Origin of the sequence: Cupriavidus sp. MP-37, from assembly GCF_020618415.1 — a bacterium.
Classification (GTDB): domain Bacteria; phylum Pseudomonadota; class Gammaproteobacteria; order Burkholderiales; family Burkholderiaceae; genus Cupriavidus.
Map to the genome: position 1 here is coordinate 705001 of NZ_CP085344.1, position 112847 is coordinate 817847.

Consider the following 112847-nt stretch of genomic DNA (forward strand, 5'->3'; position numbering starts at 1 on the left):
CAGAGGCTTGTGTCTCAAGCCTAGCGTTCACACTTATCGGTTTGTTTGCTGTTACAGCCAAGGGTCTGTAGCTCAGGTGGTTAGAGCACCGTCTTGATAAGGCGGGGGTCGTAGGTTCAAGTCCTACCAGACCCACCAAGTTATCCGAGGGGGATTAGCTCAGCTGGGAGAGCACCTGCTTTGCAAGCAGGGGGTCGTCGGTTCGATCCCGTCATCCTCCACCATCACCTGGTACCTTGGATTGGTTGTCAAAGGAAAGCGCTTGCTGAGTGCTTTCCTTTGGCATTGCCAAGCGATCTAACGATCGGCTGTTCTTTAACAATATGGGATGTAGTAAAGGTGTCGCGGTGCTTTGATGAGAAGCACAGTTGTATAACGCGATACCGGGTTGTGATTGTATCAACCAAATGTATTTTAAAGTGATCGAAAGATGACTTGGAATACGGCACAAATGCGAGAACTCAACCTGTAGTGAGGGTGTCCTTGAGACACACTTGTTATAGGGTCAAGCGAACAAGTGCATGTGGTGGATGCCTTGGCGATCACAGGCGATGAAGGACGCGGTAGCCTGCGAAAAGCTTCGGGGAGCTGGCAAACGAGCTTTGATCCGGAGATGTCCGAATGGGGAAACCCGGCCCGTATGGGTCATCCCTTGCTGAATACATAGGCAAGGGAAGCGAACGCGGCGAACTGAAACATCTAAGTAGCTGCAGGAACAGAAATCAACCGAGATTCCCAAAGTAGTGGCGAACGAAATGGGAAGAGCCTTGCACTCTTTAGCAGGACTGTTAGCAAAACGGGATGGAAAGCCCGGCCATAGCAGGTGATAGCCCTGTATGCGAAAACAGACTTGTGGAACTAGGTGTGCGACAAGTAGGGCGGGACACGTGAAATCCTGTCTGAAGATGGGGGGACCATCCTCCAAGGCTAAATACTCGTGATCGACCGATAGTGAACCAGTACCGTGAGGGAAAGGCGAAAAGAACCCCGGGAGGGGAGTGAAATAGATCCTGAAACCGCATGCATACAAACAGTCGGAGCCCTTTCGGGGGTGACGGCGTACCTTTTGTATAATGGGTCAGCGACTTACATTCAGTGGCAAGCTTAACCGATTAGGGAAGGCGTAGCGAAAGCGAGTCCGAACAGGGCGTTGAGTCGCTGGGTGTAGACCCGAAACCAGATGATCTATCCATGGCCAGGTTGAAGGTGCGGTAACACGTACTGGAGGACCGAACCCACTAACGTTGAAAAGTTAGGGGATGAGCTGTGGATAGGGGTGAAAGGCTAAACAAATCTGGAAATAGCTGGTTCTCTCCGAAAACTATTTAGGTAGTGCCTCGTGTCTCACCTTCGGGGGTAGAGCACTGTCATGGTTGGGGGGTCTATTGCTGATTACCCCGCCATAGCAAACTCCGAATACCGAAGAGTGCAATCACGGGAGACAGACATCGGGTGCTAACGTCCGGTGTCAAGAGGGAAACAACCCAGACCGCCAGCTAAGGTCCCCAAGATTGGCTAAGTGGGAAACGAAGTGGGAAGGCTAAAACAGTCAGGAGGTTGGCTTAGAAGCAGCCACCCTTTAAAGAAAGCGTAATAGCTCACTGATCGAGTCGTCCTGCGCGGAAGATGTAACGGGGCTAAGCCAGTCACCGAAGCTGCGGACGCACGCAAGTGCGTGGTAGGAGAGCGTTCTGTAAGCCTGTGAAGGTGTCTTGTAAAGGATGCTGGAGGTATCAGAAGTGCGAATGCTGACATGAGTAGCGATAAAGGGGGTGAAAGGCCCCCTCGCCGTAAGCCCAAGGTTTCCTACGCAACGTTCATCGGCGTAGGGTGAGTCGGCCCCTAAGGCGAGGCAGAGATGCGTAGCTGATGGGAAGCAGGTTAATATTCCTGCACCGTCGTATGATGCGATGGGGGGACGGATCGCGGAAGGTTGTCCGGGTGTTGGAAGTCCCGGTCCCTGTAGTGGAGAAGGCGCTTAGGCAAATCCGGGCGCGTAATTCAAGGCTATGGGGCGAGCGGCCTAGTGCTGCGAAGCAATTGGAAGTGGTTCCAAGAAAAGCCTCTAAGCTTCAGTCATACGAGACCGTACCGCAAACCGACACAGGTGGGCGAGATGAGTATTCTAAGGCGCTTGAGAGAACTCGGGAGAAGGAACTCGGCAAATTGGTACCGTAACTTCGGGATAAGGTACGCCCTGGTAGCTTGACTGGCCTGCGCCAGAAGGGTGAAGGGGTTGCAATAAAATGGTGGCTGCGACTGTTTAATAAAAACACAGCACTCTGCAAACACGAAAGTGGACGTATAGGGTGTGACGCCTGCCCGGTGCCGGAAGATTAAATGATGGGGTGCAAGCTCTTGATTGAAGTCCCGGTAAACGGCGGCCGTAACTATAACGGTCCTAAGGTAGCGAAATTCCTTGTCGGGTAAGTTCCGACCTGCACGAATGGCGTAACGATGGCCACACTGTCTCCTCCCGAGACTCAGCGAAGTTGAAGTGTTTGTGATGATGCAATCTCCCCGCGGCTAGACGGAAAGACCCCATGAACCTTTACTGTAGCTTTGCATTGGACTTTGAACCGATCTGTGTAGGATAGGTGGGAGGCTTTGAAGCGTGGACGCTAGTCTACGTGGAGCCGTCCTTGAAATACCACCCTGGTTTGTTTGAGGTTCTAACCTTGGCCCGTGAATCCGGGTCGGGGACAGTGCATGGTAGGCAGTTTGACTGGGGCGGTCTCCTCCCAAAGTGTAACGGAGGAGTTCGAAGGTACGCTTGGTACGGTCGGACATCGTACCTAAAGTGCAATGGCAAAAGCGTGCTTAACTGCGAGACCGACAAGTCGAGCAGGTGCGAAAGCAGGACATAGTGATCCGGTGGTTCTGAATGGAAGGGCCATCGCTCAACGGATAAAAGGTACTCTGGGGATAACAGGCTGATACCGCCCAAGAGTTCATATCGACGGCGGTGTTTGGCACCTCGATGTCGGCTCATCTCATCCTGGGGCTGTAGCCGGTCCCAAGGGTATGGCTGTTCGCCATTTAAAGAGGTACGTGAGCTGGGTTTAAAACGTCGTGAGACAGTTTGGTCCCTATCTGCCGTGGGCGTTGGAATCTTGACGGGGGCTGCTCCTAGTACGAGAGGACCGGAGTGGACGTACCGCTGGTGTACCTGTTGTCTCGCCAGAGGCATCGCAGGGTAGCTATGTACGGAAGAGATAACCGCTGAAAGCATCTAAGCGGGAAACTCGCCTGAAGATGAGGATTCCCTGGAGGCTTGACCTCCTTGAAGGGTCGTTCGAGACCAGGACGTTGATAGGCTGGGTGTGGAAGCGCAGTAATGCGTTAAGCTAACCAGTACTAATTGCCCGTAAGGCTTGATCCTATAACCAGTGTGTTTCACCTGGTGAGCGATCGCCTTGTGCCTCGATACACACACAACCAACACTACATCCCGATTCGTGACGCTGTCCCACCCGACAGCGCCACAACCCCTCATGCCTGGTGACCATAGCGAGTTGGAACCACCCCTTCCCATCCCGAACAGGTCCGTGAAACGACTCCGCGCCGATGATAGTGCGGATTACCCGTGTGAAAGTAGGTCATCGCCAGGCTCTTATCCCCAAAACCCCTCGCAGCGTTCGCTGCGAGGGGTTTTGTCTTTGGCGCGACGCTAACGCTGTGCAGGCCCCCGTTGTTTTCATGCTGCATTGCGGGTCGCGGCGCATTCCGGCCCCGGCCGCGTTCTGCTATGTTCGACCCTCAAGTGCCAACGGGTGGCACGAAGGCGGTTGCAACACGTGTTTGCAGCAAGCAGTGAGCAATAGAGCGGGCCGATGCCGACAGAGCGGGTCCGCGATTTCGGGTTTCGAGGGGTTACATGACGGCCAAGATGTTTCGGCTGGTTTTGACTGGCGCCGCCGGCGCGCTGTTGCTGGCAGGGTGCGCTTCCACTCCTCCTGATCCTTCCGCGTCGCAAGCGCATCCGGCCCCCGCCGGCCCTGTGACTTCCAGCTCCGCCATCGATTGCCAGGCCTTCACCGAGCGCATGGCTGCCCACGCGGCGGCGCAGGCCGATACCGCGGTGACCGGGCCCGACGCCCTGGCCGCTGCCAACATCTCCGTCGCGGATGCCGAAGCCGGCGACGATGGCGAACCCGCCGACGCCTCGCCGGCCACCCTTGCCACATTGCCGTTGTTTTCGATTTCACCGCGCGGCGACCGGCTCCCCGTCGGCTGGCAGCCGTGGACCATCAATCGCAATAAGATCCCCACCACTTACTCGATGGCCGAGGTGGACCAGCGCGTCGTGGTGCATGCCAAGGCCGACAGTTCGGCCTCCGGCCTCTATGTGCCGTTGCGCGAGCGCGATGCCGGCATGCTGCGCTGGACCTGGAAGACCAGCGGCATCATCCGTGATGCCGACAACAGTCACGGCCCGCGCGAGGACTCGCCGCTGCGGCTGTTCGTGGCCTTCGATGGCGACAAGGGCGCGCTGCCGCTCAAGGACCAGTTGATGTACGAGATGGCGCGCCTGACCACCGGACGCGAGATGCCGTACGCCACGCTGATGTACATCTGGGGCGGACAGCGTGCGGAAGGCGCGGTGGTAAAGAACCCGCACACCGATCGGGTGCGCATGATCGTGGTGGATAGCGGCACGAAGCATGCCAATGAGTGGCGTTGCCACGAACGCGATCTGCGCGCCGACTACCGCAAGGCGTTTGGCGTCGATCCCGGCCGGGTGATCGCGGTCGGCATCATGACGGATACCGACAATACCAAGAGCAAGGCCGAAGCCTGGTACGGCGACATCGCGCTGGATTGAAGCGCAGCGGCGGCGTTTCAGCCGCCGATCGGCTCGGCCAGCGCGAGCACCGCGAACGACGCCAGCCAGTGCGTGGACACATACTCGCCTTCCACCGCCTGCGGCAGCGATGCCTCGATATGGTCCGACCACGCGCGGATCGCCAGCGGCCGCAGCGGATCGGGCAGCGCCGGTTCCAGCATGCGCCAGCACCAGGCGCGCGACAGGTTCAGTCCGTCCAGATGCGCGGCCTTGGGGTCGTTGCGGTTGGTCACCGTCACCGGTGTCAGCCAGTTGGCCAGCTCGGCTTGCCCCGGCACGAACAATTCCCACCATTCCGAAAACGCGCAGCCGTCCATCACGGCGTGCATCAGCACGGCTTCGGTCAGCCCGCCGGACAGGAACTCGTCGCCGCCGGGCTCGTAGCGCGCCGGATACTTCTGGTCGTGGCCGAACCAGCGGTGGGCGCGGCGCACCACGGCGCGCCGCAGCGCCAGGTCCTGATGCGTGCGCGCATAGGCCAGCGCCATGACCAGTGCGAATGCGCTGTTGTAATGGGTCCCGGTGCGCACCGGGAATGCCGCCGCATCGAGGAACTCCGCCAGTTGCTGCGACAAGTGCGAGGCCAGCGGTGCGCACGCCTCGGTCCAGACGGTGGCGTGCGGATCCTGTCGCGCCAGCGCCAGCAACTCGGCCTGCAGCTTCAGCATCCAGCCCCAGCCGTAGGGGCGCTCGAAGGTCCGTGAATCGGCCCGTTGGAAGTAGGCCAGTTCGGCGGCCATGGCGTCGGCCCGCAATTGGGCGTCCAGCAGGGCGCGGATGCGCGGCGCTTCCTCGAGGTCCGGATACAGTGCCAGCAGCCGCACCAGCAGCCAGTGCATATGGACGCTGGAGTGCCAGTCGTAGCTGCCGCAAAACACCGGATGCCAGGCGGCCGGCCCGGCCAGGTCGCCGGCGCCCGCCATCATGTGGTCAAGCTTGTACGGATAACGGCGCTGGACATTCTCCAGCGCCACGCGCGCAAAGCTGCGCGCGGTCTCGCGATCCAGCGCCAAACGCCCCATCGCTGAAGCTCCCCTGTAGTAATCGTGCCTTGCTCAGGCAGGCGTGCTCGGGCACGCTCTGGTCATTCGTTACATGCCATCAGGCAGGCGCCAGCCACTTCTCCACCAGTCGCACGAAGAAGGTCGAGCCGACCGGCAGCAGTTCGTCGTTGAAATCGTAGCTCGGGTTGTGCAGCATGCAAGGCCCGATGCCGTGGCCGGCGTCGCGATGGCCACCGTCGCCATTGCCGAGGAACAGATAGCAGCCTGGCTTGTGCTGCAGCATGAACGAGAAATCCTCGGCGCCCATGGTGGGCTCGACATTGCTGTCGACGTTGTCCGCGCCGACCAGTTCGGCGGCGACCGTGGCGGCAAAGCCGGTCTCGGCTTCGCTGTTGATGGTGGGCGGATAGTTGCGGTGGAATTCGTATTCGATGGTGCAGTCGAATGCCGCCGCCACCGCGCGCGCCACCTCTTCCATGCGTCGCTCGATCAGGTCCAGCACCGGCACCGTGAACGTGCGCACCGTGCCGCCGATCCAGGCCTGGTCCGGCACGATGTTGGTGGCATCGCCGGCGTGGAACTGGGTGACAGAAATCACCGCGGTATCGATCGGGCGCTTGTTGCGCGTGATGATGCCCTGCAGTGCCGACACGATCTGCGCCGCGGTAAACACCGGGTCGTTGCCGTTGTTGGGCATGGCCGCATGCGCGCCCTTGCCGCGCACGACGATGCGGAACTCATTGCTCGACGCCATCAGAGGTCCGGCGCGCGTGCCGAAGGCACCGACCGGCATGCCCGGCCAGTTATGCACGCCGAACACCGCGTCGCACGGAAAGCGCTCGAACAGGCCGTCCTTGATCATCTCGCGCGCGCCGCCGCCGCCTTCCTCGGCCGGCTGGAAAATCAGGTGCACGGTGCCGTCGAAGGGCTTGTGCTGCGCCAGGTAGCGCGCCGCGCCGAGCAGCATGGCGGTGTGGCCGTCATGGCCGCACGCGTGCATCTTGCCGGTGTGCTGCGAGCGGTGCTCGAAGGTGTTGGCTTCCTGCAGCGGCAGCGCGTCCATGTCGGCGCGCAAGCCGATGGTGCGCGGGCTGCTGCCGTTGCGGATCACGCCGACCAGGCCGGTGGTGCCGAGCCCGCGGTGGACTTCGATGCCCCACGATTCCAGGTTGCGCGCGACCACGTCGGCGGTGCGCTGCTCTTCGAAGCAGAGTTCAGGGTGGGCGTGGATGTCGCGCCGGATCGCGCGGATTTCGGCTTGTGCCTGCAGGATTTCGGGGATGAGTTTCATGATGCCGGGCGGCCTCGGGGTCGAAGGCGTTAGCAATGGGATACCCGGATCATACGATGCCTGTCGCGAAAGCGCCAAAACGCGGCGATTTGCTGCGCAATGGCCGCCTTGGCGCAGTGCAATATGCCGGCGCGGGTGGGTTTCCCCGCATTGCCGTGGCATGTGCACTGCTGGAACAGTTCATGCTTGAAGTGCCCGGCCGGCAATACCGTCGCTTTGTGATGCCCCATCGCACCAAAAAGCAGCGCCGCTCGTGACCCGCTGCGCGCGCGCATTGCCGATCCTAAAACGTCTGCTTCACTTCCTACAGGGAGAATTGCGCGATGTCCCTTCGCACTTTCAAGAAGGCAATTGGCGCGGTCGCGGTGGCGGGGGCCCTTGGCCTTGCGCTGGCCGGCACCGCCCAGGCCGCGGACCTCAAACTGGCCATGAGTTCGCCGCCGACCTCGATGGATCCGCACTTCTACAACCTGTTCTCCAACATCAACGTTTCCGAGCATATCTTCGACTCGCTGACCAAGATGGACCCGGACAGCCGCATCATCCCGGGCCTGGCCGAGTCGTGGAAGCTGGTCAACAACCTCACCTGGGAATTCAAGATCCGCAAGGGCGTGAAGTTCCACGACGGCTCCGAGCTGACCGCCGAGGACGTGATCTGGTCGCTCGACCGCCCCGCCACCATCCAGAACAGCCCGGGCAAGTTCGACGTCTACACCAAGGCGATCGTCAACAAGAAGATCATCGACAAGCACACCATCCAGCTCACCACCAGCCAGCCGTATCCGCTGATGCTGAATGACCTGACCTCGATCTTCATCGTGCAGAAGAAGGCGACGCACGGCCTGAGCTCGGATGACTTCGCGCAGGGCAAGGGCATGATCGGCACCGGCCCGTTCAAGTTTGTCAGCTATGCGCGCGACGACCGGGTCGAGCTGGTGCGCAACAACGATTACTGGGGCAACAAGCCGGCCTGGGACAAGGTGACGCTGCGCTTCATCCCCAACCCGGCGACGCGCCTGGCGGCGCTGCTGTCGGGTGATGTGCAGGCCATCGAGAACGTGCCCACGCCCGACCTGCCCAAGGTGCGCAAGGATCCCAAGCTGGCGTTCTTCTCCAAGATCTCGCACCGCGTGATCTACCTGTATTTCGATGCCAAGCGCGACAAGTCGCCGTACGTCACCACCAAGGAAGGCGCGCCGCTGGACAAGAACCCGCTCAAGGACACGCGCGTGCGCAATGCCATCAGCATGGCGATCAACCGGCAGGGCATCAAGGACCGGCTGATGGAAGGCCTGTCCGAGCCGACCAACAACCTGGTGCCGCCCACCCTGTTCGGCTACAACCCCAACCTGAAGACGGTCAAGTACGACCCCGAGGGCGCCAAGAAGCTGCTGGCCGAGGCGGGCTTCCCCAATGGTTTCGGCGTGACGCTGCACACGCCCAACAACCGCTACGTCAACGACGAGAAGATCGCGCAGACCATCGCGCAGAACCTGACCCGCATCGGCATTGCCACCAAGGTAGAGGGCATGCCGATGGCCACGTACTCGTCCAAGGGCATCAAGCACGAGTGGTCGTTCGGCCTGCTCGGCTGGGGCGCGCAGACCGGCGAGGTCAGCTCGCCGCTGCGCGCGCTGCTGGCGTGCGAAGACAGCAAGAAGGGCTTCGGCACCACCAACTGGGGCGAGTACTGCAACCCGAAGATGGACGTGGTGCTGGAAAAGGCGCTGTCGACGGTGGACGACACCGAGCGCTCCAAGCTGCTGCAGGAAGCCACCGCGATCGCGATCAACGATGGCGGTATCATCCCGATCCACCAGCAGGTGACCACTTGGGCCACGCAGAAGGGCATCGTCTACGTGCCGCGCACCGACGAGCGCACCTACGCGCATAACTTCAAGCCCCAGTAAGCAGGCTGCCTGCTGCTGAGTTCGCGGTGCCGCGCAGGGCTGCCGCGCCGCCTGGAAGCGCATGGCGCTCCCGGGCGGCGTGCGCATTCCCGCGCGAAAGGATAGTGGTCTGAATATGCTGGTCTTTATCATCCGGCGCCTGATGCAGAGCGTGGTCGTGCTCTTCGTCATGTCGCTGCTGGTTTTCCTCGGCGTGTTTGCCATCGGCAATCCCGTCGACATCCTGATCAACCCGCAGGCCGACCAGGAGGACATCAAGCGCACCATCGCGGCGCTGGGCCTGGACAAGCCGCTGTGGGAGCAGTACTGGGTGTTCCTGCAGAACGCGCTGCAAGGCAACCTCGGCACCTCGTTCGCGCACGGCACGCCGGCGCTCAAGCTGATCTTCGAGCGCATGCCGGCGACCATGGAGCTGGCGGTCTGCGCGATCCTGCTGGCCATCGTGCTGGGCATCCCGCTGGGCCTGTGGGCCGGGCTGCGGCCCAAGGGCATTGCCGGCAAGTCGATCATGACGGTGTCGATCCTGGGCTTCTCGCTGCCCACCTTCTGGGTCGGGCTGATGCTGATCATGGTGTTCGCGGTGCAGCTGGGCTGGCTGCCGTCCAACGGCCGTGGCGAGACCGTGCGCGTGCTGGGCATCCCGCTCAGCTTCCTGACCGCTGACGGGATCCGCCACCTGATCCTGCCGGCGGTGACGCTGTCGCTGCTGAACATCGCCATGGTGATCCGGCTCACGCGCGCCGGCACGCAGGAGGCGATGCTGCAGGACTACGTCAAGTTCGCGCGCGCCAAGGGGCTGTCGAACACCCGCATCGTCGGCGTGCATGTGCTGAAGAACATCCTGATCCCCATCGTCACGGTGATCGCGCTGCAGTTCGGCTCGATCATCGCCTTTGCGATCGTGACCGAGACCATCTTCGCCTGGCCCGGCATGGGCAAGCTCATCATCGACTCGATCCAGCTGCTGGACCGGCCGGTGATCGTCGCCTACCTGATGGTGATCGTGACGCTGTTTATCCTGATCAACCTGGTGGTGGACATCATCTACAGCATGCTCGATCCGCGCGTGCGCATTGCCGACAACAAGGGCTGAGCCATGACTGCCGTAACTGTCGAACCCGAAGACAAGACGCCGCCGCCCGCCGCGGCGCGCGAGCAATCCCCGTGGCGGCGCTTCGCCGCCGAATTCTTCGCCAGCAAGATCGCCGTGGCCGGGCTGGCGACGCTGGTGACGATCATCCTGATCGCCATCTTTGCGCCGTGGCTGGCGCCGCAGAACCCGTACGACCTGGCCACGCTGGACGTGCTCGACGCGCGCCTGGCGCCCGGCGAGCAGGCCGGCAGCGGCATGACCTTCCTGTTGGGCTCGGACGAGCAGGGCCGCGATATCCTGTCGGCGGTGATGTACGGGCTGCGCATCAGCATCGGCGTGGGCGTGGTCAGCACGCTCATCGCGCTGCTGCTGGGCGCCACCCTCGGCCTGCTCGCCGGCTTCCTGGGTGGTCGCACCGAAGCCTTCATCATGCGCGTGGCGGACCTGCAGCTGTCGTTCCCGCCGATCCTGCTGGCGCTGATCCTGCTGGCGTTCCTGCGCCCGGGGCTGGGCAATATCGTGATCGCGCTGGTGGCGGTGCAGTGGGCCTACTACGCGCGCACCACGCGCAGCGCGGCGCTGGTCGAACGGCGCAAGGAATACATCGAGGCCGCCACCTGCCTGGGGCTGCCGCCCGCGCGCATCATGTTCCGGCACCTGCTGCCCAACTGCCTGCCGCCGCTGATCGTGATCGCGGCGCTGCAGGTGGCCTCGGCGATCACGCTGGAGGCGACGCTGTCCTTCCTCGGGCTGGGCGTGCCGATCACCGAGCCGTCGCTCGGTTCGCTGATCTCGAACGGCCAGCAGTACATGCTGTCGGGCAAGTACTGGATCAGCTTCTTCCCGGGCATCGCGCTGGTGGTCACCATCGTCGCGATGAACCTGGTCGCCGACCAGCTGCGCGATGTGCTGAACCCGCGCCTGCAGACGCAATAACCGGGAGCACGAGATGGCACACCCGATGGCACAACCGACACTGGTGGTCGAACACCTGAAAACGCATTTCTATACGCGCGGCGGCATCGCCCGGGCCGTCGACGACGTGTCCTTTACCGTTGGCCGCGGCGAGATCATGGGGCTGGTGGGAGAGTCGGGCTCGGGCAAGTCCATGACCGGCTATTCGATCATGGGACTGATCGATCCGCCCGGGAAGATCGTCGACGGCCGCATCGCGCTGACCAGCCGCGACGGCGTCACGCGCGACCTGCGCGCGCTCACGCCGGCGCAGCAGCGCGACGTGCGCGGCAACCGCATCGCCATGATCTTCCAGGATCCGATGATGACGCTGAATCCGGTGCTGCGCATCGATACGCAGATGATCGAGGCAGTGCTGGCGCATGAGAACGTGAGCAAGGCGGTGGCGCGCGAGCGCGCCCGCAATGTGCTGGCGCGGGTCGGCATTCCGTCGCCGGACGAGCGCCTGCAGGCCTATCCGCACCAGTTCTCGGGCGGCATGCGCCAGCGCGTGGCGATTGCCACGGCGCTGCTGAACAAGCCGGACCTGATCATTGCCGACGAACCGACCACCGCGCTCGACGTCACCATCCAGGGCCAGATCCTGTACGAGATGCAGACCCTGTGCCGCGAGTCCGGCACGGCGCTGATCTGGATTACGCACGATCTGTCGGTGGTAGCGGGGCTGGCCGATACCGTCTGCGTGATGTACGCCGGCAAGATCGTCGAGGCCGGCGACGTGCGCCAGGTGCTGGAGCACCCCGAGCATCCCTACACGCACGGCCTGATCAGCTCGGCGCCGTCGCGCAATCCGCGCGGCGCGCCGCTGCGGCAGATCCCGGGCATGACGCCGTCGCTGCTGAACCTGCCGGGCGGCTGTTCGTTCCGCGAGCGCTGTCCGTATGCGACGGCTGCATGCAAGACCGACCCCCCGCTGGAAACCGCTGCAGACGGGCGCCGGCTGCGCTGCTTCCATCCGGTACTGGCCAACCAGGAGGCGGCATGAACGCCACCGCACTGCAATCCCGCCCGATGACCGAACCCGCCGGGCAAGAAGGCGCCACGCCCGCTGCGCCGATTCTCGAACTGCGCGGCGTGTCCAAGCGCTTCGTCAAGTCGCTCGATGCCGCGGCGCGCATCGCCAACCTGTTCGGCGCGCATGCGCGCGAAGAGGTGGTGCACGCGGTCGACCGCGTCGACCTGAGCATTCGCGCCGGCGAGGTGGTGGGGCTGGTGGGCGAATCCGGCTGTGGCAAGTCCACGCTCGGGCGCATGGCCGTGGGCCTGCACTCGCTGACCGAGGGCGAGCGCCTGTGGCGCGGCATCAACCTGGACCACCTGCCGCCCGACAAGCGCCGCGAAAAGCAGCTGGCGATCCAGATGATCTTCCAGGACCCGTATGCCTCGCTGAACCCGCGGCTGCGCGTGCTCGATATCGTCGGCGAGGCACCGGTGGTGCATGGCCTGGTGGAGCGCGGCGCGCAGAAGGGCTATGTCGAAGACATGCTGGTGCGCGTCGGCATGGACCCGACCGTGCTGCGCCGCTTTCCGCACCAGTTCTCCGGCGGGCAGCGGGCGCGCATCGGCATTGCGCGCGCGCTGGCGGTGAAGCCCGAGTTCCTGGTCTGCGACGAATCGGTGGCGGCACTGGACGTGTCGATCCAGGCTCAGGTGCTGAACCTGTTCATGCGCCTGCGCGAAGAGCTGAACCTGACCTACCTGTTCATCAGCCATGACCTGGGCGTGGTCAAGCACATCAGCGACCGCGTGGTGATCATGTACCTGGGACGGGTGGTCGAATCCGCGCCGACCGAAGACGTGTTCGCCGCACCCAACCACCCCTATACGCAAGCGCTGCTGGCGGAGGCGCCCAAGCTGGAGGTGGCGCGCAAGACCTATGTCGCGATCCGCGGCGAGATCCCATCGCCGCTGCACCCGCCGAGCGGCTGCCATTTCCATCCGCGCTGCCCGCACGCGATGCCGCGTTGCCGGGAAGAGCAGCCGCTGCTCAAGGAGATCGCGCCGATGCGGTTCTCGGCGTGTCATTTGAATGACATGAAGTAGAGGCTACGACGATCGCACTGGTTTTCTCCCATCTCCCGCTTGCGGGAGAGGGGCAGGGGGTGAGGGCAGGCGCGTGATGAGCGTTGTCGTGCATCGCTTCGTTGAAACGCCCGCCCTCACCCCCGCCCCTCTCCCATAAATGGGAGAGGGGAGAAAACCAGCGTTCACGGGGCTCGCGTCAACGAATCACCTGCCCCTTCGAATTGATGATCGTCATCTCCACGAACTTCGAGCCGACGTGGTTCTCCGGCGTGAAGTTGACGATAAACCCGCCCAGGTCGTAGTTGCGCATCGATTCCAGCGCGGTCACCAGCTTCTCGCGCGTCAAATCCTTGCCGGCGCGGCGCAGGCCTTCGGTGAAGGTCTTGGCGGCGATAAAGCCCTCGATGCTGGCGTAGTCGAATTCGCTGGGCTTGCCCGCGGCCTGCAGCAGGCGCAGGTATTCGCGCACGATCGGCAGCGTGGCGTTGCCGGGGTGCGGCATCACCTGCGAGATGATCACGCCGCTGCCCTGCGCGCCGACCACGTTGGCCAGCGCCTGCGTGCCGACGAAGGACACGTTGTAGAATTGGCCGTTGTAGCCGCGGCGCAGCGCTTCCTTGACGAAGGCGCCGGCGGTGCGGTAGGCGCTGATCATGACCACGGCGTCGGGCTTGGCTTTCATCGAGCCCTGCATGGCGTCGCCGATTTCCGTGGTGTTGCGCACCACCGGTTCGCGCGCGACGATCTGCACGCCGCTGTCGGGCGCGGCCTTGAGCGCGCGCTCGAGCCCGTCCAGGCCGGCCTTGCCGTAGGCGTCCTCGTTGTAGACCACGGCCACGCGCTTGAGCCCGGTGGTCTGGATCTGGCGCAGGATGGCCGCGGTTTCCTCGTTGTAGCCGGCGCGCACATGGAACACGTAGCGGCTGCGCGGCTCGCGCAGCGACTGCGCGCCGGTGTACGGACCGAAGAACGGCACCCTGGCCTGGATCGCGAGCGGCAGCGCCGCCTGACTGGTCGGCGTGCCGACATAGCCGAACAGGGCGAAGACGCGGTCTTCCTCGATCAGCTTGCGGGTGTTCTTGGCCGCCGGTTCGGGCTCGTAGTAGTCGTCCAGCGCCTGGAGCCGGATCTTGCGCCCGTGGATGCCGCCCTGCTGGTTGATGTGGTCGAAATACAGCAGCGCGCCCGAGTTCATCTGCTTGCCAAGCACGGCGGTCGGGCCAGTCAGCGCGGCGGACTGGCCCAGCAGGATGGTGTCGGCGGTGACGCCGTGCTCGGATGTGGTGGTGGCGGCGTTTGCCGCAAAAGCGGCGCAGCACGCGCCGCCCATGCCGATGGCGCACGCCACCAGCAGGCCGGCAAGCCGGCCCTTGACCCCGGATCGGAAAGACATAAACCCCCCGCGAATGATGGTTCGGTTACCCGTTCGCCGCGTTGGCCGGTCTGCGCCGGCGAGCTGCTGGATCGTGCGGCATGGTGCGCGTCGCGGTCTCTGCCGCGAGCGCGCCGGCACATCATAATCGAATACAATCGGGACGAGATACTCCCCGCCGCCGCCACGCACGCCCGGGGAAGCGCCGCCCGCTGGCGCGACGCAGGCGCCGCCACCCGCCGCCTGCGCCGGCATCTCCCATTCCGTACGACCGAACGAAAACAACACATCCCCCGCCCGGAGACCCCATGGCTTCCCGCATCGTCCGCGCCGCCTGCCCGCATGACTGTCCCGATACTTGTGCCTTGCTCGTCACCGTCGAGGACGGCCGCGCCGTCAAGGTGGCGGGCGATCCCGACCATCCCGGCACGCAGGGCGTGCTGTGCACCAAGGTGTCGCGCTACACCGAGCGCACCTACCACCCGGACCGCCTGCTGACGCCGATGAAGCGCGTCGGCAAGAAGGGCGAGGGCAAGTTCGCGCCGATCTCCTGGGATGAGGCGCTCGACACCATCGCCAGCCGCCTGCAGGCGATCGCCGCGCGCGATCCGCAGGCGATCGTGCCGTACAGCTATGCCGGCACCATGGGGCTGGTGCAGGGCGAAAGCATGGCGGCGCGCTTCTTCAACAAGCTGGGCGCGTCGCGGCTGGACCGCACCATCTGCGCCAGCGCCGGCGCCACCGCGCTGCGCTACACCTACGGCGCCAGCGTCGGCATGGACATGGAGCATGTGGTCGATGCCAGGCTGGTGATCATCTGGGGCGGCAACCCGATCGCCTCCAACCTGCATTTCTGGACCCGTGCGCAGGAGGCCAAGCGGCGCGGCGCCACGCTGGTGGCGATCGACCCGTACCGCTCGCTCAGCGCCGAGAAGTGCCACCGCCATATCGCGCCGATGCCTGGCACCGACGGCGCGCTGGCGCTGGCGATGATGCACGTGCTGATCCGCGACGGCCTGCTCGACCACGACTACATCGAACGCCACACCGTGGGCTTCGAGGCGCTGCGCGAGCGCGCGCAGGCGTATCCGCCGGCGCGCGCCGCCGAGATCTGCGGCATCCCGGTCGAGGACATCGAATGGCTGGCCGGGCTCTACGGCCAGCTGGCGGTGCGCGAGCGCCAGCCGGTGGCGATCCGGCTGAACTACGGCATGCAGCGCGTGCACGGCGGCGGCCAGGCGGTGCGCGCGGTGGCGTGCCTGCCGTCGCTGGTGGGCGCGTGGCGCCATCCGGCGGGTGGGCTGCAGCTGTCGACCTCGGGCTTCTTCCCTATCAACGAAGCCGCGCTGCAGCGCCCGGACCTGCTGCCGGGATGGCCGCAGCAACTGCCGCGCCTGGTCAACATGAGCACCATCGGCGATGCCTTGCTGGCCGAAGCCGCGCCCGGCGCGCCGCGCATCGAGGCGGTGGTGGTCTACAACAGCAACCCGGTGGCGGTGGCGCCGGAATCCGGCAAGGTCGCCGCGGGCTTCGCGCGCGAGGACCTGTTCACGGTGGTGCTGGAGCACTTCCGCACCGACACCGCCGACTATGCCGACATCATCCTGCCCGCGACCACGCAGCTCGAGCACACCGACGTGCACAAGGCCTACGGCCATACCTATTTCCTGGCCAACAACGCCGCCATCGCGCCGCTGGGCCAGGCCCTGCCCAACACCGAGATCTTCCGCCGGCTGGCGCAGCGCATGGGCTTTACCGACCCCTGCTTTGCCGACAGCGACGAGGCCATCGCCGCGCAGGCCATCCTGCCGGACGATGCGCGCGCGGCCGGAATCAGCTGGGAAGCGCTGAAAGCGCAGGGCTGGCAGAAGCTGGCGCTGCCGGCGGCGCCGTTCGCCGAGGGCGGCTTTCCGACACCATCGGGCAAGTGTCAGCTCTATTCGGAGCCGATGGCGCGCGACGGCTTCGATCCGCTGCCCGACTACGTGCCGCAGTACGAAGCGCCGCAGACCGCGCCGGAACTGGCGGCGCGCTATCCGCTGGCGATGATCTCGCCGCCGGCGCGCAATTTCCTCAACAGCTCGTTCGTCAACGTCGACAGCCTGCGCGCCACCGAGGGCGAGCCGCACCTGGACCTCCATCCGGCCGACGCCGCCGAGCGCGGCATCGTGCACGGCGCGCTGGTGCGCGCCTTCAATGACCGCGGCAGCATGGTGGCGCGCGCGCGCGTCACCGATCGGGCCCGGCGCGGGCTGGTGGTGGGGCTGTCGATCTGGTGGAAGAAGCTCGCGCCCGATGGCAAGAACGCCAATGAGCTGACCAGCCAGCGCCTGACCGACCTGGGCCGGGCGCCGGTGTTCTACGACTGCCTGGTGCAGGTCGAAGCCTGCGCGCAAGGGGCAGTCGAGGCGGCATGACGCGCCCGCGCGGCTGCCGCGGCTGGGCGGCACTCGTGGGGGCGGCGGCGCTGACGGCCCTGGTGCTGCTGACGGCGGGATGCGAGGCGGTCGGCTACTACGCGCAGTCGATCGGCGGCCATCTCGGCGTGATGGCCCAGGCGCAGCCGCTGACCGACGCGATCGCCAGCGCGCGCGACGCCAACGATGCGCGCCTGGCCCAGCGGCTGGCGCTGGCCGGCCGCATGCGCGACTTTGCCTCGCGCGAGCTGAAGCTGCCCGACAACGGCAGCTACCGCCGCTACGCCAACCTGCACCGGCCCTATGTGGTGTGGAGCGTGTTCGCCACGCCGGAGCTGTCGATGGAGCTGCGCAAGTGGTGCTTCCCCATCGTCGGCTGCATCAGCTACCGCGGCTACTACGCCCAGTCCGACGCCGAGCAGTATGCGCAAGGCCTGCGCCGCGACGGGCTCGAGACCTATGTGGCCGGCGTCCCCGCCTATTCGACGCTGGGCTATTTCGATGACCCGCTGCTCAATACCTTCGTCTATCTGCCGGAGGGCGAGCTGGCGCGGCTGATCTTCCATGAACTGGCGCACCAGGTGGTGTACGTGCGCAACGACACCGCCTTCAACGAGTCCTTCGCCACCGCGGTGGAAGCCGCCGGCGTCGAGCGCTGGCTGGACCAGGACGCGTCGGAGGATGCGCGTATCAGCTACCGCCAGTACGATGCCCGGCGCCAGCAGTTCCGCGCGCTGCTGCTGGGCACGCGCGACCGGCTGGTGGCGCTGTACCAGACGCCGCTCGACGACGCCGCCAAGCGCGAGGGCAAGGCGAAGATCTTTGCCGACCTGCGTGCCGGCTATGCGCGGCTGCGTACCGAATGGGGCGGCTACAGCGGCTATGACCGCTGGTTCGACCAGCCGCTCACCAACGCCCACCTGGCCGCGGTGGCGACCTACCAGCAATGGGTGCCGGCCTTCACCGCGCTGCTGGCGCGCTGCGACGGCGACTGGCAGCGCTTCTATGCCGAGGCGCGCCGCATCGGCACGCTGCCTGCCGCCGAGCGCGAGGCGGCATTGCGCCGGCTGGCGCCGCCGGCCACCCGTACCGACACGCTGGCCGCGGGCGTCAAGGCAGCGGCCAACTAGGCCGCGGGCTGGCTTCGGGCGGCAACCCCGGTGCCGCGCCGATGTGCCCGTGCGAGAATGCCGTCATGTCGATTGCTCCCAGATCCGAACCGCTGGCGCCGCCGTCGGGCGCGCCGACCGAGCCCCAGCCGGCCCGCCCGCATATCGCCGAGCGCCAGGAGGCGCGCCGCCGGCAGATCCTCGATACCGCCGCGCAGCTGTTCTACAGCAAGGGCTATCCCGGCATGACCATGAACGACCTGTGCCGCGCGCTGGGCGTGACCAAGCCGGCGGTCTACTACTACTTCACTGACAAGTACGAGATCTTCGACATCCTGTGCCGGGAGTCGGCCCAGACCTGCCTGCCGGTGATCCGCGAGACCGCGGACCCGGCGCAACCCGTCCAGGCGCGCCTGCACGCCTGCCTGCTGGAGATGGCGCGGCGCTGCATCGCTTGCCACGTGCCGGCCACGCTGAGCTTTCGCGACCGGCAGTACCTGCGCCCGGACACCGTGGCGTGGCTCGACAGCATGGCGCGGGACTTCTATCGCGACCTCTATGCGCTGCTGGAAGAAGGCAAGCGCGACGGGGCGTTCGCCTTTGGCGACGCGCGCGTGACCGCGCATGCGATCGGCAGCGTGGTCGGCTTCCTGTACACCTGGCACGAACCGGGGCGCACCGACCCCGAGACCCTGGCGCAGGAACTCGCGGCCAGCATGATGAAGCTGGTACTGCCCAGCGGCGGGTGAGCGCGGCGCAGACACCTAGGGGTTATCCCGCTGCCGATGTCCGATCGGTGGCGCATAATGCTCGCGAGGGGCGCAAAGGATGGGCGAACGACCCTGAGGACTTCGTCTAAGTTGTTGTTTTAACCGGGGCGCACGTTTAGCATCTCGGCAAAATCGAACGACCATTCAGAAATTCAGGAGACGGTGCTATGGAAAGAATTTGGCTGAAACACTACCCGGCCGGCGTCCCTGCCGAGATCGATGCCAGCCAGTTCCGCTCGCTTGCCGCGCTGCTCGAGGCGTCTTTCCACACCTATGCCGACCGCAAGGCCTTCATCTGCATGGACAAGGCCATCACCTACGGCGAACTGGACCGGCTCTCGACCCATTTCGCCGCGTGGCTGCAGTCGCGCGGACTGCGTCCCGGCGCGCGCGTCGCCATCATGATGCCGAACGTGCTGCAGTACCCGGTGGTGCTGGCCGCGGTGCTGCGCGCGGGCTTCGTGGTGGTCAACGTCAACCCGCTCTACACCCCGCGCGAACTCGAGCACCAACTCAAGGACAGCGGCGCCGAAGCCATCGTGATCCTGGAGAACTTTGCCGCGACGCTGCAGCAGGTGCTGCCCCGGACGCCGGTCAAGCACGTGGTGGTGGCCAGCATGGGCGACATGCTGGGCGGGCTGAAGGGCGCGATCGTCAATTTCGTCGTGCGCAACGTCAAGAAGATGGTGCCGGCGTGGGAGCTGCCCAACTGCGTGCGCTTCAACAGCGTGCTGGCCGAAGGCCGCAAGCTGACGCTGCAGCCGGCCACCACCGGGCCCGACGACATCGCCTTCCTGCAGTACACGGGCGGCACCACGGGGGTGTCCAAGGGCGCGGTGCTGCTGCACCGTAACGTGGTCGCCAACGTGCTGCAGTCCGAGGCCTGGATGCAGCCGGCGCTGAACAAGGGCGCCCATATCGACCAGCCCATCACCATCACGGCGCTGCCGCTGTACCACATCTTCGCGCTGACGGTCTGCTGCCTGCTCGGCATGCGCAGCGGCGGCACCAGCGTGCTGATCCCGAATCCGCGCGACATCCCGGGCTTCATCAAGGAACTGCAGAAGTACAAGTTCAACATGTTCCCGGCTGTCAACACGCTCTACAACGCGCTGCTCAACCACCCCGACATCGGCAAGGTCGACTTCTCCGGCCTGCGCGTGGCCAACGGCGGCGGCATGGCGGTGCAGGAGGCGGTGGCCAAGCAATGGCTGGCCAAGACCGGCTGCCCCATCATCGAGGGCTACGGCCTGTCCGAGACCTCCCCTTCGGCCACCTGCAACCCGACCGACACCGATGCGTTCTCCGGCACCATCGGCATGCCGCTGCCGTCGACCGAAGTCGTGATCCGCGACGACGACGGCAACGACGTGCCGCTGGGCCAGCCGGGCGAGATCTGCATCCGCGGCCCGCAGGTGATGGCCGGCTACTGGAACCGTCCCGACGAGACCGCCAAGGTCATGACGCCGGATGGCTTCTTCAAGACCGGCGATATCGGCATGATGGACGAGCGCGGCTATACCCGGATCGTCGACCGCAAGAAGGACATGATCCTGGTGTCGGGCTTCAACGTGTATCCGAACGAGGTCGAAGGCGTGGTGGCGGAGTGCCCGGGCGTGCTGGAAGTGGCGGCGGTCGGCGTGCCGGACACGCACTCGGGCGAGGTGGTCAAGCTGTTCGTGGTGAAGAAGGACCCGGCGCTGACCGAGGCCGACGTGATCGAATTCTGCAAGGAGCGCCTGACCGGCTACAAGCGGCCCAAGTACGTCGAGTTCCGCACCGAGCTGCCGAAGACCAACGTCGGCAAGATCCTGCGCCGCGAACTGCGCGACAGCCGCGCCGCAGCCTGAACCCGGCGCCACGGAAACGACAACGGCCTCCTCGGAGGCCGTTGTGCATTCAGGCAGGGCAATGCCGGGTCAACACTCGTTCGATGGCGCCAGCCGCGCCTCCTGGCCGCCGTCGGGGTAGATCACGCGCACGCAGGCGCCAGGCTCCAGCCCCGGCGCCGCCGGTGCGTTGGCCGACACCATGGCGCCGTCCAGGGTGCGCACCTTGTACTGGAACAGGTCCACTTGCTGCACCGGCGCCGGCTTGCTGAACAGCCGGCTCAGGTCGAAGGCAAAGCCCACCCCCACGCCGCCGCCGTGCCCGCCGCTGGCGGCACCCACGCCGACGCTGGTGCCGCCGCCGTAGTAAGGGGGCACCTGGGCCACGTCCAGGCGGGTCAGGAACACTCTTTCGGTGACACGGCCCAGCTTGATGGTGGCGTTCACCGGGGTGACCTGCGGCGGCTGCGGCGTGCTGCTGCAGGCGGCCAGCACCGGCAGCAGGCCGCCCAGGGTAAGGATGGCATGCGGTTTCATGGCGAGATCAGGCCGGATTTGAGCCGGCCAAGCAGTCGGAACAAGGCGCGCCGGTCGGTCTCGGCCAGGCCCGAGAACAGTTGCCCGATCCAGTCCTCGTGCGCGCGCGCCATGCGCGAGAACGCGGCGCGCCCGGCCGGCGTCAGGCGGATCAGATAGGCGCGCCGATCGGTGGGCAGGGCCTCGCGCGAGACCAGCCCTTCCTGCTGCAGCTGGTCGGTGATGCCCGTGACGTTGCCGCCGGTCACCATCATGCGGCGCGACAGCTCGCCCATCTTGAGCCCTTCGGGATGGCGGTCGAGCTGGGCCATCAGGTCGAAGCGGGGCAGGGTGCAGGCGAACTCCTGGCGCAGCCGCGAGCGGATATCCGCCTCGATCAGGTTGGTGCAGGTCAGCAGCCGCAGCCATAGCCGCAGGGCCTCGTGCTCGGTGTGGTCGGCGCGGGTTTCGAGGTCGACCGGCGCGCTCTCGGCGCCGGGGGCGGGAGACAGGTTGGGCATCTTCAGTGCGGCAGGTGTGCGGCAGGTGTGCGGCAAGCGCCGCCTGGGGCCGCCCACGCTGCGGGCGGCCGACATTTGATGCCTCAAGTATATGCGCGATACGCGCCGCAGCCCTGCCGGCGATCAAGCCCGCGCCGCCGCGTGCGTCAATCCACCTTGGCGCCCGAATCCTTGACCACCTTGGCCCATTTCGCGGTTTCGGCGCGGATGAACGCGGCGAACTGCTCCGGCGTGTTGCCGACCGGCTCGGCGCCCTGCGCCTGCAGCCGTTCGCGCACCGCCGGGGCGCCCAGGGCCTTGGCCACTTCCTGATGGATGCGCTGGATCACGTCCGTCGGCGTGCCGGCCGGCGCCAGCATGCCGAACCAGGAGCTGGCCTCGTACTGCGGCAGGCCGGCGGCCTGGGCGATGGTGGGCACGCCCGGCAGCGCCGGCGACGGCTTTGCGCTGGTCACCGCCAGCGCCTTGAGCTTGCCGCTCTTGATCAGCGCCATCGACGACGGCAGGTTGTCGAACATCACCTGCATGGTGCCGCCCGCCAGGTCGGTCAGCGCGGGACCGCTGCCCTTGTACGGGAAGTGCACCATGAAAGTCCGGGTTTGCGTCTTGAACAGCTCGCCGGCCAGGTGGATCGAGGTGCCGTTGCCGCTCGAGGCCATGTTGATCTTGCCGGGATTGGCGCGCGCATAGGCAATCAGGTCCTTGACGCTGTCGATCTTGTGCTGCTGCGCAAACGCCGGATTGAGCACCAGCACGTTGGGCACCGCCGCCACCTCGGTGATCGGCGCGAAATCCTTGATCGGGTCGAACGGCAGCTTGCCGTACAGCGACTGGTTGATGCCATGGGTGCCGACGGTGCCCATCAGCAGCGTATAGCCGTCGGGCGCGGCCTTGGCGACGATGTCGGCGCCGATATTGCCGCCGGCGCCGGGCTTGTTGTCGACCACCACGTTCCAGCCTGGCAGCTTGCCGAGTTCGGCCGCAACCGCGCGCGCCAGGATGTCGGTGGTGCCGCCCGCGGCAAACGGCACCACCAGCCGGATCGGCTTGGCCGGATACGGGTCGGCGGCGAGCGCCGGCTGGGCGGCAAGCGCGCCGAGGCTGGCGGACAGCAGCAGCGCAACGACGCGCCGGCGAGTGGGTTGCATGCTTGGTCTCCTGTTGTGGCCCGCTGGATAGCCCACGGTGCGTATGGTCAGTGCATTCTAGTCGGCACCCGCGGCGGCGCCGATGAGGTGATGCCCTATGGATGCCCTATGGCGTGCGCGCACGGTGGCGCAATGAAAAAAGGCACCCGAAGGTGCCTTGCAGGATCGGCCTTGGAAGGCGGATCAGAACTTGTGGCGGATGCCCACCGCGACGCCGACCATGTTGTCCTTGCCGGTGCCCAGGAAGTAGCCGTTGGCGAAGCTGATGGCCGAGGTGTCGAAGTTGACGCCGGCGTTCTTCGCGTAGGCGGTGGTCAGGTAGACGTCGGTGCGCTTGGACAGGTTGTAGTCCGCGACAAACGAAATCTGCCAGGGGTTCTTGATGTTGTTGGTGGTGCCGGTGGCGGCCAGGTTCAGGTTCTTGACGTCGTCATAGAAGTAGGCGAGCGTCAGGCCCAGCGCCGGGGTGACCTGGTAGTTGGCACCGACCCAGTAGTAGTTGTCCTTCAGGATGGTGTTCTCGTTGGGTGCCTTGTTCATGCCCCAGCGGTAGCCGGCCATCAGCTTGGCCGGGCCGAAGGCGTAGCTCGCGGCAACCGCGGCCTTCTTGAACTCGCCGGTGCCGCCGGCGGCGTTCAGGGTCGGGTTGTACTGGTCGTAGGCCGCCGAAATGCCGAACGGACCTGCCGCCCACGCCAGGCCGGCACCGTAGCCGGTGTCGCGGCGGAACTGACCCGGGACCTCGCCGGCGCCGGCCACGCCGTTGCCGAACGACCAGTGGGCGATTGCCGTCACCGGACCGAACTTGCCGGTGTACTTGGCGGTGTTGTCCGAGCGGAAGTTCAGGCCCAGCTGCGCCACCACCGGCTCATACTGGGTGGCGTAGCCGGTCGGCGAGAAGTTGGCCATCATGTCGAACAGCGTGGTGTACTGGCGACCGAAGGTGAAGCGACCAACCTGGTTGCTTTCCAGGCCGACATAAGCCTGACGACCGAACAGGCGGCCGCCTTGCTGCAAGCGGCCATCATCCAGGCCGAAACCGCTTTCGAGCACGAACAGCGCCTTCAGGCCGCTGCCGAGGTCTTCCACGCCGCGCAGACCCCAACGCGAACCGGACAGGCCGCCCGAGGTCAGCCGGAAGACGTTTTCCGCCGGGCCGGTTGCCAGGCCATTGGCGGCCGACGGGGTGACGCTGGACATGTTGCTCACGTATTCGATGTTGGCATCGACCACACCGTACAGGGTCACGCTCGATTGGGCCTGCGCCGCCCCAGCAAATGCGCCAAGCGCTGCCAGCGCCAGAAGCGATTTCTTCATGCTCGTTGATCTCCACTGTAAGAATTATTGGTGACGGCGCGGAAGAACCTCCTGATGGTCTCCATCCCCCGTGCGTCAAACTTCCTTCGAAGTTGCGAAGTACTGTAACAAACAACTTTTCGTTCACCATTGGGGCCCAACCCCTTGTCTTGTTTTAACAACTCAGGGTTTGTGAGTAGCCAGGCGTATCAACGCAAGGCGGGATGCGGGCTGGCGGCGATTAGAGGCAAGCTACAATACGGGTAATCCCGATGGCGCCCCGGCGTGCCGCGCCGCGGCCGCGCACCCCACCATGGCAGGGGCTTGCCCGGGCACCGATTCCAACCGCCTCTGCGACATGGACAACCTGATCAAAGAATTCGACGTGGCCCTGCGCGCCATTGCCGGCGCCACGCGTTCGGCGCGCGCCAACCCGGCCGACCGGCTGGCGCCGGAAACCGAACAGATGAGCCCCGAAGAGCGCCGCCATGTGGCCGGCCTGATGCGCATCAACCATGTCGGCGAGGTCTGCGCGCAAGCCCTGTACCAGGCGCAGAAGCTGACCGCGCGCAACGGTGCCGTGCGCGCGCAGATGGACGCCGCCGCGCGCGAAGAGGAAGACCACCTGGCCTGGTGCGCCGAGCGCCTGCGCGAACTGGGTTCGCGTCCCAGCCTGCTCAATCCCCTGTGGTACGCCGGCGCCTTCGCCATCGGCTGGGTCGCCGGCCGTGCCGGCGATCGCGTCAGCCTTGGCTTCGTTGCCGAGACCGAGCGCCAGGTCGAGCACCACCTCGGCGGACACCTGGACCGCCTGCCCGAGTCCGACGGCCGCTCCCGCGCCATCCTGGAACAGATGCGCGACGACGAGATCCGCCACGGCGACGCCGCGCGCGAGGCCGGCGGCATGCCGTTGCCGGCGCCGGTGCGGGCGCTGATGCGCGGTGCCTCGCGCGTGATGACCACCGCCGCCTACCGCATCTGAGGTCCGTCGTCCGAGCCCGGGCGGCTCCCGCCGAGCCCTGGATTCAGCAGGGCTGGCGGGCATTTGTTGTATCCTCGGGGCGCGCGCCGGGACAGGTCTTTCCCGCGTGGTCGGCAGTTCCTCCGCAAGTGGTTCTCAGGTGGTTTCTCTGCTTTCCTCCCTAACATCTTCATTTCATTAAGGAATCACTTTTCCGGTGCGTGAGGTGTGCGCGCTAAGTCATTGTTCTGATTAAAAAAATCTCGTTTGCACCCCGGCCTGCAGCCTTGACCGCCCATATCGCTTCCTCTAAAGTGGGAAATAGTGTGAGGAAGTGTATTTTTGTGTGAAATTGGGCCCCGGCCGTGGGATGATTCTCGCCATAGCCGGAACGGAAGGATTCACGCGCATGCCGGCCGGCGAAGCGTTCGCGGCGCCGGCATGGACCGGGAGCAAGCTTGTTTCAGGGAGCATCGGCGCTGTCGCTGGATGCCAAGGGGCGGATGTCGATTCCGTCCCGGCATCGCGAAGCGCTGCAACAGCAGGCCGAGGGCCGGGTGACGCTGACCAAGCACCCGGATGGCTGCCTGCTGCTGTTTCCCCGGCCCGAGTGGGAAAACTTCCGCACGCGCATTGCAGCGCTGCCGATGGATGCGCACTGGTGGAAGCGCATCTTCCTGGGCAACGCCGCCGACGTGGAAATGGACGGCGCGGGCCGGGTGCTGATCGCACCGGAGCTGCGCAGTGCCGCCATGCTCGACAAGGAAGTCATGCTGCTCGGCATGGGCAGCCATTTCGAAGTGTGGGATGCCGCAACCTACGCCGCCAAGGAGCAACAGGCGATGGCGCAGGGCATGCCCGAAGCATTGAAGAATTTCTCTTTCTGAAGAGGTCATGAGTCCTACCGGAACCCCGGCAACCCCCGCCCTGCACCATCGCACCGTGCTGCTGGACGAGGCCGTCGACGCGCTGGTCTGGCGGCCCGACGGGGTTTACGTCGACGGCACCTTCGGCAGGGGAGGGCACAGCCGGGCGGTACTGGCCCGGCTGGGGCCAGACGGGGCCCTGGTTGCGTTCGACAAGGACCCAGCAGCAATCGCAGAAGCGGGCACCATCAAGGATGCCCGCTTCTCCATTGAGCACGCGAGCTTTGCGGCGATGGCCGAGCGCCTGTCGGGGCGCGGCCATGTCGCCGGCGTGCTGCTCGACCTGGGGATCAGCTCGCCCCAGATCGATGAGGCGGCGAGGGGGTTTTCCTTTCGTTTCGAGGGCCCGCTGGACATGCGCATGGACACCACGCGCGGCATCACTGCCGCCCAGTGGCTGGCGCAGGCGGATGAGCAGGACATTGCCAGGGTGATACGAGACTATGGGGAAGAACGGTTTGCTATACAGATTGCAAAGGCGATTGTTGCTCGCCGGAGCGAATCCGGCGATGGCGGACCCGTCGCCACTACTGCCGACCTTGCCGCGCTCGTGGCGAAAGCCGTCAAAACACGCGAGAAGGGTCAGGACCCTGCGACCCGCACCTTTCAGGCTCTACGGATTCACATCAATCAAGAGCTTGAGGACCTCGAAAGAGGGCTGAAGGCGGCTTATGACCTGCTGCAGGTTGGGGGACGCCTGGTGGTGATCAGCTTCCATTCGCTGGAGGACCGCATCGTCAAGCGGTTCATGGCGGCGCACGCCCGTCCCCAGCAGGATGCCGATCCGGCGCTGCGCCGCGCGCCGCTGCGCGCGGCCGACCTGCCGCAACCGACGCTGCGCCTGCTGGGGCGCTACAAGCCGGGCGCCGCAGAGGTGGCCGCCAACCCGCGCGCGCGCTCGGCGGTGATGCGCGTCGCCGAAAAGCTGGCCGCAGCGCCCGCCGGCGCAGGGGCGCGCGCATGAACCGCCTGACCTTCTTCCTGCTGGCCGCGCTGATCCTGTGCGCGCTGTCGCTGGTGAGCGCGCAGCACCAGGCGCGCACGCTGTTCGTCGCGCTGGAGCGGGCCCAGGCCGAAGAAAGGCAACTCGATGTCGACTGGTCGCGCCTGCAATACCAGCAGAGCGCGCTCGGCAAGAGCGCGCGCATTGCCGACGCCGCGCGCGCGCAGCTGAAGATGGCCCCGATCAACCCCGGCAAGACCCAGTACCTGTCGGGCATCGTGCTGCCGCCGGCACCGTCCGCGCCGGCCAGCGCAGCGGAGGCGCGCTGATGAGCATGGCCCGCCCCAACCCGCCCCGCCGCGACCGCAACGGCACCGCCTCGCGCCCGCGCAGCGGCCAGTTCGCCGCCAGCCCGGTGCTGGGCCTGCGCCTGCCGATGTGGCGCTCCAAGCTGGTGGTGTTCCTGATGTTCGCGGCGTTCGTCGCGCTGGCCCTGCGCGCGGCCTGGATCCAGGGGCCGGGCAACCAGTTCTACGAGGCCGAGGGCAAGAAGCGCTTCCAGCGCACGCTGGAATTGCCGGCCACGCGCGGCAAGATCCTCGACCGCAACGGCCTGGTGCTGGCCACCAGCCTGCCGGTCAAGGCAATCTGGGCGGTGCCCGAGGACGTGCCCAACCAGGTCGAGGCGGCCAAGATCCGCCAGCTGGCCCGGCTGCTCGGCATGTCCGAGAAGGACCTGAGCAAGAAGCTGTCCGAGGACAAGGGCTTTGTCTACCTGAAGCGCCAGGTGCTGCCCGACGTCGCCGACAAGATTGCCGCGCTGAAGATCGAAGGCATCCACCAGACCCGCGAATACAAGCGCTTCTACCCGGAAGGGGAGGCGATGGCGCATATCGTCGGCTTCACCAACGTGGAGGACCGCGGGCAGGAAGGCGTCGAGCTGGCGCGCGAGAGCGGCCTGGCCGGCCGCGCCGGCGCGCGCCAGGTGATCAAGGACCGGCTCGGCCGCGTGGTCGAGGACATCGGCGTGCTGAAGACCCCGCGCGATGGCGAGGACATCCAGCTGTCGATCGACGCCAAGATCCAGTACCTGGCCTACAACGAGCTCAAGGCGGTGGTAGAGAAGCACAAGGCCAAGGCCGCCAGCGCGGTGGTGCTCGACGCCCAGACCGGCGAGGTGCTGGCGCTGGCCAACTGGCCCACCTACAACCCCAACGACCGCACCCGGCTGTCGGGTGAGCAGCTGCGCAACCGCGTGCTGACCGACACCTTCGAGCCCGGCTCGATGATGAAGCCGATCACGGTGGGGCTGGCGCTGCAGCTCAAGCGCGTGTCGCCGTCGACGGTGATCGCCACCACCGGCAAGTACCAGTTCGAAGGCGCCACCATCACCGATACCCACAACTACGGCGCGCTCACCGTCACCGGCGTGATCCAGAAGTCGTCCAACATCGGCACGACCAAGATCGCGATGATGATGAAGCCGCAGGAAATGTGGGACATGTACACCAGCATCGGCCTGGGCCAGGCGCCCAAGATCGGCTTCCCCGGCGCGGTGGCCGGGCGCGTGCGCCCGTACAAGAGCTGGCGCCCGATCGAGCAGGCCACCATGTCATATGGCTACGGCCTGTCGGTGTCGCTGTTCCAGATGGCGCATGCCTACACCATCTTCGCGCACGATGGCGAGCTGATCCCGGTGACGATGTTCCGCACCAACGGCCCCGCCACCGGCGAGCGCATCCTGTCGCCGCAGGTGGCGCGCGACGTGCGCGCGATGATGGAAACCGTGACCGCGCCCGGCGGCACCGCGCCCGAGGCGCAGGTGATGGGCTACCGCGTCGGCGGCAAGACCGGCACCGCCTACAAGCACGAAGGGCGCGGCTACAACCGCAGCAAGTACCGCGCCTCGTTCATCGGCCTGGCGCCGATGTCGAACCCGCGCATCATCGTCGCCGTCAGCGTGGACGAGCCTACCGCCGGCAGCCACTACGGCGGCCTGGTCGCCGGTCCGGCGTTCGCGGCCATCACCGGCGGCACGCTGCGCGCGCTGAACGTCCAGCCCGATTCGCCGATCCGCCAGCTGGTGGTCAGCGACAAGGTGCAGGAAAGCGAACCGTGGAGCTCGACCCAATGAGATCGACCCGATGACGGCCAAGCCCCTGCTCCCCCTCGAGGTCACCGCCCAGGCCAGCAACGCGCTGGCCTGGCTGCGTACCAACGTGGCCGCCGCGGCGCAGCTGAGCGGCGATACCCGGCGCCTGGCGCGCGGCGATGTGTTCTTCGCCTACGTGCTGGGCAACGACCGCCTCGCCACCGACGGCCGGCCCTATATCGCGCAGGCGATTGCCGCCGGCGCCGGCGCCGTGGTCTATGAGGCCGACGGCTTCGACTGGCCCTTCGGCGACGCCGTGCCGCACCTGGCCGTGAGCCGCCTGCACCAGCTGGCCGGCCCGATCGCCGCCGGCTGGCACGGCAACCCGGCGCGCGGCCTGGCCGTGACCGGCATTACCGGCACCAACGGCAAGACCTCATGCAGCCAGTGGCTGGCGCGGGTGCTGCAGGCGGCCGGCACGCGCTGCGCGGCCATCGGCACGCTCGGCACGGGCTTCCCGGACGCGCTGCAGGCAACCGGCTTCACCACCCCCGACGCGGTGCAGCTGCAGGCCAGCCTGGCCACGCTGCACGACGCCGGCGCGCGCGCCGTGGCGATGGAAGTGTCGTCGCACGGCCTCGAGCAGGAGCGCGTGGCGGGCACGCATTTCTCGGTGGCGGTGCTGACCAACCTGACCCAGGACCACCTCGACTACCACGGCTCGATGGCCGAGTACGAGGCCGCCAAGGCGCGCCTGTTCCGCTGGGACGGCCTGCGCACCGCGGTGATCAACCGCGACGACGCCATGGGCCAGCGCCTGCTGGCGGCCGACGCCGCCGCCGTGGCCGCGCCGCACGTGATCGAATACGGCATCGACGGCCCCGCCGCCGCCACGGTGCGCGGCCCGCGCGGCGCATGGCTGCGCGCCACCAACGTGCGCGCCACGGCCACCGGCACCGCCTTCCATATCGACGGCAGCTTTGGCCACGCGGAAATGGCGACGCCGATGATCGGCGCCTTCAATGTCAGCAACCTGCTCGCAGTGCTGGGCGCCGCGCTGGCCAGCGGGGTGGCGTGGGATGCGGCGATTGCCGCGCTGCGCGCGCTGGCGCCGGTGGAAGGACGGATGGAACTGTTCGGCGCCGGCAGCGGCCATGACGCCGCGCAGGCGCCGCTGGCGGTGGTCGACTACGCCCACACGCCCGACGCGCTCGAGCAGACCCTGGCCGCGTTGCGCCCGGTGGCGCAGGCGCGCCACGGCCGCCTGTGGTGCGTGTTCGGCTGCGGCGGTGACCGCGACCCGATCAAGCGCCCGCTGATGGGCGCCGTGGCCGAGCGCCTGGCCGACGAAGTCGTGCTGACCAGCGACAACCCGCGCAGCGAAGATCCGCAGGACATCCTCGACGCGATTGCCGACGGCATGGCCGAGCGCGCGCGCGGGCGCCAGATCGAAGACCGCGCCGCCGCCATCCTCTATGCCGTGCGGCACGCGGCGCCGGCCGACGTGGTGCTGGTGGCGGGCAAGGGCCATGAGGCCACCCAGGAGATCCAGGGCCGCAAGCGCCCGTTCTCGGATCGCGAACACGTACGTCTGGCACTGGCCACACGCGGAGTATCGGCATGAGCCAGACCACCATGACCACCTTGCAGCAAGCCGCCGGCTGGATCGCCGGCGCGCGTATCGCCGGCGACGGCGCCGTGCCGTTCGCGCGCGTGCATACCGACAGCCGCAGCGTCGAGGCCGGCGACCTGTTCGTGGCCCTGCAGGGCGAGCGCTTCGACGCGCACGACTTCATTGCCGACGTGGTCGCGCGCGGCGCCGCCGCGGTGCTGGTGAGCCGCGAGGTCGACGCCGGGGTGCCGGCCATCGTTGCGCCGGACACGCGTCTCGCGCTGGGCGAACTGGGCGCCGGCTGGCGCCGCCAGTTCACGCTGCCGGCGGTGGCGGTGACCGGCAGCAATGGCAAGACCACGGTCAAGGAAATGATCGCGGCGATCTTCGCCGCGGCCGTCGGCGAAGACCAGCGCCTGGCCACCGGCGGCAACCTGAACAACGACATCGGCCTGCCGCTGACGGTGCTGCGCCTGCGCGCCACGCACCAGTTGGCGGTGCTGGAGCTGGGCATGAACCATCCGGGCGAGACGGTCTACCTGGCCGGCATCGCCCAGCCCACCGTGGCGGTGATCACCAACGCGCAGCGCGAGCACCAGGAGTTCATGGTCAGCGTGGAAGCCGTGGCGCACGAGCACGCCGCCGCCATCGCCGCACTGCCGGCCGACGGCGTGGCGGTGTTCCCGCTCGACGCGGAAAGCGGCGGCGCCTACGCCCCGGTGTGGCGCGCGGCCGCGGGCGCGCGCCGCGTGCTGTCGTTCGGCACCTCGCAGCAGGCCGACGTGCACGCCACCGTGGCGCTGGTCGATGGCGTGCAGGTGATGCAGGTGCGCGCGCCGGGCCATGCCTTCGAGGTGCGGCTGGCGCTGCTGGGCGAGCACAACGTGCGCAACGCGCTGGCGGCGATCGCCTGCGCGCTCGCCGCCGGCGTGCACGTGCCGGCAATCCAGGCGGGCCTGGAGGCGTTCAAGCCCGTGAAGGGGCGGCTGCAGGTCAAGTACACGCCGGCCGGCACGGTGGTGATCGACGACACCTACAACGCCAACCCCGACTCGATGCGCGCCGCCATCGACGTGCTGGCCGGCTTTGCCGCGCCGCGCGTGCTGGTGCTGGGCGACATGGGCGAGGTGGGCGACCAGGGCCCGGCGTTCCACGACGAGATCGGTGCCTACGCCCGGGCGCGCGGCATCGACGTGCTGTGGGCCACCGGCGCGCTGGCGGTGCACGCGGTACAGGCGTTCGGCGCCAACGGCCGCCATTTCGGCAGCGCGGAAGAGCTGGCAAAGGCCTTGGAGGAAGACAGCGGGGGCATGGTGGCGCAAGCGGGCGCCGTGCTGGTGAAGGGATCGCGCTTCATGCGCATGGAACGGATGGTCGCGGCGCTGGTCGCAGACACTTCCGCACACTAAATAAGACAACACGATGTTATTGGCTCTGGCCCAGTGGCTGCAAAACGACTACAGCTTCCTCCGGGTCGTCAACTACCTGACCTTCCGCGCGGTGATGGCCAACGTCACCGCGCTGGTGATCGGCCTGGCGTTCGGGCCGTGGGTGATCCGCAAGCTGACCGAGCTGAAGGTCGGCCAGGCGGTGCGCACCATCGGCCCGCAGACGCACCTGGTCAAGTCCGGCACGCCCACCATGGGCGGCGTGCTGGTGCTGGTGTCGATCGCCGTGTCGACGCTGCTGTGGTGCGACTGGGGCAACCGCTTTATCTGGGTGGTGATGCTGGTCACCTTCGGCTATGGCGCGATCGGCTGGGTCGACGACTACCGCAAGGTGGTGTATCGCGACCCGCGCGGCATGTCGAGCCGCGAGAAGTTTTTCTGGCAGACGCTGATCGGCCTGGTGGCGGCGGTCTACCTGGCGTTCTCGGTGTCCGAGAGCAGCAATGTGCGGGTCTGGGAACTGTTCCTGAACTGGGTCGAGGGCGGGCTGTCGCTGGACATGCCGTACAAGTCCAACCTGATCGTGCCCTTCTTCAAGGAGATCAGCTACCCGCTGGGCGTGGCCGGCTTCATCGTGCTGACCTACCTGGTGATCGTGGGCTCGAGCAACGCCGTCAACCTGACCGACGGCCTCGACGGCCTGGTGATCATGCCGGTGGTGCTGGTCGGCGGCGGGCTGGGGGTGTTTGCCTACGTGATGGGCAACGCGGTCTACAGCAAATACCTGCTGTTCCCGCATATCCCGGGCGCGGGCGAGCTGCTGATCTTCTGCTCGGCGCTCGGCGGCGCGGGGCTGGCATTCCTCTGGTTCAACGCGCATCCGGCGCAGGTGTTCATGGGCGACGTCGGCGCGCTGGCGCTGGGCGGCGCGCTGGGCACGGTGGCGGTGATCGTGCGGCAGGAGATCGTGCTGTTCGTGATGGGTGGCATCTTCGTGGTGGAAACACTGTCGGTGATGGCGCAGGTCACCTGGTTCAAGATCACCAAGCGCCGCTATGGCGAGGGCAGGCGGCTGTTCCGGATGGCGCCGCTGCATCACCATTTTGAGTTGGGCGGCTGGAAGGAAACCCAGGTCACGGTGCGCTTCTGGATCATCACCATGCTGCTGGTGCTGATCGGGTTGTCGACGCTGAAGCTGCGTTAAGAGTTCGGGAAGACGCTGCGCCGAAGCCGGCGCAGCCTATATCGATACAGGAAACCAAAGGCAGGAAATCGAAGTGTTTGGCGAGCTGCAAAAACCTCATGTGCTGGTACTGGGCCTCGGCGAGTCGGGGCTGGCCATGGCGCGCTGGTGTGGCCTGAACGGCTGCGCGGTGCGCGTGGCCGACACGCGCGAGGCGCCCGCCAACCTTGTGTTCCTGCAGGCCGAACTGACGTCGGCCGAATTCGCCGGCGGCCCGTTCACCGAGGATCTGCTCGACGGCATCGGCCTGGTGGCGATCAGCCCCGGCTTGTCGCCGCTCGAGCCCGCCACCGCTGCGCTGCTGGCGGCGGCGCAGGCGCGCGGCATCCCGGTGTGGGGCGAGATCGAGCTGTTCGTGCGCGCGCTGCGCCACCTCGAGGCCGAGTCCGGTTATGCGCCGAAGCTGCTGGCGATCACCGGCACCAACGGCAAGACCACCACCACCGCGCTGACCGGCCGCCTGGTCGAGCGCGCCGGCAAGAGCGTGGCGGTGGCAGGCAATATCAGCCCGTCGGCGCTGGACAAGCTGTCGGCCTGCATCGCCTCGGCGTCGCTGCCGGAGGTCTGGGTGCTGGAGCTGTCGAGCTTCCAGCTGGAAACCACCCATACGCTGGCACCGCATGCCGCCACGGTGCTCAACGTGACGCAGGACCACCTCGACTGGCACGGCTCGATGGAAGCCTATGCCGCGTCCAAGGCACGCATCTTCGGCCCGGCCGGCCACGCGTGCGTGCAGGTGCTGAACCGCAACGACCGGCTGACGCTGGACATGGCACGCCCCGGCTCGACGCCGGTGACCTTCGGCATCGACCTGCCCGAAGTGCCGGGCAGCTTCGGCATCCTGCGCGAAGGCGGCATGCCCTGGCTGGTGCTGGCCGAGCCCGATCCCGATGCGGAAGGGGAGGGCAAGCCGCGCCGCCGCAAGGCTGCCGAAGCCGCGCCGGAAGCGGTGCCGGTGCGCCACAAGCGCCTGATGCCGGCCGATGCGCTGCATATCCGCGGCATGCACAACGCCACCAACGCGATGGCCGCGCTGGCGCTGTGCCGCGCCATCGACCTGCCGCTGAACGCGCTGCTGCACGGCCTGCGCGAGTACCGCGGCGAGCCGCACCGCGTCGAGTGGGTCGCCACCATCGACGACGTCGAGTACTTCGACGACAGCAAGGGCACCAACGTGGGCGCCACCGTGGCCGCACTGTCGGGCCTGGACAAGCGCGTGGTGCTGATCGCCGGGGGCGAGGGCAAGGGGCAGGACTTCTCGCCGCTGGCCGCGCCGGTGGCGCAGTACGCGCGCGCGGTGGTGCTGATCGGCCGCGCCGCGGCTGAGTTACGCGAGGCGCTGCAGGGCAGCGGCGCCAGCCTGGTCGATGCCGCCACGCTGGAAGAGGCGGTGACGCAGGCCGCCGCGCTGGCCCAGGCCGGCGACGCGGTGCTGCTGTCGCCGGCGTGCGCCAGCCTCGACATGTTCCGCAACTACGTGCATCGCGCCGAGGTGTTCCGCGGCGCGGTGGAAGAACTGGCGCTGTCCCGGGGGATCCTGCCATGAGTGACGCACAGGTCAAGCGCAGCGGTTTTATCGGCGCCACCATCGGCAATGCCTGGGGCGGCCTGCGCGACGCGGTGTCGGGCGTCAAGCCGACCCGTTCGCGCATGATGGAGTACGACCAGCCCATGCTGTGGGTCTCGATCGTGCTGCTCGCGCTCGGCCTGGTGATGGTCTACTCGGCGTCGATCGCGCTGCCGGACTCGCCGCGCTACGCCAACTATCGCGAAAGCCACTTCCTGGTGCGCCATGCGTTCGCGCTGGGTATCGGGCTGTCGGTCGGGCTGGCGGCGTTCCAGGTGCCGGTCAAGGTGTGGGACCGCTACGCGCCCAAGCTCTTCATCTTCGCGCTGATCCTGCTGGTGATCGTGCTGGTGCCGTTCGTGGGCAAGGGCGTGAACGGCGCGCGGCGCTGGATTCCGCTGGGCGTGATGAACTTCCAGCCGTCCGAGCTGATGAAGCTGGCGGTGGTGCTGTATGCCGCCAACTACACCGTGCGCAAGCAGGAGTGGATGCAGACCGTGTCCAAGGGCTTCCTGCCGATGGGCGTGGCGGTGGTGGTGGTGGGCTTGCTGCTGCTGCTCGAACCCGACATGGGCGCGTTCCTGGTGATCGCCGCGGTGGCGATGGGCATCCTGTTCCTGGGCGGCATCAACGGCAAGCTCTTCGCCGGGCTGGTCGGGGTGGCGGTGGGCGCATTCGCGCTGCTGATCACCGCATCGCCCTGGCGGCGCGAGCGCATCTTCGCCTACCTGAATCCGTGGGAAGAGAGCAACGCGCTGGGCAAGGCGTACCAGCTGACGCACTCGCTGATCGCCTTCGGCCGCGGCGAATGGACCGGCGTGGGGCTGGGCGGCAGCATCGAAAAGCTGCACTACCTGCCCGAGGCGCATACCGACTTCATCCTCGCCGTGATCGGCGAGGAATTCGGCTTTATCGGCGTGCTGGTGGTGATCGTGCTGTTCTACTGGCTGGTGCGGCGCGCCTTCAACATCGGCCGCACCGCGCTGCAGCTGGACCGCACCTTTGCCGGGCTGGTGGCCAAGGGCATCGGCGTCTGGATCGGCTGGCAGACCTTTATCAACATGGGCGTGAACCTGGGGCTGCTGCCGACCAAGGGGCTGACGCTGCCGCTGGTCAGCTATGGCGGCTCGGGCATCCTGATGAATTGCGTGGCGCTGGCGATCCTCCTTCGCATTGATTATGAAAACCGTGTATTGATGCGCGGAGGGAAGGTATGACCGGAGCGCAGCAATACACGGTTTCGGCGAAGGCTAACTTCCTGCGTCAGCAGGAAGTTAAGCGCAGCGGCCGAAGCCAAAATCGCGTGCTGATGCGCGGAGGGAAGGTATGACGCAGCCGCGCACCCTGCTCGTGATGGCCGGCGGCACCGGGGGACATGTGTTCCCCGGGCTGGCGGTCGCGCAGGCGCTGCGCGCGCAGGGCTGGAACGTGGTCTGGCTGGGCAACCGCACCGGCATGGAAGCCACGCTGGTGCCCAAGCACGACATCCCGATGGAGTTCATCCAGTTCGGCGGGTTGCGCGGCAAGGGGCTGGTGACCAAGTTCCTGCTGCCGCTGAACCTGCTGCGCGCGTTCTGGCAGAGCCTTGCCGCGCTGCGCCGGGTGCGTCCGAGCGTGGTGCTGGGCATGGGCGGCTATATCACCTTCCCGGCCGGCATGATGGCGTCGCTGCTGGGGCGGCCGCTGGTGCTGCACGAGCAGAACTCGATCGCAGGCCTCGCCAACAAGGTGCTGGCCAGGGTGGCGGACCGCGTGCTGTGCGCGTTCCCCGATGCACTGCCCGGCAGTGAATGGACCGGCAACCCGGTGCGCGAGGAGCTGGCGCAGCTGGACGCGCCCGAGGCGCGCTACGACCGGCGCGACGGCCCGCTGCGCATCCTGGTGGTGGGCGGCAGCCTGGGCGCCGCAGCGCTCAACGAGGTGGTGCCCAAGGCGATCGCAATGTTGCCGCAGGACCAGCGTCCGGTGGTGACGCACCAGGCGGGCGCGAAGCAGATCGACACGCTGCGCGCCAACTACGCCGCGGCGCAGGTGCCGGCGCAGACCTTGCCGTTCATCGACGACATGACGCGCGCCTATGCCGACGCCGACCTGGTGATCTGCCGCGCCGGGGCGATGACGGTGTCGGAAGTGGCGGCGGCGGGCGTGGCGGCGCTGTTCGTGCCGTTCCCGCATGCGGTGGACGACCACCAGACCACCAACGCACAGTTTTTGTCGAGCCAGGGCGCGGCCCTGCTCGTGCAGCAGAAAGACCTGACGGCCGAGGGCCTGGCGCAGACCATTGCCAGCCTGACCCGGCCGCAGCTGAAAGACATGGCGCGCCTGGCGCGCGGACTGGCCCGGCCTGAGGCAACCCGGCGCGTCGCCGAGGTCTGCCGCGAGCTGGCCAGGGACTGAAGTGAGCGAAGCAGCAATCCAATGAAGCATATCGTCAAGAACATCCACTTCGTGGGCATCGGCGGCGCCGGCATGAGCGGCATCGCCGAGGTCCTGCTGAACCTGGGATACAAGGTCTCGGGCTCGGACGTGGGCAACAACGCCGCCACGCGGCGCCTGGCGTCGCTGGGCGCCACCGTCATGCACGGCCATGACGCCGCCAACGTGCGCGGCGCCAACGCGGTGGTGGTGTCGACCGCGGTCAGCGGCGACAACCCCGAAGTGCTGGCCGCACGCAGCCAGCGCATCCCGGTGGTGCCGCGCGCGGTGATGCTGGCCGAGCTGATGCGGCTGAAGCAGGGCGTGGCCATTGCCGGCACGCACGGCAAGACCACCACCACCAGCCTGGTGGCATCGGTGCTGGCCGAAGGCGGCCTCGACCCGACCTTCGTCATCGGCGGCCGGCTGAACTCGGCCGGCGCCAACGCGCGCCTGGGCACCGGCGACTTTATCGTGGCCGAGGCCGACGAATCGGATGCCTCGTTCCTGAACCTGTTCCCGGTGATCGAGGTCATCACCAATATCGATGCCGACCACATGGACACCTACGGGCACGACTTTGCCCGGCTCAAGCAGGCGTTCATCGAATTCACCCAGCGGCTGCCGTTCTACGGCATCGCGGTGCTGTGCGTCGACGACCCCAACGTGCGCGAGATCCTGCCGTTCGTGTCCAAGCCGGTGGTGCGCTACGGCTTTGCCGAAGATGCGCAGATCCGCGCCGTCGATGCGCGCGCGGTCGACGGCCAGATGCACTTCACCGTGCTGCGCCAGCTCAACGGCCATGCCGAGCCGCCGCTGGAGATCGTGCTGAACCTGCCCGGCCTGCACAACGTGCAGAACGCGCTGGCGGCGATCGCCATCGCCACCGAGCTGGAAGTGCCCGATGCCGCCATCGTCAAGGCGCTGCGCGAGTTCCACGGCGTTGGCCGCCGCTTCCAGCGCTACGGCGAGGTCGCCACGCCCGACGGCGCCGGCACCTTCACGCTGGTGGACGACTATGGCCACCATCCGGTGGAGATGGCCGCCACCTTGGCCGCCGCGCGCGGCGCGTTCCCGAATCGGCGCCTGGTGCTGGCGTTCCAGCCGCATCGCTTTACCCGTACGCGCGATTGCTTCGAGGACTTCGTCAAGGTGCTGGGCACGGTCGATGCCCTGCTGCTGGCCGAGGTCTATGCCGCCGGCGAAGCCCCGATTGTGGCCGCCGACGGCCGTGCGCTGACCCGCGCGCTGCGCGTGGCCGGCAAGGTCGAACCTGTTTTTGTAGAGCAGATGGAAGAGATGCCGCAGGCCATCCTGAATGCCGTACGGCCCGGCGATGTGGTCGTGACCATGGGCGCGGGTTCGATCGGCGGCGTGCCGGGCCAACTGGTGTCGCACCAGCAACCGCTGCAGCAAGGGAGCCAGGCATGAGCTTCGTCGCCCATCCCAATATCGACCCCAAGTCCCTGGGCAAGGTCGGCGTGCTGCTGGGCGGCCGCTCGGCCGAGCGCGAGATCTCGCTGATGTCCGGCAACGGCGTGCTGGCCGCGCTGCAGTCGCGCGGCGTCGACGCGCACGGCTTCGACCCGGGCCTGCAGGGCGTGGCCGAGCTGGCCGCGGCCGGCTTCGACCGCGTCTTCATCGCGCTGCACGGCCGCTACGGCGAGGACGGCACCATCCAGGGCCTGCTCGAGCAGCTGGGCGTGCCGTACACCGGCAGCGGCGTGCTGGCGTCGGCGCTGGCCATGGACAAGCAGGCCACCAAGCGCCTGTGGATGACGCACGGCCTGGCCACGCCGCGCTTCGCCATGCTGCATGCAGACACCGACTTTGACGCGGTGGCGGCCGACCTGGGCCTGCCGCTGATCGTCAAGCCGGCGCGCGAGGGCTCGTCGATCGGCCTGACCAAGGTCACCGCTGCCGACCAGATGCGCGCCGCCTTCGACAAGGCCGCGGCGCTCGACAACGACGTCATCGCCGAGACCTTCGTCGACGGCGCCGAGCTGACCTGCCCGGTGGTGGGCGAGGGCGATAGCGCCGAAGCGCTGCCGGTGATCCGCATCGTCGCGCCCGAGGCCAACTACGACTATCAAAATAAGTACTTTACTGACGATACCCAGTACTTGTGTCCGTCGGGCCTGGATGCCGAAGTCGAACGGCAGGTGCAGGCGCTGGCGGTGCAGGCCTACCGCGTGCTGGGCTGCCGCGGCTGGGCGCGCGCCGACGTGATGCTGCGCGCCGACGGCACGCCTTTCCTGCTCGAGATGAATACCTCGCCCGGCATGACCGGCCATTCGCTGGTGCCGATGGCGGCGCGCGCGGTCGGCATCAGCTACGAGGACTTCGTGCTGCAGGTGGTGGCCGCCGCCACGCTGGATCTCCATCCCAACGAGCATTGGAAACCCGAATAACTTCACCCGACAGGACCGCACCGGACCATGTGGCATAACGCACGCCTGCTCAACCTGATCGCCTCCACGCTGTATGCGGTGGTGGCGCTGATGGCGCTCGCGGCGGGCCTGCTGTGGCTGGCGCAGCGGCCGGTGTTTGCCATCACGCATGTGGAGATCGGGCCGATGGATGGCGGCGCGCTGCGCCACGTGAATGCGCCCAGCGTGCGCGCCAGTGCGCTGGGCAAGCTCGCCGGCAACTTCTTCACGCTTGACCTCAACGCGGCGCGCCAGGCGTTCGAGTCGGTGCCGTGGGTGCGGCGCGCCAGCGTGCGGCGCGAATGGCCCAACGGGCTCGCGGTCGAGGTCGAGGAGCACGAGGCGCTGGGCACCTGGGGCGCGCCCGACAGCGGCCGGCTGATCAATACCTATGGCGAGATCTTTGTCGCCAACACCGCCGAGGCCGAAGAGGACGCGCAGTTGCTGGCGCTGGACGGGCCGCCGGACAGCGAAGGCGACGTGATCGAGAAGCTCGAGGTGATGCGCCAGTGGTTCAAGCCGCTCAAGGCCGAGCCGCTGGCAGTGGCGCTGTCCGGCCGCTACGCCTGGCGCGCGCGCCTGTCCAACGGCATGGAGGTCGAGCTGGGCCGCGAGCAGAACGACGAGGACCGCACCGCGATGGACCAGCGCGTGCGCCGCTTCGTCGCCGCCTGGCCGCAGGTCACGCAGCAATGGGGCAGCCAGATCGAATACGCCGACCTGCGCTATCCCAACGGCTTTGCCATCCGCGCCGCCAATGCGCGCTTCCTGACCGAGGCGCAGATCGCGGCGGCAGTGCGGGCCGAAAAGGCCGAGAAAGCGGCCAAGGCGAAGGCGGCGAGTGCGACGAATAGCGCCGCCAGGCCGGGGGCGGCCGCAACGGTTTCAGGTACATCCAACAACAATCCGACGCGACTGAAGAGCAAGAACGCGGAGAAAACCCGATGAGCAAGGAATACAAGGACCTGTTGGTCGGTCTCGATATCGGCACCTCGAAGGTGGCGGCCGTGGTGGCGGAGCTGCGCCCCGACGGCAGCTACGAGGTGATCGGGATGGGCCAGTCTGAGTCCAAGGGTCTGAAGAAAGGGGTCGTGGTCAACATCGAGGCCACCGTGCAGTCGATCCAGAAGGCGCTGGAAGAGGCCGAGCTGATGGCCGACTGCAAGATTTCGGAGGTCTTCACCGGCATTGCCGGCAGCCATATCCGCAGCTTCAACTCCAGCGGCATGGTGGCGATCAAGGACAAGGAGGTCACGCAGACCGACGTCGCGCGCGTGATCGAGACCGCCAAGGCGGTCAATATCCCGACCGACCAGCAGATCCTGCACATCCTGACGCAGGAATTCATCATCGACGGCCAGGAAGACGTGCGCGAGCCCATCGGCATGAGCGGCATCCGCCTGGAAGTGAAGGTGCATATCGTCACCGGCGCGGTCAGCGCGGCGCAGAACATCGTCAAGTGCGTGCGCCGCTGCGGCCTGGAAGTGCACGACCTGATCCTGCAGCCGCTGGCGTCGAGCCTGGCCGTGCTGACCGAGGACGAGAAGGAACTGGGCGTGGTGCTGGTCGACATCGGCGGCGGCACCACCGACATCGCCATCTTCAGCGAAGGCGCGATCCGCCATACGGCCGTGATCCCCATCGCCGGCGACCAGATCACCAACGATATCGCGATGGCGCTGCGCACGCCGACGCCCGACGCCGAGGACATCAAGATCCAGTACGGCATCGCCAAGCAGGCGATCGCCGACCCGGACGACATGATCGAGGTGCCGGGCGTGGGCGACCGCGGCACGCGCACGCTCAGCCGCCAGGCGCTGGCCGCGGTGATCGAGCCGCGCATCGAAGAGCTGTACTCGCTGGTGCACCAGGTGGTGCGCGAGTCGGGTTATGAAGAACTGTTGTCGTCGGGCGTGGTCATCACCGGTGGGACCGCGATGATGCCGGGCATGGTCGAGCTGGGCGAGGACATCTTCCTCAAGCCCGTGCGCGTCGGCGTGCCCGAGTATCGCGGCAACCTGCACGAGGTGGTGAAGAGCCCGCGCTACGCGACGGTGATGGGCCTGCTGCTGGAAGGCCGCGTGCAACGCATGCGCGGACGCAAGGTGGCGGTGCAGAGCGGGTCGGTCAAGCAGGTGTGGACCCGCATGAAGGAATGGTTCGTTGGCAATTTCTGAGCCGCGCGCGGATTGACGCGCCGGCGATGCAACGGTGCGCAGGCAGGACGGTCTACCGGACAGGCTTGCGTGCCAGGTAACGGTTTTCAGGTTTTCTTTTTTTGGTTTCTTGTTCAGAAACCAGGGGTTGCGGCGGGGAGGCCGCATCGTCTGGGGACTGATTTTTCTCGGAGGCAGTGATGGACTTTGACATGATCGAAACGGAAGTGCAGGACGGCACCATCATCAAGGTGGTCGGCGTGGGCGGCGCGGGCGGCAATGCCGTGCAGCACATGATCAGCCGCGGCGTGCAAGGCGTCGAATTCATCTGCATGAACACCGACGCCCAGGCGCTCAAGCGTTCGACCGCTTCGCGCGTGCTGCAGCTCGGCAATACGGGCTTGGGCGCCGGCGCCAAGCCGGAAGTGGGCCGCAACTGCGCCGAATCGGCGCGCGATCAGATCGCCGACGCGCTGCGCGGCGCGCACATGGTCTTCATCACTGCCGGCATGGGCGGCGGCACCGGCACGGGCGCCGCGCCGATCGTCGCGCAGGTGGCCAAGGAGATGGGCATCCTGACCGTGGGCGTGGTCAGCAAGCCGTTCGACTTCGAAGGCGCGCGCCGCGCCAAGGTGGCCGAGCACGGTTCCAGCGAGCTGGAATCGAGCGTCGACTCGCTGATCGTGGTGCTCAACGAGAAGCTGTTCGAAGTGATGGGCGACGACGCCGAGATGGACAAGTGCTTCCAGTGCGCCGACGACGTGCTGCACAACGCGGTGGCCGGCATTGCCGAGATCATCAACGTTGACGGCCTGGTCAACGTCGACTTCGAAGACGTCAAGACGGTGATGGGCGAGCAGGGCAAGGCCATGATGGGGACGGCCACCGTGTCGGGCGTCGACCGCGCCCGCCTGGCGGCCGAGCAGGCCGTGGCCAGCCCGCTGCTGGAAGGCGTGGACCTGTCCGGCGCGCGCGGCGTGCTGGTCAACATCACCGCCAGCCGTTCGCTCAAGCTGTCGGAAACCAAGGAAGTCATGAACACCATCCGCAGCTACGCCGCGGAAGATGCGACCGTGATCTTCGGTACGGTGTACGACGACTCGATGAGCGATGCGCTGCGCGTGACCGTGGTCGCGACCGGCCTGGGCCGCTCGGCCAAGAAGCAGCAGCCGATGACGCTGCTGAAGACCGGCACCGACAACATGCCGGTGCAGATGATGGCCAACATGGCCGCCACCGCCGCCACGCACAGCTCGCCCGACTACAGCAACCTGGATACGCCGGCAGTGTGGCGCAGCTCGCGTGAGTCGGCGTCGGCCCACGTGGCGGCGCTGCAGGAAAAGGGTGTGGATACGTACGACATCCCGGCCTTCCTGCGCAAGCAGGCAGACTGAAGCCTGCCTGGCGCGGCATCGGTGCCTCCACCGGCCGCCTGACGGAACGCGTCGCCTGGTCGCGATGCACGTGCGCTCCCCATCCGCGCGTGCCTTGCATGGCTGACGTGAACCGCCGGGCTGCTGGCGGCGCCGCGCCTGTGCCGGACTGCGCTTCACCCGCATCCCGTCGCCGGGTCGGGCGTGCCGCTGGCCGCCTCCCCGGACTGGTTTCCCGCCTTCCCGGTCGGGATGTATCGCCGTCCGCGCGGCGCACCCAAAAGGTGCGCCGCGCGGACGTCTTTTGTAGCGTCTTCAGCTGGATCGATTTGTCCGAATGTCACGGGATGTGATCCGGCTTTGGCAGTGCCGGCCGGGCGCCTATGATCGTTAGGTTGCCCTGCGGCAACGCGCCGCCATGCGACCCCGCATCCGTCCTATCCTTCATAGACCCGTTCAGACAGCCAAGGAAAACCAGAAAGCCATGATCACTGTCGGTTCCCGCGTCCCCGACGCCACGCTTCAGGAATTTTTCGAGACCGAAAGCAACGGCTGCGCGCTCGGCCCCAATGCCTTCAAGGTGGCGGACCTGGTCCGCGGCCGCAGGATCGTGGTGTTCGGCCTGCCCGGCGCCTTCACGCCGACGTGTTCGGCCAAGCATGTGCCGGGCTTCGTGCAGCATGCCGAGGCGTTGCGCGACGCCGGCGTGGACGAGGTCTGGTGCGTCTCGGTCAACGATGCCTTCGTGATGGGCGCGTGGGGCCGCGAGCAGCAGGTGGCCGGCAAGGTGCGGATGATGGCCGATGGCAGCGCCGAGTGGACCCGCGCACTGGGCCTGGACCAGGACCTGAACGCGCGCGGCATGGGGGTGCGCTCGAAGCGCTACGCGATGGTGATCGACGATGGCGTGGTGACGCGGCTCGACGTCGAGGCACCGGGCGAATTCCGCGTCAGCAGCGCCGAGGCCGTGCTGGCGGCGTTGCGTGGCTGACACAGTCATCCGGGTAAACGTGGATAATACGTAACTTGTGACGTGCGTGTTAACAGCCGGAAACAAAACCCGGCTGCAGCGCCCCGGATGTGGTGGTAAAATCCCTTAATCAAAAAGATAACACGATAGATTTTAATAATTGTTGAGGCTGTCATGCTCAAACAGCGCACGATCAAATCCCTGGTGAAGACCGTCGGCATCGGCCTGCACTCCGGCCGCAAGGTCACGCTGACGCTGCGTCCGGCGCCGGCGGGTACCGGCATCGTCTTCACCCGCGTCGACCTGCCCGAGGCCGTCGAGATTCCCGTGGCCGCGTCGGCCATCGGCGACACGCGGCTGGCGTCGGTGCTGCAGAAGGATGGCGCGCGCGTTTCCACCGTCGAGCACCTGATGTCCGCCTGCGCCGGCCTGGGCATCGACAACCTCTATGTCGACGTCGACGCCGAGGAAATCCCGATCATGGACGGCAGCGCGGCGTCCTTCGTGTTCCTGCTGCAGTCGGCCGGCATCGAAGAACAGAACGCGCCCAAGACCTTCATCCGCGTCAAGAAGCCGGTGGAAGTGCGCGAAGGCGACAAGCTGGCGCGGCTGGAGCCGTTCTTCGGCTTCAAGCTGTCGTTCACCATCGACTTCCGCCACCCGGCGGTCGACAAGACCGGCCAGACCTTCTCGATCGATTTTGCCGACACCAGCTATGTGCGCGAGATCGCCCGCGCCCGCACCTTCGGCTTTGCGCACGAGGTCGAGGCCCTGCGTGAAATGGGGCTGGCGCGCGGCGGCAGCCTGGACAACGCGATCGTGCTGGACGAGCACCGCATGCTCAACAACGAGGAACTGCGCTACGGCGACGAGTTCGTGCGCCACAAGATCCTCGATGCGATCGGCGACCTGTATGTGGTCGGCCATCCGCTGATCGGCGCCTATGTGGCGAACAAGTCGGGTCACGGCCTGAACAACCAGCTGCTGCGCGCGCTGCTGGCGGACCAGGAGGCCTACGAGCTGGTCACCTTCGACCGTGTCGAGGAAGCGCCGGCGGCGTTCCTGCCGCAGGCCCAGCCGGCCTTCGCCTGAGCTGCCCCGCATAGAGAAAGAGCCGACCTGCGGGTCGGCTCTTTTGCTTTGGACGCGGCGCGGACGCTCAGCGGTGGTGGGCCAGCAAGGTATGGAGCGCGTCGCGCAGCGGCGAATCGGGCAGGCTGCGCGCGAGCTGGTCGAGGTTGGCCAGCCCGGTGGGTGTCATGCGGCCGCTGGTGCGCGGCCGTGCCACCGGCTCGACTTCCCAGTCCGAATGGCGTTGCACCTCCGGCTGCACCCGCACACGGATCGAGGTGACCGGGGAGCCGCGCTGCTGCAGGCGTCCGAGCAGCGTCGGCACGACCTGCCGCACCCGTGCCGCGGCCGCGCCATGGGCGGCCAGCAACAGCAACACCTGGCCGTTGGGGTCGGACGGATCGCGCTTGACGCCGGCCACCGCCAGGCCCGCGCGCATGCCGGCGGGCAGCAGCGCCAGCACTTCCGCCTCCAGCACCGACAGCTGGCGCGCGGTCTGGAGCAGCGCGGAGACAGGGCCGGCCTTGGCCAGCCAGTCATTGAGCGGCTTGGCTGCGGGGGTCTGCAGGGCGGGATGGGTGAAGCGGCGCATGCAGCCATTCTAGCAAGGGGGCGGCGGCTTCTGCGCAAGCGTCCACCCCCGCCGGCCGTGACGCCGGCACATGATAAACTCGGCGTTTTGCGCCAATCTATCCATTACCGCGCCCGGCCGCCGGAGCAGCCCGCCTTCCCTGGGGATGCCAGCCCGGTTCCGCGCAGGTGAAAGCAATCGATGATCACGGGCCTTCTCAAGAAAGTCTTCGGCAGCCGCAATGAGCGGCTGATCAAGCAATACCGCCGCACGGTGGCGCAGATCAATGCGCTGGAGCCGAAGTTCGAGCAGCTCTCCGACGACGAGCTGCGCGGCATGACCGAGGCCTTCCGGCAGCGCCACGCCGGCGGCGAATCGCTCGAGGCGCTGCTGCCCGAGGCTTTTGCCGTGTGCCGCGAGGCCAGCAAGCGCGTCATGAAGATGCGCCACTTCGACGTGCAGCTGATCGGCGGCATGGTGCTGAACGACAACAAGATCGCCGAAATGCGCACCGGCGAAGGCAAGACCCTGACCGCGACGCTGGCGGTGTACCTGAATGCCATCACCGGCAAGGGCGTGCACGTGGTCACCGTCAACGACTACCTGGCGCAGCGCGATGCCGAGTGGATGGGCCGGCTGTACAACTTCCTGGGCCTGTCGGTGGGCGTGAACCTGTCGCAGATGGCGCACGACCAGAAGCAGGCGGCGTACAACGCCGACATCACCTACGGCACCAACAACGAGTTCGGCTTCGACTACCTGCGCGACAACATGGTCTACGACCCGTCGCAGCGGGTGCAGCGGCCGTTGCACTACGCCATCGTCGACGAGGTGGACTCGATCCTGATCGACGAGGCCCGCACCCCGCTGATCATCTCCGGCCAGGCCGAGAACCAGACCGACCTGTACCAGCGCATGAACGGCATTCCCAAGCTGCTCGAGCGCCAGATCGGCGAGGAAAAGGCCGACGGCACCGGGGTCGAGAAGCCGGGCGACTACTACGTCGACGAAAAGGGCCACCAGGTCTACCTGACCGAGGCCGGGCATGAAAAGGCCGAAGAGATCCTGTCGCAGCTGGGCCTGATCGGCGAAGGCGAATCGCTCTACGCGCCGCAGAACATCACGCTGATGCACCACCTGTACGCGGCCTTGCGCGCGCACAGCCTGTTCCACCGCGACCAGCACTACGTGGTGCAGAACGACGAAGTCGTGATCGTCGATGAATTCACCGGCCGCCTGATGACCGGCCGCCGCTGGTCCGACGGCCTGCACCAGGCCGTGGAAGCGAAGGAAGGCGTCACCGTCCAGCAGGAAAACCAGACGCTGGCGACCGTCACGTTCCAGAACTACTTCCGCATGTACGAGAAGCTGGCCGGCATGACCGGCACGGCCGACACCGAAGCGTACGAGTTCCAGGAAATCTACGGCCTGGAAGTGGTGGTGATCCCGACCAACCGCCCGACCCAGCGCAAGGACCTGCAGGACCAGATCTACAAGACCGGCAAGGAGCGCTACGACGCCGTGGTGCGCGATATCCGCGACTGCTACGAGCGCGGCCAGCCGGTGCTGGTGGGCACCACCTCGATCGAGACCTCGGAATACCTGTCGGGCCTGCTCGACCGCGAGCAGCTGCCGCACCAGGTGCTCAACGCCAAGCAGCATGCGCGCGAAGCCGAGATCGTGGCGCAGGCCGGCCGCCCGAAGATGATCACCATCGCCACCAACATGGCTGGCCGCGGTACCGACATCGTGCTGGGCGGCAACGTCGAGAAGCAGGCCGGCTTCATCGAGGCCGACCCCAACCTGTCCGACGCCGACAAGGCCGCGCGCATCCAGCAGCTCAAGGATGAATGGCAGTCGCTGCACGAGCAGGTCAAGGCCGCGGGCGGGCTGCATATCGTCGGCACCGAGCGCCACGAGTCGCGCCGCATCGACAACCAGCTGCGCGGCCGTGCCGGCCGCCAGGGCGACCCGGGTTCGTCGCGCTTCTACCTGTCGCTGGACGACCAGCTGCTGCGCATCTTCGCCGGCGACCGCGTGCGCGCCATCATGGAGCGCCTGAAGATGCCCGAGGGCGAGCCGATCGAAGCCGGCATCGTCACGCGTTCGATCGAATCGGCGCAGCGCAAGGTGGAAGGCCGCAACTTCGACATCCGCAAGCAGCTGCTGCAGTACGACGACGTTGCCAACGACCAGCGCAAGGAAATCTACAAGCTGCGCAACGACGTGCTCGAGGCCAACGACGTCGGCGAGATGGTCGCCAACCTGCGCGAGAGCGTGCTGATCGAGCTGTTCCGCGACCACGTGCCGGCCGACACGATGGAAGAGCAGTGGAACATCGCCGGCCTGGAAACGCGCCTGCGCGAGGACTGGGGCCTGGAGGTGCCGCTGGCGCAGACCATCGAGGGCGCGCAGAGCATCGAGGACGAAGAGCTGCTCAACCTGATCATGAAGGCGGCGACGGAGCGCTACGACAGCAAGGTCGCGATGGTCGGCCGCGAGTCGTTCGCCGGCTTCGAGCGCTCGGTCATGCTGCAGAGCATCGACACGCACTGGCGCGAGCACCTGGCCGCGCTGGACCACCTGCGCCAGGGCATCCACCTGCGCGGCTACGCGCAGAAGGATCCCAAGCAGGAGTACAAGCGCGAGTCGTTCGAGCTGTTCGCGCGCCTGCTGGACGTGATCAAGAACGAAGTCACGCGCGTGACCTTCAACGTGCAGATCCAGTCGCCGGAAGAACTGGAACAGGCCTCGGAGCAGATCGAGGAAGGCCTGTCGCACCTGGAGAACGTGCAGTACAAGCACGACGAGTTCGCCGAAGGCCGCGAGCCGGTCGAGGAGGCACCATCGCCGCGCACCGGCACGGCCCTGGCCGCCGCCGAGCTGGCGCTGGCGGGCATGCCCAAGGTCGGCCGCAACGATCCGTGCCCGTGCGGCTCGGGCAAGAAGTTCAAGCAGTGCCACGGCAAGCTCAGCTGAGCCGAGCGGCACCGTAGTCAGCGCGACGCCGTCACGCCGCAACATGCCCGCGCAAGCGGGCATGTTCGTCAGGAGGACGGCGAAAGTGTGAGTGTTTTCTTCGTCGTCCCCGCGCACGCGGGGACCTGGTGGCTTTGCAGACGCTGGATTCCCGCGTGCGCGGGAATGACGGCAATAGCGAAAATGGAGCGATCATGCCCGTCAATCTTCCGCTGCCCCAGGCAGAGAACCTGAAATCCGTCGCCGGCGTGGAGCTCGGCTGGGCCGAGGCGGGCATCCGCAAGGCCAACCGCAAGGACGTGCTGGTGGTGCGCGTGGCCGAAGGCAGCACCGTGGCCGGCGTCTTCACCAGCAACCGCTTCTGCGCCGCGCCGGTACAGGTCTGCCGCGAGCACCTGGCTGTGGCGGCCAAGTCGGGCAAGGGCATCCGTGCGCTGGTGGTCAACACCGGCAACGCCAACGCCGGCACCGGCGAGCAAGGCCTGGCCAACGCCCGCGCCACCTGCGACGCGCTGGCCGCGCAGCTGGGCATCGATGCCGCGCAGGTGCTGCCGTTCTCGACCGGCGTGATCCTCGAGCAACTGCCGATGGACCGCCTGCTGGCCGGCCTGCCCGCCGCCATCGCCAACGCCGGCGCCGACAACTGGCTGGCCGCGGCGGAAGCGATCATGACCACCGATACCCAGCCCAAGGTCGCGTCGCGCACGGTGCAGATCGACGGCAAGACCGTGACGCTGTCGGGCATCAGCAAGGGCGCCGGCATGATCCGCCCCAACATGGCGACCATGCTGGGCTTCATCGCCATGGATGCCGCGGTGGCGCAGCCGGTGCTGCAGGGCCTGGTGACGCACGCCGCCGACCACTCGTTCAACAGCATCACCATCGACGGCGATACCTCGACCAACGACTCCTTCGTGCTGATCGCCTCGGGCAAGTCCGGCGCCGTGGTCGACCGCGCCGAAGGCCCGGCCTTCGAAGCGCTGCGCGAGGCGGTGACGAGCCTGGCGCAGGAGCTGGCGCAGATGATCGTGCGCGACGGCGAAGGCGCGACCAAGCTGATGACCATCCGCGTCGAAGGCGGCAAGGACGTGGCGGAATGCCGCCAGATCGCCTACGCGGTGGCGCATTCGCCGCTGGTCAAGACCGCGTTCTATGCCTCGGACCCCAACCTGGGCCGCATCCTGGCCGCGGTCGGCTACGCCGGCGTGGATGACCTCGACGTCGGCCGCGTCAACCTGTGGCTGGACGATGTCTGGGTCGCCCGCGACGGCGGCCGCAACCCCGATTACCGCGAGGAAGACGGCCAGCGCGTGATGAAGCAGGCCGAGATCACCGTGCGCATCGCGCTCGGCCGCGGCAATGCCGAAGCGACCGTGTGGACCTGCGACCTGTCGCACGACTACGTGTCGATCAACGCCGACTACCGTTCGTAAGCACCACTGTTTTGCTCCCCTCTCCCGCTTGCGGGAGAGGGGCCGGGGGAGAGGGCCGGCGTTTCCGGATGGCGCCATGCCCGGCAACCCGCCCGCTCCCCACTACTGACACCGCCCCATCACCATGTCCGACCTCGCCGCCCGCCTCGACAACTTTCTTGCCCGACTCGAACAATGGCTGCCGCCGCAACTGAGCGATGCGGACTGGCAGGAGGCGGTCGCGTTCCGCTGGCGCAAGCGCCAGAGCCTGTTCGGCAATATCGGCTACCTGCAGCCGGTGCGCCAGCTGCCGCCGATCCACCTGGACGACCTGAAGAACATCGAGCGCCAGAAGGATGCCATCGTCGGCAATACGCGCCAGTTCGTGAACCGCCTGGCGGCCAACAACGTGCTGCTGACGGGCGCGCGCGGCACCGGCAAGTCGTCGCTGATCAAGGCCTGCCTCAACGCCTTCGTCCAGGACGGATTGCGGCTGGTCGAGGTCGACAAGGACGACCTGGGTGACCTCGGCGATATCGTCGAGCTGGTCTCGCAGCGCCCCGAGCGCTTCGTGATCTTCTGCGACGACCTGTCGTTCGAGGAAGGCGAGTCGGGCTACAAGTCGCTCAAGTCGGCGCTGGATGGCTCGGTCGCGGCGCAGTCGGACAACGTGCTGATCTACGCCACCTCCAACCGCCGGCACCTGCTGCCGGAGTACATGAAGGACAACGAGAGCTACCGCCACACCGACGACGGCGAGATCCATCCCGGTGAAGTGGTGGAAGAGAAGATCTCGCTGTCCGAGCGCTTCGGCCTGTGGCTGTCGTTCTACCCGCCCAAGCAGGACGAGTACCTGGCCATCGTCGGCCACTGGCTGCGGCACTTCGGCTGCACCGACGAGGACATCGCCGCCGCGCGCGGCGACGCGCTGGTGTGGGCGCTGGAGCGCGGCTCGCGTTCGGGCCGCGTGGCGTGGCAGTTCGCGCGCGACTGGGGCGGCAAGCACGGCAAGCCGTACATCGCCGATGTTGCCGGGGACGCCAAGGCATGAGCGCGGCGACGCAGAACCCCGCAGCCACCGGCGGCAACCCGCCACGCAAGGTGACCGAGGTGGCGGTCGGCGTGCTGGTGCAGCCCGACGGCCGCTTCCTGCTGGCGCAGCGCCCGGCCGGCAAGCCCTACGAGGGCTACTGGGAATTCCCCGGCGGCAAGCTCGAGCCGGGCGAGTCGGTGGAGGCAGCGCTGGCGCGCGAACTGCACGAAGAGCTGGGCCTTGATGTCACGCAATGCGAGCGCTGGCACATCCTGGAACATGATTACCCGCACGCCTATGTGCGGCTGCACTTCTGCAAGGTTACGGCCTGGCGCGGCGAGCCCGTTGGCCGCGAAGGCCAGGCGTTCTCGTGGCAGGACACGCCGGTGACGGTCGGGCCGCTGCTGCCGGCGACCATTCCCGTGGTGGCGTGGCTGGCCGAGGAATCGCGCCACGGCTGACCCTGCCGTCCGCGTCACTGACAAGCGGCCGCGGCGCCCGCTTGTGCGCCGCAGGGCCAGCCGGCCCGGATCCACAGGAAAGGAACCTGCATGCTACGTGTCGATCGTATCGCCGACGACGTTTCCCTGCCTGAACTGACCCTGCGCGGCATCATCCTCGGTGCGCTGATCACGGTCGTGTTCACCGCTTCCAACATCTACCTGGGGCTGAAGGTCGGCCTGACCTTCTCGTCGGCGATCCCGGCGGCCGTGATCTCGATGGCCGTGCTGCGGCTCTTCCCCGGCGCCAACATCCTGGAAAACAACATGGTGCAGACACAGGCCTCGGCCGCGGGCACCCTGTCGTCGATCATTTCATCCTGCCCGGGCTGGTGATGCTGGGCCACTGGCAGGGCTTCCCGTTCTGGCAGACGCTGGCGATCTGCGCGGCCGGCGGCATGCTGGGCGTGTTGTTCAGCATCCCGCTGCGCCATGCCATGGTGGTGCAGAGCGAGCTGCCGTATCCCGAGGGCGTGGCCGCGGCGGAAATTCTGCGCGTGGGCAGCGCCGCGCCGGCCGAGGCCGCGCCAGGCCAGAAGCCGCAGGCGACCGGACTCGCCGACCTGATGGCCGGCGGCCTGGTCGCGGGGTTGTTCAGCTTTGCCGCCGGCGGGCTGCGCGTGCTGGCCGAGGGTGCCAACTTCTGGCTGTCGGCGGGCGCCTCGGTGGTGCGGCTGTCGATGGGCTTCTCGCTGGCGCTGGTGGGCGCGGGCTACCTGGTCGGCATCGTCGGCGGGCTGGCCATGCTGCTCGGGCTGGTGCTGACCTGGGGCGTCGCGGTGCCGTGGCTGACCGCGGTCACGCCGCGCCCGGACGGCGCCACGCTGTCGGCCTTCGGCACCCTGGTGTGGAGCCAGCAGGCACGCTTTATCGGCGCCGGCACCATCGGCATCGCCGCGATCTGGACGCTGCTGTCATTGGCCAAACCGATGCTCTATGGCATCCAGGCCTCGTTCGGCGCGCTGCAGGCCGGCCCGGCGGGGCAGGGCAGCGTGCCGCGCACGCAGCAGGACATGCCGGCGAAGTGGATCGGGCTGGTGATGCTGGGTCTGCTGGCGGTGCTGGTGACGGTGTTCGCGTGGTTCCTCGCGCCGGCGCCGCTCGATGGCGGGGCGCGCTGGCGCCTGGTGGTCTACGCGGTGGTGTTCGCGTTTATTTTCGGCTTCCTGGTGGCGGCGGCGTGCGGCTACATGGCCGGACTGGTGGGCTCGTCGGCCAGCCCGATTTCCGGCATCGGCATCATCGCGGTGATCCTGGTGTCGCTGCTGATCCTGCTGGCGGGCCAGGCCGATGGCCTGCTGGCCACGCCAGAGGGCGGCAAGTTCGCGATCGCGCTGGCGATCTTCACCACCTCGGCGGTGGTGGCGGTGGCCTCGATTGCCAATGACAACCTGCAGGACCTGAAGACCGGCTGGCTGGTCGGCGCCACGCCGTGGCGCCAGCAGGTGGCGCTGCTGATCGGCTGCGTGGTCGGCGCTGCGGTGATCCCGCCGGTGCTGGAACTGCTCTACAGCGCCTATGGCTTCGCCGGCGCGCTGCCGCGTGCGGGCATGGACCCGAACCAGGCGCTGGCCGCGCCGCAGGCGACGCTGATGACCGCCATCGCCACCGGCATCTTCACCCACCAGCTCAACTGGAACATGATCCTGATCGGCATCGGGCTGGGCGTGGTGCTGATCGCCATCGACGAGATCCTGCGCCGCCGTGGCGGCGCGGCACGGCTGCCGGTGCTGGCGGTTGGCATCGGCATCTACCTGCCGCCGACGATCAGCTCGGCGCTGGTGGTCGGCGCGGTGCTGTCGTGGCTGTTGCTGCGCGCCGAGCGTCGCCGCGCCACCGCGCGCGGCGACGATGTGAAGCTGGCGCTGGAGCACGCCGAGCGGCGCGGCACGCTGCTGGCGTCCGGCCTGATCGTCGGCGAAAGCCTGGTTGGCGTGATGCTGGCCGCGGTGATCGGCCTGTCAGGCAGCGATGCGCCGCTGGCCGTGGTCGGGGCCGGGTTTGAAGCGACCGCGCAGTGGCTGGGCCTGGCGGTGTTCGTGCTGGTGTGCGTGGGCTTCTACCGCCGCGTGCTGGCCGCGGCGCACTGAGGGCGGGGGCGTCTGCGTCGCGCCCTCAGTCGTCCTCGTCTTCGGACCGGTCGGGCGAGGTCTCGCCCGGCTTGCCGCCGATCACGTATTTCTCCGACGCCCAGGCGCCGAGGTCGATCTGCTTGCAGCGCTCGGAACAGAACGGGCGGAATTTGTTGTCGGGCACCCAGGCCACCTCAGTGCCGCAGGTGGGGCATTTGACGACAGCAGGCATGGCGTTCAGCGCAGGCTTCAGAAATTGCAAAGTTTTAGCAGGAACGGAATATCGGCATCGACCGAGCGCGGGCGCAGGTCGCCGTCCTGCTGCGTGAAGCGCACCCACAGCATGTACTTGTTGGCGCTCATCTCGGGGATGAAGGCCAGCAGCGAATCGTCCAGGTAGACCTGCATCAGCTGGTAGCTGCGGCCCGACAGCATCTGCTGGTAGCTGCCGCCGGTGGCGATCACCTTGCCGCTCTGGCCCGCTTCACGCAATAGCCGCAGCACGATGGTGGTGCCCATGCGCAGCGACACCAATGGACGCGCCCATTTCAGGATATCGGCGCGGCGGTCTTCGGCGGGACGGTGCTGCCATGCATAGTACGCAGGCAGGTCGAACTCGCAGGTGCCGCCGGGGATGATGGCGCGGCTGCGGATGCTGGTCAGCCACTCGTTGTCGGTCAGCAGCTGACCGGCCTTGCCCACGGTCTGGTTGAGCATGGCGATGCCCTGCTCGATCTCGCCGATGACCGAGTCGAGCGCGTCCTGGTCGATCTGCGGATTGGCGCGCAGCGGCGCCAATGCCTGCCGCTGGCGCTCCAGCTCCTTGATCAGGTCGGTCTTGAGGTCGGCGCGGCCGGCGACGTCGATGATCTCGAACAGCGTGGTCAGCGCGACATGGTGCTGCTGGGCATGATCCTGGCCGAGGAAGTATTCCAGCCGATCGAACAGGTCCTCCAGGCGCAGGAGAGTCCTGATGCGTTCGTTGAAAGGGTATTCGTACAGAATCAAGTGCTGTGTCCGTGCAGGGCGTCGGGCGCTTCAGGGGCGGCCCGGTGCAGAATGAGGCCCGGGAAATACCGGAAAGGGTGATCTATGCGCGTTGGATACCGGCACTATGCGGCGATTTCCCGGCATGTTCCAGCGCATTCTATGCGAGACCAGGTCCGAGGACAATGTCGCGCGCATGATGCAATGCGCCACAGCACGGCCCGGCGCGTCATGGATGGACCGCGCCCGCGGCGGACAGTTCACGGTAGTAGCGGTCGAGCCGGTCCACCTGCGCCACCAGCGCCTCGACCGGTCCGTCGTTGTCGATGACGTCGTCGGCACATGCCAGGCGGGCCGCGCGTGTTGCCTGCTTGGCCATGATCGCCAGCACCTGTTCGCGGCTGAAGCCGTTGCGCGACATCACGCGGGCCACCTGCGTGGCTTCGGTGCAGTCGACCACCAGCACGCGGCCCACGCGCTCGCGCCACGAGCCCGATTCCACCAGCAGCGGCACCACGTAGATCAGGTAGGGATGCGCGCCGGCAGCGCGGATCGACTGCGCGCGCTCGGTCGTCAGCGCGCGGATCAGCGGGTGCGTGATGGCTTCCAGCCGCGCCTTGGCGGCGGGATCGGCAAACACCAGCGCGCGCATCGCGTCGCGGTCCATGGCCCCGTCCGGGCGCAGGCAGGCCGGGCCGAAGGCCTCGACCAGTGCCGGGATGGCACGCCCGCCCGGTGCGGTGATCTCGTGCGCGAGCAGGTCGGTATCGATGATCGCGGCGCCGCGCGCGGCGAACATGTCGGCCACGCGGGTCTTGCCGCTGCCGATGCCGCCGGTCAGTCCGATTTCCAGCATGTGAGGTTCTGTCAGACGTCGTTGCCGCAACGATACCAGCTTCGGCCGCTTCGGCAGTGGACCGGTCGCGGCGGCGCGGCCCTTACCAGGCAAACAGCGGCAGCACCCCGGGGCCGAACAGCAGCACCACCACGCCGGCCAGCGCAATGAAGGGCCCGAACGGGAACGGCGTGTCGCGCTCCTGGCGGCGCAGCGCGATATTGGCCAGCCCGAACAGCACGCCGGCCACCGACGACAGCAGCAACAGCGCCGGCAGCGCCTGCCAGCCGAACCACGCCCCCAGCGCCGCCATCAGCTTGAAGTCGCCGAAGCCCATGCCTTCCTTGCCGCGCAGCAGCCGGAACAGCCAGTAGGCGATCCACAGCACCAGGTAGCCGGCGGCGGCGCCGATCACCGCGTCGGGCAGCGCCACGAACAGGCTGGCCAGGTTCAGCAGCAGCCCCATCCACAGCAGCGGCAGCGTGATCTGGTCCGGCAGCAATTGCGTATCGGCATCGATCATGGTCAACGCCAGCAGCCCCCATACCAGCACCAGCGCGGCCAGCGCCTGCGCGCCCGGGCCGAAGCGCCATGCCACCAGCGCGCTCAGCACGCCGCAGGCCAGCTCCACCAGCGGATAGCGCACGCTGATCGGCGCCTTGCACGCCGAGCAGCGGCCACGCAGGAACAGGTAGCTCAGCACCGGCACGTTTTCCCACGGGGCGATGGCGTGGCCGCAATGCGGGCAGGCCGAGCGCGGCACCATCAGGTTGTAGCGGCCGGGGTAGGGCAGCGGGTCGCCGCGCAGTTCGGCAATATAGTTGGCCTCGTCGCGCTCCATCATGCGCGGCACGCGGTGGATCACCACGTTGAGGAAGCTGCCGACCACCAGCCCCAGCAGCGCCGCGGCCGCCACCAGGAAGACGGGCGGCAGCGCCGCCAGCGCATGCAGCAGCGGGGCGGTGCTGGTCGAAAAGGGAGATGCGGACCACACAGACTGCATCGCTTACACCACCTGTCCCAGCTTGAAGATCGGCAGGTACATCGCCACCACCATGCCGCCGATCAGCACGCCCAGCACCACGATGATCAGCGGCTCGATCAGGCTGGAGATGGCGGCGACGGCATCGTCGACTTCACGCTCGTAGAACTCCGCCACCTTCAGCAGCATGTTGTCCAGCGCGCCGGATTCTTCGCCGATCTGCGTCATCTGCAGCACCATGTTGTCGAACACATGGGTTGCCTGCATCGCGTTGGTCAGGCTGGTGCCGATGCGCACCGATTGCTCGATCTCGCGGGTGGCATCGTAGTAGACCCAGTTGCCGGCCGCGCCGGCGACCGACTCCATCGACTCCACCAGCGGCGTGCCGGCCGCGAACATCGTCGCCAGGGTGCGGGTCCAGCGCGCGATCACGGCCTTGCGGAACAGGTTGCCGAAGATCGGCAGCTTCAGCAGCGCGCGGTCGGTGGCGCGCTGCACCTTCTCGGACTTCTTCAGCGCGCGCAGGTAGAAGCTGATGCCGGCCACCGGCGCGCCGATCACCAGGTACCAGTACTGGACAAAAAAGTCGGAGATCGCGATCACCAGCAGCGTCGGCGCGGGCAGGTTGGCACCGAAGCTGGAGAACACCCCCTTGAACGCCGGGATCACGAACAGCATCAGGATCACCGTGACGGCAAAGGCGACGGTCAGCACCGCGATCGGGTAGATCATCGCGGAGTTGATCTGCCCCTTCAGCGCGATGGTCTTCTCCATGTAGAGCGACAGGCGCTCCAGCAGCGAATCCAGGATGCCGCCCTGTTCGCCGGCATCGATCAGGTTGCAGTACAGCGTGTCGAAATATTTGGGGTGGCGGCGGAACGCCGCGGCCATGCTGCTGCCGGCCTCGATGTCGAAGCGGATGTCGGACAGCAGCTGGGTGAAGTTGGGGTTGACGTGCCCGCGCGCGATGATGTCGATCGATTGCAGCAGCGGGATGCCGGCCTTGAGCATGGTCGACAGCTGCCGGGTGAAGTAGGCGATGTCCTTCTCGGTGATCTTGCGCCCGCGCGCGGCCTTGCGCTTCTTCAGCTTGACGATGGTCAGGCCCTGCTTGCGCAGCGTGGCGGTGACCTCGGCCTGGTTTTCGGCGCGCAGCTCGCCGGTGAAGGTCTTGCCCTTGCGGTCCTTGCCTTCCCACTCGAAGATGTACTGGGTGGGGGCCTTGCGTCCCTTCCCTGATTTGGCCCGTGACGGTGCCCCCGTCCGGGCGCCCGCTGCTGGTGCGCGCGTCGCCATGGTTTTGACCCCCGATGTAAATGACGCTTGTTGTGCGTCTTGTCTTTACGTTATGTCGTGCTTCCCTACGTATTTGTGGTCGCCAGCACTTCTTCGAGTGACGTGACGCCCTGCCTGACCTTCAGCAGCCCCGCTTCGCGCAACGATAGCACGCCGTCCTTGCGCGCCTGCTCGGCAATCTGCAGCGCGGTGCCGTGCGCCAGGATGATCTCCTGCATGGCCTCGGTGATCGGCATCACCTGGTAGATGCCGCAGCGGCCCTTGTAGCCGCTGCCGTTGCAGCGCTCGCAGCCGACCGGATGGTAGGGCTGCCAGCTGCCGTCCAGGTCCTGCTCGCGGAAGCCCGCTTCCAGCAAGGCCTCGCGCGGGATCTCGCCCTCGCGCTTGCAGGTGCACAGCCGCCGCGCCAGCCGCTGCGCGGTGATCATCAGCACGCTCGAGGCAATGTTGAAGGCGGCCACGCCCATGTTCATCAGGCGGGTCAGCGTGGTCGGCGCGTCGTTGGTGTGCAGCGTCGACAACACCAGGTGGCCGGTCTGCGCGGCCTTGATGGAAATGTCGGCGGTTTCCAGGTCGCGGATTTCGCCGACCATGATGATGTCCGGATCCTGGCGCAGGAACGAGCGCAGCGCGGCGGCAAAGGTCAGCCCGGCCTTGTCGTTGACGTTGACCTGGTTGATGCCCGGCAGCTGGATTTCGGCTGGGTCCTCGGCCGTGGAGATATTGATGTCGCCCTGGTTCAGCAGGTTCAGGAAGGTGTACAGCGACACGGTCTTGCCGCTGCCCGTGGGGCCGGTCACCAGCACCATGCCGTACGGGCGCTTGATCACGTCCAGCAGCAGCGCCTTCTGCTCCGGCTCGTAGCCGAGCTGGTCGATGTCGAGCTTGTCGGACGACGATTCCAGGATCCGCATCACGATCTTCTCGCCGAACAGCGTCGGCAGCGTCGACACGCGGAAGTCCACCGCCTTCTCGACGGTTTCCTTGGCATCCTTGTCCTTGGGCAGCGCGATCAGCAGCTTCATGCGGCCGTCCTGCGGCACACGCTTTTCAGAAATATCCAGCCGCGACAGCACCTTGATCCGGGTCGCGATCTTGTCGCGGATATCCAGCGGCGGGCGCGCGACTTCCTGCAGCACGCCATCGACGCGGAAGCGGATGCGGTAGAAAGTTTCGAACGGTTCGAAGTGCAGGTCCGACGCGCCGCGGTGGAAGGCCTCGGTCAGCAGCTTCTGCAGGAAGCGCACCACCGGGGCGTCGTCGATGTTGTCGGCCGTGGTGCGGTTGCGCGGGTTGGCGGCGGCGGCGACCGGATCGTATTCGATCATCTTGCGCTCGGCCTGCACCGGCGAGATGTTCTTCAGCGTCCCCAGGGCCTCGCCGGCGGCGCGCACATGCTTCATCAGCTTGTCGTGCTCGACCACCACCGCTTCGACCGGCAGCTTGTACTTGTCGCGGATCGCATCCAGGCCGGCCTGGTTGGACGGATCGGACAGCGCCAGCACCAGGCGGTTGTCGCGCCGGCCCAGCGGCAGCAGCCGGTGGGCATGGAATTCACGGTTGCCAGCCAGCGCCGGCGGCACCTTGGAGAGGTTGTACTGGGCCAGGTCCAGCAGCGGCAGCTGGTACTTGTCGGCGGCGAACAGCGCCAGGTCGTGCGCGCTCATGGTGCCGCTGCCGACGATCTCGTCGATCAGCTGCGATTGCTTTTCACGTGCGGCCTGCTCCAGCTGAGCAAGCAGGGCGGGCGCGATACGCCGGCTCTGGGCCAGGGCAAGTCCGAGGGTCATGGCAGGTGCGCAGTGGTTGGAGCAGTGTCCGCGGACAGGGCAGGACGAGACGAGCCCGCTTCTTGGGATCGGGGCAGTTTGCCGATGGGGTCACTTTTTGTAAAGGCGACGGCGGGACGTATTGGCGTTTGCGCGACACCGGCGCAACCCTACTTGCGCGGGGCCCGGTTCCCACGGAGACGCGAGCACAGCAGACGGCAATTTGAGAATTGCCCCAATCCCCATTGGTGGCTGGCCAGCCATGCTTCTCGGCGTGGTGGCTCGCCGGCGTCCGGCGTCGGCTGATCTGTTATAGAATCAAAAATGAGTGTATAACATCGCATGCGGCGCAACTACAAGAAGCCTTTCGCTCAATTCGTCAAGAAAGCACACAAGCCGCTGCAACTGGCGATCGAAGACGAGGTTGAGGAGCTCTGTGCCGTGCCCGAGCTGGGGGAAGCGAAGACTGGCGACCTGGCTGGCATCCGGGTGCATAAATTCAGGTTCAACCGGCAGGAATACCTGATCGCCTACCGGCCACTGCCGCAGGGGTTCAACGTGAAAGGCGTGGCACTTGAGGTGCTATGGATCGATTTCTACAAGGTCGGCTCGCATGAGAACTTCTATGACGAGCTCAAGAAATACCTGAGGGCTGAAAGAAATGGACACGATGACCGCTGAAGATCTGCTGCATGCCCTCGGCGAGTTGCCCCCGCGGGAACGCGTCAGGTTCTTCACGCTGATCGGACAGCAGGCCTTTGGTGACGAGAATTTCTCGCACGAGGAAGTCTTTGGCCACCTGGCGGAGGAGGATTTCACCGCGGCCGAGGCTGCCCAATACCTCGAAATCTCGATGGCTACCTTCCGCCGGCTGGTGCGCGATGGCAAGGTGGTTCCACGGGCGGAAGTCGGGCGCAGCCAGCTTTTCTCCGCAGCCGAGCTGAAAGCATTCAAGCGACAGCGCAAAGCCATCAAGGGCTGAGAAGGTGGGTAGAAAGACAAAAAGCCGAACCAACTTTCGTTGATTCGGCTTTTTAAATCTGGTCGGGGTGAGAGGATTCGAACCTCCGGCCTCTACGTCCCGAACGTAGCGCTCTACCAGGCTAAGCTACACCCCGATTTGGTTTGCCGACAGACGTTGTAGCGTCAGCAGCAAAGAACGTAAGTTTAGCAGCGTTTTTTGGGGAATGGAAGAGGGCGGAGGGAAACGCCGTTCATCCCCGCCGTTCGTCCCGGTTCACGACTGCCGCTGCAGCGAGAACGCGCACAGCTGGATCAGCGTTTCCTTCAGCTCGGACGGCGGGAACTGCCGGGCTGCCTGCTCGGCGGCATCGGCTTCGCGCCGTGCGGCTTCGAAGGTGACCTCGAGCGCGCCGCTGGCGTGGATCGCGGCAAAGACCGCGTCGAAATGCTCGGTGCCGCCTTGCACGATTGCGTCGCGGGCCAGCTGGCGCTGCTCGGCGGTGCCGTGTTCCAGCAGGTGCAGCAGCGGCAGGGTGGGCTTGCCTTCGCGCAGGTCGTCGCCGGCGTTCTTGCCCATCTGTTCGGCGCTGGCGGTGTAGTCCAGCATGTCGTCGATCAGCTGGAACGCGGTGCCGATGCGGCGGCCGTATTCGGCGGCGGCTTCTTCCATCTGCGCGTCGGCGCCGGACAGCACCGCGCCCAGCTGCGCGGCGGCCTCGAACAGCTTGGCGGTCTTGTAGCGGATCACCTGCAGGTAGCGCTCGACGGTGACGTCGGGGTCGTGCATGTTCAGCAGCTGCAGCACTTCGCCCTCGGCGATCACGTTGGTCGCGTTGGACAGGATCTCCATGATGCGCATGCTGCCGGCATCGACCATCATCTGGAACGCGCGCGAATAGAGGAAGTCGCCCACCAGCACGCTGGCGGCATTGCCGAACACGGCGTTGGCGGTGTCGCGCCCGCGCCGCAGTTCGGACTCGTCGACGACATCGTCGTGCAGCAGCGTGGCGGTATGGATGAATTCCACGACGGCGGCCAGTTCGTGGTGGCGGTTGCCGTCGTAACCCAGCGCGCGCGCCGTCAGCAGCAGGATCACCGGGCGCAGGCGCTTGCCGCCGGCACCGATGATGTATTCGCCGATCTGTTCGATCAGCGGGACTTCGGAGGACAGCCGCTGGCGGATAACAGCATCGACCGCGCGCATGTCTGCAGCGACCGGGGCAAGCAAGGCAGTGGCGGAAGGCTGGGACAAGATGATCACCGTTGCGCAAAACCGGACGATTATATGCGATGCAGGCGGCGTTCTACGCATGCCCCGCATAGTTTGCCGGACGATCGGCTCAGGGTAGGCGCGCAGCGGCGTCAGTCATGGGCGCCACTATAATTGCAGCCATGGACAAGCCCGTACCTCGCCGCCAACTGCGCCGCACCGCCTGGTGGGTGGCGTTTGCCGCACTGGCGGGGTTTCTGCTCGCCGATCTGACCTGAGCCCAGCCGCGGCGGATTGTGCCGGGCGCGCCGCTCGCAGGCTATGTGCCTGTTTTCTTTGCAGTTTTCCTCGATCTCGTTTACAATTCCCGGTTTCCTCCGGTAGTCGCTCGCCTTGCGGGTCCTTGCCGGTGGGAGATAACCGGGCCGCATCGCGCGGCTTCGGCGTTTTATTCACATCCGAGAGGTTCGACAATGTACGCGGTCGTAAAAACCGGCGGCAAGCAATACAAGGTTGCTGCTGGCGAAAAACTGAAAGTAGAACAGATACCGGCAGACATTGGCGCAGAAATCACGCTCGACCAGGTGCTCGCAGTGGGCGCCGGCGACCAAATCAAGTTTGGTACGCCGCTGGTGAGCGGGGCTTCCGTCAAGGCTACCGTTATCTCCCAGGGTCGTCACGACAAGGTGAAGATCTTCAAGATGCGCCGTCGCAAGCACTACCAGAAGCGTCAGGGCCATCGTCAGAATTACACCGAACTGCGCATCGAAGCGATCGTTGCCTGATCGATCGAGCGTAATCCGGTAAAGCGACAGGAGTAAGACATGGCACAGAAAAAAGGCGGCGGTTCCACGCGGAACGGCCGTGATTCCGAATCGAAGCGTCTGGGCGTGAAGGTGTTTGGTGGCCAGGCCATCAACGCCGGCGGCATCATCGTGCGCCAGCGCGGTACCCGCGTGCATGCCGGCGACAACGTCGGCGTGGGCAAGGACCACACGCTGTTCGCCCTGGTCGACGGCCACGTGCAGTTCGCCGTCAAGGGCCCTGCCAAGAAGCAGCAAGTCAGCGTCGTCCCGGCGGCCTGATAACAGCCTTTGCAGGACGAAAGGCCCCGCAACGCTTGCGGGGCTTTTTCTTTTCTGGCGGAGTAAACTACGCCGGCCCCCGATCTGCCGATCGCTGCCGATCCTGCCGATCCATTACGGAAAACCCATCATGAAGTTCATCGACGAAGCCCGAATCGAAGCCATTGCCGGCAACGGCGGCAATGGCAGCGCCTCGTTCCGGCGCGAGAAGTTTGTGCCCTTCGGCGGCCCGGATGGTGGCGACGGCGGCCGCGGCGGCAGCGTGTTCGCCGTGGCGGACCGCAATATCAATACGCTGATCGATTTCCGCTACGCCAAGAAGCATGTGGCGAAGAACGGCGAGAACGGCCGCGGCTCCGATTGCTACGGCGCCGCCGGTGAAGACATCACGCTGCGCATGCCGGTGGGCACGCTGATCACCGACATGGACACCGGCGAGGTCATCGCCGATCTGACCGAGCATGGTCAGCGCGTGTGCCTGGCCGAAGGCGGCATGGGCGGCTGGGGCAACCTGCACTTCAAGTCCAGTACCAACCGTGCCCCGCGCCAGCAGGTCGACGGCAAGCCGGGCGAGCGCCGCATGCTCAAGCTGGAGCTGAAGGTGCTGGCCGACGTCGGCCTGCTGGGCATGCCCAATGCCGGCAAGTCGACCTTTATCTCGCATATCTCCAACGCGCGCCCCAAGGTGGCGGACTATCCGTTCACCACGCTGCACCCCAACCTGGGCGTGGTGCGCGTGGACCATGAGCAATCGTTCGTGGTCGCCGACATTCCCGGCCTGATCGAAGGCGCGGCCGAAGGCGCGGGCCTGGGCCACCAGTTCCTGCGCCACCTGCAGCGCACCGGGCTGCTGCTGCATATCGTCGACCTGGCACCGTTCGACGAAGCGGTCGACCCGGTCGCCGAGGCCAAGGCCATCGTCAACGAGCTGAAGAAGTACGACGAGACCCTGTATGAAAAGCCGCGCTGGCTGGTGCTGAACAAGCTCGACATGGTGCCCGAGGATGAGCGCGCCGCGCGCGTGAAGGACTTCCTCAAGCGCTACAAGTGGAAGGGCCCGGTGTTCCAGATCTCGGCGCTGACCGGCGAAGGCTGCCGCGAGCTGATCTACGCGATCAAGGACCACCTGCAGGCGATCAAGGCCGAAGAGGCCGCGGCGCTGGCAGAGCCGGACATCCGCCTGGACGACCGCCTGCATAACGTCGACCAGGGCCAGCGCGAGGCATAAGCAGGGCCAATGGTTGGCTCCCCTCTCCCGCGTCGGGAGAGGGGCCGGGGGTGAGGGCGGGGGCCCGATCGGGCGTGGCGCCTTGTCAAACCACCCCTCACCCTGCCCTCTCCCCTGAGGGGAGAGGGGAACACAATCGGAGACAGGATTTCCACCATGCAATCGGTCATCGCGCAGGCAAAGCGCATCGTCGTCAAAGTGGGCTCGAGCCTGGTCACCAACGACGGCAAGGGGCTGGACCACGACGCCATCGCCCGCTGGGCGGCCCAGATCGCCAAGCTGCGCGTGGCCGGCAAGGAAGTGGTGCTGGTCAGTTCCGGCGCCATTGCCGAAGGCATGCAGCGGCTCGGCTGGGTGCGCCGCCCGAAGGAAATCCATGAATTGCAGGCGGCCGCCGCAGTGGGCCAGATGGGGCTGGCGCAGGTCTATGAGAGCCAGTTCGGCCGCTATGGCATCCGCACCGCGCAGGTGCTGCTGACCCACGCCGACCTGGCCGACCGCGAGCGCTACCTGAACGCGCGCTCGACGCTGCTGACGCTGCTGTCGCTGGGCGTGGTGCCGATCATCAACGAGAACGACACCGTGGTCACCGATGAAATCAAGTTCGGCGACAACGACACGCTCGGTGCGCTGGTCACCAACCTGATCGAGGGCGACGCGCTGGTGATCCTGACCGACCAGCGCGGCCTCTACACCGCCGATCCGCGCAAGGACCCGGCCGCGCAGTTCGTCGACGAGGCGCTGGCCGGCACGCCGGAACTGGAAGCGATGGCCGGTGGCGCCGGCACCTCGATCGGGCGCGGCGGCATGCTGACCAAGATCCTGGCGGCCAAGCGCGCGGCCAAGTCCGGTGCGCATACCACCATCGCCTCGGGACGCGAGGCCAACGTGCTGGAGCGCCTGGCGGCCGGCGAGGCGATCGGCACCCAGTTGCTGGCGCCGACCGGGCGGCTGACGGCGCGCAAGCAATGGATGGCCGACCATCTGCAGCTGCGCGGCCGCGTCGTGATCGACGACGGAGCGGTCGAGAAGCTGACCAGCGGCGGCAAGTCGCTGCTGCCGATCGGCGTGGTCGAAGTGCAGGGCGAATTCGCCCGCGGCGAGGTGATTGCCTGCGTCGATGCGCAAGGCAAGGAGGTGGCGCGCGGCATCACCAACTATTCCAGCGCGGAGTCGCGGCTGATCGCGCGCAAGCCGTCGTCCGAGATCGAAGCCGTGCTCGGCCACCTGAACGAGCCCGAGCTGATCCATCGCGACAACCTGGTGCTGGTCTGAGCGAGGCAAGCAAAAACGGCGGGACCGCCTGGCAGTCCCGCCGTTTTTTCATGTCGGTGCGCGCAGCGCTTCAGCGCTTGCTGGGCGCGCGCGATTGCAGCTCGCGCACCATGTCCGCGGGCTTGCCGGCCACGGTGCGGCCCTCGCAGAAGAAATCGATCGCCAGCGTCGCGGCGTAGGCGTTGCGTACCCCGGTCTGCATGCGGTGCCAGGTCTCGCCGTAGTCGCTGGTGTTGGGTACCCATTCGGTGGCGCCCGGGGGCAGGGTCGCGTACAGCTTGCGCTCGAACACGTCGCAGCGCAGGCCTTCGAAGGTGACATTGCGGGCGCCGCTCTGGCTGGTGGTGACGGCGGTATAGCGCACCACGTTGTCCTTGCCCACCGAGATCGACTTGCTGTCCACCGCGAACGACAGCGTGCCGGTGCCGGCCACCGAGAACGGGATCAGGTTGGCCTCCTGCGGCAATGGCGGCAGCATGGCCTTGGCTTCCTCGAAGGTCTTGGGCGCGAACGGGTTGTTCCAGGTGCTCTCTTCCTCCGCCATCTCCTTGCCGGTGGTCTTGCAGCCGGCCAGGGCCAGGCTGGCCGTGGCAAGCAGCAGCCCGGCAGCGCTCAGGCCGCGGCGGCGGCCCACGGCGGTCAAACTAGTCATCAGTGCTCCGTGTAGTGGATACCGGCGTCGCCGGCGAAACGTAGTCGGCGGCGGCCGCGGCCGGGGCTTCGGCATTGCCGTCGGCGTCGGCCTGCTGCGCGGCCTGGGCGCGGCTCAGTGCCTGGCCGCGCGGCCCGCCGTGGCGTCCGTGCACGCCGTGGGCACCATGGGCGCCATGCGTGCCATGCGTGCCATAGGGGCTGAGCGGCACGCGCGGATGCCGGTTGAGGAAGCGTGACAATTCCGTCAGCGCCATCTGGTAGACATCGCGCTTGAATTCGATCACGGCTTCCAGCGGCACCCAGTAATGGCTCCAGCGCCAGGCATCGAACTCCGGGTGCTCGGTGGCGCGCAGGTGGATATCGCAGTCCCTGCCGGCCATGCGCAGCAGGAACCAGATTTGTTTCTGGCCCTTGTAGTGGCCGCGGATCTCGCGGCGGATGAACTTGTCCGGCACCTCGTAACGCAGCCAGTCGCGCGTGCGACCGACGATCCTGACGTGCTCCGGAAGCAGGCCGATTTCCTCATGCAGTTCGCGGTACATGGCCTGTTCCGGCGTTTCGCCGTACTTGATGCCGCCCTGCGGAAACTGCCAGGAGTGTTCGCCGATTCGCTTGCCCCAGAAAACCTCGTTTCTTGCGTTGAGGAGGATGATGCCGACGTTCGGGCGAAAGCCTTCACGATCGAGCATGACTGCACCTCGAATCCTTTAGAATTACGCTGATTATAAAGGAAGCGCGCAGCCGGGCCCGGACCGGGGGATGGTGGTTTTCCCCGAGCGGAAGGGCAGTTTCAGGCGCGTGCGCATAATTCAGCGCCGCCGGCCCCCCGGATCGTGCCGGGACGGATTTTTCCGACCTTGGCGGCCCAGAGAGAAATTACGGATGAAAGCCTCGCAATTCTTCATTTCCACCCTCAAGGAAGCGCCCGCCGACGCGGAAATCGTTTCGCACAAGCTGATGATGCGCGCCGGCATGATCAAGAAGCTGGGCGCCGGCATCTACACCTACATGCCGGTCGGGCTGCGCGTGATCCGCAAGGTGGAAAACATCGTGCGCGAGGAAATGAACCGCGCCGGCGCGGTGGAACTGTCGATGCCGGTGATCCAGCCGGCCGAACTGTGGCAGGAGACCGGCCGCTGGGACAAGATGGGGCCCGAACTGCTGCGCCTGAAGGACCGCCATGAGCGCGACTTCGCGGTGCAGCCTACCTCCGAAGAGGTAGTGACCGACATCGCCCGCAGCGATATCCGCAGCTACAAGCAGCTGCCGCTCAATTTCTACCAGATCCAGACCAAGTTCCGCGACGAGCGCCGGCCGCGCTTCGGCATCATGCGCGGGCGCGAGTTCACCATGAAGGACGCCTATTCCTTCGACCGCGACACTGACGGCCTGCGCAAGTCGTACGAGAACATGTACGACGCCTACGTGCGCATCTTCCGCCGCTTCGGGCTGGAATTCCGCGCCGTGGCGGCCGACAACGGCGCCATCGGCGGCTCGGGCTCGCATGAGTTCCACGTGATCGCCGAGACCGGCGAAGACGCCATCGTCTACTGCCCGACCTCGGCCTACGCCGCCAACATGGAGGCCGCCGAGGCGCTGCCGCTGCTGGCCGAGCGCGCCGCACCCAGGCAGGACCTGGTCAAGACCTTCACCCCGGAGAAGGTCAAGTGCGAGCAGGTGGCCGAATTCCTGAAGGTCCCGCTCGAGACCAACGTCAAGTCGATCGTGCTGGCCACCGACGGCGAGGCCGGCACCCAGATCTGGCTGCTGCTGATCCGCGCCGACCACGAGCTGAACGAGGTCAAGGCCTCCAAGGTGCCGGGGCTGGCCGACTTCCGCTTTGCCACCGAGAACGAGATCGTCGAAGCCTTCGGCTCGCCTCCGGGCTACCTGGGCCCGATCGACATGAAGAAGCCGGTCAAGGTGGTCGCCGACCGCACCGTCGCCAACATGAGCGACTTCATCTGCGGCGCCAACTACCGCGACTACCACTACACCGGCGTCAACTGGGGCCGCGACCTGCCCGAGCCGATCGTCGCCGACCTGCGCAACGTGGTCGCCGGCGACGCCTCGCCGGACGGCCAGGGCACGCTGGAAATCTGCCGCGGCATCGAGGTGGGCCACGTGTTCATGCTGGGCACGCGTTACTCGGAATCGATGAACGCCACCTTCCTCGACGAGAACGGCAAGACCCAGCCGATGCAGATGGGCTGCTATGGCATCGGCATCACCCGTATCCTGGGCGCGGCGATCGAGCAGAACTTCGATGAGCGCGGCATCATCTGGCCGGCCGCGATCGCCCCGTTCGCGGTGGTGATCTGCCCGGTGGGCTACGACCGCTCCGAGGCCGTCAAGGCCGAGGCCGACCGCATCCATGCCGAGCTGCTCGCCGCCGGCGTCGACGTGATCCTCGACGACCGCGGCGAGCGCCCGGGCGTGATGTTTGCCGACTGGGAGCTGATCGGCGTGCCGCACCGCGTGGTGGTGGGCGACCGCGGCCTGAAGGAAGGCAAGGTCGAGTACCAGGGCCGGCGCGACGCGCAGGCCACCGCCGTCAGCGTGGCCGAGGTGGTCGGCCACGTGCGCAGCCTGCTGGCAGACTGAGCCTCATGCGCGCCGTCCGCGGCCTGACCGCCGCCGCTGTTGCCGCCCGCCGCCTGGCGGGCGCGCTGATGGTATCGCTGCTGGCATTCCTGCTGGCGCTGGCGGCCCCGGCGGCGCACGCCGGCGCGCAGAAGGAAGAAGACCTGGCCGATTCGGTGCGCGGTGCGCTGGCCGCGGCCATTGCCGATGACCGGCCGCTGCGGCCGGTGTTCGCCTCCGGCGGCGAGCGGCTGGCTTACCTGAAGTGGCTGGGCGAGATGTCGGCGCGGCTGGCCTCGCGCATCCCCGAGCCGCAGGTGCGGGTCGAGCTGATCGAGGTGGCCTACTACGAAGCCAAGCGCGCCGGCCTGGAGCCCGCGCTGGTGCTGGGCCTGATCCAGGTCGAGAGCAACTTCCGCAAGTACGCGATCAGCTCGGCCGGCGCGCGCGGGCTGATGCAGGTGATGCCGTTCTGGGTGCGCACCATCGGCGACAGCGACGCGCGCAAGCTGTTCCACCTGCAGAGCAACCTGCGCTACGGCTGCACCATCCTGCGCTACTACCTGGACCGCGAGCAGGGCGACCTGTACCTGGCGCTGGGCCGCTACAACGGCAGCCGCGGCCGCCCCGAGTATCCCAACGCGGTGCTGGCGGCGTGGAAGCGCTGGCAGTATTCCGAAGCCACTGTCACCGTGGCCGGCGATGCCGAGATCGCGCCGTCGCGCCCGCGCGCGCCGGTGGCGGAGCCGCCGGCCCGCAACCCGTTTTCGTCGCAGCGCGTCGCAGTCAATCCGTCATGATCCGCGAAGCATCCGTTGCCGGCGGCAAGACCGGCTACACCGAATCCTCGCCCGAACTCGAACAATGGCTGGCCCGGCATATCGCCCAGGGCTTTACCGCCGATGCGCTGGTGCTGTCGATGCTGCGCTCGGGCTACGACGACGCCTTCGCGCGCCGTGCCGTGGCCGCCGCGTTTGCGCGGGACACCGTCGCCGCGGCGCCGCAACGGCCGGCGCAGGCTGAAGCGGCGGCCGCCGGCACGCCCGCGGTCTACGCCGCCGATGGCGGCGACCGCCGCGTGCCGGTGCTGTTCCGGCTGGCCTCGCCGCAGGTGCAGCTGTTCCAGCAGCTGCTGAGCGACGACGAGTGCGATGCGCTGGTGGCGCTGTCGCGCGGCCGCCTGGCACGCTCGCCGGTGGTCAATCCCGACACCGGCGACGAGAACCTGATCGACGCCCGCACCAGCATGGGCGCGATGTTCCAGGTGGCCGAGCACGCCCTGATCGCCCGCATCGAGGCCCGCATCGCCGCGGTCACCGGGGTGCCGGCCGAGCACGGCGAAGGCTTGCAGATCCTGAACTACAAGCCGGGCGGCGAGTACCAGCCGCACTTCGATTACTTCAACCCGCAGCGGCCCGGCGAAGCGCGGCAGCTGTCCGTCGGCGGGCAGCGCATCGCCACGCTGGTGATCTACCTGAACACCCCCGAGGCGGGCGGCGCCACCGCGTTTCCGCGCGTGGGCCTGGAGGTGGCGCCGGTCAAGGGCAATGCGGTCTACTTCAGTTACCTGCTGCCCGACGGCACGCTCGATGACCGCACCCTGCACGCGGGCCTGCCGGTGGCATCCGGGGAAAAGTGGATCGCCACCAAATGGCTGCGCGAACGGCCGTACCGCAGCGAACGCTGATTGTGCCGGCACGCTGACGTCCGGCGTATCGGCCTATTTCTGAAAAACTGTACCGGTACTGTACCGCCCACTGACCGTAGACTGATTTCTGAAACGTACTTGAACGCCTGGAGTCAGTCATGGAAGTGTCCCAATTCGCCGCCGGCACCGGTGTCTTTGCCGCCTTTGCCGGCTTCGCCCTGGTGTCGTCGATCACCCCCGGTCCGAACAACACCATGCTGCTCGCCTCGGGCGTGAACTTCGGCTTCCTGCGCACGGTGCCGCACCTGCTCGGCGTCAGTATCGGCTTCGCGCTGATGGTGGGGCTGGTCGGGCTGGGGCTGGGGTCGCTGTTCCATGCGTTCCCGTGGACCTGGCAGGTGCTGCGGGTGGTGGCAACGGTCTACCTGGTCTGGCTGGCCTGGAAGCTGGCCACGGCCGGCGGCGTGCAGGACCAGCAGGTGGCGCGGCCGATGGGCTTCTGGGCCGCGGCGGCGTTCCAGTGGGTCAATCCCAAGGCGTGGGTGATGGCGGTGGGCGCGTGCAGTACCTATGTGCTGCACGGCAACCTGTGGCTCAACGTGCTGCTGCTGTCGGGGATCTTCGGCGTGGTGAACCTGCCCAGCGTGGCGATGTGGGCGTTGTGCGGCTCGGCGCTGCGGCGCTGGCTGGCGCGGCCGAAGGTGCTGCGGGCATTCAATATCGGGATGGCGGTGCTGCTGCTGGCGTCGCTGTGGCCGATCCTGGGGACGCACCAGGCGTAGCCGAACGCCTTCCAACTCCCCGCTTGTTTGCTCCCTCTCCCGCTTGCGGGAGAGGGATGGGGTGAGGGCCGAAGCCTCAACGAAGTCACACGCGTCGCTTTTGCCAGCGCCGGCCCTCACCCCCGCCCCTCTCCCGCGAGCGGGAGAGGGGAGAACACCCTCAGCGCGCGCCGCGCCCGTCTAGATCAAACCAGCGCCCGAATCGAATCCAGATTCCGCCAGTACCCCTTCGCATCCATGCCGCACCCAAACACGTAGCGGTCCGGCACCGCAAAGCCGCAGAAGTCCGGATGCATCGGCTTGGGTTTGCTCAGCGTCTTCTCGCACAGCACCGCGGCGTGGAATTCCTTGGCGCCCATGTCCATGATGCGCTGGCGGATGGCCGCCATGGTCTCGCCTTCATCGAGGATGTCGTCGAGCACCAGCACCACGCGGTCCTTGACCGATTCGCGCGGCGCCACGCGCCATTGCATCTCGCCGCCGACGGTCTTGTTGTTGTAGCGCGAGAGGTGGATGTAGTCGAACTCCAGCGGGAATGCCAGCTTGGGCAGCAGCATGCCGGTGAACACCACCGCGCCGCCCATCACCGACAGCACCAGCGGGAAGTCATTGCCCATCCTGGCGGTGATGTCCGCGGCCATGCGGTCCAGCGAGGCCTGGACTTCCGCGGCGGAGACGATTTCTTCGGAATTGGCCCACAGCTCGCGGGCCTGTTCGGCGCTCATCATGATGTCTTTCCTGTTCTTTTGCGGGGAGGCGGTTCGGCTTGCGGCAGCGGGCTTCAGCGGTTGAAGAGGCCCTTCATGCCGCCCTTCATCGCGCCCATCTGGCGCATCATCTTCATCATGCCGCCGCCCTTGAGCTTCTTCATCATGGATTGCATCTGGTCGAACTGGTTGAGCAGGCGGTTGACTTCCTGCACCGGCACGCCGGCGCCCGCGGCGATGCGGCGCTTGCGGCTGGCCTTGATCAGGTCCGGCTTGGCGCGCTCGGCCGGGGTCATGCTGTTGATGATGCCCTCCATGCGTGCCACCTGCTTCTCGGCCTGGTCCATGTTGGCGCCCTGCGCCTGCTGGGCGAACTGCGCCGGCAGCTTGTCGACCAGGCTGCCCAGCCCGCCCATCTTCTTCATCTGGCCGATCTGGGCCTTGAAGTCTTCGAGGTCGAAGTCGCCGGTCTTCTTGATCTTCTTGGCCAGCTTCTCGGCCGCCGCCATGTCGACGCCGCGCTGGGCTTCCTCGACCAGCGCCAGGATGTCGCCCATGCCCAGGATGCGCTGGGCCATGCGGTCGGGGTAGAACGGCTCCAGGCCGTCCAGCTTTTCGCCGACGCCGACGAACTTGATCGGGCGGCCGGTGATATGGCGCACCGACAGCGCCGCGCCGCCGCGCGCATCGCCGTCCAGCTTGGTCAGCACCACGCCGGTCAGCGGCAGGGTGTCATTGAAGGCCTTGGCGGTGTTGACGGCGTCCTGGCCCAGCATGGCGTCGACCACGAACAGCGTTTCAGCCGGCTTCAGCTCGGCGTGCAGCGCGGCGATTTCCTGCATCATCGCCTCGTCGATACCCAGCCGGCCGGCCGTGTCGACGATCAGCACGTCGTGGTAATGCTTGCGCGCCCAGTCCACCGCCGCGCGGGCGATGTCCACCGGCTTCTGGTCCGGCTGCGACGGGAAGAATTCCGCGCCGACCTGCTCGGACACGGTCTTGAGCTGGGCGATGGCGGCGGGGCGGTAGACGTCGCACGAGACCGTCAGCACCTTCTTCTTTTTGTTTTCCTTGAGCCACTTGGCCAGCTTGCCGGCGGTGGTGGTCTTGCCGGCGCCCTGCAGGCCGGCCATCAGGATGATGGCGGGCGGCTGCACCGCCAGGTTCAGCTCGGATTCCTTGTTGTTGCCGCTGGCGGCCTCGGCGCCGCCGATCACCGCGGTCAGCTCGCGCTGGACCACGCCGACCAGGGCCTGGCCCGGCGTGAGGCTGCTGACCACCTCTTCGCCCATGGCCTTTTCCTTGACGCGGGCGACGAATTCGCGCACGACCGGCAGCGCCACGTCGGCTTCGAGCATGGCAAGGCGCACTTCGCGCAGCATCTCGGCGGTGTTGGCCTCGGTCAGGCGCGCCTCGCCGCGCATGGTCTTGACCACACGCGCCAGGCGTTGAGTGAGATTGTCCAGCATGGCAGGAATCGGGGGAGAAGTCGGAGCAGGGCTCGGGGCTGAAATCGGGAGGCAGTCCGGCACACGGGGCGGGCCTGGAACACCGGCCACACCGGTTCAAGCGGGCCGCCACCGGCCGTGGGCACTAAGGTAAACTGCGTAAATGGTCATTGTACTGTATGCCCTGACGGCACTTCTCTATTGCGGCCTGGCCTGGCACGGCTGGGCCACGCGCCATCCGCGCGTGGCCGCTTCAACCGGTCCGGCCGGCGCTTCGGCCACGGCGGTGCTGGTGGCGGGCGGCGGTGGCATCCCGCCGTCCGGCGGCGCGCACGGCGAAGGGCGCCCGGCCTGGTGGCACGTGCTGATGCTGGCGGCGCTGGCCAGCCACGGCATGCTGCTGCACGAAACCATCTTCCCGGCCGAGCGCATGATGTTCGGCTTTGCCTTTGCGCTGTCGGCCATGCTGTGGCTGGGCGTGGGCATCTACTGGATCGAGAGCTTCTTCTTCTCGCTGGCGGGGCTGGGCCTGATCGTGATCCCGGTGGCGCTGGTGGCCAGCCTGATGCCGCTGGCGTTTCCCGGCGCGCAGATCCTGGGCTACGCGGCGCGGCCGCTGTTCAAGCTGCATTTCATCATCGCCAACGTGGCCTACGGGCTGTTCACGCTGGCGGCGTTCCACGCCTTTCTGATGCTGCTGGCCGAGCGGCGCCTGCACGGCTTCCGGCACGCGCCGGCACGGACGTCGCAACAGCAGCCCAGCCAGTGGCTGGGGCGCTGGCTGGACCTGCTGCCGCCGCTGCTGACGCTGGAGAAGCTGCTGTTCCGGCTGATCGGCGCCGGCTTCGTGCTGCTGACGCTGACCATCGGCTCGGGCCTGCTGTTCTCCGAAGAGCTGTTCGGGCGCGCCTTCCGGCTGGACCACAAGACCGTGTTCGCGCTGATCTCGTGGGCCATGTTCGGCGGCATCCTGGCCGGGCGCATCTTCCGCGGCTGGCGCGGCAAGGTGGCGCTGCGCTGGGTCATCGCCTCGTTCGGCATCCTGCTGCTGGCCTATGTCGGCAGCCGTTTCGTGATTGAAGTCGTGCTGCACCGGCTCTGATTTTCCATGGCACGTATCCTGATCCTGCTGGCCGTGGTGCTGGGCGTCTTCTGGTGGCTGCGCGCCCGCGCCGAGGCCCGGCTGGCCGAGCATCGCGCCCGCCAGGCGCGCGAGGCCAGCGAACACGCCGCCGCCGGCACGCCCGATGCCCGCGCCGAACGCATGGTCCAGTGCGCCCAGTGCGGCGTGCACCTGCCGCAGGGCGACGCCATCGCCTGGCGCGGCCTGCACTACTGCCGGCGCAGCCACCTGCCCGACGAAAGCCGCACGGAAAGCCGCACCGAAGGCAGCCACGGCAGCGGCGATGGCGGCAGCGGCCCGCGCCCATGACCCAGCCGGCGCCGTCGGCCTGGCAGCGGCTGAACGCCTGGCGCGGCCTGGCGCAGCTATGGCGCCAGCCCGAGCCGCCTGACTTCCACTGGCGCCTGCTGCGCTATTTCTGCTGGACCCGCGTCGCCGTGGGCCTGCTGCTGGTCGGCTTTGCGCTGATGCGGCGCGGCGAGCCGGCCACCGGCGCCGCCAGCGCCGCCGCTTCCACCATTACTGCCGCGATCCCCGCCTTGCCCTTTGGCCTGGAGGCCATGGGCGGCATCGAGCATGCGGCGGCTATGGCCGTCGCCGTCCCTTACCTTGGCATTGCGCTGGCGATGCTGGCCGGCACCCTGTGGCGCCGGCATTTCCATCTGCGCGTGCGGGTGCAGGTGCTGGCCGACCTGGCGCTGCTGGCGCTGGTCTTCAGCGTGCTGGGGCGCGGCGGGCACGCCGAGGGCCTGGCGATGATCTTCCTGCTGCCGGCGCTGGAGGCCGGCGCGCTGACCAGCCTGCTGTTCGCGCTGTTTGCCGCGGCCATCTCGGCGCTGGTGGTGATGAGCGGGCCCTTCATGCACACCATCCTGCTGCGCCAGGCCGATGCCGGGCTGCTGGGCTCGGGCCTGTTCGGCCTGGTGTTCATGATCGCCGCGCTGCTGATGTATATGCTGGCCAACCGCCAGCTCGCGCAGGAGCGCCTGGCGCTGGCGCGCGAGCAGGAGCTGCGGCTGCAGCAGCTGGTCAACCGGCTGATGGTCAACGACATGCAGGACGGCGTGATGCTGGTGCGCGCCAACGGCGCGGTGGTGGCCGCCAACCCCGCCGCGGTGGTGCTGCTGGGGGTGCAGCCGCACGAGCGCATCTACTCGCGCAAGCTCGGCGGCGCGCCCGGCGGCGAGGCCGGGCAGGGCGGCGGCGATACCGTGCTGTTCGACCTGCGCCGCATCCCGCGCCTGCAGCCGCTGATGGAAATGCTGCGCGACTGGCTGCGCAGCAAGGACGACGTGCCGCGCATCCTGCAGCTGCTGCCGATGGCCTCGGGCGCCGCGCTGGCCGACGGCACCATGCAGCATACCCGGCTGCGGCTGCGCTTCGTGCTGCCGGGCCTGGCCGGGCTGCGCTCGACCATGGCGCATGGCCGCACCGTCCCGGCCGCGCTCGACACCGCCGCGTGGAACGAACTGTCGCCCGAAGCCGCCGGCCGCCTGCGCCTGGCCATCGCCCAGAACGAGGCCATGGCCTGGTCGCAGGAGGACGAGGCGCTGCTGCGCAGCGAGATGCGTGACACCGTGCTGGTCCATATCGAAAGCTGGGAACGCATCGCCGAGCAGGTGCAGCAGGAAAAGCTGGCCGCGATGGGCCGGCTGGTGGCCAGCATCGCCCACCAGATCCGCAACCCGCTGGCGGCAATCAGCCAGGCCAGCGAGCTGCTCGGCGATTCCGGCCGGCACGATCCGGCCGCGCATGACCCGGCCGCGCATGATCCGGGCGGGGCCGATGTCGATATCGATGCCCGCCTGCTGCGCATCATCCACGACAACGTGCGCCGGCTGGACCAGGTGGTGTCGGACGTGCTGCAGATGTCGCGCCGCCCGCGCACCGGCCGCAGCACCGTGCACCTGGCGCAGGCGCTGCCCGAGATCGTCGAGCGCTGGCGCGCCGAAATGCGCCAGCGCCGCCCGCGCGCCGGCGAGACCCGCCCGGCCGGCCGCGCCGACATCAACGCCAATGCCATCCGCCTGACCGTCGACGTGGCCCAGCCGGTGGTGTTCGACGCCGCGCAGCTGCAGCAGGTGCTCGGCAACCTGCTCGACAACGCCTGGCGCTACTGCAGCCGGCTGCCGGGCTCGATCCGGTTGCTGGCGCACGCGCTGGACCAGCACCATGCCGAGCTGATCGTCTGGAACGACGGCGCCGAGGTGGCGCGCGAACACCAGCGCAGCCTGTTCGAGCCATTCTTCACCAGCAATGCCCAGGGCACCGGGCTGGGCCTGTTCATGGCGCGCGAGCTGTGCGGCGCCAATGACGCCCAGGTGCGCTACGGCACCATCTCGCTGCCGGCGCTGATCGAACGCACCGGCGTGCTGGCCCCCGCCGCGCGCGATACACTGCCGGCCAAGGCCTTCGTGCTGACGCTGCGCATCGAGAGCGCCGAAGCCGCCGCGGCCACCGTCGCCTGAACCGTCTCCATCCCGCCATCCTCATGCCACCCCGAATGTCCCGCGCGCCCGACCCCATCCTCGTCATCGACGACGAGGCCGACCTGCGCGAGCTGCTGGACATCTCGATCCGCCGCATGGGCCATGACGTGGTGCTGGCCGGTTCGCTGGCCGAGGCGCGCGACAGGCTGGCGCAGGGCCGCTACAGCCTGGTGCTGACCGACATGCGCCTGGGCGACGGGCTGGGCATCGAGATCGTGCGTCAGCTGTCGGCGGCGCCCGAGCGCATCCCGGTGGCAGTGATCACCGCCTACGGCAGCGCCGACAACGCGGTGGAAGCGCTCAAGGCCGGCGCCTTCGACTACATCGCCAAGCCGGTGTCACTGGAGCAGCTGCGCAGCCTGGTGCTGAATGCGCTCGGCCGCCAGCCGCGCGACAGCGCCGATGCCGACGCCGCCACGGCGGCGGAACAGGCCGCCGACCGCGCCGCCGCGCTGCTGCCAGGCCATTCCGCGGCGATGCAGGAGGTGCGCCGCTCGCTGTCGCGGCTGGCGCGCAGCATGGCGCCGGTGGTGATCAGCGGCGAATCCGGCAGCGGCAAGGAACGCGCCGCGCGCGCCATCCACGCCACCAGCGCGCGCGCCGCCCATCCGTTCGTCGCCGTCAACTGCGGCGCCATCCCCGAGAACCTGATGGAGTCCGAGTTCTTCGGCTACGTCAAAGGGGCGTTCACCGGCGCCGACGCCGAACGCGGTGGCTTCTTCCAGGCCGCCAACGGCGGCACGCTGCTGCTCGACGAGGTGGCCGACCTGCCGTTGCCGATGCAGGTCAAGCTGCTGCGCGCGCTGCAGGAGCGCCGCGTGCGCAAGATCGGCGCCAGCCGCGAAGACGCCGTCGACGTGCGCGTGATGTGCGCCAGCCACAAGGACCTGGCCGCGATGGTGGCGGCGGGGCAGTTCCGGCAAGACCTGTATTACCGGCTGAACGTGCTGGCGCTGCGCATGCCCACGCTGCGCGAGCGCGGCGAAGACATCCCGGTGCTGGCGCGCGCCATCCTGGACCACCTGGCGGTGCGCTACGGCGATGCGCACCCCAAGCGGCTGTCGCCGGCGGCGCTGCAGCGGCTGGCGGCGTATCCGTTCCCGGGCAATGTGCGCGAGCTGGAAAACCTGCTCGAGCGCGCCTACGCGTTTGCCGAGAGCGAGGACATCGAGCTGGCCGACCTGGGCCCGCTGGACGCCGGCGCCGGGCGCGCCGGGCTGATGCCTGCACCGGCGCCGGCGATGGTGCCCCAGCCGATGACGCCATACCCTTACGCGCCCTGGGACACTGCGGGGGTTCCGGCCGCGCCGGCCGTGGCCACACCTGCGCCGGTTCAGGCCGAGCCGCAGCCGCCGGCAATGCACGCCCATGCAGCGCCCGAACCCGAGCCCGCCAGCGACCCCGCCGAGCGCGCCTGCCGCGGCATCGTCTTCCCGATCGACCTGCCCGCCAAACTGGAGGCCGTCGAGCGCGAGCTGATCCTGCAGGCGCTGGCGCAGACCAACTTCAACCGCACCGCGGCCGCGCCGCTGCTGGGCCTGAACCTGCGCCAGCTGCGCTACCGCATCCAGCAACTGGGCATCCGCGAAGCCATGGACGCCGCCGACCGCGGCGCGGCGGAAGGCGAGGGTACGCCATGACCGCGCCAGCGCGTTCTGCCTATCTGCCCGATGCCGACGGCTGGGTTCCCGCCGCCCGCCGCGTGCCATCGCCCAATTTCGATGCGCGCCCGGACGGCATGCCGGTGGACCTGGTGGTGCTGCACAACATCAGCCTGCCGCCCGGCCAGTTCGGCAGCGGCGACATCGAGGCCTTTTTCCAGAACCGGCTCGATCCGAACAAGCATCCGTTCTTTGCCACCATCCACCAGGTCCAGGTGTCCGCGCACTTCCTGGTCACGCGCACGGGCGAGCTGGTGCAGTTCGTGCCGTGCACGCAGCGGGCCTGGCATGCGGGGCAGTCAGACTTCTTCGGACGCGCGCGCTGCAACGATTTTTCGATCGGCATCGAGATTGAAGGCTGCGACGACCTGCCGTTCACGCTGGCCCAGTACGACACCGTGGCGGCGCTGGTGCCTGCGCTGATGGCCGCCTACCCGGTGCGTGCGATTGCCGGTCACAGCGACATCGCGCCAGGCCGAAAGACCGATCCCGGCCCGCATTTCGACTGGGCGCGCTTTGCCCGGCAGGCGGGCGTGGCGCCGGGCATGCTGCCCTACCAGGGCCGGGGCGCTGCAGAGAACGTGACGGATTCCTAACGTCATTGCCCGCCCCTGTGCGCCCCATCCCGGCGCACATGCCCCACGTCGGTGTGGGGCTATCGCAACCTCGCAACAATCGAAAAAATTTTTGTGAAATGTGCAGTTGCGAACGGTCTGGCCGAAACCCTTGCGAGTACTAGGCTTGCGGGCATGTGGCGCTGCCGCACAGCCGCCGGCGTGCCCGAAATAGCGGTTGTCAAGACTGGTCATTCGGATTCGTTTCACTATACTTAGCCCAGTTTTCCGAGTCACACACTATATCTAGTAGTCAAACCGGGGAGCCGGCCCCAGGAGCGAGGCAGCAGCCGCCACGTCTGCGCATAGACTGCAAACCTCCCCCGCAAGGCCGGCATCACAAGAGTCCCTGGCGAAATGTTCACGTAAAGGCAGTCTGTCGCACCCGCTATGCAGCCGGGAGGGACGTTCTTTTTCGCCGCATTTCGCCAGGGACTCTTTTGTCTCTAAATAGCCAGGGTAAAAACAGGAGTTCTCATGCAAACGGCCCAGAACGAAATCACCACGGGTGGCGCCGCCGCCGGCGTTGCCAGCCAGGCTTCGACCACGCAGCAGACCCCCAGCGCCGCGACCTCGAATTACCCGGATCACAAGATCATTCGTCGCAACGGTGCCGTGGTGGCGTTCGAGCCGTCCAAGATCGCCGTTGCCATGACCAAGGCCTTCCTCGCCGTCAACGGCGGGCAGGGCGCCGCCAGCGCGCGCGTGCGCGAGATCGTCGAGCAGCTGACCGACAACGTGGTGCGCGCGCTGGTGCGCAGCCGCCCGAGCGGTGGCGCCATCCATATCGAAGACGTGCAGGACCAGGTCGAGCTGTCGCTGATGCGCTCGGGCGAGCATGAAGTGGCCCGCGCCTACGTGCTGTACCGCGAGAAGCGCAAGGCCGAGCGTGCCAGCGCCAGCGCCGAAGCCGTGGCCCGCGTGCAGGAAGCCGGCATCACCATCAACGTGACCGACGCCGGCGTGACCAAGCCGCTCGACATCGTCGCGCTGCACGCCCTGATCGACAACGCCTGCTCCGGCCTGGGCAATGCCGTCAGCGCCGAGCCCATCCTGAAGGAAACGCTGAAGAACCTGTACGAAGGCGTGCCGATGACGCAGGTGTACGACTCCGCCATCCTGGCGGCGCGTACCCTGATCGAGAAGGACCCGGACTACAGCCAGGTCACCGCCCGCATCCTGCTGCACACCATCCGCAAGGAAATCCTGGGCACCGAAGTGACCCAGGCCGAGATGGCCACGCGCTACGCCGAATACTTCCCCAAGTTCATCGCGCGCGGCATCGAGGCTGAGCTGCTGGACGAGAAGCTGGCCACCTTCGACCTGGCCCGCCTGGGCGCCGCGCTGGACGCCGGCCGCGACTTCCAGTTCAACTACCTGGGCCTGCAGACCCTGTACGACCGCTACTTCCTGCATATCGATGAAACCCGCATCGAAATGCCGCAGGCCTTCTTCATGCGCGTGGCCATGGGCCTGGCGCTGAACGAGAAGGACCGCGAAGCGCGCGCCATCGAGTTCTACCAGCTGCTGTCGTCGTTCGACTTCATGTCGTCCACGCCGACGCTGTTCAACTCCGGCACCCGCCGCTCGCAGCTGTCGTCGTGCTACCTGACCACCGTCTCGGACGACCTGGAAGGCATCTACGAAGCGCTGAAGGAAAACGCGCTGCTGTCCAAGTTTGCCGGCGGCCTGGGCAATGACTGGACCAACGTGCGGGCGCTGGGCTCGCACATCAAGGGCACCAACGGCAAGAGCCAGGGTGTGGTGCCGTTCCTGAAGGTGGTGAACGACACCGCCGTCGCCGTGAACCAGGGCGGCAAGCGCAAGGGCGCGGTCTGCGCCTACCTGGAAACGTGGCACCTGGACATCGAAGAGTTCCTGGAGCTGCGCAAGAACACCGGCGACGACCGCCGCCGCACCCACGACATGAACACGGCCAACTGGATTCCGGACCTGTTCATGAAGCGCGTGATGGAAAACGGCGAATGGACGCTGTTCTCGCCCGCCACCTGCCCGGACCTGCACGACAAGGTCGGCAAGGAATTCGAAAAGGCCTACCTGGGCTATGAAGCCAAGGCCGCCAGCGGCGAACTGAAGCTGTTCAAGAAGCTGCCCGCGCTGCAACTGTGGCGCAAGATGCTGGGCATGCTGTTCGAGACCGGCCACCCGTGGATCACCTTCAAGGATCCGTGCAACATCCGCAGCCCGCAGCAGCACGTCGGCGTCGTCCACAGCTCCAACCTGTGCACGGAAATCACGCTCAACACCAACGAGAGCGAGATCGCCGTCTGCAACCTGGGCTCGGTCAACCTGGTGGCCCACCTGGCCAAGCAGGCCGACGGCTCGTACGCCCTCGACCACGCCAAGCTGCAGAAGACCATCCGCACCGCCATGCGGATGCTCGATAACGTCATCGACATCAACTACTACGCCGTCGACAAGGCCCGCAACTCCAACCTGCGCCACCGTCCGGTCGGCATGGGCATCATGGGCTTCCAGGACTGCCTGCACGTGCTGCGCACCCCGTACGCCAGCGACGCCGCGGTCAAGTTCGCCGACACCTCGATGGAAGCCGTGTGCTACTACGCGTACCAGGCGTCGACCGAGCTGGCCGAAGAGCGCGGCCGCTACAGCACCTACGAAGGCTCGCTGTGGGACCGCGGCATCCTGCCGCAGGACTCGCTCAAGCTGCTGGCCGAAGAGCGCGGCGGCTACCTGGACGTGGACCTGTCCAGCACCATGGACTGGGACAGCCTGCGCGCCCGCATCAAGCAGCACGGCATGCGCAACTCGAACTGCATCGCGATCGCCCCGACCGCCACGATCTCGAACATCATCGGCGTGTCCGCGTGCATCGAGCCGACCTTCCAGAACCTGTACGTCAAGTCCAACCTGTCGGGCGAGTTCACCGTGGTCAATGACTACCTGGTGCGCGACTTGAAGGAACGCGGCCTGTGGGACGAAGTGATGGTCGCCGACCTGAAGTACTTCGACGGCTCGCTGGCCCGCATCGACCGCATTCCGCAAGACCTGCGCGACATCTACGCCACGGCTTTCGAAGTCGAGCCGACCTGGCTGGTCGAAGCCGCCAGCCGCCGCCAGAAGTGGATCGACCAGGCCCAGTCCCTGAACATCTACATGGCCGGCGCCTCGGGCAAGAAGCTGGACGACACCTACAAGCTGGCCTGGCTGCGCGGCCTGAAGACCACCTACTACCTGCGCACCATGGCGGCTACCCACGTGGAGAAGTCCACCGTGTCGCGCGGCTCGCTGAACGCGGTGTCGTCGGGCAGCGACAGCAGCTCCGCCATGGACGCAGCCGCCGCCGCAGCACCGGCCATGCCGGAAGCAGAAGGCGCGGTTTGCACCATGCGCCCGGGCGATCCCGGCTTCGAAGAGTGCGAAGCCTGCCAATAAGGCAAAAAAGACTAGAGAGCAAAAACCACCCCCTGTTTGCTCCCCTCTCCCGCTTGCGGGAGAGGGGCGGGGGTGAGGGCCGGCGCATCAACGAAGTAAAGCGTCAAACCTGACCAACCACCGCGCCCCCCAAACCGAATCACGGAGAACCACATCATGCTGAGCTGGGACGACGACGTTCAAGCCACCCCGCAGGCCGCACCGCAGCCTGCCCTGCAACCCGCTGCATCGGCAGCCACCGCCGACCAGCAAGGCGTCCTGCCGCCGAGCGCCACGCAAGCCGGCATCCTGGGCAACAACCCCAACGCCGCCGCCGCGCAAAGCAACCGCCGCGTCAACGCTGCCGACAAGCGCGTCATCAACGGCTCGACCGACGTCAACCAGCTCGTCCCGTTCAAGTACAAGTGGGCGTGGGAAAAGTACCTGGCCGGCTGCGCCAACCACTGGATGCCGCAGGAAATCAACATGTCCCGCGACATCGCCCTGTGGAAAGACCCCAACGGCCTGACCGAAGACGAGCGCCGCATCATCAAGCGCAACCTCGGCTTCTTCGTCACCGCCGACTCGCTGGCCGCCAACAACATCGTGCTGGGCACCTACCGCCAGATCACCGCGCCGGAATGCCGCCAGTACCTGCTGCGCCAGGCCTTTGAAGAGGCCATCCACACGCACGCCTACCAGTACATCGTTGAATCGCTCGGCCTGAACGAAGCCGAGATCTTCAACGCGTACCACGAAGTGCAGTCGATCCGCGACAAGGACGAGTTCCTGATCCCGTTCATCGACACGCTGACCGACCCGTCGTTCAAGACCGGCACGCCGGAAAACGACCAGAAGCTGCTGAAGTCGCTGATCGTGTTCGCCTGCATCATGGAAGGGCTGTTCTTCTATGTGGGCTTCACGCAGATCCTGGCGATGGGGCGGCAGAACAAGATGACTGGGGCGGCGGAGCAGTACCAGTACATCCTGCGCGATGAGTCGCTGCACTGCAATTTTGGTATCGACCTGATTAATCAGATCAAGCTGGAGAATCCGCATCTTTGGACGGCGGAGTTTAAGGCTGAGATTACGGAGTTGTTTAAGAAGGCGGTGGATTTGGAGTATCGATACGCTGAGGACACCATGCCGCGCGGTGTTCTTGGTCTGAATGCGCCGATGTTTAAGTCTTATCTGCGGTTTATTTGCAATCGTCGGTGCCAGCAGATTGGGTTGGATCAGCTGTTCCCGAATGAGGAGAATCCGTTCCCGTGGATGTCTGAGATGATTGATCTGAAGAAGGAGCGGAACTTCTTTGAGACTCGGGTTATTGAGTATCAGACGGGTGGGGCGTTGAGCTGGGATTGATAAAAAAGAAGAAGGCAGGCCAGTCCAGGTACGGCTCTAAGTCTGCCTTGGTATGCCGTATAGATGTCCTCGTGATGGGACAAGGGCGTCTATACGCAAAACGCAGGAAGTAGTCTGCGGGCGCCGTAAAAACTTGATCGATAGACGGAGTTGGGATGGCAGGCACAGACCCTCAGGTTGAGAAGTTTCTACAGGCACTCGTGGAAGAGCTTGTTATTCCCGTGTCCCGGTACGAACAGGCCGAGACCAGCTACAAGTCCCTGGGTGATTGGTTCCATCGGCCAGAGAGTTCAGTTCGGAATTTCGGTCCGGCAGTCTATGTGCAGGGATCGTTTCGCCTTGGAACTGCGATTCGGCCCATCAATGACACTGAAGAGTATGACATCGACTCTGTGTGTGAACTAAGGACGCTAACAAAAAGCGATCTCACGCAGTTCGACCTGAAGCAGTTATTGGGGCAAGAAATCAAGGCTTATCACGACGCTAAGGGGATGACCAAGCCGGTACGTGAAGGCCGACGCTGCTGGGTCCTGTCCTATGCAAATGGAGCCCAGTTCCACATGGACGTCGTCCCTGCGTTGCCGAACGGCGTAGAACAGAAACTTCTGCTTGAACGAGCACACTTTGACCCGAAGTGGGCGGATTCGGCAATTGCCATCACGGATCGTGATGTCCCGACCTATCGACTGCGGTCGGATATTTGGCCACGTTCCAATCCTAAGGGATATGGGGAATGGTTCAGGTCGAGGATGGCCTCGATTCTCCTCCGGCAAAAGCAGCTCCTCGTGGAGTCGTTGAGGAGGCAAGGCATCACCGCAAGTATCGAGAAATTGCCGGATTATCGCGTGCATACGCCCTTGCAGGCTGCCGTAATGCTGTTGAAGAGGCATCGGGACAACATGTTCGCCAGCGAACCTGATGTGAAGCCCATTTCTGTCATTATCACCACGCTGGCAGGGCATTCATACGGCGAACAAGACACCATCGCAGGTGCCCTCTATTCGATTCTTGAGGGCATGGATCGATACATCCGTCACGACGGCACCAAGTACATTATTCCGAACCCTACTGATCCATTCGAAAATTTCGCAGACAAATGGGAGAGGGAGCCTCGGAAGGCTGAGGCATTTTTTCGGTGGCTAGAGCAAGCCCGCCAAGATTTTGCCCGTGTTGCACGTGCCACCACGTTGCAAAGTATGAATGAAGCTGTTGGCGTACGGATGGGAACTGCGTTGTCGGAACGGGCAGTGCGGAGGGTAGGTGGAAGTAGCGGTGGGCTTCTGCGTGCGGCCTCCGCTGCACCGGCGGGGGCAGTTCCTACTTTCGGTAATGCGCCTAGGGTGCCGACGACGCCAAAGGGATTTGCATGAACTGGTGGCTGACCGAAGCCTCCCGTGCCAGGGCCGAGCAAGCCGAGCTCGCAAGATTGCTGGAGCGTGCTGAATGGCTCTCCAATGTCAACTGGCGGCTCGGCGATGACCTGAAGCTAGTCGCGGACTTCGACGTCGAGCACAGTGGGGAAAGGTTCAGTCTTTGCATTGCCTATCCTTCGACATTCCCGGATTCACCACCTATGGTGCTGCCGCGGGACGATAAGAGACTTTCTTGGCACCAATATGGACCCGGAGGAGAGCTCTGTCTCGAATTCCGGCCGGACAATTGGGATCCGTCGATCAGCGGTGCGATGATGGTCGAGAGCGCATATCGTCTGCTCTCAGGCGAAAGGCTAGGAGGAAACGAAGCCGGCGTTGTTCGGTCGGCTCATCAGGCGTCGATTGGCCGGGAAGCCCGCGGTGAGCGGATGAGGTTTGTGCTCGATGCGAGTTCCATCAATGTTCTTGCAGGACTGCCTGTCGACGTCCCTATACCGATCACTGCATGGGACAGGGTTGAAAAGCCGACGTGGGTTGCTTGTCTTGTCGATGTGGGGGATGAGGGCTCACTATGGTCGCAAAATGGCCCGAAGCCATCTGGTTCATCCGTAGCAAAGGGGTTCGCGTTTCGGACAAAGCGGGAAATTAGCCATTTTCGCGTGGAACCGGCACGTTTCGCTGAGCTGTTATCTACTGAGTTTCCCGAGCTCGCCGAGAAACTTCCTGAAAACCCCTTTGATGGCTTTGTGCTTCTCGGGGATGCCGAGCACTGGGTTGCGCTGAACCTCTATGCGTACCAAGGCAAACAAACGGTTTTTGGCTATAAGGTAATCATTGCTCCTGACGCGTCTGGTCGCTTGCCGGCGGGTCACGCCGAACTCGCACAGAAGCGCGTGGCAATCGTCGGATGTGGTTCTGTGGGGTCAAAGATTGCCATTACGCTTGCGAGAACTGGTATTCGAAAGTTCACGCTTATCGATGACGATATCTTTTTCCAAGCAAACCTCGTTAGGAACGACCTCGATGCACGGGTCATTGGCCAACACAAGGTTGATGCCTTAGCGGCTCGGCTTAGGGACATTGTCGTCGATCCCGAGATTTCAAATCGGCGCGTGGCCCTTGGCCAACAGGAGAGTGCCGGAACAACCGAGTCCGTCTTGGAGGAGTTGGCTCAGGCTGACCTGCTGATCGATGCAACCGCCGATCCCCGAGCATTCAATTTGGTTGCGGCGGTCGCGCGCCGCCAGCGCAAACCGATCGTTTGGTGCGAGGTGTTTGCAGGAGGGATTGGTGGCGTCATCGCAAGAGCGAGGCCGGATCTCGATCCGATACCGATGGCCGCAAAAGCCCAAGTCCGTGCTTGGTGTGATGCTCATGGTGTGCCGTGGCAGGAGGTTGAAGCAAACTACGGAGTGCAGCGAGAGCATGCACTCCCGCTCATCGCAGATGACGGTGATGTAAGTGTCATTGCCGGACATGCATCCAGGTTGGCGTTAGATATCCTGACACGCGACGAGAGCATTTTTCCATCGTCGGCCTATGCAATTGGGCTGGCAGCCGAATGGATCTTCAGCGCACCATTTGAAACCTGGCCAATTGATTTTCATTCCGAAGGCCAGTGGGGCGGGTCAATAGAAGGTGCATCTCAAGATGATGACCTTAAAGAACTTCTTTCCTCGCTTTTCCCGAAAGAGGTAGTGTGATCCGGGTCAGAATATCGGGGCAGGTGCTTGAGCGCATGAAGCAGGCACTGCGCAGAAATGGATTCCGGGAAATCGGCGGCATACTCATGGGACATGAAATTTCCTATGGGAATTTCATAATCGTCGACTTCTCCTTGGATGAGTTTTCAGGAGAACGTGCTCATTTCGTGCGCAATGCTGACCATCATCGGCACGCCCTTAAAAAGTTCTTCGAGCGAACAGGTCACAATTACAGCGCGTTTAACTATCTGGGTGAATGGCATTCGCATCCGGGTTTTCCGGTGCGAGCAAGCAACGTTGATCTCCTATCGATGCGGGACTTGGTTGAGGGAGAAAGAGATATCGAGTTCGCTGTACTGCTAATCGTGAAGCTTGGGTCTCTGGGGCGCCTTATCGCCTCGGCAGGTCTTCATCGGCGCGGCCAGAGGCCAGTACCTATCGAGCTCACAACCGACTAAGGAATCGCCGATGCGCTGGGATACCCTCGATTTTGTGATCCGCTCTGCCACAGGATGGCTGTTTCGCGCGCGCAACGCGGAGAGCTGGATTTTCCGTGGAGCCGTCGCGGTTCTAGTTGCAGTTCACGGTGCGAGCTGGATGTTCAAATACACCGGCCCTATCTGGAACCAACCCGGCTCCATCGAGATAGGGACGGGCGGCTCCGTTTCGGACGGCATCGTCTGGAGCGTTACTGTAGCTTGCATTCTGCTAATGCTAGGCTGTGCGCTGTGGGCGTGGAAGCGCTACGCGAACGAACGAGAGAGGCTCTCGCGGAAGAAGGTGCTTGTCATTGAGGGACGTGGATTGCGGGACGATGACGGTTCACCATTGGCGGCTGCCGTTCCTGCTAGCATCTCGGGTATCCGTATTGACTATCTTCTGGACCTGCGGCAACGCCAGGATGGAGTCATAGTAGAACCGGAGGACCTTTTGCAGCGGATCAGTACCATGAAGTCGTGGTTCCATCAGGCACAGAAGGGACATGACAGAAGCGATTTGTCGACTGTTTATGGAGGGCTGACCGCGGTTCCGTTGACCTTCCTGACAGGTGTGCTATTGGATGACGAAGGCGATGTCGTTGTCATGGACTGGGATCGGACAACCAGTCGATGGCGTCTACTGGATGGGCAGGATGACGGCTTACGTTTTGAGATCACAGGGTTAGAAGAAGTCGAACGCGCCCCCGAGATCGTGTTGGCCGTCTCGGCTTCGTACATGGTGAAGTCAGAAGATCTGGACACCACCTTTACGCATCCGATTGTTCGCATGACGCTTCCTGATTTTCAGTCGCCGCATTGGTCTCAGGCCAAGCAATCCGCTCTTGCGGATCAGTTCTTGGGGGTCTTGAAGCAACTCGATGCCAAGGGCGTCGAACGGATTCATTTGGTCTTTGCCGGGCAAAACAGCGTCGTATTCAATCTTTCTTGTCGGTATGACAAACGAAATTTGCCGAAGCTCATCGTCTATCAGTTCGAGCGGGCCCAACCGCTGCGTTATCCGTGGGGAATCGAAATGCCAGTTGCTGGGGAGCAAAAGGCCCGTTTGGTTATTGTCGACGGCCCTCAGCCCCAATCGTATGCGGCCTAAGATTTGAGCGATCCATTCAACCTGCATCTATCCATCCGATGGTCATTGAGTATTGAGCAGACAGCACTATTGCGTTCAACGGCCCGTGTAGCCTAGTGCGTTGCATTCTCTTGTTGAATCTGGTGGCGATCAGACTCAATGCCCCGACGGTCCTTGCCCCTCATTTTTTATTCCACCCGGACAACAATCCGCTTGCGCCGTATCGTCAGCTTCACCGTTTGACCGATACTGAATCCTGCTTGCTCTAACCAAACGCCTTGCAACCGAATCCAAGGTATCGCTCGCAATCCGGTGAAGTTATTTTTGATACCTGGAACAACCGAGAAGTGGGTTTGACTAATCTTGATAGTCCGAACGTGCGTGCAAGCGGATCTGATCTTCACTGCGGCTCCTGAAAGAATGTCCGCAAGCTGTCCGGGTGCGGTAAGTCCGCTGCAAGAGTGTGTTCAGCACTTGACGAGATAGAGGCTACGTAAGACCGTTGCCGCTGGCAATCCCCTATAAGGACACGTCGTATCGCGCTCCCCCGCCCGCCACTAGCGTCCCGACACCCAGCGCGACCACAGTCCCAACCACTGCGATTCGACTCCGTCATCGACGTAGCCAGCAGCCCCTTCAGTCAGGTGAAGCCTGCCATGGCGCGAGAGTTGCGGGGCGCGGGTGGCGTTGCGACAACGCACTGGAAGTCATCCAAGTCATGAGGTATTGCCGCTGGCGGCGAACTGCACCGCGTCGTACGAGACCCATACTTGCAGACCAGCCGGTCGCGGGGGAACGACGCGCTCCTACCGCAAGACCCCTTGCTCCTGAGGCCTACGGCTCAATCGACTTGCGATCTCCCATCCATTGCCGCGCAATCGACAAGAAGGCCTGCAACAGTTCAGGGGCTCTTTCCGCGCTGTACACAACACCAAGCGGTGACAGCGGTGCCGTGATAGCAACGTCAAGTTGGTGGACGCGCCCGCTAGCGATCAGACCCCTCGACACACTGCGTGGCAGAAGTGTAACGGCGCCGGGCTGCTGCAGGAATCCTTCCAGCACCGATAGGGAAATGGTCGAGAGCGGAAACAACATGGCATCGGGCAGCGCGCTCAGTACTACGCGATCGAACAACTCTCTCAACTGGACGCTCGAAGCGGGTAGCACCCAGCGTGCACCATCCAATGCGGTGATAGCCAAGCTGGCCATCGTGGACAGCGGATGGGACGATGCAGCGACGATGATGGCATCGTCTTCAAGCAGCGGCTCGAACATGAGTTCTGCCGGCATTTGTAGCGGTGTCCTGCAGAACAAGGCATCGAGACCGCCGCCAATCAGCACCGGTAGCAAGCGCGCGTCGGTGTCTTCCGCCAAGTCGATGTGCACATCAGGATGCCGTCTGTAAAAGGCCGGCAAGAGCGGCGCGATCAGTGCGTAGGAAGCCGCTGGTATGGAGCCGATGCGCAACGCGTTGGTCGTGCCCCGTTTGCTGGTTGCGAGGAACTCCGCAGCCTGCCTGATTCTGACAATGACTTCACGGGCATGCGATATCAATCCATGCCCACTCGCTGTGGGTCGAATGCCGCGAGCGTGCCGCTCGAACAATCTCATTCCAACAACTCTCTCCAACTCCGCCAGGGCTTGCGTGGCGGCAGACTGGCTCATGCAGAGCTCAGCGGCGGCACGCGCAATGCTTCCACACTCTTCGACCATCACCAGTAATTGAAGCTGCCGCAGACGTCCTTGCCTGATAAGCCGTCCGAAGATCGTCCTGGCAAGCGATAAGCTGCTCGTCCCGTCTGTCCCGGAACTATCAGGAGATCTCAAGGTTGTGTCGCTCGGGCCCATCATGGTGAAGGGCTTGACCAGGTGTCGGCCATTCATCGCTCGCATTGGAGAGTGGATTGGAGTCTAGGACGCTGAGTCTTCATCCCATACCGACAACGCTATCAAGCTTGATCTACATCAGAGCATGGTAGTCGCACCAAGCTCAGATATTGAGATATCCGGTAGCTCCGCCGGAAATTCATCTGCAGCGAGAGTCCCTTGCTCGCCTAGCATTGAGACGAATCGACGAGCGTCTTGACTCTGCCGATTCGATCGACGTTTTAAGGAGATGAAAATGACTGCACTTGGTAACCATGAAGCCATTCGCGCTTCAGCCCGACCGGTGATCCTGCGTAACGTCTACAAGGATCTGATCTCTACCGATCCATGCACATCAATCGCAGCACCGCTTGAGAACGTACGGCCGAAGCCGGCGATGCCAAAGAATCGGTTTCCCGGAGACAGTTCAACCCTGGCCTATATGTGACTACCCGTTGCGGAATTGACGCCGCGCACGGAGGCTTGCCATGTTGAAGGCAAGGATTAACATCGAAGATCTGTCGCGGACGCCTCGCAGGTGTGCCGGAGGCATTCGGTTTGGGAGTAGCGAGATTTCAGCATTTCCGAACCCATGCCTCTGCTCTCTATTCGCACAAGGGGAGAATCGTTGGCTTTACGCCGTACTTGAACGCAATAAGCATGAGCCGGCGGAACATTTTCCATCCGCGTGCGGCATATTGTCGTTCGAAGACTATGCCGGAGTTCACAAAGATATCTTGGATTGGCCACTCGACTATGTGCTAGTGGAAGCCGTATCGAACGGGACAAGTGCGCAAGTTCGGGTTACCTTGGGCCAACTGGGCGTTGCTCCTCTCTATGCTGCAGTCGGCACGGGGCATGTCGAGTTGTCATGGGACTGCGCAGACGTGGTTTCTCGCGGAGGTCACGCCGCGGACTTTGAGGTGCTGGCTCATGTTCTAGGTCTGCGCACCTTCTACGCTAGTCGCCAGGTTTGTACAGGAATCGCACTGCTGACCGAGCGTTCCTCGCTTCTCGTTGATGCCGAGGGCGCATCATTTATCTACCCTTCCGCTGCGCCAACGTTTTCGCCGCACGCCTTGCAGGAAGGTGTGGATGTACTTGGTGCGTTCGAGGCCTGTATGGCGAGCGCAACCGGTGCACGGCCCTTTGATGCGAGCGGATGTCTGGTGGAACTTAGCGGAGGCATGGATTCCGCCTCAGTTGCAGTCGCCACAACGCAACTCTCCGGTGCCCCTTTGCGTTCGGCTGGCATCGTACTCGCCCAGCCTGACCGAAACGTGCAAAGCAGGCGGCGGCGTTCGATCGTGCAGACGCTCGTTCTTGAGGATGTGTCGCTAGACATGTCAGCCTACATGCCCGTTGTTGATTTGGATTCTTCTGTGAGGGCACCAGAGCATCCTCTTGGTGAGTTTTACATCGAGGCCTTCGATGCGCTATGGCGACAGGCGGCAACGAAAGGTTGCCATGCCGTCCTGACGGGAATAGGCGGCGACGAGCTGTTTCCGCGATACGAAACGGACCAGCCGTCTGCAAGCAGGGTGAAACCTTCGAAACTGATAGCCGCGGAGAAGATCGCTCGGTCAATGCTGAGCCGCCGGGCACGTGTTGCCGCGGATACTGAGCCGCTTTACTGTGCACCGACCAGCACCATTCCGCAAACCGCGCTGCTAGCACATGTCGCTCGCTCGCCCTATATGATGCGGCTTGGACTGTGGCCAGTGAATCCGTTGTGTGACCCGAACCTGATCGGATTCTGCCATCGACTGCCGGTCAAGTTTCGCGGCGAACGTCGACTGCTTCGCCAGTATCTTCGCAGGCATTTGAGAGAAGATCTGTTTCCCATTGGCTATAAGAAGGAGACATTCGACTACGTACTGCCGGAGGCCATCTCGCTTCATTACGATCGAATAAATGTACAGCTCCGCGAATGTGCACTTGCCGACTTCGGTCTGGTCGATATGAAGGCGGTGCAAAGCGTGTTGAAGGGCGTCGCTGATACGCGTGATACTGCGGCGATGGCTCCGCTGGCGATCTTCCTGTTCCTTGAGCGATTCATGAGGCAGGTCACATAGGCGATGACCATTGATCGCGAAACCCAATCCGCTGGCGACGTCGCAATGGTGCGGCGGGCCGCCGCAACCGTCTACGGCATAGACGCGATCGACGTGCATGAAGTCGTGCGCGGGGTGAATCGAACATTCTCGCTGACGGATTCTGCCGATCGAACCTACTACCTACGTCTGTACAGAACTCATGGACGAGGCGAAGTCGAGATCGACGCCGAGCTGCGTTTGCTAGCGCGAATCGATCGGGATGAACTGCTGGAAGTATCGAGTGCACATTCAACGCTCCGTGGACGAAGGCGCTTTCGTCTTGCCTTGTCGGACGGTGCCATACGTCATGCAGCTTTGTTTGACGCCGCAGTGGGACGTCCTTTGGAGATGACCTGTGATGATCTCGCTGCAGCCGCGCACGCGCTGAAGCGTCTTCATGCGCAGCCTGCGTTGGGCGAGCTCGCACCAAACAGACATATTGCAGAGCTTGGTGAGGCATATCGGACGCTGAACCGTTTGGGCGAAGCGTTCGCCTTTGCCGGTAGCGCAGCAGCGACAGTCAGGGACCGTTGCAAGCACTTGGCGGCTGCTGGTTGGCCGCCTACGGGTACGCCCATCGGCTTCTGCCATGGCGATATCCGAATTGCGAATATGCGGATCGAAGGCAGGCGAGTCACGTTGTTCGACTTCGACGACTGTGGATGCGGGCCGCAATGGTTTGACCTGGCCACCATTGGATGGTGGCTCGAGACCGAAGGCCGAGACGATTCAGCATCTTTATGGCGTGCGTTCGTCAATGCCTATATGCCAGCGTTGCATGGTTCCCCGAGGTTTCTCCATGCGATCTCTGCTCTGATCCTGCTTAACGAGATCAGATCGATCGGCTTTCTGCTTGACTACTGTGTACTGGATGAGCCTACATGGCGTGAGCTGTGCAGGCGCTTGGATGATCTGAGCTACCGCGCAGTGTCAGGTCAGCTGGCCATTGACCGTTGGTCCGCGTAAGCAAGAAGAAAATTCCAGCGAAGGGGCTCCCATGAAGATTGAGATCCGCACTGTGAGGCATAGCGATCTCGAATGGTACAAGCTTCTGCATTCCGACGAGGCGTTCAACCGATGGATAGCGCGAAGAATCAACGATCCACAGTCCATGGAAGATGAGTTCTTGTTCAAGCTGGAAGCGCAGCGCGCCCGCCGCGGCGTGTTTGCTGTGGCGGACGTTGACGGCACTAGTCAGGGGTATGGCGTTTTGCTCTTCTCCGTTACGGGGGACAGCGCTCACGTCGAATTTGGCGTGGATCCTCGCTATCAGGGCAAGGGGATTGGCGGTTTGCTACTCGAAGAAGCGCTGCGTGCCGGTAACCGTATTGGACCGGGGCTGAGAACAATCAAAGCGCTGTGTCACCGAGATAACGAGGGCTGCATCCGGCTACTCAGGGCTCGAGGCTTCACGACATCAACGGCGGCCGGGTTGGCAATGCCGCCTCTTTTCGTCGGGTGGCAACGGCGAGTCGGCACTCAGGGGTGGGTCAGCTAGCTAGTTAATGATCCGGTTGTGATGCTCTCATGAGACATCGGCCCGCCATCGAACCGGACCTTATCCAACAGCGACCTGAACATTCTTGCGTTGGCATGGTTGCCGATGTGCAGGTCGTTGATCACTGCTTACATCAACCCGGTGCAAGTCAGCGGGAATACGCTGCCGCATCGAGCCGCTTTGTAGATTCAACGCACAGCGTGCAGCTTTCGCACTCTGCCGCAACGCCGATTTCCTTCCAAGTGACGGCTTCCAGCTCTCTAAAAGCCTGGCATGGCATATGCGTCGTTCCAACAACTTCGCCAACATCATGGAGACCATCATGCCAAAAGCATCCAGCATCTCGCAGGCAAGGGCGGACAAACGAGCGGGAAAGGCGCCGAGCACCCAGGCCGGTCATTTTGTTCGCGACGAGATCGAAGCGGTCCGCCATGGCAAGCATGGTGTGCGCTCGGCCAAGCAGGCCATCGCCATCGGCTTATCGGAAGCGCGCCGCGCTGGCGTCGAACTGCCGCCTAAGGCGAGTACCAAATCCGCGGCGGCCAAGAGCGTGGCCAAGCCCGCTGCCAAGAGTGCCGGTGAAAAGACGCCAAAGCGGCCTAGTTCCGAAAGCACGGCCAAGCGTCGCAGTGCCGCCATCAAGGCGCTCAAGCGAGAGAGTACGGCCGGGGCCTCGCATCAGGCGCTGTCAACCCAGGCCAAGCGCGCGGCCAGCAAGCGTACTGCGGCAGAGCGCTCCGCGGCGGCCGAGAAGGCTGCCAGGACAAAGGGTGCGGCCGCACGATCCGAAGCAGCCCAGAAGGCAGCGCGCACGCGTGCTGCGAACAAGCGGGCAGAACAGAAGCCCCGTTAGGCAGGTGTTTCGAGCGTGGAGGGCGGGTGCGTGCTACGGAACATTGGTATTGCCGTCACGCCCCGGCCTTCAACGGCGCCGATCAGGCGCCAGCGCCTAACCCCGCGCCGCCAAAAACCGCTGCCAGATGGAGCGACCCACTTCGTCATAACGACGTACCTGACTCCCAAAAGCGACACGATCCGCCACGCTCACAAGCGGCTCGGGCAGCATCGGATCGAACACCAGTTGCCGGATCGCCTGGTCGCCGAGCAGGTAGGATTCCTTGGCGGCCAGCTCCAATGGCAGTGTGTCGAGTTTGGCCTCCGATTTTTCAAGCAGACGCTTGCTCTCGCGGTAGCCTTTCACAAGCTCCTTCCCGTTCCACAGGCCGCGAGCCTTCGATTCCAGCCCGGCGTCGAAGTCCCGTACCGTAAAGACCGGCGCACTGTTCTCGACGCCAAGGCCGTAGAGCCGTTCGCGCGCATGGGCGACGCCTCCGGCGAGGTTATCCGGCCGAACATACAGGCCTTCCTCGAGCTGCCGCATGCCGACGAGCGCCAGGGCGCGCTCGCGCGCTCGCAGTGCCGTGCGATCGCTTCGTCCCAGGCCGGCAATCAACACGGCGATCCAAGTGCCATCCCAGGGGCGCACGCGTTGCTCCGCGATTCGCCAGGCGGAGATGTCCTCCCCCAGCGCGCGCCCTTCGGGGCCTAGCCGATACGTTCCTCTTCCCGCTGCCTCGATCAGATCAGCGCTCGCCAGGCGGGTGAGCGCCACCCGCGCATTGTTGTCCGAGATCCCGAAGAGCGCGCAGGCGCGGATGGCGTCAGCGGCGTCGAGGGTCTCCGTCTCTGATGCCACCAGGAGCTTGAGAATCAGGCGGCGCGCTGCCGGGCCGGGAGCGCTCTCATCCAATGCGGCCTTTGATGGCTCAACCATAGGTTAGGGTTCTTCCTGATATTACTCGTTTTTGCAAAACGTGCGACGCTGTGTAATATTCATATTGCTTCCACGGATGAGAGTCTACCCATGTCAGCCAGGTCACAGTTCAGCACTCATGATGTCCAGAACCAGCCGTTGCCGCTGCCCGCGTATAACGCCTGGTCAACGGATCAAGCATTGCAGGAGGCCGTATCGCGGCACGGCGGAGCATGGGCGAGCGAGCACCTTGCGGCCTTCGGTGAAGTCACCGGCGGAGCGATGATGGAGTATGGCGAGCTGGCCAACCGGCACAAGCCGGTGCTGCACAGCTTTGACCGGTATGGCCGGCGCATTGATACGGTGGAGTTTCACCCCGCCTACCATCAGCTGATGAGCCACGCGATGCAGGGCCAGGTGCACAGCTTTTCCTGGCGGAATGAGGGTCGCGCGGGCGCGCACGTAGCGCGGGCAGCCCTGGTGTATCTGAACAGCCAGCCGGACGCCGGCACCAACTGCCCGCTGACGATGACACATGCGGCCATTCCGGCGCTGCGCAAGTCTCCGGCGGTTGCAGACGCATGGATCCCTCGGGTGACTGCCAGCGAGTACGACCCGCGCACCCTGCCTGCCCACGAGAAGACCGCGTGCACGATCGGCATGGGCATGACGGAAAAGCAGGGCGGCTCGGATGTGCGCAGCAATACCACGCGGGCACTGCTGCAACGCGATGGCACGTACGAGATCGTCGGGCACAAGTTCTTCTTTTCGGCGCCGATGTGCGATGCGCATCTGGTCCTGGCGCAGGCGGAGGGCGGCCTGAGTTGCTTTCTGTTGCCCCGTGTCCTTCCCGACGGCTCGCTGAATGCGGTCCGGATCCAGCGCTTGAAGGACAAGCTGGGCGACTGGAGCAATGCATCGTCCGAGGTCGAGTTCCAGGGAGCGACGGCTCAACTGGTTGGCGAGGAAGGGCGTGGTGTCGCGACGATTATCGAGATGGTGGCGCTGACCCGGCTGGATTGCATTGTCGGCTCGGCCGGGCAGATGCGGCAGGCCATTGTGCAGGCGCTCCATCACACGCGCCAGCGCAAGGCATTTGGGCGTTTGCTGATTGACCAGCCGCTGATGCGCAATGTGCTGGCCGACCTTGCACTGGAGAGCGAGGCAGCCATCGCGCTTGCGATGCGTATCGCGTCCGCCGTGGACGCGTCGCAGCGCGATCCCCATGAGGCCGCGCTCGCCCGTATCGGAACCGCCATCGGCAAATACTGGGTCTGCAAGCGCACGCCTGCGCATATCAACGAAGCGCAGGAATGCCTGGGCGGGATCGGATACGTCGAGGAGAACATCCTGCCGCGGCTCTATCGGCAAGCGCCTTTGAATTCGATCTGGGAGGGCAGCGGCAACGTGCAGTGCCTGGACGTCCTGCGGGCCCTGCAGAAGGAGCCGGGGGTTCGCGACGCCTTGTTCAAGGAACTCCGGGCCGCGCGCGGATTGCAAGATGCCTATGACCAGCATGTGGCCTGGCTGCAAAAGGCGTTCGAAGACCCGAGCGTGCTGGAGGCGCGCAGCCGGCTGGTGGTGGAGCGAACGGCATTGGCCCTTCAGGCGGCGCTGCTGTTGACCTCCGGCAATGATGGGATCGCCAATGCCTTCTGCCGCGCCCGCCTGACACAAGACAGTGGCTTTGCATATGGCACGCTGGACCCACAAGCGCCGATTGCACAGTTGATTGACCGCGCCAGCCTGATGGCGTGATCTCAGCCCGCGGCATGCGCAACGCGCCGACAATCCTCGCGGACGGAGCCGTTCGCAACGCGATATACGCGCTTCGCCCCCTTGATCAGCGAATGGCGATGCGTCACCACGATCAGCGTTAGTACCCGCTGCCGGACACGCGCAAAGATTCGCGCCTCGCGATCCGGATCGATCGATGAAGTAGGTTCATCCAGAATGATTACCGCTGGGCGGCGCGCAAGCGCACGGCCCAGCGCGACGCGCTGGCGCTCACCGCCTGACAGCGCCCGGCCTTGAATGCCGAGCGGGCGATCCAGGATATCCCCGCTTCCGTCCGCGGCGATCTCCTGCAATTCGAGCAACGCTACGAGTTCATGCAGGGCATGGTCGGATGGCATGTTGCTGCAGCCGTAGACCAGATTTTCCCTGAGCGAGCCCGTGAGGATCATCGGCGCTTGGGGCGCTACCGCGACTTCGCGTGCGATATCACTGACCGCCAGCTTGCTGACGTCTGCGCCAAATAGGTAAACAGTGCCAGCCGCGGGGCGGGCGAGCCCGAGCATCAAGTGGACCAGGCTTGATTTGCCTGCACCCGAAGGCCCGACGAGCGCGACCAATTCCCCCTGCCTGACAGTGATATTCACGTCCTGCAGAATCTGCTTGCCGCCTTGTGTTACCGCTGCTTGCTCGATGCGAAAGACTTCGTTCGCCGTACGGTCGATGTGCGCGCTGGATTCGCTGCGCTCGATCGGCAATTCCAGAAGCCCGAAACTCTCGCGCAGTGCGAGATGGTTGCGGCGCAAATCAGACAGACACCCCGCGAGATTCGTGAAAGGGATGGCCAGTGTCACGATATAGCTGGCAATCATGACGAAATCGCCGGCGCGGAATGTTGAATGGACGACGCCGTACGCGGTCGTCACCGTGAACAGCGTGAGCAAGAGGCCGGTGCAGATGGCTTGTGCCACAAGCAGAAGCGCGAGCCGGGTGTTTCCGCGGGTCACTTTGCCGATATAGGCCTCAAGCGTGCGGTGCAACGCGGCATCTTCCCGGGCGTACGCGTTGTTGAGTTTGATGTCGAGCATGAAGCCGAGCTTCTCAACAAGATGGCTCGACAACATGTCGACACCGCTGAAAATTTCTTCATGGGCGCCCTTGCTCTTGTCCGCGAGGAGCCATGTTGCGGCAAAGAGAAGCATCATGGAGATGGCAAATCCCAGCGCGAACGCGCCGCCGATCAGTTGCCACAGAACGATGCTGGACAGCATCAATTGCAGCACGGTCGGGCCGATTGCCCGGAACATTGCAAACGTGATGCCGCTGAAACCCGCGCGGCTTCGCGCGATGACGGAGACCAGTTTGCCCGGGTCTTCTGCGATCAGACGCGGGTAGTCCACCCTGATCAGCCTGGAAAAGATGGCGTTATGGAAGGCGGCGTCACATCTTGCGAGAACGGCCGCGGAGAGTATGGCCTTCAGCCAATCGAAAGCGCGCGCGGCAGTCCAGGCCAGACCGTACGCACCGGCAAGAAGCAGCGGAGCGCCCGTAGCGCTATGCGAAGCGTCTACAGACAGCGCATTGGTTGCCTCCCGCAAGAGGTAAGGGACCAGCGTCGACAAAGCTGCGCACAGCGCTACAAATAGCGTTGCTGCGCAGAAGTGGATGGGTAAGGCTGGATACTTTCTGACTGTGATTCGGTAGGCGAAGATCCAATCCTTGTACAAATCCAGGAGAAACCTCATCGCCATCACCTTCGGGCATCAAAGTCATGCGGGGTCTATGGACCAGATTGGTCATGCCATGTTGAACGAGACCATCTGATTACAGGTTAGGTATGCTGCAAGGCAAAGGTCGTCAGAGTATTCAGAAGGTTGAAATAGAAAGTTCTGGCGGTTTCGCTTCGCTGGACACCAAGAAGCGGGCGAACTTGCGGCACGGCGAAAGTTCTGCGCTTTTGCGCCGATACTTCGCGGGGATTCACCACAATCGTTGCTATACCACCCTTGAGGAACACCATGATTTTTGCGGTCCGCTTCCACGACAAGCCCGACCAACTCCCGCTGCGCAATGCGCTTTTGCAAGCCCATCTCGATTGGCTGGCTCAGCATCGCGACGCGATCCTGATCGCTGGCTCTCTGCGCGAAGCGCCGAACCAGGGAGCCGTTGGCGGGCTTTGGATTGTCCGGGCCGTGGATCGCGCGGAAGTTGAGACCCTCATTCAAACGGATCCGTTCTGGACGCATGGTCTACGCGAGCGCGTGGAGATCCACAGCTGGCACCGCGCCTTCGATGAACCGGTGACCATTTGACTCAGGGCTTCGCTCTGATGCAGCCCTTTCCCTCACCCTTGCAGAAACAGACGCATATCTTTGCAGATTAGGTCTGTTGCCATGACCCCATTGCGCCAACTACCTTGAGCAGGCCTGCCAGGGCAGTCAAGCGGCTGTCTCGAACATAATGATGGTGGAGGGGTTAAGGTGATCTCCGGACTTATTTGCGTTGGCGACCGGACAACGCACGGAGGGACAGTCATTACCGGCGATGCCACCAGCATCATCGGCAATCGCGCCATGGCTCGTGCGGGCGACATGACAATCTGTCCCAAGTGCAAGGGCACTTTCCCGATCCTCGCGGGCAACGGAATTATCACTGCGCCCAATGGCGTTCCCTACGCCAGGCATATGGACCGCACCGCCTGCGGTGCCAGGTTGCTTGCCAGCCAGGACACCACATTGGCAAGCGACATGGAAACGCCAGTCGCCGCCGACTTTGAACCGGCAGGGATCGCTGCGGTAACGGGGTCTGGCCTCTGCCTGGACTGTCTGATGAAGGCCGCTATGGCAGGCGCGGCAACCGTCGTCCGAGGGTAGCTGACGATGGATGTTCTCGATCGATACGGCCAACTCCGTACGGGCTTGCAGACGCTGAACCTGTATGCCCTGGTGGATGGCGCGCTGTATCAGCAGCATCGCGAGCGCCAGCTTGAACAGGTGCCTGGCGGGATAGTCGCCTTGTTCTCCGGTACAGCGGATGACGCGCTGGCGCACGCTGGCCCTTGGCTGGTTGACGCGGCTCAGGTGACGGAAGCGGTCCTGCGGGACTTGATCTCACTGGAGAGGGCGGCACCGGCCGTCACTTGGCTCATCGCTGAGGCCGATCTCACCGGGCTCACACAACTGCTGCAGTTGCGGCTCGACATCAAGCTGCCCGACGGAAGAACGGCGCTCTTGCGGTTCTGGGATCCGCGTGTACTGGCAGCTCTCTTTCAATTGATGGCCGGTGACCAACGAGCGGAGTTTTTCCGCCATATCCATGAATGGCATTTGCTGGACAAGGGCCTCAGAGTCTGGATAGGGAGGCAGCATGCTGACGCTCAGTGAAGCGCAATGGCAGGCGCTGCGGCAAACAGAGGCCAGAAATTTCGTCGGTGCTGTTTGTGAGCAGTTCTTGACTCATCGGCCGGAGCTGTTGCGCGAACCCGGTCGAGAAGAAGTCCTCGGGCGAATGCTGAATGGGCATGACTTCGCCGCACAAGTTGGCCTGCAATCCACACCGCATATCGTGAAGCTTCTCTATCTCTGTGCCGACGCGCCGCAGTTGGCAGTCGCTCCCGAAATTCGAACATACCTATTGAAGCCTGGCGCTGATCCGGAGCAGCGATTGGATGACTTGGCTGCCGTAATGATGACCATCTTGAGGGAGAAGAATTAATGGCAGCACTCGCGGCTCCCGCAATACGCTTGTTTGCAACAAGGGTGATCCAGTGGCTTGGTGCAGCGGCTGCTGCAGGCGCAGCGGCGGAGGCCGCTCGCCAGCGTACAAAGGACGCAGAGGATGCCAAGACCACGCCAATCTCGCGTGCCGAGCCGCAGACAAAGGCTAAGGAAAAATGCAAAGTCTGCCCGCCGGAGACGGGCCGTCCATTCGTGCGATCTACTGCAGGGTGGTCGCCTATCTCGATCGAGTATCAGGCACGGATTGGGGGCATGCCGGTCGGCCCCAACGTGATTACGGAATGGCAATTCTCGGGTGTGGTCTTCGACGGCTTTGCGTCAACCGAGTGTCTGCTGAAAGAAGCTAAAGCGAAATACGACCAGTTCTTCGACGAATATGGTGGAGTCTATTCATGGTGGGAAGAGGGCGCGAAAGCCATAGAAGGCGAAGCCTATCGTCAGGGAGCGGCCGCTCTGCCCAGGCCACCAGTACGGCTTCGGTGGCATTTCCTGCAGCCAGTCAGTTACCGGTATTTCTCTCAGATCATTCGGGCTGCATTTCCCGACATAGAAGTGGTCTTTCAGCCATGAGTTCCATACCTGCACTCGAACTCGCATTCCGGCGCAAGGAAGCTCACCTCATCGACATCAGGCGCCAGTTTGCGGAGCTGCATGAATTTGCACGTGTCATTGGCAGGTATTCGTCCCTTCTCGATGACTGGTATCTGTCGTCCAGCAAAAGCAAAGACGATGCGCTCCTGTACCGCGCCTTCGACGAAGACGGACCAGCCAGTGCGGCGCTGGCTGTCCTTGAAGAGCGCAATAGAGGTGTCACCGATATTCGTTCGATCGCACTTTGGAATGGCGCCGAGAAGACCGCTCAACAGGCGTCGCTGACGTCAACCGCCAATGTGCTTGGTCGACCGGACCGGATTGCGCTGTCACTTCGCGTTGAGCCCTCATTCTCTGACTGGAAAGTGCCGCTACTTTGGTTAGAGAAAGCTGTTGCCATCTGGCGACCGCTTGTCGCGGGCTTTGGCCCATTCTGGTACAGCGAGCACAAGGTTTTTCAGGATCGCCCAGGCGTGAGCTGGCTGTTCTATTTGCCGCGTGTCCTCTCGGAGCAGGAGGTGCCAGAAGCGGGACTGTTGCACCCGGTGCTGGATGAGGGAAGGAAGCAGGTTGGTACGGTTGTGATCAGCATCATCGATGAACCATTCTCTGAATTGAATCCTGAGCATGTGCGTGTGGCAAATGCAATCGAGATTCGGCTGGTTGATCAGGATTTGCTACCAAGGTACATCGATCTGTAGATGGTGTTAGGGATTGAAGTGCCGCTCAGTCCGGCTTCCGCCAGACCCAAGGGTTGTAAGCGTAGTTGACGGACCATTCTCGGGAAGCAATCCGGAACATGTCAGGGTGGCCAATGCCATTGAAGTTCGGCTTGTGGATCAGGATTTGCTGCCCAGATACATAGATTTGTAGAGCGGCGTTTGATTCCGTGCTATGCACCACGTCCAGCGGGGCGAGCGGCGCCGCGACGGGCGACGTCTGACCGGGCTTGGCCATGCCGACTTCACACAGCTTGCGGTGGCCAATGGTATTGAGGCGGCCGACGTGCAGCATGTCACTACATTACCACGGGTGCTGGAACACGCCTTTAGATCGGGTCGCTGCCGCTTGATTGAGATGGGTCAGATACGATTACGACCTTCTGAATTACGTTGCGCAGAGATGCGCAACGTAGCCGCAACACCGTTTCCAATAAGGTTTTAAGAGACCTCATCCGATGCTGGTGACCATGACCGACAATGTTGATGCCAGGGCTCGCTATTTCCTGGCTTGCGCTCAAGAGCTGTTTGGAGAGAGCTTGTCTGGTGTCGCGGAAACTGATTCCTACCTGCGACAGCCAGACTATTCCTCGCGAGCCGCAGGGCACTATTACTTGGTTCTCCATGGGGAAGAGGCAGGTAACACGGCATTCCGTGCTCGCTACTTGCAGGCCGAATTTCCGGAATTGGTACTCAACTATCTGACTGAGCGGGAACTGGCAGGGTATCCCCCACACGGGGCGTGGCAGTTTCACACATGCCCGTGGATCTATCGTAGCGAACGTGTAGATAAGGTACTCAAGGACGGAGAATCAGACTTGCCGGACGCCATCCGGCAAGCACTCTTTGGTTCGGCCCATATCGCACGCCTCTATTATTTGCGTAACCTCTCGGCCGAGACGCACACATGGGGCGTACGCCAGTTGGGCTGGGCAATGCGTTACACGGAAAAGGCGATATGCAAGTTGCTGGGGTTGCTTGAAAAAGGTGAGTATGGATTTCAAACCGTGGCGGGCCTGAATGAGGATGACATGGATTGGCTTGCGCATGCCAATCAGAACTGGCAGCCCATCGAACGTCTCTTATTGAAGGATGTTGATACGTTTCGACTCGCTGCGGCACGCGTGAGCGGGATCGTAGAGTCCTATTCTGCCTACATCTCTTCTTGCTTCCCGGAGACCCAACCCTTGGTTGCAAAAGAAGCGGAGGTCCCATCCAAGGCCATTGGGTCTATGACCGATGCGATAGTGACAGCATTGCAAGCCGCATTCCGCGACCGTTTGCTCTCATTCTATCTGCATGGAAGTGCCGCTCGTGGTGACATGAGGCCAGACTCTGATATCGACACCATGGCGATATTCGATCACGTTGATGCGGAGCTATTGGAGAGGGTTCGGCTCATACAGAGCAAGTTTAGCAAACTCACTATCTCCGTTTATAGTGCCGACAATATTAAGAATTATCCCAGGTTTCGCCGGTATGGTCTGGTTAGTGGTACCAGGCATATCGCTGGCCCGCTTGGTTTCGGCCAGGGTGGCATCTCGAGGGAAAGTGCCTACGGCATCATAAACAACGCTTACACCATTCGTCAGGTAGCGCGGGGATATCTGGTGGCGGGCGCCTATGGCCAACGCTCACATTACATGCTCAGCCTGATGGTCAAGTTGGCGGACCATGGGTGCCTTCGCCCCTTGCAGCAACTCGAGAGTGGTCATTATCCGGAAAACAGGTCAGCCGCGATCGCATACTTTTCTGGCGAGGAGCAAGCAAGCGCTCTGCTGCACTATGCGTCCAGGCTGAATGAAGAAGAGGCCCGTCTTCGCGAGTGCTTATTGAAAGGGAAGCGCGATTGCATGGGGCGCCATTGGTTCAAATTGGACGACTTCGCGACCGCAGTCGAGAAGAAGGCCCGCCGATACCTCACTTGAATCGTCAGCGTTGGCTTGTTTATTCGGGTCATATCCATATCAACGGTGACGAAGATGGAAGCGCTCAGTGACGAATTTTCGATGTAAGGGGCACGGGAAACCCGCAATTGCCGAGGCCCCGACGTTGAGCGGAAAATGTGAAAACGCGCGCAGCAGTCTCTGGCTCTGCACTGCTCGTGGCGGTTTCTCCAACATCGATCCCTACCTCGCCCCAACAACCCCCACCAGCGCGCCCACCACCGTGACGTCCCCCGCCCCCTCACGCAATGCCCGGCTGCATTTCGACCTCACCACCATCCAGCTCTTCATCGCCGTAGCCGACCAGGGCAGCATCACCCGCGGTGCCGAGCGCCTGCACCTGGCTCCCGCCGCCGCCTCCCGCCGCATCCTCGAGCTCGAATCCCAACTCGGCGTCGCCCTGTTCGAGCGCCTGCCCCACGGCATGGCTTGCACCGAAGCCGGCCGCGCCCTGCTGGCCCATGCCCGCGGCATTACCCACACCGTCCAGCGCATGCAGGACGACGCCGCGTCGTTCCTGGGCGGGGACCTTGGCGTGGTGCGGGTGGCGGCGCCAAAGTCGGCTGTGATCCAGTTCCTGCCGTTCGACATCCAGCGCTGCGCCACCGAATGCCCGGGCGTTCGCATCGACCTGCAGGAGATGAACAGCCAGGAAGTCCAGCAGTCGCTGCGCCGCGGCACGGTGGACATCGGCATCTACGAGGGCAGCCTGGGCGTGGTGGACCTGCCGACCGCGCCGTATCGCAGCGACCGGCTGGTGCTGGTGGTGGCGCGCGGCCATGCGCTGGCGAAGCGCAAGAAGGTGACGACGCAGGACGTGCTGGATTGCGACCTGATCGTGCTGGGCGAGAGTTCGGCGATTTCGGTCGCGCTGGAGCGGCTGGCGGAGGAGGCGGGGCGGGTGTTGCGGATGCGCATGCGGGTGAGCGGGTTCGACAGCATCGCGGCGCTGGTGGCGCAGAACCTGGGGGGCGGGGTGATGCCGGAGGCGATTGCGCGCGAGGTGGCGGGCGGCAGCCGCTTCGTCCGGCTGCCGATCGCGGGGGAGTGGGCGGTGCGGCATTTTGTGCTGTGTCATCGGCCGCACGGCGCGCTGTCATCGGCGGCGTCGAGCGTGCTGCAGGTGCTTGCGCAAAACGCGAAACCTGAATCCCGAAAATAGCGATAGCCGTGGGCGGGTGCATTGCGGAAGATGGCTCCATAACGATGAGAGGAGACACGCAATGCGGCGCAGACAATTTCTTCTGGCGGCTGCGGCCGGGCTGGCGGTGCCGGGCCTGGCGCGCGCAGCCAACGTGGCGGGGCCGGTGCGCATCGTGGTGGGCTTTGCCCCCGGCGGCGGCACGGATGTGCTGGCACGCGTGATCGGGCAGAAGCTGGGCGTGATGTGGAACACCAGCGTGGTGGTGGAGAACAAGCCCGGCGCCACCGGCGCCATTGCCGCGGCCTATGTGGCCAAGCAGCCGCCGGACGGCACCACGCTGCTGATGGCGCATGTCAACAGCCACGCGATCGCGCCGGCGCTGCTGGACGTCAAGTACGACCCGCGCGCGGACTTTACGCCGATCTCGATGGTCGGGGTCACGCCCAATATGCTGACCTGCCGTCCGGAACAGAAGGTACGCACGGTTGCGGACATCGTGGCGTTGTGCCGCAAGAACCCGGGCAAGATTTCATTCGGCTCGTCGGGCATCGGCTCGGCGCAGCACCTGGCGCTGGAACTGTTCCGGATGCAGGCCAAGATCGACGTGGTGCACGTGCCGTACAAGGGCTCGGGCCCGCTGGTCGCGGACCTGCTCGGCGGCCAGATCGACTATGCCTTCGACACCATGACCGCGGCCACGCCCTTTATCCAGCAGGGCAAGGTGATCGCGATCGCGCAGACGCGCCTGAAGCGCGCGGCCAGCCACCCGAACGTGCCGACGCTGGCTGAGTCGGGCTTCCCGGGCCTGGACGCGGCGTCGTGGTACGGGCTGGTGGGCCCGAAGGGGATGCCGCCGGCGCTGGCGCAGCGCATGAACGAAGACGTCAACCGCGTGCTGGCGATGCCGGACGTGGCCGAGCGGCTGAAAAGCTTTGGCGCCGAGGACTCGGGCGGATCGAACCAGCAGTTCGCCGCCTATATCACCGCGGAATCGACCAAATGGGCCAAGGTGATCAAGGACGCCGGCGTGAAGGCGGAGAGCTGATGGCCGAGCGCCGACGCACCGATGCACGCAGCACGAACCAATTTCCCAGGACGCAACCGATGACGGATTTCCGCGACTCTGCCGACGCCGCCCAGGCCGCCCCGGCCGCCCAGAGCAACGCCACGCCCCTGCCGCTGGCCGGCGTGCGCGTGCTCGATGTCAGCCAGGTCATGGCCGGCCCTTACGCCTGCATGCTGCTGGCCGACCTCGGCGCCGACGTGATCAAGATCGAGCCGCCGGAGGGCGGCGACCAGACGCGCGGCTCGATGGGCTTCAAGATGAAAGGCCCGGATAGCATGGGCTTCCTCAACATGAACCGCAACAAGCGCAGCGTCACGCTGGACCTGAAGACCGAGTCCGGCCGCGCCGTGCTGTACCGGCTGGCGGAAACGGCGGACATCCTGGTCGAGAACTACCGCCCCGGCGTGATGAAGCGCCTGGGCATCGATTACGAGACCCTCAGCCGGATCAACCCGAAGCTGGTCTACTGCAGCATCTCGGGCTTCGGCCAGAGCGGGCCGTGGGCCACGCGGCCGGGTTTCGACCTGATGGCGCAGGCGATGTCGGGCGTGATGAGCGTCACCGGCTATCCCGGCGGCGCGCCGGTGAAGGCGGGCGTGCCGGTGGCGGATATCGGCTGCGCGCTGTTCGCGACCTACGGCATGCTGTCCGCCTATATCGGTGCCAAGGAGACCGGCAAGGGGCAGTATGTCGATGCCTCGCTGTTCGATTCCGCGCTGGCGTTCTCGGTGTGGGACACCTGCGAATACTGGGGCACCGGGCGCGAGCCCGAGCCGCTCGGCACGGCCAACCGCATGAGCGCGCCGTACCAGGCGATGAAGGCGGCGGATGGCTACTTCGTGATGGGCGCGACCAACCAGAAGCTGTGGCAACTGCTGTGCAATACGCTCGACCGGCCCGACCTGCTCGCGGACGAGCGCTTTGCCACCGTCGCGCTGCGCCTGGCCAACCGGCAGGCGCTGATCGGCGCGCTGGAAGAGAGTTTCGCCAAGCAGGGCGCCGACTACTGGATCGAGCAGCTGCTCAAGGTCGGCATTCCGGCCGGGCCGATCCTGACCTACCCGCAGGCGTTCGACAGCGAGCATGGCAAGCATCGCCAGATGCGCATCGAGATCGATCATCCGATCGAAGGCAAGGTGCCCAATATCGGCTTTGCGGTGAAGATGGGCGGTACGCCGCAGCAGGTGCGGCGCCCGCCGCCGCTACTGGGTCAGCACACCGGTGAGATCCTCGCCGAGCTGGGTTTGTCGCAGGACGAACAGCAGTCGCTGGCCGCGGCCGGCGCATTCGGCGCATGAGCGCCCCGCAGCAGGCCGCCGGCGAAGGCGGGGTCACACTGACACGGCAAGGCCGGATCGCGACGCTGACCTTCGACCGCCCCGCCGCGCGCAATGCGATGACCTGGGCGATGTACGGGCAGCTCGCCGAGCACTGCCGCACGCTCGCCGCGGAGGGTACCGCCGGTGCGCGCGTGGTGGTGCTGCGTGGCGCGGGAGGGGAGGCCTTTGTCGCTGGGACCGATATCGCACAGTTCCAACAGTTCGCCGGCGGCGATGACGGGGTCGCGTACGAAGCGCGCATCGACGAGGGCATCGCGCTGGTGGAGCAGCTGCCGATGCCTACCGTCGCGGTCATCGAGGGCTGGGCGGTGGGCGGCGGCCTGGCCATCGCGACCGCATGCGATTTCCGGCTGGCAACGCCGAAGGCCCGTTTCGGCGTGCCGATCGCGAAAACGCTGGGCAATACGCTGTCGGCGCTGAACCTGGCCAAGCTGCGTGCGGCGTGGGGCCTACAGCCGGTGCGACGCATGCTGTTGCTCGCGCAGATTCTGGATGCCGACGCGGCGCTGGCCTGCGGCTTCCTCGAGGGTGTGCATGCGCCCGAGGCGCTGGAAGCCGAAGTCGCCGCGCTGTGCGAGCGGCTCGGCGCGCTGGCACCAGTCACGCAGACCGTCATCAAGGAGTCGTTGCGCCGCCAGACCGTGGCGGCGGTGGCTGATACCGATGATCTCGTGCGGCAGTGTTATGGCAGCGACGACTTCCGGGAGGGGGTGGCGGCATTCGTTGGCAAGCGTGTGCCAGAGTGGCGGGGGCGTTGATTCCACTTTACGGGGCGGCGCGCGCCCCGTCGCAGTTGCCGCTCGGTCAAGCCTGCGACTTCACCGGCACAGAATAAACCACCCGCACAAACTTGGGCGCCGGCTGCCGGCCCACCACGACGCCGCCCATCGCCTCCGCGATCCGGCGGCTCGCCCAGTTCTGCTCCGCGGCCGGATACACAAACCGTGCCGGGCGCAACGTGGCCGTCGCCCATGCTGCCACCGCCAGCACCGCTTCCTTGCCATAGCCGTGCCCGTGGGCGTCCTCGCGGACCCAGATGCCGAACTCCGGCGCCGGCGTGTCGGCATGATGCAGTCCGGCCAGGCCGAGGAAATGACCGTCGCTGGTCCGACGGACCGTGAAGACGAAGTCAGTCCCTTTCGCCATGGCCGGCAGCCATGCCTGCCAGACGTCGCGGAACGCCTCGGGCGACGGGGCGGGGTCCCATTCCATGTAGCGCGCGAGCGTGGGGGTGATGCAGGGCCACACCTCGGCTGCGTCGTTTCCGCAGAAGGGCGACAGGGTCAGGCGGTCGGAGTGGATCAGCGGGGAGGACATAGGCATGGGATAGGTATTGCCGGTCGATCAGTTGCAAACCTGTTCTCCCGCAGTGTACGCGAGGCGCTGGCGGTGTACCGGTCGCGAAGGCCCGGCGATGGCGGCAGATGATCGCGTCCGCACCGCCGTTGCTGTCGTTACCGGAGCGTATGTCAGGTTCCGCTGCTTACAGAGTCGTTTTAACGCCACGAACCGCGCATATCCGGACAATTCTCCAATTGCATTGCAGATGGGGCGTGGGGGGGGGGGGGGGGGGGGGGGGGGGGGGGGCGGCCGCCCCCCCCCCCCCCCCGCCCGCCGCCCCCCCCCCCCCCCCCCCCCCCCCCCCCCCACGCCCCTAGCCTTGGAGAAATCGATGGCCCGTGCTCAACACCCCAAGAAGGAAATTGAAGGTGCGTTAAGACACGCCGAGTCTCGCGGCTGGCGTGTCGAGGCGGCGAAAGGCAGGGGCCATGCCTGGGGACGGATCTACTGTTCGCACAACGACAGCGCGTGCCGTGCTGGGGAATTCTGTGTCATCAGCATCTATTGCACGCCCAGGAGCCCATCCAACCACGCTACCCGAATCCGTCGGATCGTGGACAACTGCTTGCATCGGTACGAAGCCGTAATGCCGGTCAAGCTGACGGAGAAACCACCGCCATGGAATACGCGTTCACCTTGAGATACCAGCTGTCGGCGGATGACAGCGATCCCGACACGCTGGTCGAGCGCCTTTACGAAGCCGGATGCGACGATGCAACCGTGGGCACTGGCGTGGTCGGCCGGATTGCGATTGCCTTTGACCGCGAGGCGGAATCAGCGGCCGACGCCATCGTCAGCGCGCTCACCGATGCCAGGCGCGCCATGCCGTCCGCCACGCTGATTGAAGCGGCACCAGATCTGGTGGGCCTGACGGACATTGCCGACACCGTTGGCATGTCTCGCCAGAACATGCGCAAGCTGATGCTTGGCCATCCGGCTTCGTTTCCGCCGCCGGTGCATGAGGGCGCAAGTTCTCTCTGGCATTTGCGGGAAGTGCTCTCGTGGATGAGCGGCAAGGGTTACGAGATCGAACCGTCGCTCATGGACGTCGCTGCGGCTGCGATGCAGGTCAATCTGGCCAGGAGCGCCGGAAACATTGTCCCGGCGATGGAGCGCCGGATCCGCAAGCTGGTTGCGTGAGGCAGCACAGGGTTAGTTCCGGACCATTCCCTTGCGTCGTCAGGCATCTGGCAGTTCAAGCAAGAGCGGCTGCGCCAGGCAGCGCTCTTCGCAGTTGTTGCCATCGCCGCCGCGGTCCACCACGGCAAAGGATGAGGGCGCGTCCACGGCCAGCAGCATGTGATGCCAGACGCCGGCGCGGTAGTTGACGCCTTGCCTGCCGTTGGTCATGAACGCACAGACCGACTCGGCCTCCAGCGTGTCGCCGGGCGGCGCCACAACGACCAGGAAAGGGCGGTCCGAAAGCGGGATGAACGCCTGGCTGCCGAGCGGATGGCGCTCCAGCATGGTGATTTCCATCGGGAATGCGTAGGGCCGGGCCTCGAACAGGTTGATCAGCGCCCGGCCGCCCCCCAGTTCCACCGTGGCCAAGTCATGGTGACGCATGACCATGCCGCCGTTGATCGGAAAGGCGTTGGGGTCGCCGGCGGGGCGTGCCTCGATGACGTCGCCGAAGGGCGCAAAGGCGGCCGCGCTCAGCGGCTGCGGATGCAGGCGCAACCGGGGGGATGCCCTGCGCGCAAGCGTGGTTTCCATCACTAAGTCTCCTGAACTGAAAATCGCGGCAAGCGGCCCGATGCCGGCGTGCGATTTCGCAATGGCTTGACTGGTCTGACCAGTTGGAGCGGATTCTGCAGCAAGTCGTGGCGCAGCACAAGCGTTGCAACCGGCGGCCGTGCTTGTAACCGCGATAAATCCGGGCTTTCCCCATGTCGACGCCGCCTTGACACCTGCCAGGCGCCTCCCTACCATTCGGCATCTACTGGTCAGACCGGTACGACTAGCGTCCGGCGGCGATCAGACTGCAGCTTGTCGATGACGCGAATAAACCAAGGGAGACTTCCATGATTCCGACTGAAACCGCCCATGCCGGGCCCGATGGCATGGCTATGCCACAGGCGCAGGCCCAGGCCCGTGAGGACGCGGTGTACCGCAAGGTGGCCTGGCGGCTGCTGCCGTTCCTGATGCTGTGCTATGTGGTGGCCTACCTGGACCGGGTCAACGTGGGCTTTGCCAAGCTGAACATGCTGGCCGACCTGCAGTTCAGCGAGGCGGTGTACGGCCTGGGCGCGGGGCTGTTCTTTATCGGCTATTTCTTTTTCGAGGTGCCCAGCAACCTGCTGATGCACCGCATCGGCGCCAAGGCCACGATCTCGCGCATCATGATCCTGTGGAGCCTGATCTCCGCGGCGATGATGTTCGTGCAGACCAGCACGCAGTTCTACGTGCTGCGCTTCCTGCTGGGCGCGGCCGAGGCCGGCTTCTATCCCGGCATGATCCTGTACCTGACCTACTGGTTCCCCTCGCACCGGCGCGCGCGCATGGTGGCGCTGTTCATGGCCGCGATCCCGATTTCGGGCATCTTCGGCGGGCCGCTGTCGGGCTGGGTGATGGAGGCCATGCACGGCGTCAACGGCCTGCGCGGCTGGCAGTGGATGTTCGTGATCGAGGCGGTGCCGTCGCTGCTGGTGGGCGTGGCGGTGCTCTGGTACCTGGACAACAACATCGAGTCCGCGCGCTGGCTGACGGCGGACGAGAAGGCGCTGCTGGCGCGCAATATCGCCGCCGAGAATGCGCACAAGACCGCCCATATGTCGCTGCGTACCGTGGTGACGGACCCGCGCGTGCTGAAAATGACGATGATCTGCTTCTGCACGGTGATGGGCCAGTACGGGCTGACCTTCTGGCTGCCCACGCTGATCAAGCAGACCGGCGTGAAAAGCGTGCTGGACGTGGGCTTGCTGACCGCAATCCCGTTCGGCGTGGCGGTGTGTTCGATGATCCTGGTCAGCCGCAGCTCGGACCGCATGCGCGAACGCCGCTGGCACCTGATCGTGCCGTTCTGCTGCGCGGCCACGGGCCTGGTGCTGAGCGCGCTGTTCAGCCACAACACCGCGCTGTCGCTCGCCGCGCTGGCGCTGGCCGCCGGCGGCAGCCTGGCCACGTCGCCGCTGTTCTGGAGCCTGCCCACCGCCATCCTGTCAGGCGTGGGCGCCGCGGCGGGCATTGCGCTGATCAATTCGTTCGCCAACCTTGCCGGCTTTATCAGCCCCTACATGATCGGGCTGATCAAGGATGCCACCCAGAGCACCGACGCCGCGATGTTCGTGCTGGCTGCGGTGCTGCTTTGCGGCGCACTGCTGACGTACTCGGTGCCGGCCAGGCTGGTCAACAAGTAAGGGGCGGGGCGGGCGGGTTTGTCGGCTAGAATTTCCGGCAACCGGCGCCGCGCCCCGTAGCGCGTCGCCCCTTGCGCCTC

101 protein-coding genes, 3 tRNA genes, 2 rRNA genes and 1 pseudogene are annotated in these 112847 nt (G+C 65.3%); 79 read left to right on the plus strand and 28 right to left on the minus strand.

The window, feature by feature from the left end:
* The first annotated feature begins 61 nt into the window (after window positions 1-61).
* The 5 genes from LIN44_RS03350 (at window position 62) to LIN44_RS03370 (ending at window position 4825) form a co-directional block, all read left to right on the plus strand.
* Window positions 62-138 (plus strand) — tRNA-Ile (locus LIN44_RS03350).
* Between the two features lie 10 nt (window positions 139-148).
* Window positions 149-224: transfer RNA gene (locus tag LIN44_RS03355), tRNA-Ala, on the plus strand.
* A 279-nt stretch (window positions 225-503) separates the two neighbouring features.
* Window positions 504-3382 (plus strand): 23S ribosomal RNA (locus LIN44_RS03360).
* Between the two features lie 115 nt (window positions 3383-3497).
* A 5S ribosomal RNA gene (rrf, locus tag LIN44_RS03365) occupies window positions 3498-3611 on the plus strand.
* A 266-nt stretch (window positions 3612-3877) separates the two neighbouring features.
* A complete protein-coding gene (locus tag LIN44_RS03370) occupies window positions 3878-4825 on the plus strand; it encodes a DUF3047 domain-containing protein (protein ID WP_227313503.1) in 948 nt (315 codons plus the stop codon).
* A 17-nt stretch (window positions 4826-4842) separates the two neighbouring features.
* Here LIN44_RS03370 and LIN44_RS03375 read toward each other — a convergent pair whose 3' ends face one another.
* Window positions 4843-5868, minus strand: coding sequence for a DUF2891 domain-containing protein (locus LIN44_RS03375; protein WP_227313504.1), 1026 nt, complete (start codon window positions 5866-5868; stop codon window positions 4843-4845).
* A gap of 79 nt (window positions 5869-5947) precedes the next feature.
* Window positions 5948-7141: a M20 aminoacylase family protein gene (locus LIN44_RS03380; RefSeq protein ID WP_227313505.1), complete on the minus strand. Its 1194-nt coding sequence runs from the start codon at window positions 7139-7141 to the stop codon at window positions 5948-5950.
* A gap of 56 nt (window positions 7142-7197) precedes the next feature.
* Here LIN44_RS03380 and LIN44_RS03385 point away from each other — a divergent pair, with 56 nt between their 5' ends.
* The 6 genes from LIN44_RS03385 (at window position 7198) to LIN44_RS03410 (ending at window position 13162) form a co-directional block, all read left to right on the plus strand.
* The gene (locus LIN44_RS03385; RefSeq protein WP_227313506.1) at window positions 7198-7398 is read left to right on the plus strand and encodes a hypothetical protein; all 201 of its coding nucleotides are present in this window, start codon (window positions 7198-7200) and stop codon (window positions 7396-7398) included.
* Window positions 7399-7464: 66 nt separating this feature from the next.
* Window positions 7465-9051, plus strand: coding sequence for an ABC transporter substrate-binding protein (locus LIN44_RS03390; protein WP_227313507.1), 1587 nt, complete (start codon window positions 7465-7467; stop codon window positions 9049-9051).
* 115 nt (window positions 9052-9166) lie between these two features.
* Window positions 9167-10144 carry an ABC transporter permease gene (locus LIN44_RS03395; RefSeq protein ID WP_012353976.1) on the plus strand — a complete coding sequence of 326 codons (978 nt, stop codon included), beginning with the start codon at window positions 9167-9169 and terminating at the stop codon, window positions 10142-10144.
* Between the two features lie 3 nt (window positions 10145-10147).
* Window positions 10148-11080 (plus strand): ABC transporter permease, encoded by a 933-nt coding sequence (locus LIN44_RS03400; RefSeq protein WP_012353975.1) that lies wholly within the window; start codon window positions 10148-10150, stop codon window positions 11078-11080.
* 25 nt (window positions 11081-11105) lie between these two features.
* The gene (locus tag LIN44_RS03405) at window positions 11106-12104 is read left to right on the plus strand and encodes an ABC transporter ATP-binding protein (protein ID WP_227313508.1); all 999 of its coding nucleotides are present in this window, start codon (window positions 11106-11108) and stop codon (window positions 12102-12104) included.
* A 26-nt stretch (window positions 12105-12130) separates the two neighbouring features.
* A complete protein-coding gene (locus LIN44_RS03410; protein ID WP_227314331.1) occupies window positions 12131-13162 on the plus strand; it encodes an ABC transporter ATP-binding protein in 1032 nt (343 codons plus the stop codon).
* A 178-nt stretch (window positions 13163-13340) separates the two neighbouring features.
* Here the strand turns inward: LIN44_RS03410 and LIN44_RS03415 are convergent, their stop codons facing one another.
* A complete protein-coding gene (locus tag LIN44_RS03415; protein ID WP_227313509.1) occupies window positions 13341-14537 on the minus strand; it encodes an ABC transporter substrate-binding protein in 1197 nt (398 codons plus the stop codon).
* A 287-nt stretch (window positions 14538-14824) separates the two neighbouring features.
* Here LIN44_RS03415 and LIN44_RS03420 point away from each other — a divergent pair, with 287 nt between their 5' ends.
* From LIN44_RS03420 to LIN44_RS03435, 4 genes are all read left to right on the plus strand, one after another.
* A complete protein-coding gene (locus tag LIN44_RS03420) occupies window positions 14825-16933 on the plus strand; it encodes a molybdopterin-dependent oxidoreductase (protein ID WP_227313510.1) in 2109 nt (702 codons plus the stop codon).
* Entirely contained in the window at window positions 16930-18063 is a 1134-nt protein-coding gene (locus LIN44_RS03425; RefSeq protein WP_227313511.1) for an aminopeptidase, read from the plus strand. The genes LIN44_RS03420 and LIN44_RS03425 overlap by 4 nt, the downstream gene beginning before the upstream one ends.
* A gap of 65 nt (window positions 18064-18128) precedes the next feature.
* Window positions 18129-18791, plus strand: coding sequence for a TetR/AcrR family transcriptional regulator (locus tag LIN44_RS03430; protein ID WP_227313512.1), 663 nt, complete (start codon window positions 18129-18131; stop codon window positions 18789-18791).
* A gap of 188 nt (window positions 18792-18979) precedes the next feature.
* Window positions 18980-20662 (plus strand): long-chain fatty acid--CoA ligase, encoded by a 1683-nt coding sequence (locus tag LIN44_RS03435; protein ID WP_227313513.1) that lies wholly within the window; start codon window positions 18980-18982, stop codon window positions 20660-20662.
* A gap of 69 nt (window positions 20663-20731) precedes the next feature.
* Here the strand turns inward: LIN44_RS03435 and LIN44_RS03440 are convergent, their stop codons facing one another.
* The 4 genes from LIN44_RS03440 to LIN44_RS03455 form a co-directional block, all read right to left on the minus strand.
* Window positions 20732-21178, minus strand: coding sequence for a hypothetical protein (locus LIN44_RS03440; RefSeq protein WP_227313514.1), 447 nt, complete (start codon window positions 21176-21178; stop codon window positions 20732-20734).
* Window positions 21175-21678: a MarR family winged helix-turn-helix transcriptional regulator gene (locus LIN44_RS03445; protein WP_227313515.1), complete on the minus strand. Its 504-nt coding sequence runs from the start codon at window positions 21676-21678 to the stop codon at window positions 21175-21177. The genes LIN44_RS03440 and LIN44_RS03445 overlap by 4 nt, the downstream gene beginning before the upstream one ends.
* Window positions 21679-21824: 146 nt before the next feature.
* The gene (locus LIN44_RS03450; protein WP_227313516.1) at window positions 21825-22826 is read right to left on the minus strand and encodes a tripartite tricarboxylate transporter substrate binding protein; all 1002 of its coding nucleotides are present in this window, start codon (window positions 22824-22826) and stop codon (window positions 21825-21827) included.
* Between the two features lie 183 nt (window positions 22827-23009).
* Entirely contained in the window at window positions 23010-24143 is a 1134-nt protein-coding gene (locus tag LIN44_RS03455) for a porin (protein WP_227313517.1), read from the minus strand.
* 337 nt (window positions 24144-24480) lie between these two features.
* Between LIN44_RS03455 and coq7 the strand changes: the two genes are divergently transcribed.
* The 18 genes from coq7 (at window position 24481) to lpxC (ending at window position 45289) form a co-directional block, all read left to right on the plus strand.
* A complete protein-coding gene (coq7, locus tag LIN44_RS03460; RefSeq protein ID WP_227313518.1) occupies window positions 24481-25104 on the plus strand; it encodes a 2-polyprenyl-3-methyl-6-methoxy-1,4-benzoquinone monooxygenase in 624 nt (207 codons plus the stop codon).
* A gap of 437 nt (window positions 25105-25541) precedes the next feature.
* Complete coding sequence (mraZ, locus tag LIN44_RS03465; protein ID WP_018006227.1) at window positions 25542-25970, plus strand: division/cell wall cluster transcriptional repressor MraZ; 429 nt, start codon at window positions 25542-25544, stop codon at window positions 25968-25970.
* 7 nt (window positions 25971-25977) lie between these two features.
* Complete coding sequence (gene rsmH, locus LIN44_RS03470; protein WP_227313519.1) at window positions 25978-26973, plus strand: 16S rRNA (cytosine(1402)-N(4))-methyltransferase RsmH; 996 nt, start codon at window positions 25978-25980, stop codon at window positions 26971-26973.
* Window positions 26970-27281 (plus strand): cell division protein FtsL, encoded by a 312-nt coding sequence (gene ftsL / locus LIN44_RS03475; protein ID WP_227313520.1) that lies wholly within the window; start codon window positions 26970-26972, stop codon window positions 27279-27281. Before rsmH ends, ftsL begins: the two co-directional genes overlap by 4 nt.
* The gene (locus LIN44_RS03480; RefSeq protein WP_227313521.1) at window positions 27281-29086 is read left to right on the plus strand and encodes a penicillin-binding protein 2; all 1806 of its coding nucleotides are present in this window, start codon (window positions 27281-27283) and stop codon (window positions 29084-29086) included. Before ftsL ends, LIN44_RS03480 begins: the two co-directional genes overlap by 1 nt.
* 10 nt (window positions 29087-29096) lie before the next feature.
* A complete protein-coding gene (locus tag LIN44_RS03485) occupies window positions 29097-30668 on the plus strand; it encodes a UDP-N-acetylmuramoyl-L-alanyl-D-glutamate--2,6-diaminopimelate ligase (protein WP_227313522.1) in 1572 nt (523 codons plus the stop codon).
* On the plus strand, window positions 30665-32065 hold the full coding sequence (murF, locus tag LIN44_RS03490) for a UDP-N-acetylmuramoyl-tripeptide--D-alanyl-D-alanine ligase (protein ID WP_227313523.1): 1401 nt from the start codon (window positions 30665-30667) through the stop codon (window positions 32063-32065). The genes LIN44_RS03485 and murF overlap by 4 nt, the downstream gene beginning before the upstream one ends.
* Before the next feature lie 13 nt (window positions 32066-32078).
* Window positions 32079-33248: a phospho-N-acetylmuramoyl-pentapeptide-transferase gene (gene mraY, locus LIN44_RS03495; protein WP_012353957.1), complete on the plus strand. Its 1170-nt coding sequence runs from the start codon at window positions 32079-32081 to the stop codon at window positions 33246-33248.
* A 73-nt stretch (window positions 33249-33321) separates the two neighbouring features.
* A complete protein-coding gene (gene murD, locus LIN44_RS03500) occupies window positions 33322-34833 on the plus strand; it encodes a UDP-N-acetylmuramoyl-L-alanine--D-glutamate ligase (RefSeq protein WP_227313524.1) in 1512 nt (503 codons plus the stop codon).
* Window positions 34830-36071 (plus strand): putative lipid II flippase FtsW, encoded by a 1242-nt coding sequence (gene ftsW, locus LIN44_RS03505; RefSeq protein WP_227313525.1) that lies wholly within the window; start codon window positions 34830-34832, stop codon window positions 36069-36071. The genes murD and ftsW overlap by 4 nt, the downstream gene beginning before the upstream one ends.
* Window positions 36072-36180: 109 nt before the next feature.
* Window positions 36181-37251, plus strand: coding sequence for an undecaprenyldiphospho-muramoylpentapeptide beta-N-acetylglucosaminyltransferase (gene murG, locus LIN44_RS03510; protein ID WP_227313526.1), 1071 nt, complete (start codon window positions 36181-36183; stop codon window positions 37249-37251).
* A 21-nt stretch (window positions 37252-37272) separates the two neighbouring features.
* Window positions 37273-38700 (plus strand): UDP-N-acetylmuramate--L-alanine ligase, encoded by a 1428-nt coding sequence (gene murC / locus LIN44_RS03515; protein WP_227313527.1) that lies wholly within the window; start codon window positions 37273-37275, stop codon window positions 38698-38700.
* Window positions 38697-39680 carry a D-alanine--D-alanine ligase gene (locus LIN44_RS03520; protein ID WP_116337933.1) on the plus strand — a complete coding sequence of 328 codons (984 nt, stop codon included), beginning with the start codon at window positions 38697-38699 and terminating at the stop codon, window positions 39678-39680. The genes murC and LIN44_RS03520 overlap by 4 nt, the downstream gene beginning before the upstream one ends.
* Window positions 39681-39707: 27 nt before the next feature.
* Window positions 39708-40646, plus strand: coding sequence for a cell division protein FtsQ/DivIB (locus LIN44_RS03525; RefSeq protein ID WP_227313528.1), 939 nt, complete (start codon window positions 39708-39710; stop codon window positions 40644-40646).
* Complete coding sequence (ftsA, locus tag LIN44_RS03530) at window positions 40643-41875, plus strand: cell division protein FtsA (RefSeq protein WP_010814765.1); 1233 nt, start codon at window positions 40643-40645, stop codon at window positions 41873-41875. Before LIN44_RS03525 ends, ftsA begins: the two co-directional genes overlap by 4 nt.
* A gap of 179 nt (window positions 41876-42054) precedes the next feature.
* Window positions 42055-43248 carry a cell division protein FtsZ gene (ftsZ, locus tag LIN44_RS03535; protein ID WP_227313529.1) on the plus strand — a complete coding sequence of 398 codons (1194 nt, stop codon included), beginning with the start codon at window positions 42055-42057 and terminating at the stop codon, window positions 43246-43248.
* Between the two features lie 463 nt (window positions 43249-43711).
* Complete coding sequence (locus LIN44_RS03540; RefSeq protein ID WP_227313530.1) at window positions 43712-44218, plus strand: peroxiredoxin; 507 nt, start codon at window positions 43712-43714, stop codon at window positions 44216-44218.
* Window positions 44219-44371: 153 nt separating this feature from the next.
* Window positions 44372-45289: a UDP-3-O-acyl-N-acetylglucosamine deacetylase gene (lpxC, locus tag LIN44_RS03545; RefSeq protein ID WP_012353947.1), complete on the plus strand. Its 918-nt coding sequence runs from the start codon at window positions 44372-44374 to the stop codon at window positions 45287-45289.
* 67 nt (window positions 45290-45356) lie between these two features.
* Here the strand turns inward: lpxC and LIN44_RS03550 are convergent, their stop codons facing one another.
* Window positions 45357-45860: a DciA family protein gene (locus LIN44_RS03550; RefSeq protein WP_227313531.1), complete on the minus strand. Its 504-nt coding sequence runs from the start codon at window positions 45858-45860 to the stop codon at window positions 45357-45359.
* 180 nt (window positions 45861-46040) lie between these two features.
* Between LIN44_RS03550 and secA the strand changes: the two genes are divergently transcribed.
* From secA to LIN44_RS03575, 5 genes and pseudogenes are all read left to right on the plus strand, one after another.
* Window positions 46041-48818, plus strand: a complete 2778-nt coding sequence (secA, locus tag LIN44_RS03555; RefSeq protein WP_227313532.1) for a preprotein translocase subunit SecA — start codon at window positions 46041-46043, stop codon at window positions 48816-48818.
* A 194-nt stretch (window positions 48819-49012) separates the two neighbouring features.
* Window positions 49013-50251: a bifunctional glutamate N-acetyltransferase/amino-acid acetyltransferase ArgJ gene (gene argJ, locus LIN44_RS03560; RefSeq protein WP_227313533.1), complete on the plus strand. Its 1239-nt coding sequence runs from the start codon at window positions 49013-49015 to the stop codon at window positions 50249-50251.
* 124 nt (window positions 50252-50375) lie between these two features.
* The gene (locus LIN44_RS03565) at window positions 50376-51281 is read left to right on the plus strand and encodes an ATP-binding protein (RefSeq protein WP_227313534.1); all 906 of its coding nucleotides are present in this window, start codon (window positions 50376-50378) and stop codon (window positions 51279-51281) included.
* Window positions 51278-51724 carry an NUDIX domain-containing protein gene (locus LIN44_RS03570; RefSeq protein WP_227313535.1) on the plus strand — a complete coding sequence of 149 codons (447 nt, stop codon included), beginning with the start codon at window positions 51278-51280 and terminating at the stop codon, window positions 51722-51724. Before LIN44_RS03565 ends, LIN44_RS03570 begins: the two co-directional genes overlap by 4 nt.
* 90 nt (window positions 51725-51814) lie before the next feature.
* Window positions 51815-53853, plus strand: a pseudogene (locus tag LIN44_RS03575) (OPT family oligopeptide transporter).
* Window positions 53854-53878: 25 nt separating this feature from the next.
* Here LIN44_RS03575 and LIN44_RS03580 read toward each other — a convergent pair.
* The 6 genes from LIN44_RS03580 to pilB form a co-directional block, all read right to left on the minus strand.
* Window positions 53879-54067 carry a DNA gyrase inhibitor YacG gene (locus LIN44_RS03580; protein ID WP_018006248.1) on the minus strand — a complete coding sequence of 63 codons (189 nt, stop codon included), beginning with the start codon at window positions 54065-54067 and terminating at the stop codon, window positions 53879-53881.
* A gap of 17 nt (window positions 54068-54084) precedes the next feature.
* On the minus strand, window positions 54085-54843 hold the full coding sequence (gene zapD / locus LIN44_RS03585; protein WP_012353939.1) for a cell division protein ZapD: 759 nt from the start codon (window positions 54841-54843) through the stop codon (window positions 54085-54087).
* A gap of 208 nt (window positions 54844-55051) precedes the next feature.
* Entirely contained in the window at window positions 55052-55678 is a 627-nt protein-coding gene (coaE, locus tag LIN44_RS03590) for a dephospho-CoA kinase (RefSeq protein ID WP_227313536.1), read from the minus strand.
* Window positions 55679-55760: 82 nt separating this feature from the next.
* Window positions 55761-56660, minus strand: coding sequence for an A24 family peptidase (locus tag LIN44_RS03595; protein WP_227313537.1), 900 nt, complete (start codon window positions 56658-56660; stop codon window positions 55761-55763).
* Window positions 56661-56663: 3 nt separating this feature from the next.
* Window positions 56664-57935, minus strand: coding sequence for a type II secretion system F family protein (locus LIN44_RS03600; protein WP_227313538.1), 1272 nt, complete (start codon window positions 57933-57935; stop codon window positions 56664-56666).
* 65 nt (window positions 57936-58000) lie between these two features.
* The gene (gene pilB, locus LIN44_RS03605) at window positions 58001-59725 is read right to left on the minus strand and encodes a type IV-A pilus assembly ATPase PilB (protein ID WP_227313539.1); all 1725 of its coding nucleotides are present in this window, start codon (window positions 59723-59725) and stop codon (window positions 58001-58003) included.
* Window positions 59726-60046: 321 nt separating this feature from the next.
* Here pilB and LIN44_RS03610 point away from each other — a divergent pair, with 321 nt between their 5' ends.
* Together LIN44_RS03610 and LIN44_RS03615 are read left to right on the plus strand one after the other, a co-directional pair.
* Window positions 60047-60385, plus strand: a complete 339-nt coding sequence (locus LIN44_RS03610; protein ID WP_227313540.1) for a type II toxin-antitoxin system RelE/ParE family toxin — start codon at window positions 60047-60049, stop codon at window positions 60383-60385.
* Window positions 60375-60686, plus strand: coding sequence for a helix-turn-helix domain-containing protein (locus tag LIN44_RS03615; protein WP_227313541.1), 312 nt, complete (start codon window positions 60375-60377; stop codon window positions 60684-60686). Before LIN44_RS03610 ends, LIN44_RS03615 begins: the two co-directional genes overlap by 11 nt.
* 59 nt (window positions 60687-60745) lie before the next feature.
* On the opposite strand, the gene LIN44_RS03620 is transcribed toward LIN44_RS03615, so the two are convergent.
* Window positions 60746-60822 (minus strand) — tRNA-Pro (locus LIN44_RS03620).
* Window positions 60823-60941: 119 nt separating this feature from the next.
* On the minus strand, window positions 60942-61871 hold the full coding sequence (ispB, locus tag LIN44_RS03625) for an octaprenyl diphosphate synthase (RefSeq protein ID WP_227314332.1): 930 nt from the start codon (window positions 61869-61871) through the stop codon (window positions 60942-60944).
* Window positions 61872-62350: 479 nt separating this feature from the next.
* On the opposite strand from ispB, the gene rplU reads away from it, so the two are divergent.
* From rplU to proB, 4 genes are all read left to right on the plus strand, one after another.
* Window positions 62351-62662 (plus strand): 50S ribosomal protein L21, encoded by a 312-nt coding sequence (gene rplU / locus LIN44_RS03630; RefSeq protein WP_006576525.1) that lies wholly within the window; start codon window positions 62351-62353, stop codon window positions 62660-62662.
* A 39-nt stretch (window positions 62663-62701) separates the two neighbouring features.
* Window positions 62702-62962, plus strand: a complete 261-nt coding sequence (gene rpmA, locus LIN44_RS03635; RefSeq protein ID WP_092306246.1) for a 50S ribosomal protein L27 — start codon at window positions 62702-62704, stop codon at window positions 62960-62962.
* Between the two features lie 130 nt (window positions 62963-63092).
* Window positions 63093-64190 carry a GTPase ObgE gene (gene obgE, locus LIN44_RS03640; protein WP_227313542.1) on the plus strand — a complete coding sequence of 366 codons (1098 nt, stop codon included), beginning with the start codon at window positions 63093-63095 and terminating at the stop codon, window positions 64188-64190.
* A gap of 156 nt (window positions 64191-64346) precedes the next feature.
* The gene (proB, locus tag LIN44_RS03645) at window positions 64347-65465 is read left to right on the plus strand and encodes a glutamate 5-kinase (protein ID WP_227313543.1); all 1119 of its coding nucleotides are present in this window, start codon (window positions 64347-64349) and stop codon (window positions 65463-65465) included.
* A 70-nt stretch (window positions 65466-65535) separates the two neighbouring features.
* Here proB and LIN44_RS03650 read toward each other — a convergent pair whose 3' ends face one another.
* Both LIN44_RS03650 and LIN44_RS03655 read right to left on the minus strand, forming a co-directional pair.
* Complete coding sequence (locus tag LIN44_RS03650; RefSeq protein WP_227313544.1) at window positions 65536-66117, minus strand: CNP1-like family protein; 582 nt, start codon at window positions 66115-66117, stop codon at window positions 65536-65538.
* Window positions 66110-66808 (minus strand): RNA pyrophosphohydrolase, encoded by a 699-nt coding sequence (locus LIN44_RS03655; RefSeq protein ID WP_227313545.1) that lies wholly within the window; start codon window positions 66806-66808, stop codon window positions 66110-66112. The genes LIN44_RS03650 and LIN44_RS03655 overlap by 8 nt, the downstream gene beginning before the upstream one ends.
* A 193-nt stretch (window positions 66809-67001) precedes the next feature.
* Here LIN44_RS03655 and LIN44_RS03660 point away from each other — a divergent pair, with 193 nt between their 5' ends.
* From LIN44_RS03660 to LIN44_RS03675, 4 genes are all read left to right on the plus strand, one after another.
* The gene (locus LIN44_RS03660) at window positions 67002-68723 is read left to right on the plus strand and encodes a proline--tRNA ligase (protein ID WP_227313546.1); all 1722 of its coding nucleotides are present in this window, start codon (window positions 67002-67004) and stop codon (window positions 68721-68723) included.
* A 5-nt stretch (window positions 68724-68728) separates the two neighbouring features.
* On the plus strand, window positions 68729-69502 hold the full coding sequence (locus LIN44_RS03665; RefSeq protein WP_227313547.1) for a lytic transglycosylase domain-containing protein: 774 nt from the start codon (window positions 68729-68731) through the stop codon (window positions 69500-69502).
* The gene (locus LIN44_RS03670; protein ID WP_227313548.1) at window positions 69499-70389 is read left to right on the plus strand and encodes a 2OG-Fe(II) oxygenase; all 891 of its coding nucleotides are present in this window, start codon (window positions 69499-69501) and stop codon (window positions 70387-70389) included. The genes LIN44_RS03665 and LIN44_RS03670 overlap by 4 nt, the downstream gene beginning before the upstream one ends.
* A 119-nt stretch (window positions 70390-70508) precedes the next feature.
* Window positions 70509-71132 (plus strand): LysE family translocator, encoded by a 624-nt coding sequence (locus LIN44_RS03675; RefSeq protein ID WP_112776867.1) that lies wholly within the window; start codon window positions 70509-70511, stop codon window positions 71130-71132.
* A gap of 185 nt (window positions 71133-71317) precedes the next feature.
* Here the strand turns inward: LIN44_RS03675 and LIN44_RS03680 are convergent, their stop codons facing one another.
* Both LIN44_RS03680 and ffh read right to left on the minus strand, forming a co-directional pair.
* The gene (locus LIN44_RS03680) at window positions 71318-71860 is read right to left on the minus strand and encodes a hypoxanthine-guanine phosphoribosyltransferase (protein ID WP_116309731.1); all 543 of its coding nucleotides are present in this window, start codon (window positions 71858-71860) and stop codon (window positions 71318-71320) included.
* Between the two features lie 53 nt (window positions 71861-71913).
* Window positions 71914-73308, minus strand: a complete 1395-nt coding sequence (gene ffh, locus LIN44_RS03685; RefSeq protein WP_012353919.1) for a signal recognition particle protein — start codon at window positions 73306-73308, stop codon at window positions 71914-71916.
* Window positions 73309-73450: 142 nt separating this feature from the next.
* On the opposite strand from ffh, the gene LIN44_RS03690 reads away from it, so the two are divergent.
* From LIN44_RS03690 to LIN44_RS03740, 11 genes are all read left to right on the plus strand, one after another.
* A complete protein-coding gene (locus LIN44_RS03690; protein WP_227313549.1) occupies window positions 73451-74389 on the plus strand; it encodes an inner membrane protein YpjD in 939 nt (312 codons plus the stop codon).
* Window positions 74390-74395: 6 nt separating this feature from the next.
* Complete coding sequence (locus LIN44_RS03695; RefSeq protein ID WP_227313550.1) at window positions 74396-74719, plus strand: PP0621 family protein; 324 nt, start codon at window positions 74396-74398, stop codon at window positions 74717-74719.
* Entirely contained in the window at window positions 74716-76878 is a 2163-nt protein-coding gene (locus LIN44_RS03700) for a sensor histidine kinase (protein ID WP_227313551.1), read from the plus strand. The genes LIN44_RS03695 and LIN44_RS03700 overlap by 4 nt, the downstream gene beginning before the upstream one ends.
* Before the next feature lie 23 nt (window positions 76879-76901).
* Window positions 76902-78539: a sigma-54 dependent transcriptional regulator gene (locus LIN44_RS03705; RefSeq protein WP_227313552.1), complete on the plus strand. Its 1638-nt coding sequence runs from the start codon at window positions 76902-76904 to the stop codon at window positions 78537-78539.
* Window positions 78536-79156, plus strand: a complete 621-nt coding sequence (gene ampD / locus LIN44_RS03710) for a 1,6-anhydro-N-acetylmuramyl-L-alanine amidase AmpD (RefSeq protein ID WP_227313553.1) — start codon at window positions 78536-78538, stop codon at window positions 79154-79156. Before LIN44_RS03705 ends, ampD begins: the two co-directional genes overlap by 4 nt.
* Before the next feature lie 495 nt (window positions 79157-79651).
* On the plus strand, window positions 79652-82591 hold the full coding sequence (locus LIN44_RS03715; protein ID WP_227313554.1) for a ribonucleoside-diphosphate reductase subunit alpha: 2940 nt from the start codon (window positions 79652-79654) through the stop codon (window positions 82589-82591).
* A gap of 156 nt (window positions 82592-82747) precedes the next feature.
* Window positions 82748-83935, plus strand: coding sequence for a ribonucleotide-diphosphate reductase subunit beta (locus LIN44_RS03720; protein WP_227313555.1), 1188 nt, complete (start codon window positions 82748-82750; stop codon window positions 83933-83935).
* Between the two features lie 155 nt (window positions 83936-84090).
* Window positions 84091-85305, plus strand: a complete 1215-nt coding sequence (locus tag LIN44_RS03725) for a nucleotidyltransferase (protein WP_227313556.1) — start codon at window positions 84091-84093, stop codon at window positions 85303-85305.
* A complete protein-coding gene (locus LIN44_RS03730) occupies window positions 85302-87011 on the plus strand; it encodes a ThiF family adenylyltransferase (protein ID WP_227313557.1) in 1710 nt (569 codons plus the stop codon). The genes LIN44_RS03725 and LIN44_RS03730 overlap by 4 nt, the downstream gene beginning before the upstream one ends.
* Window positions 87012-87046: 35 nt before the next feature.
* Window positions 87047-87469, plus strand: coding sequence for a Mov34/MPN/PAD-1 family protein (locus LIN44_RS03735; RefSeq protein WP_227313558.1), 423 nt, complete (start codon window positions 87047-87049; stop codon window positions 87467-87469).
* Between the two features lie 10 nt (window positions 87470-87479).
* Window positions 87480-88598 carry an SAVED domain-containing protein gene (locus LIN44_RS03740; RefSeq protein WP_227313559.1) on the plus strand — a complete coding sequence of 373 codons (1119 nt, stop codon included), beginning with the start codon at window positions 87480-87482 and terminating at the stop codon, window positions 88596-88598.
* 167 nt (window positions 88599-88765) lie between these two features.
* Here LIN44_RS03740 and LIN44_RS27610 read toward each other — a convergent pair whose 3' ends face one another.
* Window positions 88766-88981, minus strand: a complete 216-nt coding sequence (locus LIN44_RS27610; protein ID WP_227313560.1) for a SymE family type I addiction module toxin — start codon at window positions 88979-88981, stop codon at window positions 88766-88768.
* A 430-nt stretch (window positions 88982-89411) separates the two neighbouring features.
* The gene (locus LIN44_RS03750; RefSeq protein ID WP_370641638.1) at window positions 89412-90428 is read right to left on the minus strand and encodes a LysR family transcriptional regulator; all 1017 of its coding nucleotides are present in this window, start codon (window positions 90426-90428) and stop codon (window positions 89412-89414) included.
* A gap of 271 nt (window positions 90429-90699) precedes the next feature.
* Between LIN44_RS03750 and LIN44_RS03755 the strand changes: the two genes are divergently transcribed.
* From LIN44_RS03755 to LIN44_RS03775, 5 genes are all read left to right on the plus strand, one after another.
* Entirely contained in the window at window positions 90700-90891 is a 192-nt protein-coding gene (locus LIN44_RS03755; RefSeq protein WP_227313561.1) for a hypothetical protein, read from the plus strand.
* 40 nt (window positions 90892-90931) lie between these two features.
* Window positions 90932-92518: an asparagine synthase-related protein gene (locus LIN44_RS03760; protein ID WP_227313562.1), complete on the plus strand. Its 1587-nt coding sequence runs from the start codon at window positions 90932-90934 to the stop codon at window positions 92516-92518.
* A 3-nt stretch (window positions 92519-92521) separates the two neighbouring features.
* Window positions 92522-93505: a phosphotransferase enzyme family protein gene (locus LIN44_RS03765; protein ID WP_227313563.1), complete on the plus strand. Its 984-nt coding sequence runs from the start codon at window positions 92522-92524 to the stop codon at window positions 93503-93505.
* 31 nt (window positions 93506-93536) lie between these two features.
* The gene (locus tag LIN44_RS03770) at window positions 93537-94037 is read left to right on the plus strand and encodes a GNAT family N-acetyltransferase (protein WP_227313564.1); all 501 of its coding nucleotides are present in this window, start codon (window positions 93537-93539) and stop codon (window positions 94035-94037) included.
* Between the two features lie 322 nt (window positions 94038-94359).
* Window positions 94360-94890 (plus strand): DUF6496 domain-containing protein, encoded by a 531-nt coding sequence (locus LIN44_RS03775; protein WP_227314334.1) that lies wholly within the window; start codon window positions 94360-94362, stop codon window positions 94888-94890.
* 96 nt (window positions 94891-94986) lie between these two features.
* On the opposite strand, the gene LIN44_RS03780 is transcribed toward LIN44_RS03775, so the two are convergent.
* The gene (locus tag LIN44_RS03780) at window positions 94987-95811 is read right to left on the minus strand and encodes a PaaX family transcriptional regulator C-terminal domain-containing protein (protein WP_227313565.1); all 825 of its coding nucleotides are present in this window, start codon (window positions 95809-95811) and stop codon (window positions 94987-94989) included.
* A 90-nt stretch (window positions 95812-95901) separates the two neighbouring features.
* Between LIN44_RS03780 and LIN44_RS03785 the strand changes: the two genes are divergently transcribed.
* Window positions 95902-97548, plus strand: coding sequence for an isovaleryl-CoA dehydrogenase (locus LIN44_RS03785; protein ID WP_227313566.1), 1647 nt, complete (start codon window positions 95902-95904; stop codon window positions 97546-97548).
* Between the two features lie 2 nt (window positions 97549-97550).
* Here the strand turns inward: LIN44_RS03785 and LIN44_RS03790 are convergent, their stop codons facing one another.
* Window positions 97551-99269, minus strand: coding sequence for an ABC transporter ATP-binding protein (locus LIN44_RS03790; RefSeq protein ID WP_227313567.1), 1719 nt, complete (start codon window positions 99267-99269; stop codon window positions 97551-97553).
* A gap of 86 nt (window positions 99270-99355) precedes the next feature.
* Window positions 99356-99544: a hypothetical protein gene (locus LIN44_RS03795; protein ID WP_227313568.1), complete on the minus strand. Its 189-nt coding sequence runs from the start codon at window positions 99542-99544 to the stop codon at window positions 99356-99358.
* On the opposite strand from LIN44_RS03795, the gene LIN44_RS03800 reads away from it, so the two are divergent.
* From LIN44_RS03800 to LIN44_RS03825, 6 genes are all read left to right on the plus strand, one after another.
* Window positions 99543-99836, plus strand: a complete 294-nt coding sequence (locus LIN44_RS03800; protein WP_227313569.1) for a YciI family protein — start codon at window positions 99543-99545, stop codon at window positions 99834-99836. The two genes, LIN44_RS03795 and LIN44_RS03800, sit on opposite strands and share 2 nt — an antisense overlap.
* Before the next feature lie 168 nt (window positions 99837-100004).
* Window positions 100005-100397, plus strand: coding sequence for a PAAR domain-containing protein (locus LIN44_RS03805; protein WP_112776850.1), 393 nt, complete (start codon window positions 100005-100007; stop codon window positions 100395-100397).
* 6 nt (window positions 100398-100403) lie between these two features.
* Window positions 100404-100907, plus strand: coding sequence for a DUF4123 domain-containing protein (locus LIN44_RS03810; RefSeq protein WP_227313570.1), 504 nt, complete (start codon window positions 100404-100406; stop codon window positions 100905-100907).
* Window positions 100891-101238: a hypothetical protein gene (locus tag LIN44_RS03815; protein ID WP_227313571.1), complete on the plus strand. Its 348-nt coding sequence runs from the start codon at window positions 100891-100893 to the stop codon at window positions 101236-101238. The genes LIN44_RS03810 and LIN44_RS03815 overlap by 17 nt, the downstream gene beginning before the upstream one ends.
* Window positions 101238-101831 carry a restriction endonuclease fold toxin 5 domain-containing protein gene (locus tag LIN44_RS03820; protein ID WP_227313572.1) on the plus strand — a complete coding sequence of 198 codons (594 nt, stop codon included), beginning with the start codon at window positions 101238-101240 and terminating at the stop codon, window positions 101829-101831. Before LIN44_RS03815 ends, LIN44_RS03820 begins: the two co-directional genes overlap by 1 nt.
* Window positions 101828-102553, plus strand: a complete 726-nt coding sequence (locus tag LIN44_RS03825) for an Imm52 family immunity protein (protein WP_227313573.1) — start codon at window positions 101828-101830, stop codon at window positions 102551-102553. The genes LIN44_RS03820 and LIN44_RS03825 overlap by 4 nt, the downstream gene beginning before the upstream one ends.
* 25 nt (window positions 102554-102578) lie before the next feature.
* Here LIN44_RS03825 and LIN44_RS27615 read toward each other — a convergent pair whose 3' ends face one another.
* A complete protein-coding gene (locus LIN44_RS27615) occupies window positions 102579-102866 on the minus strand; it encodes a hypothetical protein (protein WP_370641655.1) in 288 nt (95 codons plus the stop codon).
* Between the two features lie 163 nt (window positions 102867-103029).
* Between LIN44_RS27615 and LIN44_RS03835 the strand changes: the two genes are divergently transcribed.
* The 5 genes from LIN44_RS03835 (at window position 103030) to LIN44_RS03855 (ending at window position 108825) form a co-directional block, all read left to right on the plus strand.
* Window positions 103030-104499 carry a nucleotidyltransferase domain-containing protein gene (locus LIN44_RS03835; RefSeq protein WP_227313574.1) on the plus strand — a complete coding sequence of 490 codons (1470 nt, stop codon included), beginning with the start codon at window positions 103030-103032 and terminating at the stop codon, window positions 104497-104499.
* Between the two features lie 67 nt (window positions 104500-104566).
* Entirely contained in the window at window positions 104567-105679 is a 1113-nt protein-coding gene (locus LIN44_RS03840) for a LysR family transcriptional regulator (protein WP_227313575.1), read from the plus strand.
* Window positions 105680-105740: 61 nt separating this feature from the next.
* The gene (locus LIN44_RS03845) at window positions 105741-106706 is read left to right on the plus strand and encodes a tripartite tricarboxylate transporter substrate binding protein (protein WP_227313576.1); all 966 of its coding nucleotides are present in this window, start codon (window positions 105741-105743) and stop codon (window positions 106704-106706) included.
* Window positions 106707-106765: 59 nt separating this feature from the next.
* Entirely contained in the window at window positions 106766-108025 is a 1260-nt protein-coding gene (locus LIN44_RS03850; RefSeq protein WP_227313577.1) for a CaiB/BaiF CoA-transferase family protein, read from the plus strand.
* Window positions 108022-108825, plus strand: coding sequence for an enoyl-CoA hydratase/isomerase family protein (locus tag LIN44_RS03855; protein WP_227313578.1), 804 nt, complete (start codon window positions 108022-108024; stop codon window positions 108823-108825). The genes LIN44_RS03850 and LIN44_RS03855 overlap by 4 nt, the downstream gene beginning before the upstream one ends.
* A gap of 46 nt (window positions 108826-108871) precedes the next feature.
* Here LIN44_RS03855 and LIN44_RS03860 read toward each other — a convergent pair whose 3' ends face one another.
* On the minus strand, window positions 108872-109390 hold the full coding sequence (locus LIN44_RS03860) for a GNAT family N-acetyltransferase (protein WP_227313579.1): 519 nt from the start codon (window positions 109388-109390) through the stop codon (window positions 108872-108874).
* 349 nt (window positions 109391-109739) lie between these two features.
* On the opposite strand from LIN44_RS03860, the gene LIN44_RS03865 reads away from it, so the two are divergent.
* Both LIN44_RS03865 and LIN44_RS03870 read left to right on the plus strand, forming a co-directional pair.
* Window positions 109740-110048 (plus strand): hypothetical protein, encoded by a 309-nt coding sequence (locus LIN44_RS03865; protein ID WP_227313580.1) that lies wholly within the window; start codon window positions 109740-109742, stop codon window positions 110046-110048.
* Window positions 110027-110548, plus strand: a complete 522-nt coding sequence (locus LIN44_RS03870; protein ID WP_227313581.1) for an AlpA family transcriptional regulator — start codon at window positions 110027-110029, stop codon at window positions 110546-110548. Before LIN44_RS03865 ends, LIN44_RS03870 begins: the two co-directional genes overlap by 22 nt.
* 39 nt (window positions 110549-110587) lie before the next feature.
* Here LIN44_RS03870 and LIN44_RS03875 read toward each other — a convergent pair whose 3' ends face one another.
* Complete coding sequence (locus LIN44_RS03875; protein ID WP_227313582.1) at window positions 110588-111124, minus strand: ureidoglycolate lyase; 537 nt, start codon at window positions 111122-111124, stop codon at window positions 110588-110590.
* Between the two features lie 308 nt (window positions 111125-111432).
* On the opposite strand from LIN44_RS03875, the gene LIN44_RS03880 reads away from it, so the two are divergent.
* Window positions 111433-112767: an MFS transporter gene (locus LIN44_RS03880; RefSeq protein ID WP_227313583.1), complete on the plus strand. Its 1335-nt coding sequence runs from the start codon at window positions 111433-111435 to the stop codon at window positions 112765-112767.
* Window positions 112768-112847 lie beyond the last annotated feature (80 nt).

Bases quoted from the DNA above. Each gene is read 5' to 3' on its own strand.
- LIN44_RS03735 (WP_227313558.1), top strand. From the start codon at position 87,047: ATGAAGCAGGCACTGCGCAGAAATGGATTCCGGGAAATCGGCGGCATA.
- LIN44_RS03670 (WP_227313548.1), top strand. From the start codon at position 69,499: ATGATCCGCGAAGCATCCGTTGCCGGCGGCAAGACCGGCTACACCGAA.
- LIN44_RS03435 (WP_227313513.1), top strand. From the start codon at position 18,980: ATGGAAAGAATTTGGCTGAAACACTACCCGGCCGGCGTCCCTGCCGAG.
- LIN44_RS03520 (WP_116337933.1), top strand. From the start codon at position 38,697: ATGAGCTTCGTCGCCCATCCCAATATCGACCCCAAGTCCCTGGGCAAG.
- LIN44_RS03700 (WP_227313551.1), top strand. From the start codon at position 74,716: ATGACCCAGCCGGCGCCGTCGGCCTGGCAGCGGCTGAACGCCTGGCGC.
- ftsA (WP_010814765.1), top strand. From the start codon at position 40,643: ATGAGCAAGGAATACAAGGACCTGTTGGTCGGTCTCGATATCGGCACC.
- LIN44_RS03835 (WP_227313574.1), top strand. From the start codon at position 103,030: ATGCTGGTGACCATGACCGACAATGTTGATGCCAGGGCTCGCTATTTC.
- mraY (WP_012353957.1), top strand. From the start codon at position 32,079: ATGTTATTGGCTCTGGCCCAGTGGCTGCAAAACGACTACAGCTTCCTC.
- LIN44_RS03655 (WP_227313545.1), bottom strand. From the start codon at position 66,808: ATGCTCGATCGTGAAGGCTTTCGCCCGAACGTCGGCATCATCCTCCTC.
- LIN44_RS03880 (WP_227313583.1), top strand. From the start codon at position 111,433: ATGATTCCGACTGAAACCGCCCATGCCGGGCCCGATGGCATGGCTATG.
- LIN44_RS03865 (WP_227313580.1), top strand. From the start codon at position 109,740: ATGGCCCGTGCTCAACACCCCAAGAAGGAAATTGAAGGTGCGTTAAGA.
- LIN44_RS03395 (WP_012353976.1), top strand. From the start codon at position 9,167: ATGCTGGTCTTTATCATCCGGCGCCTGATGCAGAGCGTGGTCGTGCTC.
- LIN44_RS03720 (WP_227313555.1), top strand. From the start codon at position 82,748: ATGCTGAGCTGGGACGACGACGTTCAAGCCACCCCGCAGGCCGCACCG.
- LIN44_RS03540 (WP_227313530.1), top strand. From the start codon at position 43,712: ATGATCACTGTCGGTTCCCGCGTCCCCGACGCCACGCTTCAGGAATTT.
- secA (WP_227313532.1), top strand. From the start codon at position 46,041: ATGATCACGGGCCTTCTCAAGAAAGTCTTCGGCAGCCGCAATGAGCGG.
- LIN44_RS03370 (WP_227313503.1), top strand. From the start codon at position 3,878: ATGACGGCCAAGATGTTTCGGCTGGTTTTGACTGGCGCCGCCGGCGCG.
- LIN44_RS03415 (WP_227313509.1), bottom strand. From the start codon at position 14,537: ATGTCTTTCCGATCCGGGGTCAAGGGCCGGCTTGCCGGCCTGCTGGTG.
- coq7 (WP_227313518.1), top strand. From the start codon at position 24,481: ATGGACAACCTGATCAAAGAATTCGACGTGGCCCTGCGCGCCATTGCC.
- LIN44_RS03400 (WP_012353975.1), top strand. From the start codon at position 10,148: ATGACTGCCGTAACTGTCGAACCCGAAGACAAGACGCCGCCGCCCGCC.
- LIN44_RS03845 (WP_227313576.1), top strand. From the start codon at position 105,741: ATGCGGCGCAGACAATTTCTTCTGGCGGCTGCGGCCGGGCTGGCGGTG.
- LIN44_RS03610 (WP_227313540.1), top strand. From the start codon at position 60,047: ATGCGGCGCAACTACAAGAAGCCTTTCGCTCAATTCGTCAAGAAAGCA.
- LIN44_RS03875 (WP_227313582.1), bottom strand. From the start codon at position 111,124: ATGGAAACCACGCTTGCGCGCAGGGCATCCCCCCGGTTGCGCCTGCAT.
- LIN44_RS03600 (WP_227313538.1), bottom strand. From the start codon at position 57,935: ATGGCGACGCGCGCACCAGCAGCGGGCGCCCGGACGGGGGCACCGTCA.
- proB (WP_227313543.1), top strand. From the start codon at position 64,347: ATGCAATCGGTCATCGCGCAGGCAAAGCGCATCGTCGTCAAAGTGGGC.
- LIN44_RS03870 (WP_227313581.1), top strand. From the start codon at position 110,027: ATGGAATACGCGTTCACCTTGAGATACCAGCTGTCGGCGGATGACAGC.
- LIN44_RS03455 (WP_227313517.1), bottom strand. From the start codon at position 24,143: ATGAAGAAATCGCTTCTGGCGCTGGCAGCGCTTGGCGCATTTGCTGGG.
- LIN44_RS03485 (WP_227313522.1), top strand. From the start codon at position 29,097: ATGACGGCCAAGCCCCTGCTCCCCCTCGAGGTCACCGCCCAGGCCAGC.
- LIN44_RS03750 (WP_370641638.1), bottom strand. From the start codon at position 90,428: ATGATGGGCCCGAGCGACACAACCTTGAGATCTCCTGATAGTTCCGGG.
- LIN44_RS03795 (WP_227313568.1), bottom strand. From the start codon at position 99,544: ATGGTGTTCCTCAAGGGTGGTATAGCAACGATTGTGGTGAATCCCCGC.
- LIN44_RS03650 (WP_227313544.1), bottom strand. From the start codon at position 66,117: ATGACTAGTTTGACCGCCGTGGGCCGCCGCCGCGGCCTGAGCGCTGCC.
- LIN44_RS03390 (WP_227313507.1), top strand. From the start codon at position 7,465: ATGTCCCTTCGCACTTTCAAGAAGGCAATTGGCGCGGTCGCGGTGGCG.
- LIN44_RS03430 (WP_227313512.1), top strand. From the start codon at position 18,129: ATGTCGATTGCTCCCAGATCCGAACCGCTGGCGCCGCCGTCGGGCGCG.
- LIN44_RS03660 (WP_227313546.1), top strand. From the start codon at position 67,002: ATGAAAGCCTCGCAATTCTTCATTTCCACCCTCAAGGAAGCGCCCGCC.
- LIN44_RS03820 (WP_227313572.1), top strand. From the start codon at position 101,238: ATGGCAGCACTCGCGGCTCCCGCAATACGCTTGTTTGCAACAAGGGTG.
- LIN44_RS03715 (WP_227313554.1), top strand. From the start codon at position 79,652: ATGCAAACGGCCCAGAACGAAATCACCACGGGTGGCGCCGCCGCCGGC.
- LIN44_RS03580 (WP_018006248.1), bottom strand. From the start codon at position 54,067: ATGCCTGCTGTCGTCAAATGCCCCACCTGCGGCACTGAGGTGGCCTGG.
- LIN44_RS03615 (WP_227313541.1), top strand. From the start codon at position 60,375: ATGACCGCTGAAGATCTGCTGCATGCCCTCGGCGAGTTGCCCCCGCGG.
- ftsW (WP_227313525.1), top strand. From the start codon at position 34,830: ATGAGTGACGCACAGGTCAAGCGCAGCGGTTTTATCGGCGCCACCATC.
- rpmA (WP_092306246.1), top strand. From the start codon at position 62,702: ATGGCACAGAAAAAAGGCGGCGGTTCCACGCGGAACGGCCGTGATTCC.
- LIN44_RS03525 (WP_227313528.1), top strand. From the start codon at position 39,708: ATGTGGCATAACGCACGCCTGCTCAACCTGATCGCCTCCACGCTGTAT.
- ffh (WP_012353919.1), bottom strand. From the start codon at position 73,308: ATGCTGGACAATCTCACTCAACGCCTGGCGCGTGTGGTCAAGACCATG.
- coaE (WP_227313536.1), bottom strand. From the start codon at position 55,678: ATGCTGGAAATCGGACTGACCGGCGGCATCGGCAGCGGCAAGACCCGC.
- LIN44_RS03570 (WP_227313535.1), top strand. From the start codon at position 51,278: ATGAGCGCGGCGACGCAGAACCCCGCAGCCACCGGCGGCAACCCGCCA.
- ampD (WP_227313553.1), top strand. From the start codon at position 78,536: ATGACCGCGCCAGCGCGTTCTGCCTATCTGCCCGATGCCGACGGCTGG.
- LIN44_RS03675 (WP_112776867.1), top strand. From the start codon at position 70,509: ATGGAAGTGTCCCAATTCGCCGCCGGCACCGGTGTCTTTGCCGCCTTT.
- lpxC (WP_012353947.1), top strand. From the start codon at position 44,372: ATGCTCAAACAGCGCACGATCAAATCCCTGGTGAAGACCGTCGGCATC.
- ftsZ (WP_227313529.1), top strand. From the start codon at position 42,055: ATGGACTTTGACATGATCGAAACGGAAGTGCAGGACGGCACCATCATC.
- LIN44_RS03810 (WP_227313570.1), top strand. From the start codon at position 100,404: ATGGATGTTCTCGATCGATACGGCCAACTCCGTACGGGCTTGCAGACG.
- LIN44_RS03450 (WP_227313516.1), bottom strand. From the start codon at position 22,826: ATGCAACCCACTCGCCGGCGCGTCGTTGCGCTGCTGCTGTCCGCCAGC.
- LIN44_RS03480 (WP_227313521.1), top strand. From the start codon at position 27,281: ATGAGCATGGCCCGCCCCAACCCGCCCCGCCGCGACCGCAACGGCACC.
- LIN44_RS03595 (WP_227313537.1), bottom strand. From the start codon at position 56,660: ATGCAGTCTGTGTGGTCCGCATCTCCCTTTTCGACCAGCACCGCCCCG.
- LIN44_RS03665 (WP_227313547.1), top strand. From the start codon at position 68,729: ATGCGCGCCGTCCGCGGCCTGACCGCCGCCGCTGTTGCCGCCCGCCGC.
- murC (WP_227313527.1), top strand. From the start codon at position 37,273: ATGAAGCATATCGTCAAGAACATCCACTTCGTGGGCATCGGCGGCGCC.
- LIN44_RS03790 (WP_227313567.1), bottom strand. From the start codon at position 99,269: ATGAGGTTTCTCCTGGATTTGTACAAGGATTGGATCTTCGCCTACCGA.
- LIN44_RS03420 (WP_227313510.1), top strand. From the start codon at position 14,825: ATGGCTTCCCGCATCGTCCGCGCCGCCTGCCCGCATGACTGTCCCGAT.
- LIN44_RS27615 (WP_370641655.1), bottom strand. From the start codon at position 102,866: ATGCTGCACGTCGGCCGCCTCAATACCATTGGCCACCGCAAGCTGTGT.
- LIN44_RS03425 (WP_227313511.1), top strand. From the start codon at position 16,930: ATGACGCGCCCGCGCGGCTGCCGCGGCTGGGCGGCACTCGTGGGGGCG.
- rplU (WP_006576525.1), top strand. From the start codon at position 62,351: ATGTACGCGGTCGTAAAAACCGGCGGCAAGCAATACAAGGTTGCTGCT.
- LIN44_RS03375 (WP_227313504.1), bottom strand. From the start codon at position 5,868: ATGGGGCGTTTGGCGCTGGATCGCGAGACCGCGCGCAGCTTTGCGCGC.
- murF (WP_227313523.1), top strand. From the start codon at position 30,665: ATGAGCCAGACCACCATGACCACCTTGCAGCAAGCCGCCGGCTGGATC.
- LIN44_RS03550 (WP_227313531.1), bottom strand. From the start codon at position 45,860: ATGCGCCGCTTCACCCATCCCGCCCTGCAGACCCCCGCAGCCAAGCCG.
- obgE (WP_227313542.1), top strand. From the start codon at position 63,093: ATGAAGTTCATCGACGAAGCCCGAATCGAAGCCATTGCCGGCAACGGC.
- LIN44_RS03850 (WP_227313577.1), top strand. From the start codon at position 106,766: ATGACGGATTTCCGCGACTCTGCCGACGCCGCCCAGGCCGCCCCGGCC.
- LIN44_RS03770 (WP_227313564.1), top strand. From the start codon at position 93,537: ATGAAGATTGAGATCCGCACTGTGAGGCATAGCGATCTCGAATGGTAC.
- LIN44_RS03695 (WP_227313550.1), top strand. From the start codon at position 74,396: ATGGCACGTATCCTGATCCTGCTGGCCGTGGTGCTGGGCGTCTTCTGG.
- LIN44_RS03785 (WP_227313566.1), top strand. From the start codon at position 95,902: ATGTCAGCCAGGTCACAGTTCAGCACTCATGATGTCCAGAACCAGCCG.
- LIN44_RS03815 (WP_227313571.1), top strand. From the start codon at position 100,891: ATGCTGACGCTCAGTGAAGCGCAATGGCAGGCGCTGCGGCAAACAGAG.
- LIN44_RS03765 (WP_227313563.1), top strand. From the start codon at position 92,522: ATGACCATTGATCGCGAAACCCAATCCGCTGGCGACGTCGCAATGGTG.
- murG (WP_227313526.1), top strand. From the start codon at position 36,181: ATGACGCAGCCGCGCACCCTGCTCGTGATGGCCGGCGGCACCGGGGGA.
- rsmH (WP_227313519.1), top strand. From the start codon at position 25,978: ATGAGTCCTACCGGAACCCCGGCAACCCCCGCCCTGCACCATCGCACC.
- argJ (WP_227313533.1), top strand. From the start codon at position 49,013: ATGCCCGTCAATCTTCCGCTGCCCCAGGCAGAGAACCTGAAATCCGTC.
- LIN44_RS03860 (WP_227313579.1), bottom strand. From the start codon at position 109,390: ATGCCTATGTCCTCCCCGCTGATCCACTCCGACCGCCTGACCCTGTCG.
- LIN44_RS03755 (WP_227313561.1), top strand. From the start codon at position 90,700: ATGACTGCACTTGGTAACCATGAAGCCATTCGCGCTTCAGCCCGACCG.
- LIN44_RS03440 (WP_227313514.1), bottom strand. From the start codon at position 21,178: ATGAAACCGCATGCCATCCTTACCCTGGGCGGCCTGCTGCCGGTGCTG.
- LIN44_RS03565 (WP_227313534.1), top strand. From the start codon at position 50,376: ATGTCCGACCTCGCCGCCCGCCTCGACAACTTTCTTGCCCGACTCGAA.
- LIN44_RS03445 (WP_227313515.1), bottom strand. From the start codon at position 21,678: ATGCCCAACCTGTCTCCCGCCCCCGGCGCCGAGAGCGCGCCGGTCGAC.
- ispB (WP_227314332.1), bottom strand. From the start codon at position 61,871: ATGCGCGCGGTCGATGCTGTTATCCGCCAGCGGCTGTCCTCCGAAGTC.
- LIN44_RS03740 (WP_227313559.1), top strand. From the start codon at position 87,480: ATGCGCTGGGATACCCTCGATTTTGTGATCCGCTCTGCCACAGGATGG.
- LIN44_RS03725 (WP_227313556.1), top strand. From the start codon at position 84,091: ATGGCAGGCACAGACCCTCAGGTTGAGAAGTTTCTACAGGCACTCGTG.
- LIN44_RS03775 (WP_227314334.1), top strand. From the start codon at position 94,360: ATGCCAAAAGCATCCAGCATCTCGCAGGCAAGGGCGGACAAACGAGCG.
- LIN44_RS03705 (WP_227313552.1), top strand. From the start codon at position 76,902: ATGCCACCCCGAATGTCCCGCGCGCCCGACCCCATCCTCGTCATCGAC.
- LIN44_RS03760 (WP_227313562.1), top strand. From the start codon at position 90,932: ATGTTGAAGGCAAGGATTAACATCGAAGATCTGTCGCGGACGCCTCGC.
- LIN44_RS03405 (WP_227313508.1), top strand. From the start codon at position 11,106: ATGGCACAACCGACACTGGTGGTCGAACACCTGAAAACGCATTTCTAT.
- LIN44_RS03855 (WP_227313578.1), top strand. From the start codon at position 108,022: ATGAGCGCCCCGCAGCAGGCCGCCGGCGAAGGCGGGGTCACACTGACA.
- LIN44_RS03385 (WP_227313506.1), top strand. From the start codon at position 7,198: ATGCCTGTCGCGAAAGCGCCAAAACGCGGCGATTTGCTGCGCAATGGC.
- LIN44_RS03780 (WP_227313565.1), bottom strand. From the start codon at position 95,811: ATGGTTGAGCCATCAAAGGCCGCATTGGATGAGAGCGCTCCCGGCCCG.
- LIN44_RS03680 (WP_116309731.1), bottom strand. From the start codon at position 71,860: ATGATGAGCGCCGAACAGGCCCGCGAGCTGTGGGCCAATTCCGAAGAA.
- LIN44_RS03690 (WP_227313549.1), top strand. From the start codon at position 73,451: ATGGTCATTGTACTGTATGCCCTGACGGCACTTCTCTATTGCGGCCTG.
- LIN44_RS03825 (WP_227313573.1), top strand. From the start codon at position 101,828: ATGAGTTCCATACCTGCACTCGAACTCGCATTCCGGCGCAAGGAAGCT.
- LIN44_RS03380 (WP_227313505.1), bottom strand. From the start codon at position 7,141: ATGAAACTCATCCCCGAAATCCTGCAGGCACAAGCCGAAATCCGCGCG.
- pilB (WP_227313539.1), bottom strand. From the start codon at position 59,725: ATGACCCTCGGACTTGCCCTGGCCCAGAGCCGGCGTATCGCGCCCGCC.
- LIN44_RS03410 (WP_227314331.1), top strand. From the start codon at position 12,131: ATGACCGAACCCGCCGGGCAAGAAGGCGCCACGCCCGCTGCGCCGATT.
- ftsL (WP_227313520.1), top strand. From the start codon at position 26,970: ATGAACCGCCTGACCTTCTTCCTGCTGGCCGCGCTGATCCTGTGCGCG.
- LIN44_RS03730 (WP_227313557.1), top strand. From the start codon at position 85,302: ATGAACTGGTGGCTGACCGAAGCCTCCCGTGCCAGGGCCGAGCAAGCC.
- LIN44_RS03800 (WP_227313569.1), top strand. From the start codon at position 99,543: ATGATTTTTGCGGTCCGCTTCCACGACAAGCCCGACCAACTCCCGCTG.